Origin of the sequence: Castellaniella sp. MT123, assembly GCF_039614765.1 — a bacterium.
Taxonomy (GTDB): domain Bacteria; phylum Pseudomonadota; class Gammaproteobacteria; order Burkholderiales; family Burkholderiaceae_B; genus Castellaniella.
Genome location: NZ_CP154879.1, coordinates 2,228,263 through 2,339,413 on the forward strand (window position 1 = coordinate 2,228,263; position 111,151 = coordinate 2,339,413).

Here is a 111,151-nt window from a genome sequence, read left to right on the forward strand (position 1 = left end):
CCGTTACCCTTGAAGAAACGGGTCACGCCTCGTAAAACAAGGATTGCTAAATCCGTGCGTTCGGATAAACAATAAGAGACGTTTGAACACTCGATAGAGGGGCTTACGATGGCGAATGTCACCGTAGTGGAACCTAATACGCTGCTGCGTTTGGGTATCTTGAAGCTGCTGCAAACCCTCGACTGCGCGCTTGTCACGACGGGCATCGATTATGCTCAGCTGTTCCAGGGCGCCCCCCGAAAGGCCAACACCGATCTGATGCTGCTGTCCGTGCCGGGGGCGTACGACCAGATGATCGAACTCGTGTCGGCGGCCCAGCAACGCTACACGCCAAACCGCATCCTGCTGCTGTCCGACACCCAGACGCTGCCCTATTCCCTGCTCAATCTGCCGCCCGTGCTGGCTGGGTACATTTCCAAATACTCGTCACAAGACGTGCTGAAGACATCCGTCATGCTGGTCCTGGCGGGTGGAAAATGTTTCCCGCACCCGGACATGATCCACCAGGCCGGCGCAGGCGAAGGCGCCATCTCCCCTGACGGTGGGGCACCGCCGAAGCGCCGCTGGTACGACAAGCACGAAACACCCACCAGCGCCAGCACAGACGAGCCCCAGCCCGACAACCTGCTGAACCATCCCAAAACCGCGCCCGCCGCCCCCAAGCCACCGACCGAACCTCGCCAGGCGGAACTGGTCGGGCCGGCCAAAAGCCAGACCCTGACACCCGACCTTATCAGCCGGGAAGCGGACATGCTGCGTCTGACCCCACGGCAGTACGAAGTACTGGCCCTGCTGGCCAAAGGTTATCCACTGAAGAAAATCAGCCGCGAGCTGAACATCTCGGTCGCCACGGCCAAGACCCATACCGAGGCGTTGTACCAACGGCTGTCCGTCAACAACCGCAATGCGGCGGTCTATACCGCGGTATCCAGGGGGGCCACGCTCGGCTGGCACGAGACGCATGTCTCCAGCCCCCAACCGGTCGAATAGCCTTGCCTACCGGCGATGGCTGGATCCCGGGGTCTGGCCCTGACATCGCTCAAGCCGCAGCCGACCGGGTAGACAGACACCATTGCGCCAGGGTCCGGGCCGCCTGGCTGGCGGCTGCGTCCGGCAGATAGCGTGTCACGGGCTTTTTGTATGCCAGCGATTCGTGCAGGCTTTCATCCCGATAGATAGGTTGCGGCAACACGCGCGCGCCATAGCGGCAATGCCAGTCCAGAACGACGTCGCACTCCAGTTGCCGCCCGGGATCGAAGTCATTGATCAGCAGGTGGCTGGTGGCTTCCAGCCCGATTTGAGCCAACAGGACATGGGCGGCGATGTCAGGGCGCGCCACCAGGACGTCCAGCGTGCTGCGAAATCGCAGTGCCGGCGCCAGCCGGTTGGGGTACGGGGGACAGTCGAAGAGCACCCAATCGAAATCCCGGTCCAGATCGGGCAGCACCTGGAGCCAGAAATCATCACCGCGCAGCAGGTGCGACACGCCCGATTCCTCGATCGCCTTGCGCCCGAACGGCACCAGCGTCAGATGATCATCGAGCTCGAATGCCTGCTGCCGCCAGTCGGATGGAAATGGAGATGCCACCCAGCCATGTCCGTCCGCATGAGGCACGTCGAAATGCAGTCGCAACAGGTCAGAGGCGTTCAGGTCCACCAGCAATACCCGCTGATCAAGCGCATGCAGCGCATCGCCCAGCATCCCTGTGATGGTCGTGGTGCCGCCGCCGCCTCGGACACCGGTCAGGGTCATGAGGTTCATGATGAGACCCCGGAGGCAGGATCCATCTCGACGAGCGCGTCATCTTTCCCAGCCAGCGACCGATCGATTTCGGCGAGCAGGGGCCAGCGGGCCAGCGCTTCCTTGTGCGCTTCTTGTGTGGCCATCTCGACCGAGCGCGACACGCGCTCCTCCGGATGCATACGGGCAGCGACGAGATCATTCGCCTGCCCTCGGGATGCCTGCGCAACAATGAGTGGATGAACAGTCGGGTGTCTCACGGTACGATCTCCTATCCCTATCGCGCGTACGGGAGTCACAGCCTCGGGGAATTCACGACATTCTGTGTCTGATCACGATAAAGGTTTTCCTTCAGTATCAGTGAGGGGCAGATGGCTGATCGGCTGTTCGGATGAGGCCCGCGCATCGGATGACAGTCCCGGCAGAAACCGGGACCCGGTGTCGGGCCAGGGTGTTGGCCCGCCTATCGATGCTTGAAGTCCGGTTTGCGCTTTTCCACGAAGGCCTGCATGCCTTCCTTCTGGTCCTCGGTGGAGAACAAGGCATGGAAATTGCGCCGCTCGAACAACAGGGACTCATCCAGTGTGGCCTCGAAGGCGCGATTGACGCATTCCTTGGCCATCATCACGGAAGGCAGCGACATGGCGGCGATCACCGTGGCGGCCTCGATCGCCTCATCCAGCAGACGACCCACCGGGACGATGCGCGCCACCAGGCCGGCGCGCTCGGCTTCGACCACGTCCATCATGCGCCCCGTGAGCACCAGGTCCATGGCCTTGGCCTTGCCCACGGCACGTGGCAGGCGCTGCGTGCCGCCATAGCCGGGAATCACGCCCAGTTTGATTTCCGGCTGGCCGAATTTGGCGTTTTCCGCCGCGATAATGAAATCGCACAGCATGGCCAGTTCGCAGCCGCCGCCCAGCGCATAGCCGGAGACCGCTGCGATGATGGGTTTTCGGGCCCGCCTCAGGGCATCCCAGTTGCCCCCCAGATAATCAGCCTTGTAGACGTCCATGTATGACCAGTCCGCCATGGCGCCGATGTCGGCGCCAGCGGCAAACGCCTTTTCGCTGCCGGTCAGGACCATTGCGCCGATATTGTCATCGGCCTCGAACGCGCGGACCGCCGCCGACAGTTCGTCGATGACTGCATTGCTCAGTGCATTCAGGACCTGAGGACGATTCAGGGTCAACAGCCCCACACGCCCCCGGACTTCGACCTTTACCAGTGCTTCGCTCATGTTGCCTCCAAGTAAACTATCGGGATGAAAAATGAACTGATCCGCTACCGGGTGCAACTGGCTGATCCTGCCGGCCACCGCTACACCATCCGCCTGACGATTCCGCAGCCAGATCCGACGGGCCAGACCCTGCGGCTACCTGCCTGGATTCCCGGCAGCTACCTGATCCGTGATTTTGCCCGACAGATCGAAACTCTGCAGGCCCATGCCGGGGACAGCCCCATCGCGACCAGCAAGACGGACAGCCACACCTGGCGCTGTGCCCCGGTGGCCGGCCCACTGACTGTCGATTACACCGTCTACGCCTGGGATCTGTCGGTGCGCGGTGCGCACTTCGACGAAAGTCACGCGTTCTTCAATGGCTGCAGCCTGTTTCTGGCTGTGGCCGGACAGGAATCACAGCCTTGCCTGGTGGATCTGTGCCCACCCACGCACACGCGTGGCTGGCAGGTCCACACCAGCCTGCCGCCAGCCACTGACCAGCCGGATTGCGCACCACTGCGCGGCTTTGGTTGCTACCACGCCCACGACTACGACGCGCTGATCGACCACCCGGTGGAAATCGGCACACCGCAGTGCATCAGCTTCGAGGCCCACGGCGCCGTGCATGATCTGGTGTTCACCGGCGTCGCCCCGCAACTGGATCTGGCGCGCATCGCGGCCGACGTCCAGAAGATCTGTGCGACCCAGATCGAATTCTTCGAGCCCGAGTCCCGGCGCGCGCCCTTTCTGGACAGTGCGCAACGCTATGTCTTTCTGACGACGATCACCGGCGACGGCTATGGCGGCCTGGAACATCGCGCATCCACCGCCCTGATGACCAGCCGCCACGACCTGCCGGTTCATGGCCGCGCCGTGCCTGAAGGCTACGAGACCTTTCTGGGGCTGGTCAGCCACGAGTATTTCCACACTTGGAACGTCAAGCGCATCAAGCCGGCCGCCTTTGCGCCCTATGACCTGAGTCGCCCCAACCACACGCGGCTGCTCTGGGTCTTCGAAGGCTTCACCTCGTACTACGACGACCTTATGCTGCTGCGCGCTGGCGTGATCGACGAACCCGCCTACCTGAAGCTGCTCGCCAAAACCCTGGATCAGGTGATGCGCGCCGGCGGCCGCCTGAAGCAATCCGTGGCCGACAGCTCCTTCGACGCCTGGACGCGCTACTACAAGCAGGACGAGAACTCGCCCAATGCCCTGGTCAGCTACTACACCAAGGGATCCCTGGTCGCTCTGGGGCTGGATCTGGAGATCCGCCGCCAGACCCGGGACGCACACAGCCTGGATGACGTCATGCGTCTGCTCTGGGACCACTACGGCAGGGACTTCTTTCGCGGCCCCCCCATCGGCGTACCCGAGAACGCCCTTCCGGCGATCATCCACGAAGCCACAGGCGCGGACGTCGCCGACTTCATCGCCCGCTACGTCGAAGGCTGCGCGGATGTCCCGCTGAAGGCCGCGCTCGCCCGCGTGGGCATCGAATTGACGGGAAAACCGGAAAACACCCGGCCGACGCTGGACGTCCGCACACGAGCCGATGCGGGTGGTCTTCGCCTGGCTACTGTCTTCGAGAATGGCCCCGCCCACCGGGCGGGCCTGTCGGCCAATGACCTGCTGGTGGCGATCGATGGCCTGCGCGTCACGGATACCACCAGCCTGGATCGGCTGCTGGACGCCTATCAGCCGGGCAGCCGCGTCACCCTGCACGTCTTCCGCCGCGACGAACTGCGCCACTGCCGGGCGCGCCTGGGGCATCCTGGGCCGATCAAGCATCAGCTGCGGCGGATTCCGCTGGAGCAGCCGTCATGAACACCCGACGCGTCATCCTGGACGATCTGACCGTGTCCGCATCCATCGGTATGCTGGACCACGAACGGACGGCCAGGCAAGCCCTGCGCATCTACGCGGAATTCGACACAGACGCCTCGCGGCCCGTGGACGATGCCGACATCGGCAGTGTGCTGGACTACCGCCTGCTGCGCGAGGCCCTGATCCAGGAAGCCACGCAGGCCCACACCGATCTGCTGGAAACCCTGGTGGACCGTTCCCTGGTTCGCGTGCTGCGCGATTTTCCGGCGGTCCTGAGGGCCCGCATCCGCATCTGCAAACCACAGGCGTTCCCCGATTGCGTCGCCGTCTGCATCGAACAATCCCGCAGCCGCGCCCCAGTTGCCTGAAGCCATCCCATGTCCGAACTGATTCCGCCTCCGAAAACCACGCCTTTCGCGTCCCACGTCGACGCGCAGCCGCGCCCTGGCGAAGCCGCCGAACACAGGACAGCCACGGCCAAGCCAGAGGACCCGTCCGCGCGGCGTCACAGCGTCAACGAAAACAAACTGGTCAAGCGCCTGCTGCGCGAAACCGGCAAGGCCATCGGCGACTACGCCATGATCGAGAACGGCGACCGCGTCATGGTCTGCCTGTCGGGCGGCAAGGATTCCTACGGACTGCTGGACATCCTGCTGACGCTGCGCGAACGCGCGCCGATCGATTTCGAGATCATCGCCGTCAATCTGGACCAGAAGCAGCCCGGCTTTCCAGAACACGTCCTGCCCGACTACCTGAGTGCGCGCGGCATCCCCTTCCACATTGAAAACCAGGACACCTATTCCGTCGTCAAGCGGCTGATTCCGGAAGGCAAGACCACCTGTTCGCTGTGTTCGCGCCTGCGTCGCGGCATCCTGTACCGGGTGGCGCGCGAACTGGGCGCCACGAAAATCGCGCTGGGGCATCACCGCAACGACATCCTGGCCACGTTCTTCCTGAACCTGTTCTACGGCGGGCGCATGAAGGCCATGCCGCCCAAGCTCGTATCCGACAACGGCGAGCACGTCATCATCCGGCCGCTGGCGTATGTGCACGAAAAGGATCTGATCGCCTACGCAAAATTGCGCGAATTTCCGATCATCCCCTGCAATCTGTGCGGATCCCAGGAAAACCTGAAGCGCAAGGAAATCAGCCGCATGCTGGAGGAATGGGACCGGCACTTCACCAACCGCACCTGGAACATCTTCCGGGCGCTGTCGCACGTGGTGCCGTCGCACCTGATGGATCCACAGCTGATGGACTTCCAGCACCTGCGTTCGACAGGCAAGACGGATGCTGACGGCGACCGGGCGTTCGACGAGGAAGACTTCCCGGCGCCGGCGTTTTCGGAGGACGGCGATGACGCCGATGATGCGATCACGCAGGCGGATCATCGCGGGATACCAGGCCCTGAGGAACAGGTCATCATGCGCCCGCGCATCCGGCCCGCACCATAGAGCGCGCAGTCAGAGACTGGTCCGTTCCGGCCCGGCGACGGGCATTGCCGCATCCAGAAAAATGCGCACATGCGCCAGACGTTCCACCAGAAAATCAAGGAATACCCGGGCTCTCGCCGGCATCATCCGCGATGGATACAAGGCGATCAGCGGCAGCGGCTCGAACTCCCAGCCCGGCAACACCCTGATCAGTCCGGCAGGAGGCATATCCTGAACGGACAATGGGACGATGCCAGCCCCCGACTCGGCCATGCGCCGCATCAGCAGCACATGATTGAGGGCGATACGGCCTTTCACCCGGACCTGCTGCTCCTGGCCGGACTGCGAAAACAGTTGCCAGATGGAATCCCCCCGCTCGGTGCTCGCCCGGACACATTCATGATCGACCAGGTCGGCGGGCTGCGCAGGCACGCCATGCGCGTGCAGGTAATCGGCGGACGCATAAAGGCCCCGGGTAATCAGGCCCAGCCGACGCGATACGATGCTGGAATCCTCAGGTTGCGCAACCCGGATCACGATGTCATAGGGGTCCGAATGCAGATCGATTTTGCGAATGCTCAGGTCATATTCGCATTCGATTTCCGGGTAGCGCCGCGAGAATTCCCATAGAGGTTCCTGCAGGATGGCCGTGGCCAGGCTGGAAGGCATCGAGACCTTCAGCCGGCCACGCGGGTTGTACGCCCCCTCGATCAGCATCTCATGGGCGATGCGCGCCTCCTCGATGATATGCTGGCATCGCGAAAAATAGGCGGCTCCCGCCTCCGTCAGCATGACCTTGCGCGTGGAGCGATTGAGCAGCTGCACGCCGATGGTTTTCTCGAGCTGGGTGATGTGCCTGGATATCGTCGAGGCCGGCATGTCCAGTGCCTCCGCTGCCCGCGTGAAGCCATGGCTGCGAGCGACCTCCACGAAGACTTCAATATCATTGAGCGATGGGGTCATGGTGCGTCGACGCGAATGCTTGGGAATGGTTGACTTCCCCGCATTGTCGCGCAATCCCGTCTGGATTACCCCCGAAAATGGAAAGCTGAATTCGCGCCAGACCTATTTATTGCATTGCACCAAAAGCGCAGACTGTCTTTCACCGAGGCAGGACAAGGCGCGCAACACGGAAAGCCCGCAGCGCCCTGCCTGAAGATCCACTCTGAAATGAAGGAAACCATCATGAAAGTCGCTTCCGCGCTTACCGCTCTGACTTTGGGACTTGCCAGCGTCGGCCTGGCTCAGGCCGCAGGAACCTCGCCCGCGCAAATGCCGTCGCAGGCCGGCCACGATCCGTACTATCCAACCCTGCAGACCCAGAGCACCGAGACCCACGCCCAGATTCAACAGGAACTGCACCAGGCACAGGCCCAGGGGCTGGTGACAAACGGTCATGACCCGTACTACCCCAAGGAAGGCGCCGTCAGCACGCAGACGCGTAGCCAGGTGGTCCACCAACTGCAACAGGCGGGCGGCTTGAGCAACAACTCAGGTCATAACCCCTATTACCCGACCAACCCGGCGGCCTGATCGGCCCGCTCGACGAGAGAGCCCCACGGGAGCGACATCACTGCGGGGCTGGTCAACAGCCGGCGACCTGCGCCCGATGTTGACTTGAGCCAACGAAGTATTGTTCATTGACACAATACTTCGTTGGCTCAATATTTTTGGCTTCAACCATAAACCATCTGATGCATCACATACGGCGGATCGTGCGCCGCATCATGGACGACATGACTGGACGATTTTTAAAAATCGTTTAGCATGCTGGTTTTCAAAGGATTGAATTGGTGGGCGGTACAAGGTTCGAACTTGTGACCCCTGCCGTGTGAAGGCAGTGCTCTACCACTGAGCTAACCGCCCAATCGGATGCCGTCAGAATCAGCGCGAGAAACGCCAGGACGGCCGACTGGAAAGACGAAGATTGTACACGAAACCCGATAGTGGTGCAGACCGTCAGCCCTGAGCCGCGTCGGGCGACTCTGGTGCGGCCGGCGATTCGATTTCGCGCCACAGGCTGCGGCCCCCGGACGCTTTATCCAGCCCATCCAGATAGGCCTCATGAGCCTGAAGATCGGCCTCTGTCACCTGAATCACCGGCAGGCTGGAAGTATCGAAGCGGATCGCGGCGCCACCCGCACCCGCAACGGTATCCGTGCCCGGGGTATCAGCCCCGTCGCCCAGCAGGGAATCCTGCCCCCGGGTCATGGCCAGCCAGACCTCGCCGAGCAGTTCGGAATCCAGCAGGGCGCCATGCAGTGTCCGGTGCGCATTGGAGATCCCGAACCGGTCGCACAAGGCATCCAGGTTGTTGCGTTTGCCCGGGAACATCTCGCGCGCGACCAACAGCGAATCCGTGATCTTGGCGCACAACTGGGTAAAAGGCGGAAGCTTCGCGCGCTTGAGTTCGGCATTCAAGAACTTCACGTCGAACGCCGCGTTATGGATGATGACCTCGGCATCCTGCACGAAATCCACCAGTTGCTGCGCGATTTCCGGGAAGCGAGGGTGGCCGGACAGGAATTTCGTCGTCAGTCCATGCACCTGCAGCGCTTCCGGGTCACTGTCGCGATCCGGGTTCAGGTACAGGTGCAGATGATGATCGGTGACACGCCGATTGACGATCTCGACGCAGGCCAGCTCGACCACCCGGTGGCCTTGTTCGGGCTCCAGGCCCGTGGTTTCAGTATCCAGGACGATCTGGCGCATAGGAATCTTCAATCAGAAAAGAGAGGACAAACAACGAGAGCAAAGGCCCGAGGGGCTCACGAATCTGGCTGCCCACGCAGGAAAGCCGGCCGATCCCACCTGGTCAAACGGCCCGGCTCAGGTCTTCCACGCCCTGATTGGCCAGGGCATCGGCGCGCTCGTTGCCCGGGTCGCCGGCGTGGCCCTTGACCCAGCGCCAGTGTAATTCATGCTGGCTGGCCAGCCCGTCCAGGTCCTGCCACAAATCGGCATTCTTCACGGGCTTCCTGTCGGCTGTGCGCCAATCGCGCCGCTTCCAGTTGGGCAGCCACTCGGTCATGCCCTTTTGCACATAGACCGAATCCGTATGCACCGTCACGACACAACGTCGTTTGAGCACCCGCAGCGCCTGGATGACCGCCATCAGTTCCATGCGATTGTTGGTGGTGAGCGGCTCGCCGCCGTAAAGCGCCTTTTCGTGCGGCCCCTGACGCAGCAGGGCGCCCCAGCCGCCAGGCCCTGGATTGCCCTTGCAGGCCCCGTCCGTCCAGATATCCACCAAAGGCTCGGCCATCTATGTCCTACTGTTTCGATTACAGCACTCACAGCGCGTCGAGACGCCCATGAATGCCCGATGTGTGTTCAGATCAGCCGCCCAGGTCATCGACCCGGTTGGCAACCGGTGCGACGGCTTCCCGGCGCTCGCGCCGTCGGTGCCCCTTGCGCCAGGCTGGGCCCACCAGCCGCATGCCGGTGACCCGTTTGACGGCTGCGATCGCATAGACCGCGCCGCAGGCCGGCCACCATCGGTCGCCCGCATGTTCCAGGAAATGCCAGCGCTGCAGCCAGGTCGACGTGGCGCACAGGGGCACGTAGCAGCCGAACCGCCCGCGATCGAGCTCGAAGGATAACAGCTTGAACCAATCCTTCAGCCGGGACGGCGACACCTGGGACGGCACGGGCACCGGCAGCTGCAGGGCCAGACCCGGCAGGGATTCCCGCAGGCCCCACAGGCTGTACGGATTGAAGCCGGTGAGGACCACACGCCCCTCGGGCATCAGGATCCGTTCGACTTCGCGCAGTGCCTGATGGGGCTCGTTGCACCATTCCAGCGTATGCGGCATCACCAGCAGATCCACGCTCTGGGAATCGAAGGGCAGTTGTTCCGGTTCGCAGATCAGACGCCCCGCTCGCGTGCCGAACGGCGCGCTGGGGCTGTGCGCCCAGACCTTGTAGGGGATGCGGTTGGCCTGGAGCAAGTCCCAGTGCGGCAGGCCAAGTTGTATGGCATGATAGCCGAATGCATTGCTGACCATGGCATCGACCTGACGCTGTTCCCAGGCGCGCACGTACTGCCCGACCGGGGTTTCCAGCCATTCCGCCAATTCGATCGGCATTGCGCGTTGCGGTGCCACCCTGCCTCCTTTGCCATGAAACTTGCCAACCCGACCCAAGACGCGCCGGCCACCCTGACGCCCATCCCGGCGCTGTCGGACAACTATATCTGGATGGTACAGAAAAACGGGCATGCGATCGTGGTCGACCCCGGTGAAGCCGCCCCGGTCGAATCTCTGCTGACCCACGGCCTGATCCTGGAAGCCATCCTGATCACCCACCATCACCAGGACCACGTCGGCGGGGTGCGGGCATTACAACAGCGAACTGGGGCGCGCGTCTATGGCCCCCGCCACGAAAACCTCCCGGTCTGCGACGTCCGCCTGACCGAAGGCGACCTCGTCGACCTGCCCGGCACAGGGCTGCAGTTTCAGGTGCTGGACATCCCGGGACACACCGCCGGACACATCGCATACGTCGGACTGCTGGACCCGGATCGCCCCGCGATTTTCTGCGGCGACACGCTGTTTGCCGCCGGCTGCGGACGCCTCTTTGAAGGCACCCCTGCACAAATGCTCGAATCCTTGAGTAAAATCGGGTGTTTGCCGCCGGATACCCTGGTGTGCTGCGCACACGAATACACGACGGCCAACATCCGCTGGGCCCTGCAGGTCGAACCGGCTAACGCCGCCTTGCAGGTCCGTGCTCAGGATACGGCGCGCCTGCGCGCCCAGGGCCTGCCGACCGTCCCGTCGCGCCTGGACCTGGAACTGCGGACCAATCCGTTCCTGCGCGCCCGGCACCCGGACGTCCGGGCCGCGGCCAGTCAACATGCCGCAACACTGCTGGATACACCGCAGGCGGTCTTCGCGTGTCTGCGTCAATGGAAAAACGACTTCACATGATCGACTCATGAAAATTCTGCGACTGATCCTGCCGCTGATCCTGGTGGTGCTGGCCGGCTGCGCCACGCGCCCGACTTCCACCAACCAGCGCCAGGCCTACGTGGCGGAAGACACCTCGCGCACCGTCGACCTGACCCACCCGCCTCGCGACATGTGGGACCGCATCCGACGGGGGTTCGCCATCCCGAACCTGCGCAGCGAACGGGTGGACTACTGGACCGACTACTACGCCGCACACCCGCAATCGGTGCTGCTCATGAGCCAGCGGGCCGGCAAATATCTGTACTACATCGTCGACGAACTGAACCGGCGCGGCCTGCCCACCGAACTGGCCTTGCTGCCATTCGTGGAATCCGCCTACGACCCCAACGCACTGTCGCGGTCCCAGGCGTCGGGCCTGTGGCAGTTCATCCCCAGCACCGGCCTGCACTATAAACTGCAGCAGGACCGATGGCGCGACCAGCGGCGCGACCCGGTGGCCTCGACCCAGGCCGCACTGGATTATCTCAGCTACCTGTACGACTTCCAGGGCGACTGGTATCTGGCGCTGGCGTCCTACAACTGGGGCGAAGGCGCGGTCAAACGAGCCATGGACAAGGCCGAGACCACCGGCAGCCAGCCTATCTACACCCAACTGGACATGCCGGACGAAACCCGCAATTACGTCCCCAAACTCCAGGCAATCAAGAACATCATCGCCCGTCCGGACAAATACGGCATCACGCTGCCCAACGTCAGCAACACCCCCTACTTCACGACTGTCCACAAAACTCGGGACATGGACGTTGCCGTGGCCGCCGCGCTGGCGGAAATGCCGATCGACGACTTCCGGGCGCTAAACCCATCGTACAACCGCCCGGTCATCCTCGGCGAGCACAACCCGGCCCTGCACCTGCCCCTGGACAAGGTCGCTGTCTTCAACGACAACCTGAAAACCTATACCGGTCGCCTGTCATCGTGGCGGGTCGTTCATCCGCAACGCGGCCAATCGCTGGCCAGCATCGCCAAATCCAGCGGCATCACGCTCGATCAGCTGCGCCAGGCCAACAATCTGGATGCCAGACAAACGCGGGTCACGGTCGCCACACTGCTGATCCCGGCGGCGCCGGGCTCGACCCCGGCCGAGGGCGGCATCCAGCTCGCGGCCTATTCCCAGGGCACGTCCGACCCGGATTCCCAGGCCACCCCCGCGCGGGCCGACACGCCCCGCCAGACCGCCCCCGAACCATCCCGCCTGCGCACTGTGCGCCTGAATGCTCAGCCCAGCGCACGCACGCACACGATCCGCAAGGGCGATACCCTGTTTTCGCTGGCGCGCCGCTACAACACATCGGTGGACGCGCTGCGCAAGCTCAACAATCTGAAGAGCACGTCCCTGTCCACGGGGCAGCGCCTGCGTGTCCCCGGCACAGGCGTGCAAAGTTAAAAGTTTTTTAAGGACCAACACACCATGGGTTTTCTGAACGGCAAACGCATCCTGATCACGGGTGTTATCTCGAACCGCTCCATCGCCTACGGCATCGCGCACGCCTGCCGCGCCCAAGGGGCGGAACTTGCCCTCACCTACGTCGGCGAACGCTTCGAGGACCGTGTCCGCGGCTTTGCCAAGGAACTTGGCAGTGACATCGTCATCCCCTGCGACGTGTCCGACGATGCCCAGATCGAATCGACCTTCGCCACCCTGCGCCAGCACTGGGACAGCCTGGACGGGCTGGTGCACTCCATCGGATTTGCGCCGCGCGACGCTCTGGAAGGCGACTTCCTGGACGGCATGACACGGGAAAACTTCCGTATTGCCCATGACATTTCCGCCTACAGCTTTCCGGCGCTGGCCAAGGCCGCCCTGCCGCTGCTGGAAGGCCGCAATGGCTCGGTGCTGACGCTCACCTACCTGGGCGCGGAAAAAGCCATTCCCAACTACAATATGATGGGCCTGGCCAAGGCGTCCCTGGAAGCCAGCGTGCGCTACCTGGCCAAATCTTTAGGCAAAAAGGGCCTGCGCGCCAACGGCATTTCCGCCGGCCCCATCAAGACGCTGGCTGCCAGCGGCATCCGCGACTTCTCCAACATGCTGAAATACGTCGAGTCGCAATCCCCGCTGGGCCGCAACGTCACCATCGAGGACGTTGGCAATGCCGCATCCTTCCTGCTGTCGGATCTGGCCTCCGGCATCACCGGCGAGATCCTGCACGTCGATTGCGGGTTCTCGAACACCGTGCCCGGGATGGATTGATAATCCCCTCTTTCAAGCACCCAGGCTGACCCTCCATGGCCACGTCGGAACAGGAAAGAAACCAGACCAAGCTGCAAGGCTTCCTGGAAGACAAGCTGAAATGGCACGACTACACCCATCTGGTCGTCGCCGACGAGGACATGGACCCGGCCACCTGGTTCATCCACACGATCGGTCTGGCCCGCTCTGGCCAGCCGGAACTCATCATCACCGGCGCGATGGATCATGCCCTGGCCATGGACGTCATCAGCGATGTCGTGGCCTACGGCAACCGGGGTGGCGGCCTGGCCGACGGTGTGCTGCCACACGGCCAGGTCCGCATTCCCGTGATGCTGAAGGACGTCTCCACCCCATTCGTGCGCAAGCAGCGAGTCGCCCAGGCCAGCAGCCGCTTCGGTGAATCGATCCGGGTCTTCCAGATCGCCTGGGCCGACACGGCGGGCCGCTTTCCGGACGATCCGCTGTACGACCAGCACGACCATCCCCAGCAGGCCCTCTGGATCGACCCCCCGGCGACCTGACTCCAAAGCGGCTGCCAAACACAGTAACGGCAGACCACGCGGGTCCGTAGCCCCCCATCGCGATGCCTCGGAGAGGAAGCGGTCGTGTCGCGCGGTGCGCAGGTGGAACCGCACGATCAGCCCTAGCCGACAGTCGTTCCGCAATGCGCTGCCGCTGATTCAGTTGCCCCAGGCGCTCAGGCTCGCCGCATTTCCATCAGACGCGCATCGCCCTCAGCGCCGTCGCCCAGCGCGACAGTTCGTCCAGCATCGTCACGGCCGAGGCGTCGATCAGCTCATTGGAGGCGAATTCGCCGTTGTCCTGGATGTGCTTTTGCACCATAGGAACGGCGACGCCTTCGACCATGGGCACCATCTTCAGCGTGGTGATCTGCAGCTTGGCCGCCTGGGCCGCCCGCAGACCGCCGGAGACGCCGCCATAGCTGACGAACCCGCAGGGCTTGTAGTTCCATTCCTTGTAGACGAAATCCAGCGCGTTCACCAGAGCGGGCGGTGCGCTGTAGTTGTATTCGGGCGTGACGAAGATATATGCGTCGGCGCTCGCCACGCTGGCGCTCCAGCGCTTGGTGTGGTCGTGCTCGTATTGCTGCATGCGGGGGTGCACGGGTTCATCGTAAAGAGGCAGCTTGAAGTCGGCCAGATCGACGAGCTCGACGTCGAACTGGTTGTGGCCGACCGCGAATTTGTGGAACCAGCGTGCGACAGCGGGGCCGACACGGCCCGGGCGGGTGCTGCAGATGATGACTTGAAGCTTGAGTGACATCGTGTGTTTCCTTGTTCTAGGACGCGCTTACGATAATCGGGAATGCACCGGAAGAACAAGCGGGCCGAAACCACGATCCACGACATCTGGGAAATCGTCCCGTAGGCGACAGCGCCGTGGGACTCGATCATTCTCCGAGATATGCAGCGCGGACTTTCGGGTCATCAAGCATATCGCTGGCATTTCCTGACATCGTGATGGAGCCCGAGTCCATCACATAGCCGCGGTTGGCGGCTTGCAACGCGAGGCGAGCATTCTGTTCGACGAGCAGCACGGTGAGCCCTTCCTTCGAAATATCGCGCACCACCTCGAAGATCTTCTCAACCATGATCGGCGAGAGTCCCATCGAGGGCTCGTCGAGCAGCAGCAATTTGGGCTTGCTGATCAACGCCCGCGCCATCGCGAGCATCTGCTGCTCGCCGCCCGAAAGCGTGCCCGCAAGCTGCTTGGCCCGTTCCTTCAAGCGTGGGAAGTAGCCAAACATGCGGTCGACATCCTTCTGGATGCCGTCGGCGTCGTTTCGTAGATACGCGCCCATTTGCATGTTCTCGAGAATCGACATGCGGGCGAAAATCCCCCGTCCCTCCGGCACCATCGCGAGACCGCGCTTGAGCAGCTCGTACGCCGGGATCCCTTTGATCGACTGGCCCTGGTACTGGATATCGCCCCCAGAATAGAGCTGCAGGCCCGTGATCGCCCTCATCGTCGTCGTCTTGCCCGCGCCGTTCGCGCCGATCAGCGTCACGAGCTCGCCCTGGCCGATTTCCATGTCGACGCCTTTCACTGCCTGAATGCCGCCGTAATTGACTCGCAGGCCCTTGATTTTCAACATTGTCGCGGCCATCAGTGACTCCCTGCTCCCAGATATGCCTCAATCACCTTAGGGTCCTTCTGTACGTCTTGCGGCTGCCCCTCCGCGATCACATTGCCGTAATCGAGCACCGTGATGCGGTCGCACAGGTGCATCATGAGCTTCACATCGTGCTCAATCAGCAGGATCGTCTTGCCATCGTCGCGAATCTTCTCGAGCAGTCGCGTGAGCTCGACCTTTTCGGTCGCGTTCATCCCCGCGGCTGGCTCGTCGAGCGCGAGCAGCTTCGGGTCGGTCGCGAGCGCCCGTGCGATCTCGAGCCGCCGTTGGTGGCCGTATGACAGGTTGCGCGCCGTATAGTCGGCGTACTGTGGCACGCCGACGTACTCGAGCAGTTCGAGCGAACGCTGCTTGATCTCGCGCTCCTCCCGGCGCTCGGCCGGCGTCTGAAACACCGCGCCGAAGAGGCCATGCTTCGTGCGCACATGACGCCCAACCATGACGTTCTCAAGCGCCGTCATGCCGCCGAACAGGCGAATGTTCTGGAATGTGCGCGCGATGCCTGCCTCGGCCACCTGGTGGACTGCCGTCGGCGCATAGGGCTTACCGTCCAGCACAAACTCGCCCGAATCGGGCGTATAGAGTCCGGTGATGACATTGAAAAACGTCGTCTTCCCCGCTCCATTCGGCCCGATCAGGCCGTAAATCTGCCCTGCCTCGATTTGCAGGCCCACTTCCGTGAGGGCCTGCAGGCCACCGAAACGCTTGTTCACGCCCTTGATGGACAAACGGATATCGTTGCTCATGGGGTTTTCTCCCGCCGTACCTTCAAGCATCATGCGCGCACCGGCTGATCCCCGCCGTTTCGCTTGGCCAGTTTCGCGATCTTGTCCTCGTGCTTCGCGGCCGGCCACAGGCCTTCCGAGCGATACAGCATGATGAGCACCATCGCAAGACCGTACAACAGCTGACGGATCACTTCCGTGTCGATAACCTCGTGCCCGAACAGCGCATGCTGCAGCGGCCCCATCGTTGAGCGCAGGAACTCGGGGAACACGGTCAGCAACACGGCGCCGAGGATCACACCCGGTATATGCCCCATGCCACCGAGCACGACACAGACAAGCACGACAACCGATTCCCAGAACGTGAACGATTCGGGCGAGACGAACCCCTGGAACCCGGCGAACATCGCCCCCGACAGGCCGCCGAACGACGCCCCCATCGCGAAGGCGAGCAGTTTCACGTTCCGTGTGTTGATCCCCATCGCCTTCGCCGCGATCTCGTCTTCGCGAATCGCCGCCCAGGCGCGACCGATGCGAGAGTGCTGTAACCGCGTGCAGGTCCAGATCGTCAGCAGCGCGCAGAGCACGAACAGGTAGTAATAGAAGTAGACAGGCGTGAGCTGGAAACCAAAAATTGTGTGCGTCTGCGATAGGCTGAAGCCGCCCACATGCACGGGATCGATGCCTGTGATCCCCTGCGGGCCATTCGTGATGTTGATCGGCTGGTCGAGATTGTTCATGAAGATGCGGATGATCTCACCGAAGCCGAGCGTCACGATCGCGAGATAGTCGCCGCGCAGGCGCAGCGTCGGCGCGCCGAGCAGCACGCCGAACAAGGCTGCGAGCCCCATGGCGACCAGCACAACAATGAAGTACGGTAGATGCATGCCTCCCGGCCAGATCTGGTTGATCCACTCGAACTGATTGGCCAAGTGCGGCGACGTCAAAAGCGCGGCCGTATAAGCACCCACGGCATAGAAAGCGATGTAGCCGAGATCCAGCAGACCGGCAAAGCCCACCACCACGTTCAGCCCCAGCGCGAGCATCACGTAGAGCATCGCAAAATCCAGCACACGCACCCAATAGTTGCCGCCAACCGCGCCGATCAAAAACGGCGCCGAGATCACAAGTGCGGTCACCAGAATCCGCTGGACGCGGGCGTTGCGTGCACGAGCCTCCGTGCCGAGCGCCTCGTTATATTGAAAGGAACTCACGATCCATGTCTCCTTTTTTCATATTCCCGAACTCAGGCGCGATCCGCGACACGTTCGCCCAGTAATCCGGACGGGCGGAACACGAGCACGAGGATCAGGGCGATGAATGCAAATACGTCCTGGTAATTGCTGCCAAAGACGCCATTCGTGATATCACCGATATAACCCGCGCCGAGTTGCTCGATCAAACCAAGCAATATGCCGCCAACCATCGCGCCGCCCAGGTTGCCGATGCCGCCGAGCACAGCGGCGGTAAACGCTTTCAGACCGGGAATGAAGCCCATGTAGAAATGCACGTTTCCGTATTCGGAGGCGATCATCACACCCGCCAATGCCGCGAGTGCGGATCCGATCATGAAGGTCGCCGAGATCACGAAATTCGGATTCACGCCCATCAGGCTTGCGACGCCCGGATTCTCGGCGATCGCGCGCATCGCACGGCCCATCTTCGTCTTGTGCACGAGCAGCAGCAGCCCGACCATGACAACGATGGCGGTGAATATGATCACAAGCTCGGTCGCCGAAATGACGACACCTGGCGACGTGTTGGTCGCAGTAATGACGTCAATGGGATCCGTGGAAATCAATTGTGGAAACGATAAGGGATTCCGCCCCCAGACGATCATCGCCACCGTCTGAAGCAGGATCGACACGCCAATTGCGGTAATCAGAGGCACCAGCCTCGGGGCGCGACGCAGGGGTCGGTAAGCAACCCGCTCCATTGTGAAGCCAAGTCCCGCGCATATGGCCATCGCAACCAGCAAAGCAATCACCAGAATCGGAACATTGCCGAGCTCGGGCGCATACGCCTGCAATACATTCATCGCGGAGAGCGCGACCATCGCGCCCACCATCAGCACGTCACCGTGTGCAAAATTGATGATGCCGAGAATCCCATAAACCATCGTGTAGCCCAACGCGATGATCGCGTAGACGCTACCCAGCACCAGACCATTCAAGATCTGCTGGACTAATATGTCCATATCCACACACTCCTGATTCGGCGGTCGCAGTGGGCCACCAGGGACGGCTTGATCCCGCCTCTCTGGAAAGGCCTGCCGCTGGATCGGACCGCCAATTACGGTCCGCAGCAAGACATGAAGCCAAGACCGGCCACAGCCGCAGCTATGGCGATCTGAGAGAGGGATTGCCTCTATACCCTGCCGGTCGTGCCGGAGCGGCACGAGTCGGCGCAACCCCTCTCGGCGTCACTAATTGGCCGCCAGGCCTCCGCGCGGCTGTTGCGTTGCGCGCACCGCGGGTTTTATCTGCCCATCGACGAATGTGTACACGGTCGTGGGTGCGCCTTTCAGGTCGCCTTCAGTCGTAAATGCATAGTTCCCCGCCACGCCCTTATACCGGGCCGAAGCGAGATAGGCGCGGATCTTGTGCGGATCGGTTGATCCTTCCTTCTGAATGGCTTCCGCGACCAGCATCATCGCATCGTAGAAATTGACGCCAAAGATTTGGGTTTGCGTTTTGAACTTGGACAGGTACTGCTGCGAGAAGTCGCGCCCAGCATCGCTGGCATCGAGCGATGCACCGCTTTGCGCACAGAAAACATCCGAAGCCGCCGCTCCTGCCACTTTGCCCATGTCCGGCGAGCAGATTCCGTCACCCCCCAGAACCTTGACCCGCATGGCCAGCTGCCGAGCCTGCTTGACCAGGGGCGCGCCCTGCGCGGCATAGCCGCCATAGAAAATCACATCCGGGCGAAGCGGCTTGATCTTGGTCAGGATCGCACGAAAATCGACCGCCTTGTCATTCGAGTACTCACGACCGACCACCTTGAACCCCAATTTTTCGGCGACCTTCTCGAACTCATCGGCAACGCCTTTTCCGTATGCTGTCCGATCATCGACCACCGCGGCCGTGCGTGCGTGCAACTGCTCGTAGGCGTATTCCGCCATGCGTCCGCCAAGTTGGCCGTCATTGGCTCCCACACGAACGATATTCTTGTAGCCCTGTTGCGTTACCGTAGGATTGGATGCAACAGTCAACACCGGGATCTCAGCCTGGGCAAAAACCTTCGAAGCGGGGATCGCGACACCGGAGTTATACGGGCCGATGACTGCGACGACCCCGTCGTCCACCAGTTTTTGCGCGGCGGTCACCCCTTGCCGGGGATCGGCTTGGTCATCCTGGGAATCCAGTTCAAATTGCACGCTCTTTCCGGCTACGTTCAATCCTTTGGCGTTCAGCTGCTCAATGGCCATGCGGACGCCATTTTCATTGTCCTTACCAATCACCGCCTGCGGACCGGTGAGCGGACCGATATGGCCGATTTTGATAACGGTCGTTTGACCGAATGACAACGGGCTGGCCAAGAGAAGTGCCGCGCCGATGATAATTTCTTTATGTTTCAACATTGTCTCCACCCCACGTTGGGAGGTAAATTCACTCGATTAATTGGCATCTTCCTGGTGTGGATGAGTTGAAACATCGACACTTTCGATCTGCCTCTCGTATTTTTCGCCCGGCTATCGGGGACTTCGTCCCACAACCGCCGGTGCGTTTCTACTTTTTCTAATGTCAGCCATGATCCGGGCAGAACCACTTCCCATATAGAATAATTCCGACCAATGGTCATAACAGAGATGACATGCTGCGATCCCGCTGTGACAAGCGTCAAGTGTGCGTCATGCGCCCCCCCCTACAGACACCGACGAGGACTCGGCGGGCAATGCGGGTCAAGGACGAGATCAAGGACAAAGCCTGCAACTACGTGCTGGAAAACGCGTTATCGCTGATGCAAGACGTCGACACGGATCGTATCGGCCATACAGCAAAAAGCCCTTGATTTGTAAAATCAAGGGCTTTGCATTCTGGCGGACAAGGGGGGATTCGAACCCCCGATACGCTATTCACGTATACACGCTTTCCAGGCGTGCGCCTTCAACCGCTCGGCCACCTGTCCTGAACGCCTGCCAGGGAACCCAGCAGACGAAGTCCAACATTCTAGCACATCATCCAGCCAGACCACCGGTGGCGACCACGCCCATCCCCCCGACCATGCGTTCCACATAACGGGCGATCAGGTCGATCTCCAGATTGACCGGTGAACCGACCTCGAGATTGCGCAAGGTCGTCACCTGCACCGTGTGCGGAATCAGGTTGATGGAGATCTCCGTGCCTTCTTCCTGATCCTCGACCCGGTTGACGGTCAGGCTGACCCCATTGACCGTGATCGAGCCCTTGTAGGCCAGGTATTTCGACAGATGCGCAGGCACGATGACACGCAATTCGATCGATTCGGCCACCGCGTCCAGGACGGTGACGTGGCCGACGCCATCGACGTGGCCCGAAACCAGATGCCCATCCAGACTATCGCCCAGTCGCATGGCGTGTTCAAGATTGACCTCGCCCTCGCGGTCCAGACCGCAGGTGTGAACCAGGCTTTCCCGCGACACATCGACCTCGAAGGCCTCGTCGTGCAAGGCGACCACCGTCATGCAGGCGCCCTGGATGGCAATCGAATCCCCCAGACGGGTCGATTGCAGCGGCAATCCGCCAGCGGCGATCGTCAGGCGGACACCGGCATCGTCCCCGGCGCCCAGGGGGTGAACGTGGGTGATGCGGCCCACGGCCGCGACGATTCCAGTAAACATGATGATCCCATCCAGAAAAGTGTCGGTTGACGCTACAGGCGCCGCCCCCGCGAAGCACGCCCTACGCGGCTGCCTGCTGTTCGGTCAGACCACACGCGGCCCTCAATGCCTGCCAACGATCCGCTTGGCGCAGATGCAGGCGCATGTCCCGGCCCAACTGTACCGCATCCAGGAATTCATAACGGTAAGCCTGATCCAGCCCGGCGATGGGCGCCGGCAAAGCCGCCAGACCCTGCCCCGCCCCCAGGACGCAGGGCGCGACATAGCCGATCCATTCATCGACATGATTGCCCGCCACCAGAGCACCCAGCAGGCGCGCCCCGGCCTCGACGTGCACCTCGTTGATTTCGTGCGCGCCCAGCCACTGCATGAGGCCATCCAGATCGATGGCGCCGTTGCTGCCGACCGGTAGCTGAATGACCCGCACGTTACGCGCCGCCAACCGCGCCGCCTTGCCGGCATCGACCCGGGACGTGAACACCCAGACCGGGTTGCCGTTGAAGAGTCGCGCCCGCTCGGAAATGATGAACTGGGTATCCAGCACGGCGCGGATCGGCTGCCGCACCGTCTGGACCGCGCGCACGTCCAGCATGGGATCGTCGGACAACACCGTGCCAATCCCGGTCAGGACGAGACAGGCCCGGGCACGCCAACGATGCCCGTCGGCGCGGGCGGATTCCCCGGTGATCCACTGGGACCGTCCGTCCGGCAGTGCCGTGTGCCCGTCAAAGGATGCCGCCGATTTCAGCCACACCCAGGGGGTGCCACGCGTCATGCGGGCGCAGAAACCCGGGTTCTGAGCGAGTGCGTCTTCGGCAAACAGGCCGACAGCCACCGTAATACCGGCGGCGCGCAGGCGCCCGATCCCGTGTCCGCATACCCGCGGGTTCGGATCCTGCAAGGCGACCACGACGCGCGCGACCCCGGCGGCGATCAGCGCATCCGCACAAGGCGGCGTACGCCCCTGATGACTGCAAGGTTCCAGTGTGACGTAGGCGGTGGCCCCGTGGACGTCAATCCCCTGCTCGGCCGCTGCCTGCAAGGCCTGGGCCTCGGCGTGGCGCCCGCCGACCGCCTGCGTGCTGCCTTCGGCCAGCCAGCGGCCGTCGCGCACCAGCACACAGCCGACGCGAGGATTTGGATTGCTGACGAAAAGTGCCTGTTCAGCCACCGCCAGGGCCCGCCGCATCCAACGGTGATCCTCGGTGGAAAAGGCGGTGGATTCAGGCCCCGTCATGATCGTCGCCATCATTGGCGGTCTGGAATTCGTCGATTGTCTGCACGAATTCGTGGATGTTCTCGAAGCTGCGATAGACCGAGGCGAACCGCACATAGGCCACCTGGTCGAGCTCGCGCAGGGCCTCCATGACGAGTTCGCCCACATAACCGGACGGGACTTCGCGCTTGCCGCTGGTCAGCAGGCGTTCCTGGATACGGGCGACGGCGGCGTCCAGCGCGGTGGCGCTGACAGGCCGCTTGCGCAGGGCCAGAGCCATGCTGGCCCGCAGCTTGGCCGGATCGAAATCAACCCGGGCCCCGTTGCGCTTGACGACCGCCGGCATCATGAGATCGACGCGTTCGTAGGTCGTGAAACGCCGATCGCAGTCGGTGCAGCGCCGGCGCCGACGGATCGTGTCGCCTTCTTCGGAGACCCGGGAATCCACCACCTGGGTATCGGGACAGCTGCAGAACGGACACTTCATCAGGATGACGGGTGCCCGTCGGCACCCGCTCCGGTTGGATTAGCGATAGACAGGCAGGCGCGTGGTCAGTTCGTTGACTTTGGCACGCACGCGCGCAACGTTGTCGGCGTCGTTGGGATTGTCGAGCACGTCGGCGATCAGATTGCCGGTGAGCTCGGCCTCGGCTTCCTTGAAGCCGCGCGTGGTCATGGCGGGCGTCCCCAGGCGGATGCCGCTGGTGACGAAAGGCTTTTCCGGGTCGTGCGGAATGGCGTTCTTGTTGACCGTGATGTGGGCCTGACCCAGGACGGCCTCGGCGGCTTTGCCGGTGATGCCCTTGGCGCGCAGATCGACCAGCATGACGTGGCTTTCAGTACGGCCGGACACGATGCGCAAGCCGCGCTTGACCAAGGTATCGGCCAGCACGCGGGCGTTGGCAGCCACCTGGGCCGCATAGGCCTTGAATTCGGGCTGCAGGGCCTCGCCGAAGGCGACGGCCTTGGCCGCGATCACGTGCATCAGCGGTCCCCCTTGAATGCCCGGGAAGATCGCCGAATTGATGATCTTTTCGAATTCCGACTTCATCAGGATGACGCCGCCGCGCGGACCGCGCAAGGACTTGTGGGTCGTGGTGGTGACAAAATCGGCATGCGGCACCGGGTTGGGGTAGACCCCGCCCGCGACCAGCCCGGCATAGTGGGCGATGTCCACCATGAGCAGCGCGCCGTTGTCGTGCGCGATGCGCGCCATGCGTTCGAAATCGATGCGCAGGGAATAGGCCGAGGCACCGCCCACGATCAGTTTGGGCTTGATGGTGCGGGCGAGTTCTTCGAGCTGGTCGTAGTCCAGGACCTCATTGGCATCCAGGCCATAGGAATGGAATTCGTACAGTTTGCCCGAGGCGTTGACGGGCGATCCGTGCGTCAGGTGGCCGCCTTCGGCCAGGCTCATGCCCAATACCTTGTCGCCCGGCTTGAGTACCGCCATGTAGACGCCCTGATTGGCCTGCGAACCCGAATTGGGCTGCACGTTGGCCGCCTCGGCCCCGAAAATCTGTTTGACACGATCGATGGCCAGCTGTTCCACCACGTCCACGTATTCACAGCCGCCATAGTAACGCTTGCCCGGATAGCCTTCGGCGTATTTATTGGTGAGCTGGGTGCCCTGGGCCTGCATGACGGCGGGGCTGGCGTAGTTTTCCGAAGCGATCAGTTCGATGTGCTGTTCCTGGCGGGCGTTTTCCTGTTGGATAGCGGCCCAGATGGCCGGATCGGCCTGATCGAGAGTGCGGGAGCGGACAAACATGGGGATTCCTGAGGACTGAAGGATATGAAAGCGATTGAAACGGGTCGGGTCAGCCCATTCTAGCGCGAACCCGGCGCATCACAGCGCATGCAGCCGGGGGTTCAAGGTATAGCTGCCGCTGATGGAGGCCTTGGCCAGCACGTGACCCTGCATGGCCGCCAGCGCCTGAGGCCCGGTAAACCGGCCCGAGACGCCCAGCTCGGCGACATCCAGGGCGTAAACGGTGAAAACGTAGTGATGGACGATCGCATCGTTCCAGGGCGGGCATGGCCCGTCATAGCCGAAATAATCGCCGCTCATGTCGCGGTCGGCGGCAAACCAGTCGGTATAGTCGTTCAGCCCCTGACGAGTGCCGTCCAGCGCCAGAGGGCCGGCCTTGCCGCGTGGCGTGATGCCGCTGGAATAGCTGCCTTCGGGCAGGTTGCGCACGTCGGCGCCTACGTCGACCAACACCCAGTGGTGAAAATCCGTGCGCGGCAGGTCGGCCGGAACCTCGCGACCGATCTGATTGACGTCGTCGGGCTGGGTCGGGACGTCGGGATCGACGCACAGGATGGCGAAAGACCGGACACCGTCAGGCACGTCCGACCAGGCCAGGTGCGGGTTGCAGTTACCCGCCAGGGCCACATGAGATTGCGGATCGATGCGTCCGAACGCGATGCGTTCGGGAATGACCCCCTGATCGGGGAAAGATTCGCTGTGCAGTTTCATGGGCCCTCCGGGGAGTTGGCCTAGGTCAGGGTAACCCGGGCGAATTTGCGTTTGCCGACCTGCATGACGTAGGTGCCAGCCGGCAACTGCAGGGATTTGTCTTCGATCCGTTCGCCGTCGATGCGCACGCCGCCTTGTTCGATGTTGCGCTGCGCCTCGGAGGCCGAAGCCGCCAGACCGGATTCGCGCAGGATTTTCAGGATGCCCATGGGCGATGCGCCTGCGGTGACTTCCGGCATGTTTTCCGGAATGACCCCATCCCGGAACTGTGCGTTGAAGTGTTCCAGCGCCTGACTGCCGCAGCCCGCCCCATGGAAGCGGTCCACGACTTCCTGGGCCAGCAGGACCTTGGCATCGCGCGGATTGCGCCCGCCCTCGATTTCCGCCTGCAGGCCGGCAATGGCGTTCAGCGAACGAAACGACAGCAGTTCAAAATAGCGCCACATCAGGGTGTCGGAAATCGACATCAGCTTGCCGAACATGGAGTCCGGCGTTTCGGTGATGCCGATGTAGTTGCCCTTGGATTTGGACATCTTTTCGACCCCGTCGATACCCTCGAGCAAGGGCATCGTCAGGATGCACTGGGGTTCCTGGCCGTATTCCTTTTGCAGTTCGCGGCCGACCAGCAAGTTGAATTTCTGGTCGGTGCCACCGAGTTCCAGGTCGGCCTTCAGGGCCACCGAGTCGTACCCCTGCAGCAGCGGATACAGGAATTCGTGAACCGAAATCGGCACGCCGCCCCGGAAGCGACGGGTGAAGTCGTCGCGCTCCATCATGCGCGCCACGGTGTAACGGGAGGCGAGCTGGATCAACCCACGCGCACCCAGCGGGTCGCACCATTCGGAGTTGTAGCGGATTTCGGTGCGCGTCGGGTCCAGCACCAGGCTGGCCTGCGCGTAATAGGTTTCGGCGTTGGCCCGGATCTGTTCCGGCGTCAACGGCGGGCGGGTGGTGTTGCGCCCGCTGGGGTCGCCGATCTGGGCGGTGAAGTCGCCAATCAGGAAGATCACGGTATGACCCAGATCCTGCAACTGACGCATTTTGTTCAGGACGACCGTGTGCCCAAGGTGAATGTCGGGCGCGGTGGGATCCAGGCCCAGTTTGATGCGCAAGGGCGTGCCGGTTGCGCGGCTGCGGGCCAGCTTGGCGGTAAATTCGGAAACCACGAGGAGCTCGTCACAGCCCCGCTGGGCCACGCGCAGATCATCGGCAATCTGGGGGTCTTCGGGAATGCTGAGAGACGACATGGCAGACGCTAATATCAGAAAAATTGAAAAAATGCTCGAAAAACGGAAGGTAATGCGCTAGCATAACGTGCTTTCGCAGCTTCTGTACAACACATTCGACGCCCAAGCAAGCGCCGGAACCTCATATTAGCAGAGCCTTCCGCCTGCCAGTGCCTCGTTCCTCCGGTATGCATATCCCCCGAACCGATAGCGTTCGCCAGACGAACACAGCGTCCTTGTACAGCCTGAATTTCTGAACCGATTTTTTTTGCCCATGATGCCTGAAGCCCACCAGACGCAACGCCACCGCCACATCACACGCAGTCTGCTGTTCGCCGCCGGGGGCTTGTTTCTGACCGCCGCCGCCTTGGCTGTCGTCAAACCCGCCACCCCGCCGGAACCTGTCTTCCAGGCGCGCCAGACCCTCGACCTGCCCCCCATGGGCGGAATCGCCCACAACGCAGCCCCCTACATCGCCTCGACACGCATCCGCCGTGGTGACACAGTGGCCGATTTGCTGCACCGCCTGGGAATCCGCGAGGATGGGTTGCTGACCTTCCTGACGCACGATGACAGCGCGCGATCCATCTATAAGCTCTTCCCCGGCCGCTCTGTGCAGGCCGCTCTGGACGACCAGGGCAACCTGCTGTGGCTGCGCTATGCGCACACACCCGGCACCAGCGACAAATCCGGCGTCGCGTCGGCCTGGCTCGAGATCCGGCCCGACGGGCATGGCGGCTTCGATGCACAAGAACGCACCACCGCCGCCGCGCGCGAGACCCGCATCGCGGAAGGCGAAATCACCAGTTCGCTGTTCGGCGCGGCCGACGAGGCGCAACTGCCCGACGCCATCACCCTGGAAATGGTGGACATCCTGGGCAGCCGCATCGATTTCCTGAAGGACCTGCGCAAGGGCGACCGCTTCCGTGTCGTCTACGACGCCTACATGCATGACGGCGAGGAAGTCGGCTCCGGCCGCATCAGCGCCCTGGAATTTATCAACAAGGGCAAGACCTACAGCGCAATCTGGTTCCAGGATTCCCAGGGCCAGAGTGGCTACTACGACTTCTCAGGCGCCAGCCTGAAAGGCGCCTTCCTGCGCACCGCCATCAAGTTCACACGGATCAGTTCACGCTTTGGCATGCGCATGCACCCGGTCCACAAGCACTGGGCCGGCCACAAGGGCGTGGACTACGCGGCCCCGTCGGGCACACCGATCCACGCCACGGCCGACGGCACAGTGGAATTCATCGGCCAGCAGACCGGCTACGGCAACGTCATCATCCTGAAGAACTTCGGCAAATACTCGACGCTGTACGCACACCAGAGCCGTTTCGCCTCGGGCCTGAGGAAGGGTGACCATGTGCAGCAGGGCCAGCTGATCGGCTATGTCGGCCAGACCGGCTGGGCAACCGGCCCGCACCTGCATTACGAATTCCGCATCAACAACCAGCCGGTGGACCCGCTGGCGACTGACCTGCCGCTGGCCCGCGCACTGGACACCCAAGACCGCAAGGCCTTCCAGACCCTGGTCGCCCGCTACCAGCCCCAGATGGATATGCTGGCCCAATTGCAGGACGAGCGCATCCAGATCGCCAGGCGCTAAGCACTCCGACGGGGCCCGGCACGGCGCCCCGCCGGATTCCTTTGACGGGGCACTGGTGGAACTTTCGGGCGAAATCGATCTTATGCGGGACGCTTACTTCATCGGCCTGATGTCGGGCACCAGCACAGACGGCGTGGACGGCGTGCTGGCGGCCTTCGCCCCCCCAGGCAACCCACCCCCGGCGCAAGACGCCCGCAACCTCTCCGCACCATGGTTGAACGACCGTACCGCCGCGACGGGCCGCCTGTCGATTCTTGCCGCCGCGAGCGCACCGTTGCCCCACTCTCTGCGCCAGGAGCTCCTGGCCCTGAATGCGCCGGGCACCAACGAACTGGCCCGCGCGGCACTGGCCGCCAACGCCCTGGCGGATTGCTATGCCGAGGTCGTGCGGTCCCTGCTGAGCCAGTCAGGCCTGAAGGCGACGGAGATCCGTGCCATCGGGGCTCACGGTCAGACCATCCGCCACGCACCCGAGGCAGGCTACACCCTGCAGATCAACGCACCGGCACGCCTGGCCGAACACACTGGCATCGCGGTGGTTGCGGACTTCCGCAGCCGTGACGTCGCCGCCGGTGGCCAGGGCGCGCCGCTGGTGCCGGCCTTCCACGCGGCGCGCTTTGGCTGCGGCGCGGGACGCGCCGTCCTGAACCTGGGCGGCATCGCGAATCTGACCATTCTGGACGACCCTGTGCGCGGATTCGATACCGGGCCCGCCAACATGTTGATGGACGCCTGGATCCAGCACCATGGCGGTCAGGCCTACGATCGGGACGGCGCCTGGGCCGCACAAGGCCGCTGCCATCCGGGGCTGCTATCGATACTGCTGGCCGAGCCCTGGCTCGCCCTGAATCCACCGAAATCGACGGGACGCGATCTGTTCAGCCTGGATTGGCTGCAGGCGCGCCTGGCAACGCTGCCGTCCGACGACCGGCCCGATCCCGTGGATGTTCAGGCAACGCTGCTGCGACTGTCCGTGGACACGATCGCACAGGCCGTGCGGCAGCACTCGCCAGACACCCGGGAAGTGCTGGCCTGCGGCGGCGGGGCGTTGAATCCGGTCTTCATGCAGGCGCTATCGCTCGCCCTGCCCTGCCGCCTGACGACCACAGCGGAATACGGCGTACCCGTGCAGTCCGTCGAGGCGCTGGCGTTTGCCTGGCTGGCCCAGGCTCATGTTCTGGGCCGTCCGGCCTGCCTGCCCGCCGTCACCGGCGCGCGACATGCGACGATCGCGGGGTGTCTTTACCCGGCCTGAAAACAGCACAGATCAGGGTGCGAACGAGGAACCGCAGCCGCACGTGGTGTTGGCGTTGGGATTGCGGATCACGAATTGGGAACCTTCCAGGTCGTCCTTGTAGTCGATTTCGGAACCCACCAGATACTGGAAGCTCATTGCGTCGACCAGCAGTTGCACGCCATCGCGCTCGATCGTGGTGTCGTCATCGGCCACGTCCTCGTCGAACGTGAAACCGTACTGGAAGCCGGAACAGCCGCCCCCCTGAACGAACACGCGGAGTTTGAGCGCGGCATTGCCTTCCTCGGAGAGCAGTTCACGGACCTTGGCAACGGCCGCATCGGTAAAGATCAGGGGGCTGGGCGGGACTTCGAGATCCACTTGTTCAATGGCGATCATGGTAAGGCTCCTGCGCGGACGAGGCCGCGCGATTCAAGGCAGCATCCTGGGTGGCGCGAACGGTGTCGCCTTCCAGGACTTCAAGGCGCACGGACTGAATCTGCAAACCCGCGGGCACCTGCAAAACCCCCGTGCTGCGCTGAAACTGATCAAAGACCAGGGCGAGCGGATCGCCGGTTGCGGTTGCCGCCCCGGCATCACCGGCCGCAACCGGCGGGGTCAGGTCCATTTTAACGGTTTTGCCCAGCAGGCTGCCCTGAGCCACAAAGCGCATGCGGCCTTTGAAGGATTCCGCACCAGCCGCGGCATTTCGCGTCAGCAGCACCCGGTAGCGCAGGAAATCACCGTCCGCCTGGACGTCGAAGGCGCGTACCGCCACGGCGCCGGCCGGCCCCGGCGGAATCAGCTGTTCGTAGAAAGCGAGCTGATCGCGGACATGCCCCAGCTGCTGCTGCAGTTCCGCGATCTTGTCCTGAAGCACGCGCTGTGTGCCTGCCTGCACTTCCGCATCGCTGCGCGCGGCCGCCTGAGCCTGGGTCAGTTCGGCTTGCTGCGCGCCGACCTGGGCCTGCAGCGCCTGGATGCGGTCATGATCACCCGCATGCATCCCCAGATGCATGACGACCGCGCCGGCCACGAAGACCAGCACCAACACCAGACCCAGCGTCAGCTTGTGGACAAGCCAGCGACTGAATCCACCCGGACGTGAAGGGTGCTGTGCCATGGATTACCCTCGATCAGGGCAGAACCGCCACCTGCTGCAAGCCGGTGGTTTCCGCAAAACCGAACATCAGGTTCATGTTCTGAACCGCCTGGCCGGCGGCGCCCTTCACCAGATTGTCCTGTACCACCAGCACGACCAGGGTATCGCCATCCGCGGGACGATGCACGGCGATGCGCAGCATGTTCGATGCCCGCACGGAGCGCGTCTGCGGCAGGCTGCCGGGCGGCATCACATCGACGAACGGCTCGTCGGCGTAGCGCTGCTGATACAGAGCCTGAAAATCGGTGTCCATGGCCTCGGGCAGAATACGCAGATACAAGGTCGAGAACATCCCCCGGATCATGGGCACGAGATGGGGTACGAATGTCACACCCACGGGCGTGCCCGCGATGCGGGTCAGGCATTCGGAAATTTCGGGATGGTGGCGATGGCCGGCGACCCCGTAGGCGGCGAAATTGTCGGCCGCCTCGGAAAACAGGGACCCGACCTGAGTCTTGCGGCCCGCGCCGGAGACCCCGGATTTCGAATCGGCAATGACGTGGGCGATATCCACCAGCGGCCGTCCGGCCTGCAGCAACGGGGCCATGCCCAGCAGGACCGTGGTCGGATAGCACCCCGGGTTGCCGACCACGCGGGCCTGCCGGATACGCTCGCGATCCAGCTCGGGCAGCCCATAAACGGCGTCGCGCAGGACCGCCGGACAGCTGTGCGGCATCTTGTACCAGCGCTGGAAAGCATCGACATCCTGCAACCGGAAGTCCGCCGCCAGATCGATCACCCGCACACCATGTTCCAGCAACCCGGGCGCCTGTTCCATGGCCACGCCATGGGGCGTTGCGAAAAACACCACATCGCACTGGTCCAGCGCGGCGTCCTCGGGGGTCTGGAAGCACAGGTCCACATGACCACGCAGATTCGGGAACATATCGGCCACCGGCATCCCCGATTCCTTTCGGGATGTGATGGCGTGCAGCTGGACGTTCGGGTGCTGCGACAGCAGGCGCAACAGTTCGACTCCGGTGTATCCGGTCCCGCCGACGATGCCGGCCTTGATGCGTGAAGCTGTGGTCATTGCTGCGTGGTCCTGTCCTGAAAGCGATCAGGCCCGCCAGGGCCGGCGGGCAGGGAAGTTCCTGAGATTATGGCATGCCCAAACTGGCATGCCCAAACGAAAACCCCAGCGCGAAGGCTGGGGTTTTCGTGGCGTCGCCGGGCAGCGAAGCCACCCGGAACAGCGGAATCAGCGCTTGCTGAACTGCTTCCGACGACGGGCCTTGTGGAAGCCGACCTTTTTACGTTCGACTTCGCGGGCATCGCGGGTCACCAGACCCGCCTGCTTGAGCGGCGACTTGAGCGTTTCGTCGTATTCGATCAGGGCACGCGTGATGCCGTGACGCACCGCGCCGGCCTGGCCGGATTCACCGCCGCCATGAACGTTGACGTGAAAGTCGAACGATTCCAGGTGGTTGGTCAGGGCCAGCGGCTGGCGCACGACCATGCGGCCGGTCTCGCGAGCGAAATATTCGTCGACCGGGAGGCCGTTGACGATGATTTTCCCGGTGCCCTTTTTCAGGAACACTCGCGCCACCGAAGTTTTGCGGCGGCCAGTGCCGTAATTCCAATTACCGATCATGATGGCCTATCCTCAAATATCCAGAGTTTGCGGCTGCTGCGCGGTATGCGGGTGCTCGGCACCGGCATAGACCTTCAGCTTTTTCGCCATGGCGTAGCCCAGCGGACCCTTCGGGAGCATGCCCTTGACGGCCTTTTGCAGGGCACGACCGGGGAAGCGCTGCTGCATCTTCTGGAAGTTGGTTTCCGTGATCCCGCCTGGGTAGGTCGAGTGACGGTAGTAGCGCTTGTCCTGCGCCTTGGCGCCCGTGACAACGAGTTCGGCTGCGTTGACGACGACGATGTAATCGCCCGTATCGACGTGCGGCGTGAATTCGGGTTTGTGCTTGCCACGCAGACGGCGTGCGACTTCGCTGGCCACACGGCCGAGGACCTTGCCCTTGGCGTCGATCACAAACCAGTCACGCTTGACTTCATGCGGCTTTGCCACAAAGGTCTTCATGATGGTGTTCCTGATGAAATGAATGAAAATTTCCGCTGCATTTTTGTCTGCATTTTTGTCATATCCGCCAGGGCTTTATGAAGCAACCACAGGGGGCCGAAACTGCCCGGCAACCCAGCCCGTACGGATACGATTTCAAACGGAAATCCGACCATTGTACATCAACATTGAAAGACACACGAAACGAAAGCCAAGAAGGAAACTGATTCCAACCACAATCTCTCGTGAGTCGACTATCTGTCAACAAAAAACGGCGCCCCGATCGGAAGGCGCCGTTCTTGTCAGAACCGGGCCGATCGACGGCCCGATCAGGCTATCACTTCTTCTGACGCGCCAGCGCGGCACCCAGATAATTGTCGTAAGAGCCTTCGGCCACCCGGAACCAGGGCACCACGTTGTCGCGGAACGCCATGTAGTTTTCGAAGATTTTCTTGAAGCCCGCGTTCTTGTCGGAAAATTCCTTATAGACATCATTGGACGCCTTGAACGACGCGTCCATGACCTCGCGCGGGAAGCTCTTGAGCACGGCGCCGCCGGCAATCAGGCGGCGCAGGGCCTCTGGATTGTGGGCGTCGTAGTCCTCGACCAGTTTGTTGCCCGCGGCGCGCGACGCAATGTCGATCACCGACTGGTAGGTCTTGGGCAGTTCCGCATAGGCCTTGTCGTTGACGTACAGCGACACCTGGGCGGAGCCTTCCCACCAGCCCGGGTAGTAGTAGTATTTTGCGACCTTCTGGAAGCCGAGCTTTTCATCGTCCACCGGGCCGACGAATTCCACCGCGTCCAGCGCGCCCTTTTCCAGGGACGGATAAATGTCACCTGGCGGCACCTGCTGCGGGATCACGCCCATGCGAGACAGGACTTCGCCCGCGAAACCGGCCGTGCGCATCTTCAAACCCTTCAGGTCCTCGACGGACTTGATTTCCTTTCTGTACCAGCCGCCCATCTGGGTGCCGGTATTGCCCAGGGGGAAGTTGACGATGCCGCGCGGCGCGAACAGTTCGCGCATCAGCTTCATGCCGTCACCCTGGTACATCCAGGCATTCATCTGGCGCACGTTCAGGCCGAACGGCACCGCCGTGTCGAAGCAGAACGACGGATCCTTGCCGTAATAGTAATAGGAAGCAGTCTGGCCGCATTCCACTGTGCGGTTGCCCACCGCATCCATGACGCCGTACCCCGGCACCAGTTCACCGGCTGGGTACAGGCGGATGTTGAAATTGCCGTCGGTCAGTTCCTTGACCATGCTGCAAAACAGCTGCGCCGTGGAAAACAGCGGCGGCAACGACGGACCGTAGGTCGATGTCATCTTCCAGTTGATCTGGGGATTGGCCTGCGCGATAGCCGGAGCAGCCACGGCCGCGGTACCCGCGACAGCCCCGAACCCGGCTTGTTTCAGAAATGCACGACGCTGCATGATGATCGTTCTCCCTTGGTGTTCGAATATGAAGATGCTTCACAATATTACACTGTGCGCGCTGCCGCTTCGCAGAGGCTACGGCGCGCGACTGACCCCGGCCTGGCAGCGGCAGGCTACTGGCCAGCCACCGCCATCCGTTCGATCAACACCGAGCCGATGGATTTTGCCCCACGCGCATGCACATCAGCCCCCACGGCAACGATCTGACGGAACATGTCGGCCAGATTGCCGGCGATCGTGATTTCGTGCACCGGATGGCGGATCTTGCCGCCCTGGACCCAATAACCAAAAGCCCCGCGCGAATAATCTCCCGTCACGTAATTCACGCCCTGGCCGATCAGTTCGGTGACCAGCAACCCGGTGTCCATTTTGCGCAGCATGGCGTCCAGGTCATCAGCCGGATTCGTCAGCCGTGACCGCAAGCTGAGGTTATGCGCCCCCCCCGCATTGCCCGTCGTGGCCATGCCCAGCTTGCGGGCGGTGTAGGTGGACAGGAAATACCCGTTCAATACTCCGCGATCCACCACCTGGCGCGCCTGCGGCCGTACCCCTTCGGCATCAAAAGGCGAACTGCCCTGAGCACCCGGAACATATGGATTTTCGATGACGTCCAGGTGATCCGCCAGGACGGATTTGCCCAGGGAATCCAGCAGGAAACTGGCCTTGCGATACAGCGCGCCGCCGCTGGTCGCCTGCACCAGCGCCCCCAGCAGGCCGACGGCCAGGGGTGCCTCGAACAGGACCGGAAAGTGGCCCGTCTTCACGACCCTGGCGTTCAATCGGGACAAGGCCCGTTCTGCGGCATAGCGGCCCACCAGGGCGGGCGCCGCCAGATCCTGGGCGCGCCGCGCCGAGGTATACCAGAAGTCGCGCTCCATGCCGTCTCCGCGACCAGCGATGGGCGCGACCGACAGGCTATGGCGCGAATAGGGATAGCCCCCCAGGAAGCCGCGCGAATTGCCCAGGACGAAATGGCCTTCCATGGTGTCCAGCGACGCACCTTCGGTGTTGGTGATGCCAGGGCTGGTCGCCAATGCGGCGCGTTCCGCCTGGATAGCCAGGCGCGCCGCGCCCGCCACGTCGATCGCCCACGGATGATGCAGGTCCAGATCCGGATAATGCTGTGCCAGCTGATCGGCATCCGGCAGGCCGGCAGCGGGATCTTCGGCCGTGTGCCGGGCGATGTGCCAGGCTGCTTCCACCGTGCGCTGAAGGGCATCCGCGGAGAAGTCGGACGTCGACGCCGAGCCCCGTCGCTGACCGGCGAACACTGTGACAGCCAGCGATCGGTCGCGTGTCTGCTCGATGGTTTCCAGCGTCCGTTGGCGCACGGCGACCGACAGCCCCCGGCTTTCGGAGACCTCGGCGGCCGCGTCCGTGGCGCCCGCCTGGCGCGCACGTCGCAGAGTATCGGTCACCAATTCACGGAACTGGGCCTGCTGGGCTGGAATATCCAGGAAATCATCGGTGTGTTCGTTCATGCGCAATCTGCCGGAGTCGGGACGGTTATGATAGCCAATTGAAAACCATTTTATGCGCTAACTCATGGAAGATCGCCTGCCGGAGGATAGCTCCGACCTGGATCAACGGCCCAGCAAGTCCCAGGTCAAACGCGACCTGCACGCCCTGCTGGACCTGGGGCGCGAGCTGATCGCCCTGCCTTCCGCCCGATTAGCCCAGCTGCCACTGGAAGAATCGCTACGCGAAGCCATCGCCCTGGCCCAGCGCATCCACGCCAACGAAGGCCGCCGCCGGCAAACTCATTATGTCGGCAAGCTCCTGCGCCGCGCGGACGCCCAGGCGCTGCGCCGCCAGCTGGATGAGTGGTCCAACGGATCCCGGGACCAGACGCGGGCCATGCATCGGCTGGAAGCCCTGCGCGACCGCCTACTCGACAGCGACGAGGCACTGACCCAACTGCTGGAATCCTTCCCGCAACTGGACATCCAGGCGCTGCGTGCGCAGATTCGCGCCGCCCGCAAGGAAGCCCGCGACAACACGGCGCTCCCCGAGGGGCGCGAACCGGGCCGCAAACACTACCGCGCCCTGTTCCAGACACTGAAACAACTCGAGTTCAAGGACGACACGGACGGCCATGCTGGAAACGATTGAACGCACCACAGGCCCGAACCCCACCCACAGCGTGATCTGGCTGCATGGCTTGGGGGCGGACGGACACGATTTCGAGCCTGTCGTACCCGAACTGGCCCACCCCGATCTGCCGGACATCCGCTTCGTCTTTCCGCATGCGCCGGTGCGCCCGGTCACCCTCAACCAGGGCATGTCCATGCGCGCATGGTTCGACCTGTACGGCCTGGATCGCGACGCGCACGAGGACATCGACGGCATCCGGACCACCCGCCACGCCGTCACGGATCTGATCGCCCGCGAAGCCGAGCGCGGCATTCCCCAGGAACGCATTGTCCTGGCGGGGTTTTCCCAAGGCTGCGCCATGGCCCTGTACACCGGCCTGCGGCTGGAACACCGCCTGGCCGGCCTGATCGGCCTGTCGGGCTATCTGCCGCTGCGCAACACCCTGGCGGCGGAACTGCATCCCGCCAATGCCGCGACACCGATCTTCATGGCGCACGGCACTGATGACATGGTCGTGCCGCTGGCGTTTGCCGAAACCAGCCGCGACGCGATGACGCGGCTGGGCTGCGCCGTGGAATGGCACACGTATCCGATGCCGCACGGTCTGCATCCCCAGGAACTGGATGATATCCGGATGTTTCTGGTGCGTGTTCTGGGGTAGGAAATAGCCTGCAGGCCACTCCGATGAATCTGGCACAAAATGATCCGCAGGGATCTCTTGGTGCGGTGCATCCCTCCACCTCGCAGCTTGTAAGCCGCTCGGATTCGCCCGGCACGAAATAGCCCGCAGGGGCTATTTCGTGCCCAGGCTCATCCATACCCTTCGCATGCCTGGGTCTTCTTCGTCGGGATCGTTGCGAAACCCCAGGGACGACATCAGGCCGAGCATCGCCCGGTTGGTTGCCAGCACAATGCCCTCGATGTAGCTCAGGCTCTGGCGCCGTGCCACACGGATCAGGCTGCGCATGAGTTCCGCGCCCAGGCCGCGCCGTTGCCAGTCGTCGGCGATCACCAGCGCGTATTCCGCCCCCTGCCCATCTGCATTGCGCAGATAGTGCGCGAACCCGACGATGCGTTCGCGCAGCAGACCCCGATTTTCCGGATTGGGGACCTGCGCGGTCGCGACCAGGGCGACCTCGCGGTCGTAGTCGATGCGCGTATAGCGCGCCTGCATGCGCGGCGTGAGCTCGCGCAGCATCGACACGAACCGCATGTAGCGTGACTCGTCGGACAGTCCGCGCACAAATTCCTGCAGCAACGAGGCGTCCTCGGGGCGGATAGGGCGCAACAGCCATTCCTGGCCGTTGTCCATCACCATGGAACGTACAAGGCGACGGGGATAGGGGTGGATCGCCATATGCCGATAGGCACGGTTTTCCGGCCGCTCGCCGTCGTAGTCCGGGTCCAGGCCGATCTGGATGTCGCCCGCGAACAGACTGCTGTCGTCCCACCACAGGGGGTCGATCGACACGCTGCGGACACCCGGCAGTTCGCTGATGACTTCCGAAATGCGTTCCAGCGATTCGCGCAGTTGTTCGAACACCGCCGGGCTCAATTCGCGTTCCAGCACGCGCGACCAGAATTTGCCGCGCTGGATCAGCTGACGGGCCAGATAGTTGTTGAGCGGCGGAAGTTCGATCTCACGATGCGGTGACGCCAGCCGGGCCGTGCGCCCACCCGGACCGAACTGGATGTAGGGGCCGAACTGCGCATCCTGGCGCACATGGATGGCCATGGGGATGTTGCGCCGCGCCGGTTCGGGGATGCCTGCCGGGTCCTCGACCTGGATCGGCACGTGGAAGCAGTCCAGCAGCCAGCGGCAGCTGGGGCGATCCAGTACCGTCCGCCCCGACATGATGGCGTCGCTGAGCAGGGTGCGCGCCTCGTCCAGGCGTGGCGGCCGATTCAACATTTCGGGTGGCAGGGCCTGCTGTGCCAAGGTCTGGTTGTAGTGATAGGTCGCCAGGATGCCAAAGGCATTGGCGGCCGCCTCCGGGGTCCGGAATGCCGGCAGGCCGATGGAATCCAGCCGATGCCGTTGGGGACGCATCGACGCATCCCCCAGGAAACAGGAAATGATGGGCTTGACTGCCGACTGGGAGAACTGTGCCAGGGCTTCAGCCGCCCCGTCCATGTCCGACAAGGCATCTGGCGCGATCAGCACCAGCACCCCATCGACATTGCCGTCCGCCGCCAGCAGCGTCAAGGTTTGCCGCAGGCGTGCCGAATCGAGCGGCGCGTGGCTGATGACGGGATTACCGACGGCGGCGCCGGGTTCCAGCAACGCGGCGAGATCGCGTCGCGTCTGGGTACCCGGCTCGGCGCGCGACACCGGACCGCCTGACCCGATGGCATCCAGCGCCAGGTGGGCCGCTCCATGACCGTTGGAAAACAGTGCAATCCGCCGCCCACGCTGATGTTTGGCGTGCACCAGCACCTTCAGCGCCGAAAACAGCTGGACGAAGAACCGGATACGCACGGCGCCGGTGCGCCGCAACAGCGCATCGAACACCGCGTCGGCAGCCGGTTGATGGTCCCCCCCCTGGCGGCCGGCCTTCAGCACGATCACGGGCTTGACGCTGGCGGCGGCCATCAGGGCGCTGGTAAAGCGCCGGGAAGAGTCCGCTTCTTCCAGATACAGCACGATGCTGTCCGAACGCGGGTCCATGGACAGGTATTCGAGAACGTCGGCCACCGTGACACCCGAGGTGTCGCCCGTGGATACGACGGCGGAGAACCCCAGCTGGATGTCGCCTGCCCAGTCCAACACGGCGGCGGCCACCATGCGCGACTGGGCGACCAGCGCGACCCTGCCGACCGGCGCGCCCTGCGCATCGAGCCCCAGATTCAGCCCCAGGTGGGGACGCTGGATGCCCAGCGCGCCAGGCCCGAGGACGAGGCAATCGTTCATCTGCCCCCAGGCCTGGCAGTAAGCGCGGGTTTCCAGAGGATTGGCGGAAGGCGTTTCGTGCGGCAACAGGACCAGCGCACGAGGATGATGTGCACGCAGATCGCCGAGCGCAGCCGGCAACCGGGCCGGGTCTATGCACAGCAGGGCCATGTCCAGCCGCTGCCCATCCTGAAGGAAGTCCAGCCGCGCCGGCAGTTGCCACTGCCCGTTGGCGCCCACCGGCACGGCGGCGATCCGCCCGCGCAACAGGGTCGGCGGTGCCTGCACCACCGGCAGTTCACGGGAACTGAGAACCAGCAAGGAGCGCGGCTCGAACAAAGCCGCCAGACGATGACGCAACATGAATGAGGCCCTGGACACCCGAATACGGGCTGTCCCTTAAAATACACGATTTCCACCCTGATTCTACAGGGGTTTCTTGACGAATCCCCTGTCGCCGACCATCACCATGACCGTCTCGACCTCGCGCCCCGTGCGCACGCGCTTCGCGCCTTCCCCCACCGGCTACCTGCACCTGGGAGGCGCCCGCACGGCGCTGTTTTCCTGGGCCTTCGCACGCCACTATGGCGGCACATTCGTGCTGCGCATCGAGGACACGGACCTGGAACGATCGACACCGGAAGCCGTACAAGCCATTCTGGACGGCATGCGATGGCTGGACCTGCAGGCCGATGAAGGCCCCTTCTACCAGATGCAGCGCATGGATCGCTACCGCGAGGTCATCGCCGACATGCTGGCGCAGGGTACCGCCTATCATTGCTACAGCACCCCTGCGGAAGTCGAGGCCATGCGCGAAAAGGCGCGTGCGCTCGGCGCCAAGCCGCGCTACGACGGCACCTGGCGCCCGGAACCCGGCAAGACCTTGCCGCCGGTGCCCACAGGCATCAAGCCCGTGGTGCGCTTTCGCAGCCCCCAGGACGGGGTCACCGCCTGGGACGACCTGGTCAAAGGCCCGATCAGCTTCGACAACGGCGAACTGGACGATCTGGTCATCGCGCGCCCGGATGGTACGCCGACGTACAACTTCTGCGTCGTGGTGGACGACTGGGACATGAGGATCACCCACGTCATCCGTGGCGACGACCATGTCAACAACACGCCGCGCCAGATCAATATCCTGCGGGCGCTGGGTGCCGAACCGCCGTGCTATGGCCACGTCCCGATGATTCTGGGGCCGGATGGCGAAAAACTGTCCAAGCGCCACGGCGCCGTCAGCGTGATGGAATACGACAAGCTGGGATACCTGCCGGAAGCCATGGTGAACTATCTGGCGCGACTGGGCTGGAGCCACGGCAACGACGAACTCTTCTCGCGCGAACAGTTCGTGGAATGGTTCGATCCCCATCACCTCAGCCGCTCCGCGGCCCAATGGGACCCGAAAAAACTGAACTGGGTCAATGCGCACGCCCTGCGGCAGCTCAGTCCGGACGACCTGGCGGCCCGCGTGGCACCCCGCATCGCCTCGCGCGGCGGCGATACGGGCTTTGCCGCATTACCGGCGGTGATGGCGCTGCTGCGCGATCGCAGCGAAACCCTGGAAGACCTGGCTGAAGGCGCCATGCTGTTCTGCGGCCCCTATGTGCCGGCCGACGCGGCCTTGCGTGCCGAGGTGCTGGACGAACCCGCGCTGGGGCTGCTGCGTGCGTTCCTGGACGGCGCCCAGGGCCTGGCGGACTGGACCGAGGCGGAACTGGACGCCCAGATCAAGTCGATCCTGAAGGAACACAACGTGAAAATGCCCAAACTGGCCATCCCGCTGCGCGTCGCCGTGACCGGCCACAAGCACACCCCGGCCATTGGCGCGGTTCTGAACCTGTTGGGCCGCGAGACGGTGCTGACGCGCCTGGCGTCCACGCTGGCGGGCTAAGCCCACCGGGACCGCAAACCGGACAGCGGCGATCGACCGCCGTCCGGCTTTTCGTCAGAACGGTAGCCGATACCCCGGCGACATGCGGCGTGCCCGCACCGTACCGTTGGTGCCCAGCAGGCGCAATTCCGTGGCATCCGCACGCACCACACGATAGCGGTTCGTATAGATCGGATCGTTCAGATTCACCCGGGAACCATTGGATTCCAGGGTGCGCAGCACCAGCGTTTCGCCTTCGCGCGACCAGCAGCCGGATTCTTCCAGCCCCTGGGATGGCGCACGCGGCCGCTTGATCTGCTCGACGTAGCTCATGGTGCCGTCAGGGTTCAAGGTGTAGAGGGTGCGCAACGCGCCCGCCACCCCTTTTTGCGACGTGACCGACAACCAGTTGCCCACCAGCCTGTCACCCGTCGCGGCGGGCGCGCACGTCGGCGTGGCGATAGAGACGGCGGGAGCCACCGCCGGCTTCGTCGGCGCGCAGGCAGCCAGGCTGCCCAGAACGGCAGCGCCGACCGCTGCCATGGAAAGACGAATGAATCGCATTGCTTGATTCCTGTACATGACAATTGTCATTCAATACCCCCGCCCCGAGCATGGCCGATCCCGTGACACAGAAGCATCCGGCCTACAATTTTCATGTCCCTGCACGGTCCGCGGGCAAACGAATATTCTACCGACATGAGCCATTCCGTACTTGTCACATTGCACCTGTTTGCCGCCATCATGTTCGTGGGCACGGTATTTTTCGAAGTCCTGATCCTGGAAGGCATCCGCAAGCCGCTGGGCCGGGAGACGATGCGCAACGTGGAACTGGCCATCGGCCGACGGGCCCGGCGCATCATGCCCTTCGTCATGATCGTGCTGTTCGGCGCGGGCCTGAGCATGGCCTGGCAGTTCCGGGAAGCGCTGGCCCAGCCCTTCGCCAGCCATTTCGCCACGCTGCTGTGGATCAAGATCATCCTGGCTTTCAGCGTCCTGGGGCATTTCATCTTCGCCATGGTCATGAGCGGGACGGGCCGCCTGAAATCACGGCACTTCCAGATCATCCACCTGAGTGTCTTCTGCCACGTCGTGCTGATCGTGTTTCTGGCCAAGGCCATGTTTTATCTGTAAAGACGGTCCGTGGCAGAAAGAACGCGTCATTTTCGAGACACGTGCAATCCAATACCATCATAAAGGCCTCATAAGCCCGGAATAATGCTTGGAAGCCCACAGGCCTTACGCTAGACTTGAAGGCGTGCGATATTCATGATATTGCACGCCTGCGCCATTTGAGATGGGCCGCACGTTGCGTGGGGGTCATATCAAATGGGTGGACGTTTCCTTTCGACCCCAAGGAGCAAAATGATGGCACTCGCCAAAAAGGCCTCGGTCACACCCCCCGGAAAATCTGCCCCCGCCAAAAAACCCGCAGCCAGCGCAGTGAAGGCAGCGGCCGCGAAACCCGCCGCCTCGACCGCGAAAAAGGCGCCGGCCGCTAAAAAGGCCGCCCCGGTGGCAAAAGCCGCTGCCAAAGCCAGCCCGGTGAAAGCTGCCGCCAAAAAAGCCCCGGCGGCTTCGGCGAAACCAGCGCCCGCCAAAAAGGCGGCCAGTCCCGCCAAGGCAGCATCCACAAAGCCGGCCGCAGCCAAGGCACCCGCAGCCGCCAAGAAACCCGTAGCCGCCAAAGCCCCTGCCAAAAAACCCGCCGCGAAGGCCGCGACCAAGGCTTCAGCCCCGAAGGGCGCGACCGCCAGCAAGGCAACGAAGGCGTCCCCCGCAAAATCCGCTGCCACGAAATCTAGCGGCACAACCGCGAAGACCGCCGCCGCAAAGGCCCCCGCCAAGGCGGGCAGCACAGCAACAACCGCCAAAAAGGCAGCCAGCCCCGCAGCAAAGGCAACAGCCGCCAAAAAGACCACTGCGAAGACAGTCGCCGCGCCTGCGGCTGCTGCCAGGAAACCGGCGGCTGCCGCCAAAGCCCCCGCCGTGAAGACAACAGCCACAAAGGGTGCGGCGGCCAAAAAAGGGGCAAAAACGGCAACCGTGAAGAAAGCGGCCACCAAACCCGCCACGCCCGCGCCAGACGCACGGACGGACGTGAACCCGGGTGGCAACTGGCCCTTCCCGACTTCGACGCGCCCCTGAACCGAAAGCCCCGCGCCAGACCGTTACGGATCTGGCGCGGGATACCACGCCCGCAGTCAATCCCAATCCGCTGGGGTCGTGTGTCTGGATCGAACGGGACGCCCGGTTGCGGCGCCTTTTGCGCTAATGCGACAATGTCCAACCTACTGCTGTCTGTGAGCAAGGCATGGCCCGTGACATTCTGATTTTCCTGATCGACATCGTATTTCAGCTCTTTGGCATCGCATTGATTCTGCGGGCCTGGATTTTTGCAATCCGCCTGCATCCCTTCAATCCGTATTCCCAGGCCGTCCTGCGTGTCACCGACTGGCTGGTGCAGCCCATCCGCCGCGTGGTGCCGGTCAGCGGGCGCTTTGACTGGCCCAGCATCCTGGCGTGCTGGGTGACGGGCATGGTTTATCTGCTGCTGACCTGGCTGATCGCCATGGGCGGCATGTTGCCGCCGGCCTCGGCCATTGGCGCGGTCCTGCTGACCGGCCTGCTGATCGGCCTGAAGTGGCTGTTCAACGTGATCGTCTGGGTCACGTTGATCCAGGCCGTCCTGTCGTGGATCAACCCGTTGTCGCCCATCATGCCGGTGCTCTACACCCTGACGGCCCCGTTGCTGGACCCGATCCGGCGCATGCTGCCCCGGATGGGCGGACTGGATCTGTCGCCGCTGGTGTTGCTGGTGATCGCCCAGATCGTCATGATGATCCTGAACCACCTGGCGTTCTCGACCTTCGGCGCCTGAATTCGGCGCCCACGGTGCCATCCGGAAGCGTGCGCAGCCCACTGCGCACACTTTTTCATTACATGGGCACGACGCGGGTGGGGCCTGCGCCGCTGATGACCTGCACACGCTGGCCGGAACTGAGCGGAATGTCGTTGGCCTGCGCAATCACGCGCGTTTCGCCATTGTCCAGGCGCACGGTGATTTCCAGGCCCTGCGTCTTGCCGACCTGATTTTCGACCGCGTTACCCGCCAGACCGCCCAACAGGGCGCCACCGATGGTGGTCAGGATCTGGCCCTTACCACCACCGATCGTGTTGCCCGCGACCCCGCCCAGCGCCGCGCCGCCCAGGGCACCGATGCCGGAGGATTTGTCTGTCTGGATCGTGACGGGACGCACCGACACCACCGTGCCGTAGCGCACGATCTGTTCTTGCTGGGCCTGGCCATAGTTATAGACGGATCCGGAGGCCGACTGGTTGGCGCAGCCGGCCAGCACCAGCAGCGACAGGGAGAACCCCGCAACCGCTGTCAGACGCGTGGCCCGTGATTGAAGAGATGACCTGAAGGTCGCCATGAGAAGACTCCTGAAAAAACGAACAACAGTCGGAGCAGATCAGGCGAGGCTGCCCGCATCGACGCCATAGTGCGTACGCAGCATCGTCGCAATCTGAATGCGCGACGGGCAGTGATTCTGCGGACCTTGACTGGCAATTTTAAAGCCCCCCATCACGTTCGCCAAGCAGCAGGCGTCGCGCAGGGACCAATCATTCACGAGACCATACAGCAGTCCGGCCCGGTGCGCATCGCCGCAACCGGTCGGATCGACGACCTGGGTGACCGGTACCGGCGGGATGTCCGTCTGCCCGCCCTGGGCATACAGGGTGGCGCCCTGCGAGCCCCGAGTGACGACGGCGGCTTGCAGACCCTCCGAGAGCGTCAGGATGGACTGTCCCATGCGGTCCTCGATCACGCTGGCTTCGTAATCGTTGGCCGTCAGAATGTCGGCCATGTCCAGCATGCGGCGCAGGTCGTCTCCATCGAACAGCGGCATGGCCTGCCCCAGGTCAAAGATGAAGGGGATGCCGGCAGCCTTCAGGCGCCCGGCGTGCGCGAACATGCCATCCTTCGAGTCGGGCGACACGATGGCCCAGCGGGCGGCATGGCCACTGAGATCGTTCTCCGCCGAACGCAGCATGGCCCCCGGATGAAAGGACGCAATCTGACTGTTGTCCAGGTCCGTCGTGATGTAGCACTGGGCCGTATAGGTATCGGGCAGCACCCGCACCAGGCTGTCATCGATCCCCAGATCACGCAGCCGCTGCAGATAGTCCTCCGCGTCCTGGCCGACTGTGCCGACCGGCACGGGATGACCGCCCAGCAGCTTCAGGTTGTAGGCGATATTGCCGGCACAGCCGCCGAATTCCTTGCGCAGCGTGGGCACGAAAAAAGAAACGCTCAGCGATTTCAGGCTGTCGGACAGAATGTGGTCACGAAACCGCCCTTCGAACACGGCAATCGTGTCGAATGCGATGGAACCACAGATCAGAACGTCCTTGGTCGGGGTCATTGATATCCTTAGGGAAAAAACAGATCGAGCTGATAGCCGTTGATGTGCAGGCCGGTCAGGGTCAGGGGCACCCGCACCAGGGCCTCGCCATGGGCCGCAAAGGGCTGCCTGGCCGCATCAGCACCCAGATAATCCTCAGGAGAAAGATTGCGCCGCACCAACAGAGTGCCCGCGCTGTCCTTGAGATCCAGGACCAGCGTCGGCCATTCCTGGGGGCGGTCGTCCTGGTTCCGCAGGGTCAGCCGCAGGGTGAAACGCTGCTGTGTCTGATCATCGGTGCCTGAGGATGATGGCGTGCTCCCGCTGGCTGAATGAACAGCGCCCGTGCCCGACGCCTGGGGCGCCGCGTCCTGGACCTGCAGGGCAGAGCCGGTGATGCTCAGTTTCGTAATGTCCCTGGCGTAGGCCACCTTGCAGCGCAACGGCACGCAGGCCTGTTCCAGCAGAGGGCGCAACGACGGGATCGTCCGGGCGATCTGGGCACGATATACGTAGACCAGCTGCGCCCCCGCCACCAGGACCAGCGCCAGCAGCAGCACGCCCGCCACGAACCGCACGACTCTGGTCCACCAGGCGGGGGACTCGTCCGCTTGCAGCAACGGCGCCGCTGTGCCGCCCTGCCCGCGATATCCGGGCCGGGCCTCGACGACGAAGGGCTCAGGTGGCTCGACCGACCACGCACGCGGTTCTTCATGCCCTTCGGGTTGGGACAGGATCGACCCGGCCGCCGGCACATCCCGACCGGACCGGAAAACCTGCGGGCTCACCGGAGCGGAAGGCTCCGCGTCCCAATGATCCGATGCCGCCACCCAGGGGGTATCCACAGAAGACGGATCGACGGGCGCGGAGACGACAGGCGCCGCCCGGTCGACCGGTGCCTCACCCGACGCATCGGAGACGACCTCGGCATAGCCATCGAAAATATGCGAGCACTGAATGCAGCGGATATAGCCCTTGCGCAGCTGCAGATCCGACAGACTGGCTTGGAATATCGTGCCGCACTGCGGGCAGCGCGTGGTCAGGTCCATGCCCGGCCTCCGCCCATCAGCCTTTCCGGCCTGCCAGGCAGACCCAGCCATCGCGGGCCGCCCAGACCGTCAGCGGCAGCCAGGGCGCATAGGCTTGCGCCACTTCGCCCGCCTGGCGCTCCAGGACACCAGACAGTACCAGCGAGCCGCCGGCCGCCACGCGGCCCGAGAGCATGGGTGCCAGCACCTTCAGGGGATTGGACAGGATATTGGCCACCACGACCTGGCTGGTGCCAGGCGGCAGATCATCCGGCAGGCAGGCCTGCACCTGTACCTGATTGACGGCGGCGTTCTGTGTCGTTGCCAGCACGGCCTGCTCGTCAATGTCCACACCCCGGGTAGGCCCGGCGCCCAGCAACCGGGCCGCGATGGCGAGGATGCCCGAGCCGCAGCCGTAATCCAGCACGGTCTGTCCGTCCGTCAGGTTGGCGGCGAGCCATTCCAGACACAGATGCGTGGTGGGATGGCTACCGGTGCCGAAGGCCAGCCCAGGGTCCAGTTCGATGCGCACGATGCCGTCCTGGCGGCCTGCCGCCGGCAGGTCGGTATCCTCGCGGTGCCAGCTGGGGATGATCCAGATCCGGTCGCCCACGGCAATGGGACCAAACTGGGACTGCGTCAGCCGTACCCAGTCCGCGTCAGGAACCTCGCGCAGCGCCCAGTCACCGGTGGCCGGTGATGGACCAGCCAGGCCATCGAGCGCCGCCAGCAGATGCGCCGGGTCGTCACCGTCGGCCAGCAGGGCCACCAGCCGGTTGTTCCGCCAGGCCAGGGTTTCGGGTTCCGTACCGGGTTCACCGAACAGGGCCTGTTCGCGATCCGTATCGCCGTCGGCGTCCTCGACGGATACCGACAGAGCCCCCGCTTCGAGCAGTGCGTCGGACCAGGCTTCCGCCTGATCTTCCGTGCAACTGAGCACCAATTCCCGCATGTCGATGCCTCAGGTCCGCTGCGCGAGCTTGTGTTCGAGGTAATGGATGCTGGTGCCACCCTCGATGAAATTCGCATCCTGTAGCAATTCCCGATGCAGCGGGATGTTCGTGCGCACGCCCTCGACGATCATTTCCGACAGGGCGATATCCATCCGCATCATGGCTTGGTGGCGGTCATCCCCATAGGTGATGAGCTTGGCCACCATCGAGTCGTAGTACGGCGGAACCGTGTAGCCCGTGAAGACGTGCGAATCCATCCGCACCCCGGGGCCGCCAGGCACGTGCCAGTTGGTGACCTTGCCGGGGCTGGGTGTGAATTTATACGGGTCTTCCGCATTGATGCGGCATTCGATCGCATGCCCGCGCAGATGGATGTCCCGCTGGCGCAGGGTGAATTTTTCCCCGGCGGCGATGCGGATCTGCTGCTGGACCAGATCGATCCCCGTGATCATCTCGGTGATCGTGTGTTCGACCTGGATGCGGGTGTTCATCTCGATGAAGAAGAACTCGCCGTTCTCGTACAGGAACTCGAAGGTACCCGCGCCGCGATACCGCATCTGACAGCAGGCTTCGGCGCAGCGTTCGCCGATGCGCTCGATCAGCGCCCGCTCGACGCCGGGTGCCGGCGCTTCCTCGATGATCTTCTGGTGACGGCGCTGCATGGAGCAGTCGCGCTCGCCCAGCCACACGGCCTTGCCCTCGCCGTCGGCCAGGACCTGGATTTCGATGTGACGCGGGTTTTCCAGGAATTTTTCCAGGTAGACCTCGGGGTTGTTGAAGGCCACCTCGGCTTCCGTGCGCGTCATGGCCACGGCATTGATCAGCGCACTGGCTTCATAGACGACGCGCATGCCGCGCCCGCCGCCACCGCCCGCAGCCTTGATGATGACCGGATAGCCGACTTGCTCGGCGATCCGCTGGATTTCCGCCGAGTCGTCCGGCAGCGCACCGCCTGAGCCGGGCACCACCGGCACGCCGGCGGCGATCATCGCCTGCTTGGCGCAGACCTTGTCGCCCATGGTGCGGATGCTTTCGGGCCGGGGGCCGATGAACACGAAGCCGCTTTTTTCCACGCGATCGGCGAAATCGGCGTTTTCGGACAGAAAACCGTAACCCGGATGGATGGCCTCGGCATCGGTGACTTCAGCAGCCGAAATCAGGGCCGGCATGTTCAGGTAGCTGTCGCGCGGCGATGCGGGCCCGATGCACACGGATTCGTCGGCCAGACGCACGTATTTGGCCTCGCGATCGGCCTCGGAATGGACCACCACCGTCTTGATGCCCATCTCACGGCAGGCGCGCTGTATCCGCAGGGCGATCTCCCCACGATTGGCAATCAGTATCTTTTCGAACATGGCTCAGGCAATGATGAACAGGGGTTGGCCGTATTCCACCGGCTCGCCGTTTTCGACCAGGATTTCCTTGACCACGCCGGACTTGTCAGCCTCGATCTCGTTGAGCAGTTTCATGGCCTCGATGATGCACAGGGGATCGCCTTCCTTGACGGTCTGGCCGACTTCGACGAAGGCCGGCGAATTGGGGTTCGGCGAACGGTAGAAGGTGCCGACCATCGGGGCCTTCACGGGGTGGCCCTGCGGCACGACCACAGGCGCCGGCGCGACGGCCGCGCCCGCGGCAGCCATAACCTGGGCGGGAGCGGGGGCCATCGGGGCGGGTGCAACCATGGGGGTCTGGGAGAACTTGACGATGCGGACCTTGCCTTCGCCTTCGGTGATCTCGAGTTCGGCGATTCCCGAATCGGCCACCAGGTCGATCAGCGTTTTCAGTTTTCTGAGATCCATGAGAAATGATTCCTGTGTGCAGGCCCCCGGCGAGGTAGACCGTTCATGATTGAATTCGGGCGGCAGAAACAAATACGCCGTCGGTCCGTCCCCGGAAAACGGGGGGGAATCCACGACGGCCACATTCGCAGTGCAACGACCGGGGGCCTGCGAAAAACACAGTCACGACCCGATCGCGTCAGCCCTTCAAAGCGCCTTTTTACGCTAAAACCGTCGATTTGTCCATTAAAACAGGGGCAGCCGACGTTTCAGACCTTTAAATTGAAACTTAAAGTATCCTGGTCAGGCGTTGTTGCACGTCATCGGGCTTGAGCTCGCCGATCACGGTGGAATCCACTCGCCCCTGACGATCGAACAGGACGCTGAAGGGTAACCCACCGCCCTTGTTGCCGAGATCACGCATGAGAGGAATACCCTGGGTCCCGGTCAGCAGCAAAGGATAGGAAACTTTTATCCTGTCCAGGAAACGCAGGATATTGGCGCGCGTATCGATGGCCAGCCCCAGCACGACCAGGTCTGGATGCTGATGATGCAACGATTCGAGCAACGGCATTTCCCGCACGCAGGGCGCACACCAGCTGGCCCAGAAATTCATCAGCACCGGACGGCCCACATACCCCGAAAGGGGCTGGCTGGCGCCCTGAAGATTGTCGAACGAACGGCCAAAGACTGGATTTGCCGGGAGCATCGACGCGAGGGCCCGATCCGGTCCGATGATCACGCCCGCCAGCGCCGCCACGCGCAGAAATGTCCGCCTGTCCATCTAAAAAGCATGCTCCACGCTATGTCACCCGCCGCGCGGCACGCACGCCGCCCTGATTCGTCGGGCACGGCAAGTCACCGGGACAAGGCCGTGCCGCTGGCCCATTCATCATAGCATTGGGCCCTACAATACAGGCCGGAGGATGCGATGCACGTACACATACTGGGAATCTGCGGGACGTTCATGGGGGGGCTGGCCCTCATCGCCCGCTCGGCCGGGCACCGGGTCACGGGCTGCGACGCGGGGGTCTACCCGCCGATGAGCACCCAACTGCGCGAACAGGGCATCGATCTGTCCGAGGGCTTCGACGCGGACCAGATCGGCCTGGGGGCCGATCTGTACATCATCGGTAACGTGGTCAGCCGGGGCAATCCGCTGATGGAGGCCATCCTGGACCGTGGGCTGCCCTACATCTCGGGCCCGCAATGGCTGGCCGACCATATCCTGGGTGGCCAGCACGTGCTGGCCGTGGCCGGCACGCACGGCAAGACGACCACCAGCGCCATGCTGGCCTGGATCTTCGAACACGCCGGCCAGCCCGCGAACTTCCTGATTGGCGGCGTGGCCCCCGACCTGCGGGTGTCGGCCCGCTATGACGCGCGGCGCACCCATTTCGTCATCGAGGCCGACGAATACGACACGGCCTTCTTCGACAAACGCTCCAAATTTGTCCATTACCGGCCCCGCACCGCCATCCTGAACAATCTGGAGTTCGACCACGCCGACATCTTCCCGGACCTGGCGGCCATCGAAACCCAGTTCCACCACCTGGTGCGCACCATCCCCGCCAGCGGGCGAATCATCCGTCCGGCCGCCAGCGATGCGCTGGACCGTGTGCTGGACCGAGGCTGCTGGACGCCGGTGGAAACATTCGGCCCCGAAGGCGTGTGGCGGGCCGAGCCCGACCCGGCCGACGACCGTCGCTGCCGGATCCTGCGCGACGGCCAACCGCAAGGCTGGCTGGAATGGTCGCTGGCCGGCCGCCACAACCAGGCCAACGCCCTGGCCGCCCTGGCGGCTGCGCAACACGCCGGTATCCCGGTCCAGGCCGGTCTCGCGGCCCTGGGCGCCTTTCAGGGTGTGCGCCGGCGGCTGGAACTGCGCGGCACCGTCGGTCGCATCGCCGTGTACGACGATTTCGCGCATCACCCCAGCGCAATCGCGACCACGATCGACGGGTTGCGCCGTCGCGTCGGCGCCGGGACGCGGATCCTGGCGGTCATCGAGCCACGCTCGAACACCATGAAGCTGGGTACCATGGCAGCCCGGCTGCCCGATTCGCTGTCCGCCGCCGACCTGATCTTCTGCTACGGCGAAACGGTGGGCAAACAGGCACTCGGCTGGGATCCAGCCAAGGTTCTCGCCCCCCTCGGCGACCGTCTTTCCTGGACCGGCGACGACCTGGACGCGTTGATCCAGGCGCTCTGCGCGGCCGCGCGACCAGACGACCATATCCTGATCATGAGTAATGGCGGCTTCGGCGGCATCCACCAGAAACTGCTCGACGCGCTGGCCCGACGCGGCCCCGACGCGCCACACCGGGCTCCGTCCCCCCACTGACCTTCCGTATCCTTTTCATGCACGTTCTCTACGAAGACGCCGGCAAACTCAAGGCCGAAACCATTTTTTCCGAAGCCGACACCTCGATACAGGTCGAGTCCGCCTCCGGCAAGCGCAGCAAGATCAAGCGCAACAGTGTGCTGTTCACGTTCGACGCCCCCACCCCAGAGGCCCTGCTGCCGTCGGCCGAAGCGATGGCGGCCACGCTGGAGCCCGACTTCCTGTGGGAATTCGCCCCACAAGAAGAGTTCGAGGCGGCCGCCCTGGCGCAGGACTACTTCGGCCATGCGCCGGATGCCGTGGAGAAGACCGCGTTGATCGTGGCCCTGTCGGCCGCTCCGGCCTACTTCCATCGGCGCGGCCGCGGCACATTCCGGCCCGCTCCGCCGGACATCTTGAAGGCCGCCCTGGCGGCGATCGAGAAGAAACGCCTGCAGGCGGAACAGCAGCAACAATGGACCGAATCGCTGGTGGCCGGCCAGTTGCCCGAAGCGCTCAGGGCTGCGGCGCCGACATTCCTGGACCATCCGGACAAGAACACCCTGGAATGGAAAGCCTTCGACGCCGCCGTGCAGCAGTTGGGCGAAAGCCCCGAAAGGCTGCTGCTGTCGCTGGGCGTCTGGCCCAACCAGCTGGCGATGATGCGCGCGCGTTTCCTGGCCGAGCATTTCCCGAAAGGCACGCAATGGCCTCCGGTCGCCGTGGAAGACTGGGGCGCCGACCTGCCGCAGGCCGACGTGGAAGCCTATTCCGTGGACGATTCCAGCACGATCGAGATCGACGACGCACTGTCGGTCACGCAGCCGGATGCCGAAACGATCCGGGTCGGCATCCATATCGCCGCGCCAGCCCTGGCGGCGCCACGCGGCAGCGCCTTCGACGACATGGCCCGCAGCCGCATGTCCACTGTCTACATGCCGGGCGACAAGATCCCCATGCTGCCGCGCGAGCTGATCGCCGCCTTCTCGCTGGACGAGGGTCAATGGCGCCCGGCCCTGTCCCTGTACGTGACCGGGCGGCTGGCGGACGGCGAGATCCTGGCCACGGAAACCCGGCTCGAGCGCATCCGCGTCACAGCCAACCTGCGCCATGACCGTCTGGGCGACAGCATCACCGAAACGGCGCTGGCGGATCCGCAGGCCCCCGTACCCTACGCCCACTGGCTGCGCCCCCTGTGGCAGTTCGCCCAGCGGCTGTGCGCCATCCGCGACCGCGCCCGGGGAAAACCGGAAAACAACGACCGCATCGAATACAGCTTCGAACTGGACGGCCCGGCGGACGACCCGGACTCGGTCATCCGCCTGATCCCGCGCCAGCGCAACGCACCGCTGGAGCGGCTGGTGGCCGAATACATGATCCTGACCAACACGCAGTGGGGCGCGCTGCTGGCGCGCCATGGCGTGCCTGGCATCTACCGCTCGCAGCAGATGGGCCGCACACGCATGTCGACCCAGGCGCTGCCGCATGAATCCATCGCGGTGTCGCAATACGTCTGGTCTACCTCGCCCCTGCGCCGCTACGTCGATCTGATCAATCAGGGGCAGATCATGGCCGCGGCGGAACACGGCGTTTCGGCGCGGCTGGTGGCGCCCTTCAAGCCGAAGGATGCCGACCTCTATGCCCTGATCGGCGCATTCGATTCGCAATACACGCTGTGGGGCGAATTCCAGTCCTCGATGGAACGGTACTGGTGCATCCGCTGGCTGCAACAGCAAGGCATCAGGGAAGTCCGGGCCCACGTCCTGCGCGAAAATCTCGTGCGCCTGGCCTGCGCCCCATTGGTCACTCGCATCAACGGCCTGCCCGCGTTCGAGCGAGGCCAGGAAATCACCCTGGACATCCTGGGCTACGATGACCTGGGACTGGACATCGAGTGCCGCCTGCGCGAGGCTCCCTGAACGACATGACACAGCCGGCGAACCCCCTGTCGCTGCAACTGCTGGAAACCCGCCACGAAGGCCGCAGCCGCATGGCGCTCGCCCTGCTGCTGTCGCTCTGCGTCCATGCCCTGCTGCTGGCCTGGCACGCCACCCATCCAACCCCGCAGCCTCAGGAATCCAGCCTGGAGATCACGCTGGTCAACAGCCGCAGCGACCAACCGCCACTGCGCCCCCAGGCACTCGCGCAGCAAAACTTGGACGGCGGCGGTGAGCAGCCCAAGGGCATGGCGGCTTCGCCGCTGCCGCGCACCACCGAGGACAGCGCCGACGAAACCGTCCTGGAAGCACTGCGACGCCGTCAAGCCGAACTGGAGGCGGAACAGCGCCGCTTGCTCACGCAACTGGAGGCCCGGGACACAGTGCCTCAGGCCAGCCCGGCGCCGGAACTGCTGGGACAAAGCACCGAACCGGGCCAGGACGACCGCCAGCAGGACAGCCTGGTGCTCAGCGCCCGTATCGCCGCGCTGAAGGAACGGATCGAACGCTATAACGCCCAACCCAGGCAAACCTTTGTCGCACCGTCCACCCAGGCCGCCGACTACGCCGAATACGTCGAAGCCTGGCGCAAGCGCATCGAATTGATCGGCACCCAGCACTATCCGCCGGAAGCACGTGGGAAGATCTATGGCGACTTGCAACTGACGGTCTACATCCGCCGCGACGGGCAGCTGGATCACCTGGAATTCGACCATCCGTCCAGCCAGGCCATTCTGAACAGCGCGGCCCGCCGCATCATCGAACTGGCAGCCCCATTCCCGCCACTGCCGCCCAAAGTGGCCGAGCGCACCGACATTCTGGCGATCACCCGGACCTGGCATTTCACACACGCGGGGCTGGACACGGAGTCGCCATGAGGCTGCGCTCGCTGGCTGCCTTTGCCGTGCTGCTGATCCTGTGCGCCGGGTTTCTGTACGAGATCGGCCTGTTCGGCATGGTGGTCTGGTTCAACTACCGCAACCCGGCCAATACGCCGGTCATGCAGGCAACCCTGGCCTCTTTGCGAGCCCATGACCCAAACGCCCACCTGACCCACGAGTGGGTCCCTTATGCCGGCATCAGTGTCAACCTGAAGCGCGCGGTGATCGCCTCCGAGGATTCCAGCTTCGTCGAGCATGACGGCGTGGAATGGGATTCCATCCGCAAGGCCTGGCGCTACAACCAGCGCCAGGAGGAACTGGGCCGGTCGCGCCGGCGCGGTGGCTCCACCATCACCCAACAACTGGCGAAAAATCTGTTCCTGTCGAATTCGCGCAATTACCTGCGCAAGGGCCAGGAACTGATCCTGACCTACATGATCGAAGGGGTCATGAGCAAACGACGGATCCTGGAGCTCTACCTGAACATCGCCCAGTGGGGCGAGTCCACCTTTGGTGCACAGGCCGCCGCCCGGCACTACTTTCGCACGGACGCGGCGCGGCTGACCACCGGCCAGGCCGCCGAACTGGCCTCCATGCTGCCCAATCCAGCCTACTACGACCAGCACGGCGCCACCGCCTACCTGCGTTCCCACACCGCCACCGTGCTCGCCCGCATGCGGCTGGTCGAAGTGCCCTGAGCAGATCAGAGTACTATTGAAGTTTTCACTGCAGTTTCAGCCATGCGCACGGCCCGACGCTATCTTGCCCGCGAAATCTATCGCTCGACCACAGTCGTGCTGGTGGCGCTCGTGGGTCTGTTCATGTTCTTCGCCCTGATCGAAGGCCTGGACAAAGTCGGCGAACGTCTGACCCTGCTGAACCTGTTCTACCTGCAGGCCCTGGATCTGCCCAACCATCTGTATGAGCTGCTGCCCATCGGTTTGCTGATCGGCGCGGTGCTAGCGCTTGCCGGCCTGGCCCAGCGCAACGAACTGACCATCCTGCGAGCCTCGGGCGTAAGCGGCCTGAAGCTGCTGGGCGCCTTGTGGCTGATTACCATCCCGTTGGTCCTGGGGGCCTATATCCTGTCGGAATACATTACGCCGGCGGCCGAACTGAAGGGCAGCGAATCGCGTCTCGCGTTGCTGGGCCGCACCGACGGAGGGCGCCTGTCCAGCGGCTACTGGTTCAAGGAAACCGACCCGCAGGGCGGCACCCGCATCATCAACATCCAGCAGCTCACGGGCCAGGGGCAGGTCCGGGGAATCGTTCTGTACGAATTCCGGCCCGACGACACACTGCTGGACTATGTCCAGGCCGACAGCGGTCAGTTCGAACAAGGCCGACTCATCCTGCACGGACTGACGGAAACACACATCCAGCCGCAGTCGGCCAGCGCGCTCGCGGATGCCCGGGTCCCGAAGGCGCCGATCACCGAAGTGATCCACCTCGAGAACCGCGACATCCCCACCTCGCTGACGCCGGAACGCCTTATCGCCCGTATCCTGACGCCGGAGCGCATGGCGATCACGGACCTGCTGGATTACATTCAGTACCTGAAGAAGAACCACCTGCAGACCGACCGCCAGCAAATCGCGCTGTGGCGCAAAATTGCCTACCCTTTCACGCTGCTGGTGATGATGACCATCGCCACCCCGATCGGTTTCATGCAGACCCGCCGGGGCGGGGTCGGCCCCAAGGTCTTTCTGGGCATCATCCTGGGCGTGGGCTTTTTCATGCTGAATCAACTGGCCCTGAACGCCGGGATGCTGGGTGACTGGCCGCCCTGGGCCACGGCGCTGGTACCCAGCCTGGTGGGCCTGGTGCTGGCACTGACGGCGCTGATGGCGATGGAACACCGCCATCCCCTATCCCTCTGGCTGCGCCAGCGCCGTCTGGAACAAAGTCCCACATGAGCCGCGACGTCTGGGTCATCGGGGACGTCCAGGGCTGCGCGGGTGCCCTGCGCGCCCTGCTGGCCCATCCGGAACTCGCAACCCCCGACACGGAACTCTGGTTTGCCGGCGACCTGGTCAACCGCGGCCCGGACTCGCTGGGCGCCCTGCGCCTGATCCGGGGCCTGGGCGCGCGTGCGCGCGTCATCCTGGGCAACCACGACCTGCACCTGCTGGCGGTGGTTGCGGGAGTGCGCAAGCCGGGCAAATCCGACACCTTCCAGGACGTCCTGAACGCGCCCGACAGGGCCGCGCTGATCGACTGGCTACGCCATCTGCCGTTGATGGTGCGCGACCAGGGGCACGTCATGGTCCACGCGGGAATCCTGCCCGCGTGGACGCTAGATCAGGCGCAGGCGCTGGCCAGAGAAATCGAAACCGCGCTGCGGCAGCCCGACTGGCACGGCGCCATGCACGATCTGTACGGCGAGGAACCGCTGCAATGGGACGATGCGCTGCAAGGCCCGGACCGCATGCGCGTGATCGTCAATGCCTTGACCCGCATGCGGGTCTGCCACGTCGAGGACGGGCGCATGGACTTCCTCCACAAGGGGGAACCCTATGCGGCCCCGGGCCTGCTGCCCTGGTTCGAACTGCCCGGGCGCCGCGACCCCGCCGAGACGATCGTCTTCGGCCACTGGTCGGCCCTGGGACTGTGCATCCGTTCCGACACTATCTGCCTGGATACCGGCTGCGTCTGGGGGCGGTCGCTGACCGCTCTGCGCCTGCGCGACCACCGTATCATCCAGCACAACTGCACGACTTGCCGCTGAAGTCTCAGCCGACCACCGCCCGACGGACGGCCGCATGTGAACGCTGGGCCGCCTCAGCCCGGTCGAGTCCATCCCCGGACAGGATTACCGGCAGGAATTCGCATTCCACCGACACCCCCCTGGCCCTGAACAGAAACCACATATTGGCCACCAACGTCTGCTCGCCGACAAAGGCCAGTTCCGGTGCGTGGCGTCCTCGCCTCAGGAACCGCAAGGCCACAGGCTGTATCGGCACACCCGCCCGCACGGCCGCTTCGAACAGACCTGCGTGAAAGTTTCGCACGTCCGATCCGTCGGTCGTCGTGCCCTCGGGAAACAGGCCGACCGCGTCACCGCATCCGAAGCAATCCGCCATCTGACGTCCCGCCTCGCGCACTGCATGACGATGATGACGGTCGATAAACAGAGTCCCGGCCCAGGCCACCAGCTGGCCGATCACCGGCCAACGCCGGACGTCGCTCTTCGCGATGAAGGACGTCGTGCGCACGCTATTGAGCACGAAGATATCGACCCACGAGATGTGGTTGGAGACCCACAACACCGCACCCTGGTGCACAGGCTGGCCCAACGGGCGGACCCGCACGCCGCACAACGCCATCAGGACACGGGACCACGCCCCGACCAGCCTGCGACGCCCACGGCGGCTCAGTGGGGGAAACACCAGCAGTTCGGTCAGCAGACCCAGCAGGATCCAGACCGAGACCAACAGAAAGCGAAACAGGAACAGCAACGGCGCCACAGGCATCCCCAGACCCGGCCAGTCCGGGCAACGCCGCCCATCATACTCGGAGCGGCCCACCGACCGAGGATTGCGAGGATCAAGGAACCCGGCCTGGCCCACCGGTCACGAGCCGGCCCGATCCAGGTAGCGTTGCAGGATGACGGCGGCCGCCATGGCGTCGTCGGCCGCATGGGTACCCAGGATACGCTGGGCTTCGAGGCTGGAGCCGCGTTCGTCGACCAGCTCGACGCGCAGCCTGAAGCGCCCCTCGAGCTGGTGAGCGAAGCGGCGGCTGTGCTGTGAAGCCGGCTGTTCGCCGCCATCGAGCGTCAGTGGCAACCCCACCACGACCCGTTCCGGCTGCCATTCGGCCAGCAGGGCGGCAACCTGATCGAAGCGCTGCTGGCGTGTTTCGGACGTCAGGATGCAGAGCGGCCGGGCCTGACCCGTTAGGGTGTTTCCCAGCGCCACGCCGATCTTCTTCAGCCCGAAATCGAACGCCAGCAGGATTTCTTCAGGCATGTCCCACGTCGCCGGTCAGCATGGACGGGTGAATGCCCAGCTGGGCCAGCGCCGCATCGTAGCGTTGATCGGCCGGTGTTTCGAAGAGGATCTCGTTGGACGAGAGCACGTTCAGCCAGGCGTTGCGGGCCAGTTCGTCCTCGAGTTGGCCGGCCCCCCAGCCTGCGTAGCCCAGCGTCACCAGCAGATGCGCGGGCCCGTGGCCGGCGGCGACATCCTGCAGGACGTCGCGCGACGTGGTGAGTGCCACATCCTCGCCCAACGGGATGCTGGAGCTATATTCCCCGCGCGGCACGTGCAGCACAAAGCCCCGGTCCGTTTGCACCGGGCCACCGAAGAAGACGGGTGCTTCGCGCACCGGACCGATTTCCAGCGACAAGGGCAGATCGATGCGCTGCAGCAGGTCGCCGACGGTGAGATCCGTGGGACGATTGATGACCAGGCCCAGCGCGCCGTGTTCGGTGTGTTCGCACACATAGATCACGGTATTGGCGAGATCGCCCGAGACCATGCCCGGCATCGCCAGCAGGAACTGTCGGGACAGATCGATACGCGAGCGGGTATCGGAAGCATGCGGTTCTGTCGTCATGGCAATCCCCTGAAATCCGGCCATCCGGCCCATGCTTCTAGATTATCAGATCTCGATCAGTTCGAAGTCTTCCTTGCGCGCGCCACATTCCGGGCACACCCAGTTGGGAGGCACGTCTTCCCAGCGGGTGCCGGGCGCGATCCCGTCTTCCGGGAAGCCGGCCGCTTCGTCATAGATCCAGCCGCAAATCAGACACATCCAGGTCCGCATACCGATTCAAACCCCGTTCACCGCGCCCGCCGACCTGCCGACGGGCCGCATCCATTAGAATGGATGCCATAGTACTCAATCCGCCGGCCCCACCGCCGGCTCGTCGTCCACACGCATGACCACCCCCGTCATTCCCGCCACCCCCCTGCCACTGATTTTCGGACCTTTCGATCCCAGCGGCGCCAGTAACCTGCCAATCGACGCGGTCATCTGCGCCCGCCTGGGCGCGCATGCCGGGTCCGTCGTCACCGCCATCCACGTGCAAGACACCGCCAGGACGGAAACCATTCAGCGCCTGTCGCCCGATCTGATCGACGACCAGGCTCGCTGCCTGCTGGAAGACATGGCGATCGGCGCCCTGAAAATCGGCCCGCAGTACGACCCGGAAACCATTGCCATTCTGGCGCAGATCGCAGCCGACTACAGCGAACTACCCCTGGTGCTGCAGCTGGGAACCCCGCCAACCGTCCCCGATCTCGACGATCTCGACCCCGAAGACACGCTTGGCGCTCTGCTCGACCTCCTGCTGCCTCAGGCACGGGTGGCCGTCGTGGATGCGGGCCTGCCCGAGCACTGGGCGGGCCTCGGGCTGCTGTCCGCATCCGGAGCCGACAACCCCATCGAGGCTCTGCATGAACTTGGCGTGCCACATGTCCTGTGCACCAATTCGGCCCTGAGCCCGGACCTGAACGGCCTGACGCTGCACACGCGGGGGCAGGCCAGCCAGCGCTGGCCCTGGCCGGCACCGACCGTGCGCGTCAGCGACAGCGAGAGCCTGCTGGCGACGATCCTGACCTGCCTGCTGTGCCAGGGACAAAGCCCCGAGGCCGCGACCCAGCAGGCGGTAACGACCGCCACCGCCATGCTCGAGCGACATTTCCACCCCGGCATGGGGCAACGTCTGCTGCTGCACACCTCGACATGACGACATTGCGCTTTCCCCGAGGCCTGTACGGGGTGACCCCCGATTGGGCCGATGCCGACCGGCTGCTGGCGGCCATCGAACAGGCACACGCCGGTGGCATGCAGGTCCTGCAATGGCGCCGCAAACACGGTTCACCGGACGAACGCCGGGCCCAGGCCCTGGCGGTGCGGGACCTGTGTGGGCGCCTGTCCCTGCCGCTGATCATCAATGACGACTGGCGGCTGGCTGCGGAACTGGGCGCCGACGGCGTCCACCTGGGCAGGGACGATGCGCCCGTCGCCCAGGTCAGACAGGCGCTGGGGCCGGATGCGCTGATCGGCTGCTCCTGCTACGACCAGCCGGCGCTGGCCGAACGGCACCTGAGGAACGACGTGGACTACATCGCTTTCGGGGCAATGTTCCCGTCGCGCATCAAGCCCGACGCCGTGCGTGCCACGCTGGATCATATCCGCGCGGGCCGGCGGCTGGCCGATGGGCACACACCCCGTCCCGCCGTGGTCGCCATCGGCGGCATCGGCCCCGACAACGCCGCCCCCGTCATCCAGGCGGGCGCCGACAGCATTGCCGTCATCAGCGCACTCTTCGACGCCCCTGACATCCAGGACGCCGCGTTGCGCTGCAGCACCCTGTTTTCCTGAACCCTCGATCCAGATCTTGCCATGACCCGTAACACAGAACTCTTTGAACGCGCCTGCCGCGCCATCCCCGGTGGGGTGAACTCCCCGGTCCGGGCCTTCCGTTCCGTGGGCGGCACTCCCCCCTTCATCCAGCGCGCCCAGGGCCCCTACCTGTGGGACGCCGAAGGCACCCGCTACGTCGACTATGTCGGCTCTTGGGGGCCCGCCATCCTGGGCCACGCCGACCCCGAGGTCGTGCAGGCCGTGCAGGCCGCAGCCGAAGGCGGCCTCTCGTTTGGCGCCCCCACCGAAGCGGAAATCGACATGGCCGAAGCCATCATCGCCCGCATCCCTTCGATCGAGCAGGTGCGACTGGTCAGCTCGGGCACCGAGGCCACCATGTCCGCGATCCGGCTGGCGCGCGGCTACACGGGGCGCACCAAGATCATCAAGTTCGAAGGCTGCTACCACGGCCATTCCGACAGCCTGCTGGTCAAGGCCGGATCCGGCATGCTGACCTTCGGCAACCCGTCCTCGGCCGGTGTGCCGCCCGAGTTCGTGCAGCACACCGTCGTGCTGGACTACAACAACCTGGATGCGGTGAAAGCCGCCTTCGCTCAGTACCCGGATGACATCGCCTGCATCATCGTCGAGCCGATCGCCGGCAATATGAACATGGTGCGTCCCGCGCCCGGATTCCTGGAAGGTCTACGCGCACTGTGCAGCCGCCACGGCGCCCTGCTGATCTTCGACGAGGTCATGACCGGCCTGCGCGTCGGGCCGCAAGGCATGCAGGGCCTGTGCGGCGTCACACCCGACCTGACCACACTGGCCAAAATCATCGGCGGCGGCATGCCGGTGGGCGCCTTTGGCGGCCGGGCCGACGTCATGGCCGAGATCGCCCCACTGGGCGCCGTCTACCAGGCGGGCACCCTGTCGGGCAACCCGGTGGCCGTCGCCGCCGGTCTGGTCACGCTGCGGCGCCTGGAGCAGCCCGGCTTTTACGACACCCTGCACGCACAGACCGGCAAGGTGATCCAGGGTCTGACCGCATGCGCCCGTCGCCACGGCGTCCCCTTCAGCGGCGACTGGCAGGGCGGCCTGTTCGGGATCTATTTCCGCGACACGCCGCCCACCAGCCTGGCCGAGGTCTCCGCCTGCGACCTGGAGACGTTCAAGCGCTTCTTCCACGGCATGCTGGATGCCGGTGTGCATTTCGCGCCTTCGGCATTCGAGGCCGGATTCGTGTCGATCACGCACGACGACACGGTGATCCAGGCGACACTGGATGCGGCGGACCGTGTTTTTGCCAATTTGTAAGCGCAGCCGGAACAGGCCTCGACCCCGGACCCGGGCGAGGCCCGACAAAAAATTGGTATGAACTTCAAATTTCTTGACCCAGAGCAAAGACACGCCCGGAGCCCACTCCTACACTAGGTCATCGTCCACTTTTATTGATGGCCGCCCCGGCGGCCCGAAGGCGCGCCATGACCGACTACACCCACTATGCCGCCACACAGCATCCCGCCGTCACACCGGATTTCCCCGACCTGGAAACCCGCACGACCGGCCAGGAACCGGAAGACACCCGTCTGTGGCTGCGCATGCTCAGCTGCTGCACCCTGATCGAAAACGAATTGCGCAGCCGCCTGCGCAGCGAATTCCAGACCACCCTGCCGCGCTACGACCTGATGTCTCAGCTCACCCATGCCCCAAAGGGCCTCAAAATGAGCGAACTGTCCCGCCTGATGATGGTGACCAACGGCAACATCACCGGCATCACCGACCAGCTGGAAAAAGACGGCCTGGTCGAACGTCTGAAAGACGACAGCGACCGGCGCAGTTCCCTGATCCGCCTGACGATGAAGGGCCGGCGCTACCACCGCCGCATGCAGCGCGCCCACGAATCCTGGATCCAGTCGCTGTTGGGTGGCCTGGCACCCAACGCGCGCAGCGCGCTCTATAACCTGCTGGGCGACCTGAAGCAATCCACCTACGCGCGCCTGCCGGCGGTCTGATCACCAGAGTTGCGTCCGCACAGCCCCTATTCGGCATAGAATGGGGGCTTCGTTTTTTCTGGTCGGCCATTGGCGAGTCGGCATTGCGTCCTCGCAGCGGAAACCGCCATAGCCGCCGTTTTCCTTCACCGAACATCGCCATGGCCATCAATCTGCACATTCCGGCGCGCGACGCCATCCACCCGGTTCCCGGCATCCGCATCGGCACCGCCGAAGCCGGCATCCGCAAGGCCGACCGGCGCGACCTGACGGTGCTGCTGCTCGACGAGGGCACGTCGGTGGCCGGCGTATTCACCCGCAACCGCTTTCGCGCCGCGCCGGTCCAGGTCTGCGAAGCCCATCTGGCCACCGGACCAGGCATCCGCGCGCTGGTAATCAACACGGGCAACGCCAATGCGGGCACGGGCGCACCCGGCCTGCAGGCGGCCAACGACACCTGCGCGGCCCTGGCCGGCCAGTTGGGTGTGCAGGCGTCACAGATTCTGCCGTTTTCGACCGGCGTCATCCTGGAACCCCTGCCGGTGGACCGCCTGATCGCGGGGCTTCCGGCGGCGATCCGCGACGCCGCACCCGACCACTGGTTCGAGGCCGCGCACAGCATCATGACGACCGACACGCAGCCGAAGATCCATTCTCGGCGCCTGGATCTGGGCGGCGCCACTGTCACGATCACCGGCATCAGCAAGGGCGCCGGCATGATCCGGCCCAACATGGCGACCATGCTGGGCTTCCTGGGCACGGACGCCGGCCTGGCCCCCTCGCTGCTGCAGGCCCTGACACGGCGGATCGCGGATCAGTCCTTCAACCGCATCACAGTGGACGGCGACACCTCGACCAACGATTCCTTCATCATCATGGCGACGGGCGCAAGCGGCGTGCGGATCGAATCCGAACAGGATCCACGCTTCGCCCCGCTGGCACAGGCGCTGACCGATGCCGCCCGCGATCTGGCGCAAAAGATTGTGCGCGATGCCGAAGGCGCCACGAAATTCATGACGATTCGCGTCGAACAGGCGGCCAGCACCGAGGAAGCCCTGAAGGTCGCCTACGCCATCGCCCATTCGCCGCTGGTCAAGACCGCCTTTTACGCGTCCGACCCCAACCTGGGCCGCATCCTGGCAGCCATCGGCTATGCCGGTATCGACGATCTGGACGTATCCCGGCTGACCCTGTGGTTGGGCGACGTGCAGGTCGCCACGAACGGCGGGCGCGACCCGCACTACCGCGAAGAAGACGGCCAGCGCGTCATGGCCGAATCCGAGATCCTGGTCCGCGTGGCCCTGGGGCGCGGCAATGTCGCCGACACGGTATACACCTGCGATTTCTCGCTCGAGTACGTCCGCATCAACGCGGACTATCGCTCCTGATATAGGTATTTACCCTTAATTAGAGGGTTTTATCAGGGATTTCCCTACAAAGGGAAATCCCTGGGTCTATACTCGCACGATTCGCCATTGGACCGCACATTCCGCTCAGTGGCGTGCAGTCAAGCAATATCCTCCCTCTGGTTAGAATCTCCGATGACTACATTCTCCTCGGCAGCGGCGCATCCGTTGCCTCCCGCGGCCCTGAGCGCCGAACAAGAAGCCCGTGACGACCGCTGGACACCCCGAAAAATCGCCATATGGGCCATCATCGCGTTGATCGGCGCAGTCGCCTGGTCCGTCCTGGCCATTTCGCGTGGCGAGACCATCAATGCCATCTGGTTCGTCCTGGCTGGGGTGTGCACCTATCTGGTGGGCTATCGCTTTTACTCGAAGATGATCGAGCGGCGCGTGGCGTTGCCCGACGATCACCGCGCCACCCCGGCCGAATACAACTCCAACGGCCGCGACTTCGTCCCGACGGACCGCGTCGTGCTGTTCGGGCATCACTTCGCCGCGATCGCGGGCGCTGGCCCGCTGGTGGGACCGGTGCTGGCCGCCCAGATGGGCTATCTGCCCGGCACCATCTGGATCATCGTGGGCGCCGTTCTGGCGGGATGCGTGCAGGATTACCTGGTGATGTTCTTCTCGATGCGGCGGGGCGGCCGCTCGTTGGGCCAGATGGCCCGCGAGGAACTCGGCGTCGTCGGCGGCACAGCCGCGCTGATCGCCACGCTGGCCATCATGATCATCATCGTTGCCATCCTGGCACTGGTCGTGGTCAACGCCCTGGGCGAATCCCCCTGGGGCGTGTATTCGGTGTCGCTGACCATTCCCATCGCCCTGTTCATGGGCTGCTATCTGCGCTACATCCGGCCCGGCAAGGTGCTGGAGGTCTCGCTCATCGGCCTGGCGCTGCTGATGTTCGCCATCATCTCCGGCCGCTGGGTGGCGGAATCGGCCTGGGGCAGCTCGCTGTTCCACCTCGATCGCCTGACCCTGGCCTGGGCCATCATCGCGTACGGTTTCATCGCGGCGATCCTGCCGGTGTGGCTGCTGCTGGCACCTCGCGACTACCTGTCGACGTTCATGAAAATCGGCGTGATCGGCCTGCTGGCCATCGCCATCCTGGTCGTGCGCCCGGAAATCACCGTGCCCGCGTTCTCCGAATTTGCCAGCCGCGCGGACGGCCCGGTGGTCGCCGGTTCGCTGTTCCCGTTCCTGTTCGTCACCATCGCCTGCGGCGCGCTGTCCGGTTTCCATGCGCTGATTTCCTCGGGCACCACCCCGAAGCTGGTGGAAAAGGAAAAGCAGACCCGTTTCCTGGGATACGGCGGCATGCTGATGGAATCGTTGGTGGCCCTCATGGCGATGGTCGCCGCCATCTCGATCGACCGCGGCATCTACTTTGCCATGAACACATCGATAGCGGCCACGGGCGGCACGGTGGACACCGCGGTGACCTTCGTCAACAGCCTTGGGCTGGCGGGGGTGAACCTGACCCCGGACATGCTCACCGAACTGGCCCACAATGTGGGTGAAACCAGCATCATCTCGCGCACCGGCGGCGCTCCTACCCTGTCGGTGGGCATTGCCCACATCATGCATCAGTGGTTCGGCGGCACCGCCATGATGGGCTTCTGGTATCACTTCGCCATCATGTTCGAGGCCCTGTTCATCCTGACCGCCGTGGATGCGGGCACGCGGGTCGCGCGCTTCATGCTGCAAGACACGATCGGCAATTTCTTCCCCAAGTTCAAGGACATGTCCTGGCGTCCCGGGGCCTGGCTGTGCACCGCGATCATGGTGGCGGGCTGGGGCTACATCCTGATCCTGGGCGTCACCGACCCGCTGGGAGGCATCAACACTTTCTTCCCGCTATTCGGCATTGCGAATCAGCTGCTGGCCGCCATCGCGCTGGCCGTGGTGATGGCCATCGTCGCCAAGCGCGGCAACTTCCGCTACCTGTGGGTCGTGGCCGGGCCGCTGGTCTTCATCGCCATCATCACGATCTGGGCATCCTGGGAAAAGATCTTCTCGAAGATCCCCGCCGTCAGCTACTGGGCGCAGCACGAAGCCTTCAAGAACGCGCTGGCCTCGGGCAAGACCAGCTTTGGCACGGCCAAGACGGTCGAAGCCATGCGGGCGGTCGTGCACAACACGTTCGTGCAAGGCTCGCTGTCAGTGGTCTTCGTGGTGCTGGCAATCATCGTCATGGCGACGGCCATTCAGACGGCGTGGCGAGCGTACCAGCGCACGCACCAGGCTGGCGATACCGAGGATCCCCGCGTCGAGTCGCGTCTGTTTGCGCCGGCCGGTCTGGTTCCGACATCGTCCGAGAAGGTGCTGGCCGCCCAATGGGCGAGCGTGCCGGCGACCGCATCCCCGGCCATGATGGGACACTGACATGCTCGATGGCGCCCTCCCTGTGCAGCGTCGCCGTCTAAGCGGATTAGGCCAGTTTTTCAAGGGCATCCTGCGCGCCGATGCGTACCAGAAGTATCTGGAACACATGGCGCGCACACACCCAGACCAGGCGCCCGTGTCGGAACGTCAGTTCTGGCGCGAGCGCTACGACTGGGAAGACCGCAATCCGCAAGGGCGCTGCTGTTAGGCCGAGGCCTGGCGCAACGCCGCCACCACGGCCAACGGGAACGGACATACCCACCACGGGCCAGCAGACTTTACCATCGGCTGGCCCGTGGAACTGCTAGGATAAAGGCCCCTTTCTTTCACCCACCTGCTATGGCCAGATCACTCAGTCTTGCTTGCGTCTGGATCCTGGCGATCCTGTGTTATGCCGTGCCCTACTGGGTACTGGACGATCTCAACACCTGGTACGGCAGCTTTCTGTTCTGGACAGTGACAGGGGTGCTGGTGATCGTGTGCAACGTGATCGCCACCCGCGACTTCAAGGAGCAAGACCGATGAGCACGACGGCCATCTGGATCGGGGCGCTCATCTACCTCATTGTCTCGGTGGGCGTGGCCTGGATGTCGCGCGACGAATCCACCAATGGCCGCTCGGTGAGCATGTCGGGCTATTTTCTGGGGGCACGACGCTTCGGCGGCTTCGTCTCGGCGCTCAGCTACAGCGCCACCACGTATAGCGCCTTCATGATGGTGGGGCTGGCGGGCCTCACCTACACCGCAGGGGTGGGCGCCTTTGGCTTCGAGATCGTTTATTTCGTCGGGGTGTCGCTGGTGGCCATCTTTGGCCCTCGCTTCTGGCGGGTGGGCAAGGCCTACGATTTCATCACCCCCAGCGAGATGCTGGGGCACCGCTACCAAAGCAAATCGGTGGCTGTTTCCACCGCACTCACCAACTGTCTGTTCCTCATTCCCTATGCGGCCGTGCAGCTGGCTGGCGTGGGTTATCTGCTGGTGGGCATGAGCGACGGCGCCATCAGCTTTACCACGGGCACTGTCTTTGCCACGATCGTCGCGCTGGTGTTCTCTTACATCGCCGGCATGCGCTCGGTGATGTGGACAGACGCGCTGCAGGCCGCCTTCATGCTGGTATCCGCGTTTGCCGTCGCCCTGCTGGTGGTACATCATCTGGGGGGCTTGTCTTCCATGTTCGGGCAGCTGGCCGAGGTCAAAGGCCAGGTGCTCACGGTGCCTGGACCGGGCTTTTTCTCCTTTGCCACCTTCCTGGGCCTGACGCTACCCTGGTTTTTCTTCAGCCTGTCCAATCCGCAAGTCAGCCAGCGCTTGTTCATGCCCAAGTCTTTGCCGGCCATGCGCCTGATGCTGCTTGGCTTTCTGTGCTTTGGGCTGGTGTACACGCTGGTCGCGGTGACCTGGGGGTTTGGGGCGTTGCTCGCGCTGCCTGGCCTGCCCAAGGCCGATCTGGCCACTCCCCGATTGCTGGCCTCGGGCATTGTCCCCCCGCTGCTGGCCGAAGTGGTCATGATCGGTATTCTGGCGGCGGCCATCTCCACTATCGACTCGATCATGTTGACGCTGTCGTCCATGCTGTCGCGTGACGTCTACGCACACGCCTCGGGTCACCAGGACGATCGGCGCCAAGTCCGCTTTGGCAAGTGGGTGCTGGCCATCATCGCCGTGCTGGCACTGGCCTTCGCCGAGCTGCAGCTGAACCTGATTGCCGTGCTGTCAGTAGCCGCCTCCACCGGGTTGGCGGTCACCGTACCCGCCATCATCGGCGCCTTCTACTGGCGCCGGGGCACGGCAGCCGGGGCGCTGGCCAGCATTGTGGGCGGCAGCGCCGTCGTGCTGCTGATGTTCGCCACCGGCATCCAGCCCCTGGGGCTATCGGCCGGGGTGTGGGTACTGCCCGTCTCGGTCGTGCTCTTTGTGGCGGTCAGCCTGTGCACGAGGGCGCCCACCAAGACAGCCGATGAGTTCATTGCTCACTCGCACTGGCGGAAGGCCTGACACCCAGCCAACACCCTATTGATTTAGAAGCACAATTCTGCGAAAATGCAAGGCTTGGTCTGGATGCATAAGGCATACAGGCCATTTTTGGCATCCCTGGTGCCTAAAAAAACGGCTTGTGCCACCTTCCGGCACAGCCCCGGCACCCGGAATTTTTACAGGAATCCCCCATGTACGCGGTCATAAAAACCGGCGGCAAACAGTATCGTGTTTGCGCCGGCCAGAAACTGAAAATCGAACAGATACCGGCTGACATTGGGCAAGAAATCTCGCTTGACCAGGTCTTGTCGGTCGGCGAAGGCGAAACGCTGAAGATCGGCACGCCCTTCGTCACCGGCGCCGCGGTCAAAGCCACCGTTCTTGCACAAGGTCGTCACGACAAGGTCAAGATCTTCAAGATGCGCCGACGCAAGCACTACCAGAAGCATCAAGGTCATCGTCAGAACTACACCGAAATCCGCATCGACGCCGTTGCGGCCTGATCCGGTCAAGGAGCACAATCATGGCACACAAAAAGGGCGGCGGCTCGACTCGCAACGGCCGCGACTCCGAATCGAAACGACTGGGCGTGAAAGTCTATGGCGGTCAGGCCATCCTGGCTGGCGGCATCATCATCCGTCAGCGCGGCACTCAGTTCCATCCCGGCGTGAACGTCGGTATCGGCAAGGACCACACGCTGTACTCCCTCGTGGACGGCACCGTGCAGTTCTCCGTCAAGGGCGCGCTGAACAAGCGCACCGTTTCGGTCAACGCAGCGAGCTGATCGCTGCCTGACTGATTTGACTGTTAGAAGGCCCCCACGCCGCGCCTTCGGCTTGCTGCCCCCCAAGGGGGCGCTTTTTGCCCTGGGCCGGCCCGGCGGCAAAAAAGGCCCTGCCTCTCGGCGGGGTCTTTTTTTCATTAGAATGTATCCATCATGAAATTCGTAGATGAAGCCACCATCGAGGTTGTCGCCGGCAAGGGTGGCAACGGCGTCGCCAGCTTCCGTCGGGAAAAATTCATCCCGATGGGGGGCCCCGACGGCGGCGACGGCGGGCGCGGCGGCTCGATCCTGGCGATTGCCGATCGCAACATCAACACGTTGATCGACTACCGCTATGCCCGTCTGCATCGCGCGAAAAATGGCGAAAACGGGCGCGGATCGGACCAGTACGGCGCGGGTGCCCCGGACATCGTCCTGCGCATGCCGGTCGGCACCGTGATCCATGATGCGGATACGGGCCAGGTGCTCTTCGATCTCGACCAGCACGGGCAGCAGGTTACCATCGCCGCCGGTGGATCCGGCGGTCTGGGCAATCTGCATTTCAAGTCCAGCACCAACCGGGCTCCGCGCCAATTCACGCCGGGCCGCGAAGGCGAGCAGCGCCGCCTGCGGCTGGAACTCAAGGTCCTGGCCGACGTCGGCCTGCTGGGCATGCCCAATGCCGGCAAATCCACCTTGATCACGCGCGTCTCCAACGCGCGCCCGAAGATCGCCGATTACCCGTTCACCACGCTTCACCCGAATCTGGGCGTGGTGCGCACTTCGCCGTCGCACAGCTTCGTCATCGCCGACATTCCCGGCCTGATCGAAGGCGCCTCGGAAGGCGCCGGACTCGGGCACCTGTTCCTGCGCCACCTCAGCCGCACCCGCGTGCTGCTGCACCTGCTGGACGTACACTCGCCCGACCCCGACGTCGATGCCTGCGCCCAGGCCATCCTGGACGCTCGGGCCATCGTGCGCGAGCTGGAACGCTACAGCCCGGAACTGGCGGCCAAACCCCGCTGGCTGGTCCTGAACAAGCTGGACATGGTCGAGGACCCGCAGGCCATCCAGGAACGCATCTGCCGCGAACTGAACTGGACCGGCCCTATCTTCGGCATTTCAGCGCTGACCGGTGCTGGCACGCAGGCGCTGACTGGCGCGATCCAGTCCTGGCTGGACAAGCAGTTGCTGGCCGCGCATGCGCACGACGAGGACCCCCGTTTCACCCCCGGCACCGCGCATCTTCAGCCTGACGAATGACCTATCGTTAGCCGCCTACACCAGCCGTGTCGAGCCCCGCCAGCATGTCCGTTCCAGAACTTTCCCCCTCCATCGCCCAGGACGCCCACCGGCTCGTCCTGAAAGTCGGTTCGTCCCTGGTCACCAACGAGGGGCGCGGCATCGACCTGCAGGCGGTCGCCCATTGGGCCGAGCAGATCGCCGCCCTGCACGCGGCCGGCCGCCAGGTCGTGCTGGTTTCCAGCGGAGCGATTGCCGAAGGCATGGCCCGGCTGGGCTGGCCGCGCCGTCCCAAGACCATGCCGGAACTGCAGGCCGCCGCCGCCGTTGGCCAGATGGGACTGATCCAGGCCTACGAGGCCGCCTTCGCGCGCCATGGCGTTCGCACGGCGCAGATCCTGCTGACCCATGAAGACCTGTCCGACCGTCGCCGCTACCTGAATGCCCGCAGCACGCTGGTCACGCTGCTGAACCTGGGCGTGGTGCCGATCGTCAACGAGAACGATACCGTCGTCACGGACGAGATCCGGCTGGGCGACAACGACACGCTGGGCGCGCTGGTCACCAACCTGATCGAAGCCAACGTCCTTGTCATCCTGACCGATCAGTCGGGGCTCTACAGCGCCGACCCCCGCAAGCACCCCGATGCCCGGTTCATCCACCAGGGACGGGCCGGCGATCCGGCACTCGAGGCCATGGCGGGGGGATCCGGCAGCGCCATCGGCACCGGCGGCATGCTGACCAAGGTGCTGGCCGCACGCCGCGCAGCCAACAGCGGCGGCCACACGATCATCGCATCCGGCCGCGAGTCGGACGTGCTGCGCCGCCTGACCTCGGGCGAACCGATCGGCACCGAATTGCGGGCGGTGCTGCCCGTGAGATCCGCGCGCCAACGCTGGTTGGTGAACCACCTGCGGATGCGCGGCCGCGTCACGCTGGACGCGGGCGCCGTGCGCGCCCTGACCCAGGGCCATCGCAGCCTGCTGCCCATTGGCGTGATCGACGTGGAAGGCGAATTCGAACGCGGCGACGTCGTGGCCTGCGTGGACGAGCACGGTGTGGAATGCGGGCGTGGGCTCATCAACTATTCGTCGGCCGACACCGCGCGGATCCTGCGCCAGCCCAGCACCCGGATCGCGGAGATCCTGGGGCACCTGTCCGACCCGGAACTCATCCATCGCGACAACCTGGTGGTCACGCGGCCGCGCGCGATTCCAGGCCAGGGATAGCCGTCGCGCGACGGGCGCGGATGGCACGGTCCGGCAGATTCCCGCTCTACTTCTGCGCGGGGATGAACAGGGTTTCCTTGACCTCTTCCATGACCACGCAGCTCTTGGTCTGGGTGACCCCTGGCAGACGTAGCAGGATGTTCCCCAGCAGATTGCGGTACTGCCCGATTTCCTTGATGCGCGCCTTGATCAGATAGTCGAAGTCCCCCGACACCAGGTGGCATTCCAGCACCTGCGGGACACACAGGACCTCGCGGCGGAATTCCTCGAAGGTGCGTTCCGATTTGCTGGACATGCTGATCTCGACGAAGACCAGCAGGCCGGCATCCAGCACAGCCGGCGCCACACGGGCGTGATAACCTGTGATGACGCCGTCACGCTCCAGGCGCCGCACCCGCTCGATGCACGGAGTCACGGTCAGGCCGACGGCATCGGCCAGTTCCGTCATCGACAGCCGGCCATTTTGCTGCAGCAGGTCCAGGATCCGCCGGTCGATCTTGTCTAGGGCATGCATGGATTCTTTCTGTATGCGCATCGCGTCCTCCCGGGAGTGCGGTCGTATGGGCGTCAGTCACCCGGAAACCGGGCATTTAGCCCCCATCCAGGGCGCCGGACGGGGGCTGCAGGCCCTTGTCCACGACAGGCCAGCATTTTGTCCTGCCCACTCGTCAGCCCGATCATAAAAACCAATCGAAATTCTCGAATCACTTATTTTTTCATGAAAAATAACCTGAGACTATTGCCTATCATCATGAAAAATTAATCTATTTGAGGTGCGTCATGAAGGTTTTGGTTCTCGGTGCCGGCGTCGTCGGCGTGGCAAGTGCCTATTACCTCGCCCGACAGGGACATGAAGTCACCGTCATCGACCGGGAATCGGGGACGGCGGAGGAAACCAGCTTCGGCAACGCGGGGCAGTTATCCTTCGGCTATTCCTCGCCCTGGGCAGCGCCCGGTATCCCCCTGAAGGCGCTGAAGTGGCTGTTCACCCAGCATGCGCCGCTGACGATCCGCCCCGACGGCAGCCTGTTTCAGCTACGCTGGATGTTCGACATGTGGCGCAACTGCACACCGTCGCGCTATGCCATCAACAAGGACCGCATGTTGCGTCTGTCGTCCTACAGCCGCCAATGCCTGCACGAACTGCAAGGCGACACCGACATCCAGTTCGAAGGCCGGCGCCAGGGCACGCTGCAGGTCTTTCGCACCCAGAAGCAGATGGACGACGCCCAGCGCGACGTTCAGGCGCTCAGCGACGCGGGCGTAGCCTACGAACTGGTGGATGGCGACCACCTGGTCGACTACGAACCCGCCCTGCACCAGGTCCGCCACAAGCTGGTCGGCGGTCTGCGCACGCCTGACGACGAAACCGGAGACTGCCGCCTGTTCACTCAGGCCCTGACAACATTGGCCGAGGGCCTGGGCGTGAGATTCCGTTATGGCGAGACCATCCAGGCCCTGCACCAGGCCGGCGGCCGGATCTCGGGCGTCCAGTGTCTGTCCGGGACGCTGCAGGCCGATGCCTATGTGGTGGCGCTGGGCTCCTATTCCCCGTTGCTGCTGCGCGACATCGTCGATCTGCCGATCTACCCCATGAAGGGTTATTCCATTACTGTGGATATCGCCGATCCCGACCGCGCGCCGGTATCCACCCTGCTGGATGAAACCTACAAAATCGCCCTGACCCGCTTTGACCAGCGCATCCGGGTAGGCGGCATGGCCGAAGTCGTCGGCTATGACACCCATCTGGACCCGCGCCGCCAACGCACGCTGGAAATGGTCCTCAATGACCTGTTCCCGGGCAGCTACAAGGGCAGCGACGTCCATTTCTGGACCGGTCTGCGCCCAAAGACCCCGGACAGCACGCCAATCGTCGGACGCACCCGCCTGGACAATCTGTTTCTGAATACCGGACACGGCACTCTCGGCTGGACCATGTCCTGCGGCAGCGGGCGGCTGATCGCCGACATCGTGTCGGGGCAGGCCACCGCGATCCGCAGCGACGACCTGGGCGTGCAACGCTACCGCTGAACCGGCTGATCAAAGCGCCCAGGCATAGCCGAAGTCGCGCAGCGACTCGACGGGAGGTTCCCGCAACCCTGCCACTCGGGCCCGCATCCGCAGGCGGCTGATGATGTCACGGCATTTCGGATCCCCGTCCGGAGTGCGTGTCATCGGCCGCCATCCCTGGCGCACCGCCCCGATGATATCGGCATGGCTGGCGACGTGGCCGGGTGCCTCGAACAGACACAGCAGCACCGCCCGTTCGGCCCCGGTCAGACGCAGGAACGCTCCATCCTGATGCGTCAGGCGCCATCCCTGTTCCACCAGGCGCCAGGGGCCGATGCGATGGATCGCGTCCCCCTCGGACAGCGGACTGAATTGCGGCTGTTCCGCGCAATCCCCTGACGCCCGCCGGTACCCCAGGGCCCGCAAAGCCGATGCCATCTGGGATGGGGAATCGTCAGGCCGCAGGATGCAATCGACCCCGACCCGCAACAAGGCCGCCGGCTCGGCGCCCATGGGCCGGCCCAGCAGGGCGACCAGGATCAGGGCCGGATATCGTGTCCGCACAGCCTCGGCCACTCGGCAATTCGACGCGACATCGGCCATCAGCACCAGCGCATCCGGTGCCCGCACACCAGGGTGGTTCAGCGCCAGGCGTAAGGCCGGCCCGTCCAGAAACCGATCGACCCGCCACCCCAAAGCCTTCAGATACCGCGCCCAGGCGTCGTCACCGGGAGCCAGCACCCATACCCGTTGCTCCTCCATCCTTACCCCCCATTGCCCCACTTGCGTCCCGGGCCCATTCGAATGTGGGCATACGCTTCCGTCAGGAATGCCGATTATCACACTAGTAATAATTGATGACCACCAACGTGGTATTCATTTTTAGTCCAATGTGGACGTGGAAACATTCGGCGAACGACTACGCAAAACCCGGCTCCAGCGCGGTCTATCGCAGGCGCAGCTGGCGCATGCGTGCGGCCTGTCGCAAAGCGCCATCTCCAGCTACGAGAACGGCAGCCGGCAGTCGCCGAAGAAGCTGTTGAACCTGGCACAGACCCTGCAGGTGGACATCTACTGGCTCAGTCGGGGTGAAGGCGGCGCCGGCCCGGCATCGAACGCCGTCCAGACAGCCATGCGCGAGCACGAGTCCCCCTGGCCGTTTCCCTCCATCGAGCCCCGGATGTTCTGGTCCCTGACGCGGAAGGACCGCCAGACTGTGGAATCCGCCGTGTCCGCGCTGATCGACAATCTGCTGGCATCCGGCACCTGACCACCCAGGGCCGGGAACGTCTTCCGCGGACTGGCCGGCGCGTTCACATCCGGTCACCAAACATCGCAATCGGAACGGCTGGCAGACTCGGGGGCATCCCCGTATACTTCGTTCCACGCAGGGGTACTTGCCGGCATGGCCGGCGGGTTGAGAAAAACCCTTCGTACCAGTACGGATAATGCCGATGCTGGGAGCGTGCGCGGCATCCAGCCTGTCTCCGGAACGCGTGGTTCTTCCTCCCCGACTCGGCTCCATTTCCGAAATTTTTCGAACCTGGAGCTCCATCTTGAACACCAATCCCCAATTCCTGGCCACCCGGGCCACCGTCGACCTGGCCGCCATCGAGCCTTTGCCCGCCTCCCGCAAAGTCTATGAAACCGGCTCACGTCCCGACATCCAGGTGCCGTTCCGCGAAGTCCTGCAAGACGACACGCCGTCGCTCTTCGGCGGCGAAACCAATCCGCCCCTGACGGTGTACGACACCAGCGGCCCCTACACGGATCCCGCCGCCACGATCGATATCCGCCGCGGTCTGTCCACCCCTCGTCTGCCCTGGATCCTGGAACGCCAGGACACCGAGGAACTCTCGGGCCTGAGCAGCCAGTACGGCCGGGCCCGCCAGTCCGATCCAGAGCTGGACGCCCTGCGGTTCGAGCACAAGCGTGCACCGCGCCGAGCACGGACGGGCGCCAACGTCACGCAGATGCACTATGCGCGTCGCGGTATCGTGACGCCTGAAATGGAATACGTCGCCATCCGCGAGAACCTGCGCCGCGAGCAGTACCTGGACAATCTACGCGCCAGCGGCCCAGAAGGCGCTCGCCTGGTCGAACGCCTGACCCGCCAGCACCCTGGGCAATCCTTTGGCGCCGCGATCCCCGACATGATCACGCCGGAATTCGTGCGCGACGAGGTCGCCCGGGGCCGCGCCATCATCCCCGCCAACATCAACCACCCGGAGGTGGAGCCCATGGCCATCGGGCGCAACTTCCTGGTCAAGGTCAACGCGAACATCGGCAATTCGGCGATCCGGTCGGACATCAGCGAGGAAGTCGAAAAAATGACCTGGGCGATCCGCTGGGGTGGCGATACGGTGATGGACCTGTCCACCGGCAAACACATCCACGAAACCCGGGAATGGATCATCCGCAATTCCCCGGTCCCCATCGGCACGGTGCCCATCTACCAGGCGCTGGAAAAGGTGGGCGGTGTCGCCGAGGAGCTGAACTGGGAGATCTTCCGCGACACGCTGATCGAACAGGCCGAGCAGGGTGTGGACTATTTCACCATCCACGCGGGCGTGCGCCTGCCCTTCGTGCCCATGACCGCCAGCCGCATGACAGGCATCGTGTCGCGCGGCGGCTCGATCATGGCCAAATGGTGTCTGGCGCACCACAAGGAAAGCTTCCTGTACCAGCACTTCGAAGACATCTGCGAGATCATGAAGGCCTATGACGTCAGCTTCTCGCTGGGCGACGGTCTGCGCCCGGGCTCGGGCTACGACGCGAACGACGAGGCTCAGTTCGCCGAGCTGCGCACGCTGGGAGAACTGACGCAGGTCGCCTGGAAGCACGACGTCCAGGTGATGATCGAGGGCCCCGGCCACGTGCCGATGCAGATGATCCGCGAAAATATGGATCTGCAGCTGAAGCACTGCCACGAGGCTCCGTTCTACACGCTGGGCCCGCTGACGACGGACATCGCGCCGGGCTACGATCACATCACCTCGGGCATCGGCGCGGCCTTGATCGGCTGGTACGGTACAGCCATGCTGTGCTACGTGACTCCGAAGGAGCACCTGGGGCTGCCGAACAAGAAGGATGTGAAGGACGGCATCATCACCTACAAGATCGCCGCTCACGCAGCCGACCTGGCAAAGGGGCACCCGGGCGCAGCAATCCGCGACAATGCGCTGTCGAAGGCGCGTTTCGAGTTCCGCTGGGAGGACCAGTTCAATCTGGGTCTGGATCCGGATACGGCGCGGGCTTTTCACGACGAGACGCTGCCGAAGGATTCGATGAAGGTGGCTCACTTCTGTTCGATGTGCGGGCCGAAGTTCTGCAGCATGAAGATCTCGCAGGATGTGCGGGATTATGCGAAGGAAAACGGCCTGGACGAGGCGACGGCGCTGGCTCAGGGGATGGCGGCAAAATCGGCGGAATTCATTTCGCAGGGGGCGGAGATCTATCAGAAGGCGTGATGTCCACGGTTTGCGCGGGCAGGATTGATGATATCTGCCAACCCAGCCGCCGCAATGCCCGGTGGTTCCGCGACGCACTCCTGGTGGCCCTTCGGGCTTCCCGGATCTTCTTCGTCCGCCGGGGCGGCGGGCAAACTCGGCCTTCGGCCTCAAACAGTGCCCGCCGAAAACTCCCCGGCTCCCTTCAGAAGCATCCGGCACCAGTCGAATGGTCGCTCCACCACCGGGCATTGCGCCGACTGGGTTGGCTGCATGCGTGAGGATCACAAACCCCGAGTCAACGCTATAGCCTTGATCCGCATGCTCCATGAACGGAAATCGCCCTCAGGCATACCGCTACGTGGTTTGCACGAGGCGCACGACAGCCCAGCAACACAACCGCTCACGCCTTCACGCTAGGCCATTGCACTACCCAGGCCGTTGTTATCACCTTGCCGAGCCCCGACACAAGCCCCTGGGGGTCATGCTCCCGGCGCCGACATTGACGGGCGCCGGATGCTGACGAAGGGAGAGCGGGAGAAGTCGGCGGGTGTGTTTGAGCCGCGAAGCGGCGAGTTCGCCCGCCGCCCGCTCGGACGAGGCAGATCCGGGAAGTCCGAAGGACCGTCCGTCACCGTCGGCAGAGGGGGCGTGACCTCCAGGGGCGCCTCAAGAACTCAGATAAAGCAGACACCACAGCGACCCCCGGTGGCCCTCAACAGCCTACTTCACTGCGTACAGGAAAAGTTCCACCCGCCGGTTCAACGAGCGCCCCTCTGGCGTATTGTTGTCACCCACTGGATTTGCCGCGCCGCGGCCCTCCGAGGTCAGTCGAGCCATCGCCACCCCCTGCCCCGCCAGATACTGCGTCACCGCCTGCGCGCGCCGCTGCGACAAAGGAATATTGATTGCGTTCGACCCCGTCGAATCCGTATAGCCGATCGACTTTGCCCGCAATTCCGGATGCTGGCTCAACGCCCGCGCCACACTGTCGAGCACCGGAAGAAGCTCCGGCTTCAGCACCGACTTGTTCGTATCGAACGACACATTGCTGGGGATATTGACCTTCAGTGTCCCATCCGGCATTTCGATCACAGCGACTCCCAGATTGGATGCACCGGATTTTTCCACATCTTGCTTGATCCCCTTCCAGTTGTAGCCGACCACCCCGCCGACCACCGAGCCGATACCGGCGCCGATCAGCGCCGACGAACCGGTATCCCCGATCAATGCACCAAGCCCTGCGCCAAGCGCGGCCCCGGCACCTGCTCCCATGGCCGTATTCTGACCCTGAGGGGACATATTCGCACAGGCCGTCAGCAAAGCCAGGCTGCCAATTGCCGCCACACGGGCCGCACCTTGAATTCCAGCATACATGAGCGATCTCCTGTTCCTGATGGGACGCCAATAGCGTAACAGGACGAATGCATAAAAATGTAAGTCCTTGTAGCTGTCCCCGAACCGGCTTGCCTGGGGCCATAGGCGCCCAACAAGCATCGAATCCCACGACACGGAATACAATCGTGTCGAACTGGCCCGACGGGCCCGGCACCGCGATCGATCCGCAGGAACCGCATGATTGAATTTCAGCACGTCTTCAAGTCATATGGACGCGGCCGCAACATCCTGGCCGACGTTAATTTTCACGTCGCCCCGGGTGAATTCATCTTCGTGTCCGGCCCCTCGGGCGCGGGCAAATCCACACTGCTGAAACTGATGGGCGGGCTTGAACCGGCCAGTCGGGGATCCGTCACCGTCAACGGACACCGCATCGACAAGCTGTCGTCCCGAAGTCTGCCGTATCTGCGCCGTACGGTCGGCCTGATCCTGCAGGATGCCCACCTGCTGTTCGACCGTCACTCTCTGGACAATGTCCTGCTTCCCCTGGCTGTCCAGGGGCTCGACCCCGGCACCGCAGGCACACGGGCACGCGCCGCACTGGAAAAGGTCGGCCTGCGCGGCAAGGAAACTCTATGGCCCATCGAATTGTCCGGTGGCGAACAGCAGCGCCTCGCGATTGCGCGCGCCATCGTGGGCCGGCCGGCCATCCTGATCGCCGACGAACCCACAGCCAATCTGGACCATGAAAGCGCCACCCGCATCATGGACGTCTTCCGCGATTTCAATCAGGTCGGCGTCACGACCCTGATCGCTTCGCACGATACCGACCTGATGGCCCGATACGCCCAGCGCACGCTGCACATCGATGCGGGCCGCTTTACCGATCTGACGGGGGTTCCAGCATGAACCGCTGGCTGCGCCATCATCGCTATGCCCTGCAGGTGTCGCTACGCCGCCTGTGGCTGCATCCGTTCTCGTCTCTGGCCAACATCGTCGTCATCGCCCTGATGCTTACGGTGCCCATCCTGGGGGCCTCTGTGCTGCAATCCAGCCAGCCGCTGGCGCGGCAGCTGGCCGTCGCCCCGGAACTGACCCTGTTCCTGAGCCCCGGCACGCCGGCCCCCCAGCAGCAGGCCCTGCTCGAGCGGTTGCGCGCGCAGGCCGGCGACAAGATCTCGCAGGCGCGCCTGCTGCCGCGCGATCAGGCGATGGCCCAGCTGCGGGCCGACCCGACGTGGGCCCAGGCGCTCGACGCGTTGGCCGACAACCCTCTGCCGGATGCCCTGATCGTCACCCTGCGCGACTCTGATGCCCCCGCCCGCGAAGCCCAGGCGCTGGCCGACACCTGGCGCCAGTGGCCCGGCATCGATCACGTCCAGCTCGACAGCGAATGGGTCCGGCGCCTGGAATCCCTGCTGTCCTTCGTCAAGGTCGGCCTGGGGCTGCTTGCCATCGCCGTGCTGGTGGTCGTGCTGGCTACAGTCTTCAATACGGTCCGCCTGCAGGCCCTGACCCAGCGCAATGAAATCGCGGTCGCCCGGCTGGTGGGAGCCACCGAATCGTTCGTGCGCCGTCCCTTCCTGTATCTGGGCGCGCTCACAGGGCTGGCCGCCAGCCTGCTCTCCCTGTTGCTCGCCTGGCTGGCGCTGACGCCGCTGAACACTTTGCTGGGGCGCTTTGCCGAAAGTTATGGAATCGACTGGACCATGCATTTGCCCGACACAGCGGATCTGCTGTTGTCCGGCCTCCTCGTGGTCATCATGGGGGCGGTCGCCGCACGCCTGTCGGTGACCCGCCACACCCAGTTCTGATGTCGTTGTCCGACCCGGCCTCCCGCATCGCCGCCTGGCAGGCGCAGGCGGGGCGTCACGACCTGCCCTGGCAGCGGACACACGATCCCTACCGGATCTGGCTGTCCGAGATCATGCTGCAACAAACGCAGGCGGCCACCGTCATCCCCTACTACGAACGCTTTCTCGGCCGCTTCCCCGATGTCCGGACGCTGGCCGATGCGCCGCTGGATGCCGTGCTGCAGGCCTGGGCCGGGTTGGGGTATTACGCCCGCGCCCGCAATCTGCATCGTTGCGCCCAGGTGCTGCGCGACGACCATGGTGGCCAGTTTCCCGATTCGGCGGTGGCGCTGGCCGAACTTCCCGGTATCGGCCGCTCGACGGCGGCCGCGATCGCGGCATTCGCCCACGAGGAACGGACGCCGATCCTGGACGGCAACGTGCGTCGTGTGCTGACCCGCTACCTGGCACTGGAAGGCGACCCGACGTCCGCACGAACGATGCAGACCCTGTGGCGCCATGCGCAGGCCTGGCTGGACGCCGCGCCCGCCAGCCTGAACATGCGTGCCTACACCCAGGGCCAGATGGACCTAGGTGCCACGGTCTGCACCCGAGGCACTCCCGACTGCGATCGCTGCCCGCTGGCGCCCGATTGCGCAGCCCGCCTGCAAGGCCTGCAGAACGTGCTGCCCACGCCGCGCGTGCGGCGTGAACAACCGCGACATCACTGCTGGCTGCTGATCGCCGAATGCCAAGACCACATCTGGCTGCAGCGCCGCCCTGACGCGGGCATCTGGGGCGGCCTGTGGGCACCGCCCATATTCCCCGACCGCGCCGCGCTGGAGGCCGCCTGTGTCCCTCTGGACGGGCCGGTCCAGAACCTGGCTGCGATCGAGCACGTCTTCACGCACTTCCGGCTACTGCTACAGCCGGTGCGCCTGCGACTGGCTGGCCCGCCGCCAAAGTTCCTGGCCCTGTCAGCCATGCCTGCGCAGCACCCGAAGCCCGGCGCCTCGCGCCGGGGCGCCAATCCCGCCATAATCCCGCCCGATGCGGGTCTGTCATCCTGGATTTCGATCGACACCCTGGCGGACACGGGAATGCCCGCGCCCATCGCCCGATTATTGCTGAGCCTATACGAGCGGACAGTTCGCTCATCCGGATGAGCGCAGGTTCGGCAACGGGCCGCGCCCGACACTGACACCAGAGATTGTCTTCGCGCGGCAGGCCGTCACCGCCCGGAAGACTCCCAGCGCGGGTCGGCATCGCTGCCATATCGTGGCTGATACGCCCCGATACTCATCAGCAGACCGCAGGCGATCCCCAGCGTCATCAAGGCCGTGCCCCCGTAGCTCATGAAGGGCAAGGGCACGCCCACGACGGGCAGCACCCCGGTCACCATGCCAATGTTCACGAATACATAGATGAACATCATCATCGACATGGCCCCACCCAGCAGACGGCCGAACTGCGTGGGTGCCCGCACGGTGATCGTCAGGCCGCGCAACACCATCAGCGCATAAAGCGCCAGCAGCATCACGCCTCCGTACAGGCCGAACTCCTCGGCGAAAACGGCAAAAATGAAGTCGGTCGTCCGTTCCGGGATGAAATCCAGGTGGCTCTGCGTTCCCTGCATGTAGCCTTTACCGTAGACACCGCCGGAACCGACCGCGATCATGGACTGGATGGTATGGAATCCCTTGCCCAGGGGATCGGAGCCGGGATTCAGCAGAACGCAGACCCGGTACTTCTGATAATCATGCAGCACGACCCAATCGACGTCCGGCTGACAGATCTGATCTTCATAGGAGACCAGCGTCCCCAGCCCCACGACAACCGCCAGCACAACCGGTGCAAGCAGTTTGAACGGAAAACCGGCGAAGTAAATCACGCAAAATCCCGACGCCAGCACCAGTAGCGCCGTCCCCAGATCCGGCTGTTCGATGATCAGGCCCGCCGGCACCAGCAGCAGCAAACCCGCCACCAGAAAGTCGCGCAGCCGGAACCGGTCGCCGGACTGGCGCTGGAAATACCAGGCCAGCATCAGCGGCACCGCGATCTTCATCATCTCGGAGGGCTGGATGCGTCCAAAGCCCAGGTCCAGCCAGCGAGTGGCGCCCTTGCTGGTCACGCCGAACAGGGTCACCGCCGTCAGCAGGACGATCCCGCCCACGTAGAAATAGGGTGCGGTGCGCATGATGAATGCCGGTCGCATCAGCGCGACCGCCCACATTGCCACGAAGGCAATCAGGAAATTGCGCAACTGGTCGGCGAAGCGCCAGTCGGTATTACCCACCGCCGAGTGCATGGTAGCCATACCCACCAGGGCCATCAACACCAGCAGAATCAGCAACGGCCAGTCCAGCACCGCCAGCATGCGGCGTGCCATCAGCACGATGATCTTCATGGCGAATCCTCCTGGGCGCCGTCCTCGGGGGGCGTTTCGGCATCGGGCAGGGGCGCGGGCTCTGGTGTGCCTTCCTCATCCGGCGCCGGCGCCGCATCGGGCACGGGTTGCAGCGGCCCCGTGCCGGCCCCTGTGCCGGACGAGGTCACGGCATCGACCACCTTCCGGGACTCCTGTTCCGTGCGCAACTGCCGCCGCCGCTCGGCCACCTGGGCCGGGTCCAGCCAATAATCGAATACCGCCCGGGCGATGGGCGCCGCAACCGATGCGCCCCAGCCGCCGTTTTCCACGATCAGGGCGACAGCGATCTGGGGATCGTCGACCGGCGCGTAGGCCATGAAGAGGGCATGATCGCGCAGGCGTTCATCCACCGCATGGGCCTTGTACTTGGCTCCCCGCAGGCTGTAGACCTGGGCGGTGCCGGTCTTGCCCGCCGCCTGATAGGTCGCACCCTCGAAGGCGCGCCTGGCGGTGCCCTTGCGGATCACGTCCACCATGGCATCCTGAACGACCTTCAGATACGCTGGCTTGAGCGGAATCGTGTACTGGGGTCCCACCACCGGATACGTAAAGTGGCCCGTCACCGGATTGATGATGCGCCGCACCAGATGGGGCTTCATGTAGACGCCGTCGTTGGCCAGCACAGCGGTCGCCTGCGCCAGCTGCAGCAGTGTGAACGCGTTGTAGCCCTGCCCCACCGTCACGGATACGGTCTCGCCCCGGAACCAGTGCTGCTGCGCGGGTTTCTTGTATGCCTTGCGCTTCCACTCGCGCGAAGGCAGCACGCCGCGCCGCTCGCCGTCCAGGTCGATGCCGGTAATCTGGCCGAACCCGAACTGCTTGCTGAAATCATGCAGGGCATCCACATCCATCAGGGCCCCCAGCGAAAAGAAGTACGTGTCCGAAGACACCATGATCGCCTTGTGCATGTTGGTGGGTCCGTAGGCCGCGCCACCCGCATTGCGGAATTTCTGTCCGGCCAACTCGAAATACCCCGGATCCGGAATCAGGTCCTGCGGTCCACGCAGGCCCATTTCCAGGGCGGCCAGAGCCACGAACGGCTTGTAGGTCGAACCAATCGGGTATGTACCGTACAACGGACGATTGATGAGTGGATGATCCGGCGAATCGTTGAGTTTGCGCCAGTTCTCGACGTCGATCCCGTCCACGAACAGATTCGGGTCGAAAGACGGAGAAGACACGAATGCCAGCACCTCGCCGGTGTGCGGCGCGATCGCAACCAGCGCGCCTCGCCGGCCGGCGAATTGGGCCTCGGCGAGCTTCTCCAGACCCTCATCCAGGGAGAGTTCCAGATTGGAGCCCGGGATCGGGTCGGTGCGGCTGAGTTCACGCACGGGCCGGCCTGTGGCGGTCACTTCGAGTTCCTCGACCCCGGTGCGCCCATGCAAGGCCTTTTCCCAGGTCTTCTCGATGCCCTTTTTACCCATGACCAGGGTGCCGCGGTAATTGCCTTCCTGGCTGGTTTCCTCCAGGTGCTGTTGGTCCGCCTCGGAAATGCGGCCGACGAAACCCAGCACGTGAGCGGCGGACTCGTGCTCCGGATAGGACCGCACCCAGCGGGCCTGAAGGCTCACGCCAGGGAACTCGAACGCATGCACGGCAAACCAGGACGCCTCGATATCGCTGAGATTGTTGCGCAGCAGCACCGGCGCATAGCGACCACTTTGCTGGTAGAGCCGCAGAAATTTGCGCTGGTCGCTATCGCTGATGTAGACGAGTTCCCGCAAGCGGTTCAGCAGGTCCTCGAGCTTGCCCTTGACCTGCGCTCGCGTCACCAGCAGCGTGTAGTCGCGCTGGTTGGTGGCCAGTACCTGGCCATGACGATCCGTAATCTGCCCGCGCTGGGGCGGAATCGGCACGATCGTGATGCGGTTCTGTTCAGCGCGTGCCGACAGATTGTCATAGCGGATGACCTGCAGATACCACAGGCGCCCCGCCAGCAGCAGCAGGCACACCAAGGCAAAAAGCCCCGCCACCCAGGCTCGCAACAGCACCGTCTGGCGCTGACGCAGGCCGGTCTTGCGGAACTCGAACATGCCGCGCCGTCAGACCGCGCCCACATCGTCGCCGTCGAGACGGCGCTGTGGCAGCAGCAAAAGCACGTCGGCCAGAGGCCACAGGAGTCCGGTGATAAGCGCCGACCAGAGCCAGTCCCAACCCACCCATTGGCCATTGAGCCAGGCGCCCAGCAGCCGCGGAACGAGAGCGGCCACCACCAGCACCGGGATGATGTGCAGTGTCTGCACCAAGATGCCGAAATGTTCCAGACGACGTTGCAGACGCAGGACCCCATAGGTAGCCAGCACGTAGGACAAGGCATGCAGCCCCAGCAGCCCGGTATCATGCACGTCCATCAGCAGCCCCAGGACGAATGCGGTCGTCAGCCCCACCCGGCTCGGCTCGTGCAGGCACCAGAAGGCCAGCACCAGCACCAGCACGTCGGGCACGGGTTGCCACAGCCGCCAGGGCAGCAATGACGCCATCCACACCAGCAGTAGCGACCCCCAGACCAGCCACGCGGACGAAGGACGATGGAAAGGCGCCGCATCAACCGGCTGCAAAGCCATAAGCGAGGAATTTCGCGCCGGCCGCCTAGTTGTCGCCAAGGGCATGGGCCACCTCATCGGGTTTGAGCGCCTTCGAGACATCCACACGCAGCACCAGGAAATGGCGGTAGCGTTCCGGGTGCGACAGCGGCTCGGCGATAGCCATCGCGAAACCCGTGCCCGGATCCCGATCGACCTTCTGGATTTTCCCGACGGACAGCCCGGCCGGAAACAAGCCACCGATCCCGCTGGTCACCAGGGAATCCCCCGGCTGTACATCCATGTTTTCCGTCAGGTAGCGGACTTCGAGCTTGCCGACCTCGTCGCTGCCGAATGCAATCAGGCGCAGCCCGTTGCGCAGCACCTGGACGGGAATGGAGACCTGGTCGTCGATCAGCAGCGCGGCTTCGGAAGTGAACGGCGTGACGCGCATGATCTGACCGACCACCCCACCCTCGTCGATGACGGGCATGCCTGGTGCGATGCCCGCTTCCGACCCCTTGTTGAAGATCAGTCTGTGGCTGAAGGCATTGGGCGGTACGTAGAACACTTCCACCGCCACGGACCGCTGAGAAATCGATTCGGACACGTTCAGCAGCCGGCGCAACTGCTCGTTTTCCGTGGTCAGTTGGGCGGCATGCGTCACCAGCTGGGCCATCTCGATCTGCTGGCGGCGCAAGGCGTCCTGCTCTTCGCGCGCCAGGGTGGCCGCATGCGACCAGCTGTCCACATATTCGAGCGCATCCCGCGGTGCCAGGACGACCCGCTGGAACGGATAGATCACCATCGAGACCGCCTGGCGCACCCGGCCGAGGACCGGCCAGTGCGCATCGGTCACGATCAGCGCCAGGCACACTACCAGCAGCAGGACCAGGCGGACTTCCACGCTGGGCCCACGCTTGAAGAGCCTTAGCGTTCCCGGTTCACGCATGACGAATAAGCAGCGATTGCCACCCGATCAATCCGGTCAGTCGTAAATGAAAACCCCGCCCAGACGCTCGAGGTGTTCCAGTGCCTCGCCGCAGCCCCGCACCACGCAGGTCAGGGGGTCTTCGGCGACCACCACAGGCAGGCCGGTTTCTTCTTGCAACAGGCGGTCCAGATCATGCAGCAGCGCACCGCCGCCGGTCAGGGCGATGCCCTTGTCGGTGATGTCGGCACCCAATTCCGGCGGCGTCTGCTCGAGTGCGGTTTTCACCGCCGAGACGATCTGGTTGAGCGGATCAGTCAGGGATTCCAGGATCTCGTTGGACGATACCGTGAAGCTGCGCGGCACCCCTTCGGACAGGTTGCGGCCCTTGACCTCGATCTCGCGGATCTCGGACCCCGGAAACGCGGACCCGATTTCTTTTTTGATCAGTTCGGCGGTGGGTTCGCCGATCAGCATGCCGTAATTGCGCCGGATGTAATTTATGATGGCTTCATCGAATTTATCGCCACCCACCCGGACGGAGCCCTTGTAGACCATGCCGCCCAGGGAAATCACGGCAACCTCGGTGGTGCCCCCGCCGATGTCCACGACCATCGAGCCGCTGGCATCGGACACCGCCAGACCCGCCCCGATGGCGGCGGCCATGGGTTCCTCGATCAGATAGACCTGGCTGGCGCCGGCGCCCAGCGCGGACTCGCGGATGGCGCGGCGCTCGACCTGGGTCGAGCCGCAGGGCACGCAGACGATGATGCGCGGGCTGGGGGCCAGCATGCTGCGCGGATGCACCATGCGGATGAACTGCTTGAGCATCTGCTCGGTGACGGTGAAGTCGGCGATCACGCCGTCCTTCATGGGACGGATGGCTTCGATGTTGCCCGGCACGCGGCCCAGCATCTGCTTGGCCTCTCGGCCAACGGCCTGGATGATTTTCTTGCCGTTGGGGCCGCCGTCGTGGCGGATGGCGACGACCGACGGTTCATCGAGCACGATGCCCTTGCTGCGGACATAGATCAGCGTATTTGCCGTGCCGAGGTCGATCGCCATATCGCTGGAGAAATAGCTGCGTAGGAATCCGAACATGGGCGCACTAATAAAATAGGGGGAGGGAGATTCTTCCGCGCGAGAGACCGGGGCGCCGTCTGCATCAGACCGCCAGCACAGCGGCACAGGCCGAGCAAGCCGCATGGAATCGGTAATGATAACTTATAATCCTCAATGGACATGCCTCGAATTGAGGGAAAAGTTTTGCAAAACTGGCGCTTTTACCCACCACGGACACATCCGCACACATTCATCCGGCTGCCAGTCCATGGCAGCCTCTCCGGCACGACGACATGGCACTCACCGAACAGGACATCACCCGGCTCGCACGACTCTCGGGCCTGCGGCTGGAATCCGACGACCAACAACGCGCCCAGCAGGAACTGACCCGCATCCTGGGACTGATCGAGGAACTGCAGGCTGTGGACACCACGGGCATCGAACCCATGGCGCACCCCCTGGCCGCCCACCAGGATATCGCGCTGCGGCTGCGCGACGACCAGGCCGACCCGGCCCAGTCCACCGAACAGCGCGACGCCTGCCTGACCAACGCGCCGGCCCCGCACCAGGGGCTGTTCCTCGTGCCCACCGTCATCGAATGATGCCATGACCCAGCTTTCCGAATTTCACAGTATCCAGGCGTTGGGCGATGCCCTGCGCAGCCGCCGCGTCAGCGCCGTCGAACTGGCCACCGATGCCCTGCGGGCCGTCCGCACGCACGCCGATCCCAACGTCTTCCTGCACGTCGACGACAACCTGACGCTGGAACAGGCCCGGTCGGCCGACCAGGCGCTGGCGGGCGGCAACGCGGGCCCGCTCACCGGCATCCCCATTGCGCACAAGGACCTGTTCGTCACGCGCGGCTGGCGCACCACGGCCGCCAGCCGGATGCTCGCCGATTACGTCAGCCCATTCGACGCCACCGTCGTCGACCACCTGCGCCAGGCGGGCACGGTGTCGCTGGGCAAGCTCAGTTGCGACGAATTCGCCATGGGCTCAGGCAACGAAAATTCCGCCTTCGGCCCGGTACGCAATCCCTGGGATACCGACCGTATCCCGGGTGGATCGTCGGGCGGCTCCGCCGCCGCCGTGGCCGCCGGCCTGGTACTGGGCGCCACCGGCACCGACACCGGGGGCTCGGTGCGCCAGCCCGCCGCCTACTGCGGGGTCAGCGGTATCAAACCCACCTACGGCACGGTCTCGCGCTACGGCATCATTGCCTACGCCTCCAGCCTGGACCAGGCGGGGCCGCTGGCGCGCAGCGCGCGCGACCTGGTGCCGCTGCTCGATGCCATGAGCGGCTTCGATCCCCAGGACTCCACCAGCCTGGAATCCTGCGACGGCCGCCCCAATGCCACCGGCCGCATCCAGGCCGACTTCGATGCGGCCCAGGCGGCGTTCCAGGCCGCCGGCACACAACCCCTGAAGGGCCTGCGTATCGGGGTGCCGCGCGAATTTTTCAACGAAGGCCTGGCGCCGGCCGTCGGTGCCGCCATTGAATCCGCGCTGCGGGCATTCGAGTCCCTGGGGGCCGTCCGGGTGAACATTTCACTCCCCCGCACCCGGCTGTCCATCCCTGCCTACTACGTGATCGCACCGGCCGAGGCTTCCAGCAACCTGTCGCGCTACGACGGCGTACGCTACGGCCATCGCGCCGCCCAATACACCGACCTGTTCGACATGACCAGCCGGTCGCGTTCCGAAGGGTTCGGCGACGAAGTCCGCCGCCGTATCCTGGTGGGTACTTACGTGTTGTCCCACGGCTATTACGACGCCTACTACCTGCAGGCACAGCGCGTGCGGCGCATGATCGTCGATGACTTCCAGCGCGCCCTGGCCCAGGACTGCGACGTCATCATGGGTCCGGTCACCCCCGACGTGGCACGCCGCATCGGCGACAACCGCCAGGACCCGATCGCCGACTGGCTGAGCGACATCTACACCCTGGGCGTGAGCCTGGCAGGGCTGCCCGGCATGTCCATCCCCTGCGGCTTCGGCGGCGAATCAGGCCGCCTGCCCATCGGACTGCAGATCGTCGGCCGCTATTTCGACGAGGGCCGGCTGCTGGCCCTGGCCGACCGCTACCAACAAGTCACCGACTGGCACCAACGCACACCGGAACACGCATAATGGATTGGGAAATCGTCATCGGGCTGGAAACCCACGCCCAGCTGTCCACACAGTCGAAAATCTTTTCCCGCAGCAGCACGCGGTTCGGTGCCGAGCCCAATACCCAGGCCAACGCCGTGGACATGGCCCTGCCGGGCTCGCTGCCGGCCATGAACCGGGGCGCGGTCGAACGCGCCATTCGGTTCGGCCTGGCGATCGGCGCCCAGGTGGCACACCGTTCGGTATTCGCCCGGAAAAACTATTTCTACCCCGACCTGCCGAAAAACTACCAGATCAGTCAGTTCGAGCTGCCTATTGTGATCGGCGGACAGCTGTCCTTCTTCGTGGGCGAACAGGAACACACGATCAACCTGACCCGCGCCCATCTGGAAGAAGACGCCGGCAAGTCCCTGCATGAACATTTCACGGGCCCACACGGGGAATCCTCCAGCGGCATCGACCTGAACCGCGCCGGCACACCACTGCTGGAAATCGTGACCGAGCCCGAAATGCGCTCGGCGGCCGAAGCCGTGGCCTATGCCCGCACCCTGCACGGCCTGGTGGTCTGGCTGGGCATCTGCGACGGCAACATGCAGGAAGGTTCCTTCCGCTGTGATGCGAATGTCTCGGTGCGCCCACGCGGGCAGGTGGAATTCGGCACGCGCTGCGAGATCAAGAACCTCAATTCCTTCCGCTTCCTGGAACGCGCGATTCAGTACGAAGTCCGCCGCCAGATCGAACTGATCGAAGACGGCGGCAAAGTCATACAACAGACGCGCCTGTATGATCCGGACCGGGATGAGACCCGCGCCATGCGCACCAAGGAAGACTCGGACGACTACCGCTACTTCCCCGACCCCGACCTGCCCCCGCTGATCGTCTCACCCGAATGGATCGAGCAGGTGCGCGCTGCGATGCCGGAACTGCCCGCCGCCAAGCGGGCCCGCTTCGAATCCGACCTGGGCCTGAGCGCCTACGATGCGGCCCAGCTGACGCTGCACCGTGCCGTCGCCGATTATTTCGAAACCACCGCGCAGGCCCTGCCGGCCGGTCAGGCGAAACTGGCTGCCAACTGGATCCTGGGCGAACTGTCCGCGGCGCTGAACCGGGACGGTCTGGAGATCATCCAGTCGCCGGTGCCCCCCGCAAGGCTGGCGGCATTGATCGCCCGCATCCTGGATGGCACGATTTCCACGAAGATCGCCCGCGACGTGTTCGCGGCCATGTGGGCGGGGGAATCCGGCGGCGATCCCGACGCGATCATCGAGGCCAGGGGCCTGCGCCAGATCAGCGACACCGGGGCCATCGAAGCCATGATCGATCAGGTACTGACGGCCAATCCCGCCATCGTCGAGGAATACCGCGCAGGCAAACAGAAAGCCTTCAATTCGCTGGTGGGTCAGGTTATGAAGGCCGCGCGCGGCAAGGCGAACCCCCAACAGGTCAACGACATCTTGCTGCGAAAACTCGGCTGAGACAGACCGCGCCGGGTGCGCCGCATCCGGCCGGCAAGCCCGTCGCCGTCAGATACCGTAGCGTTCGCGGTACGCAATGACCGCGTCGCGGTGGGCGATCAGTTCCTGGTCGCCATCCAGCAGCCCGATGACATCGGCCAGCGACGCAATGCTGATCACGGGAATCCCGTAGGTCTGTTCCAGGTCCTGCACGGCGGAATGTTCCGACAGATTGCCCTCCGAGCCCGCGCGTTCCATGCGGTCCATGGCGATCAGCACGGCGGCGGGCTGTGCGCCGGCCGCGCGGATCATCCCCACGGATTCACGCACGGACGTGCCCGCCGTGACCACGTCGTCGATGATCACGACGCGCCCCGCAAGCGGCGCCCCGACCAGCACACCACCCTCGCCATGGTCCTTGGCTTCCTTGCGGTTGAAGGCGAACGGTATGCGGCGCCCCGCCAACACAGGATGTTCAGCCAGAGCCACCGCAGTGGTTGTCGCCAGTGGGATGCCCTTGTATGCCGGCCCGAACAGCATGTCGAATTCCAGCCCGGAATGCACCAGCGCCTCGGCGTAGAACCTGCCCAATCGCCCCACGCAGGCCCCGTCGTTGAACAGGCCCGCATTGAAAAAATAGGGGCTCACACGTCCCGACTTGGTTTTGAACTCACCAAAGCGCAACACCCCGTGTTCCAGAGCGAATCGGATGAAAGCAAGGGCATGCGTGCCGGGCATCATGAGAGATCTCGAATTCGGTAAAGCCGCCATTATCCGACATTTCCCATGCCTGGCTCATGTCGAGCCTGGGAGGCGCATCCATGAGAAAGGATGACAGGCAAGCCGATAATCCATTTTTTTTATACTAAACTGACCTTTGAGGCTTCAAATCAGAAGCAAGTTGGGTACTTTCACTAATCCTGCGGATCCGCGTTCATCATGCGCCAACCTGTCTACTTCATCTGCCATGGCGGCGGCCCCTGGCCCTGGATGCCCGAAATGACGGCTTCCTATGCCGTGCTGACCCAGGCACTGCAGGCAATCCCCGCGACGCTGCCGCAACCGCCCGACGCGATCCTGATGATCTCGGCGCACTGGATCACACGCAACGGGGTGCAGGTCGGCAGCCATCCGCAGCCCGGCATGCTCTATGACTACTACGGTTTTCCGTCGCAGACCTACGACATTCATTACCCTGCGCCGGGATCCCCCCAGGTGGCCGGGCGCGTGCGGTCCCTGCTGACGGACCATCACATCGACATCGCCGAAGATCCCGACCGCGGCTTCGATCACGGCGCTTTTGTGCCTGCCTACGTCATGTACCCGCAGGCCCGGATTCCCATGGTGCAGCTGTCCATCAATGCCGGCTTCGGCCCGGCCTGGCATCATGCGCTGGGGGCGGCGCTGCAGCCCTTGCGGGATGAAAACATCCTGATCGTCGGCAGTGGCCTGAGCTTCCACAATCTGCGTCTGTTTGGCCCCGCAGGACGCCAGCCTTCGGCCCTGTTCGACGCCTGGCTGCATGAAGCGCTGGGCGGGGCGTCCGCCGCCGACCGCCTCAGCCGGCTGGAGCACTGGGCACAGGCCCCTGCGGCACGCATCGCGCATCCGATGGAAGACCACCTCGTGCCCTTGTTCGTCGCCAGCGGCGCGGCGGGCGACGAGCCGGCCAACCGCTTTCACCACGAAACCCAGGCAGCCGGCGGGCTCACCATCTCCAGTTATCGGTTCGGGTAAAACTAGGCCTCGCACGAGGCGCAGCCGTCCATGCGGTACAGTCCGACTTTCGACGAATCACCGGAGCACTCGTGCTACGCATCACCACACTGAACGTCAACGGCATCCGCGCGGCCTTTCGCAAAGGGCTGGCGGACTGGCTGAAGAACCAGAATTCCGACATCGTCTGCCTGCAGGAAATCAAGATCCAGGATACGGATCTGACCGACGAAATGCGTCACCCGGATGGCTACACCGGGCACTTCCACCACGCGGAAAAGAAAGGCTACAGCGGCGTCGGCCTCTATCTGCGCCAGCCCGCCGACGCCATCACGATCGGCATGGGGTCTCCCGAATTCGACGCCGAAGGCCGCATCCTGCGCGCCGACTGGCCTGGACTGAGCGTCATCAGCGCCTATCTGCCCTCCGGATCCAGCGGCGACGAACGCCAGACGGCCAAATACCGGTTCCTGGACCTCTACGAAACCTGGCTCGAAGGCCTGATGCGGGAACATCGCGACACCGGCCGGGAATTCGTCATCTGCGGCGACTGGAACATCGCCCACCACGAGATCGACCTGAAAAACTGGAAGGGCAACCTGAAGAACAGCGGCTTCCTGCCGGAAGAACGCGCCTGGATGACAGCATTGTTTGGCCAGCACGGCTGGGTCGACGTCTATCGACGCCTGCATCCCGATACGACCGGCGAAGCCTACACGTGGTGGAGCAACCGGGGCCAAGCCTGGGCGAAGAACGTCGGGTGGCGCATCGACTATCACGTCGCGACCCCGGGAATCGCCGCGCAGGCGCAAACCGCGACCGTCTACAAGGACGAGCGGTTCAGCGACCACGCGCCATTGACCATCGACTACGCGCGAAATTGATCCGGCAATCCATGCTCCAGGCGCATGGATTGCCTTATAATCGGTTGCAATTGTCATACCCGTCGAAACCGAATTCCTGAACAGGAGACCTTGATGTCGAGTTCCGTTGAGAGCCTGGTGGGCGCCGCGACCGGCCTGCAAAACTACGCCCAGCTGCAAGACAACCAGAACGTGCTGCTGCGCAAGGTCCTGGACAACCAGTCCAATACCGTCATGAGCCTGATCAATTCGGTGCCCAGCGCACCGCAACTGGCCTCCAGCGGGATGGTGGGCACGCAACTGCACGTCACGGCCTGAAAAGCCCGATCTGCGCCCTACCACCAGGGCGCCACCGACAGACTGTAAAAAACCCTGTTTGCGATGCACACAGGGTTTTTTGCATCAGGCGACTAATTGCCGCCGTTCGTGTTGTTCGGCCGGCGCGTTGCGCCGATAGTTCTGCGCCAACACCGCGCAGACCATCAGCTGGATCTGATGGAAAATCATCAGCGGCAGCAGCACCGGCCCGATCGCTCCAGCGCTGAACAGCACGCCCGCCATGGGCACCCCGGTGGCCATGCTCTTTTTCGAACCACAGAAGACGATGGTGATTTCGTCGGCGCGATTGAAGCCCAATCGCCGGGTGGACCAGGTGTTCAGCACCAGGACGATCGCCAGCAACACGCAACAGGTGACCACCAGCAGCACCAGGGATATGGAATCCACCTGATGCCAGAGGCCGGCGATCACCGATTCGCTGAACGCCGTGTAGACCACCAGCAGGATCGAACTCTGGTCGACGCTGGTCACCAGTTTGCGATGGCCATCCATCCAGCGGCCGATGACCGGGCGCAACAGGTGCCCCGCCACGAAGGGCAGGAAGATCTGCTCGCCGATGCGCAGGATCGACTGCAGCAGCGAGTGGCTGTCCAGCGCGGACGTGTCCGTCCGCAACAACAGCTGAAGCAGCAAGGGCGTGAGGACAATGCCGATGATGCTGGAGGCCGACGCCGCGCACACCGCTGCAGGCACATTGCCCCGCGCAATCGACGTGAACGCGATCGCCGACTGCACCGTGCCAGGCAGCACGCACAGATACATCACCCCGATATACAGCGGTTCGCCCAGCAGGGGCACCAGCAGGGGCCGCGCCAGCCACCCCAGGATCGGAAAGAGCACGAAGGTCCAGATGAAAATCAACCCATGAAGCCGCCAGTGGGTAGCCCCGGCAATGATGGCCTCGCGCGAGAGTTTGGCACCGTGCAGAAAGAACAGCAGCGCGATGGCCGCCGCCGTCAGTCTTTCGAAAAACACCGCACCCTGCCCGTGGGCCGGCAACACCGTCGCGGCTGTGACGACGGCAATCAGGATCAGCGTGAATCGATCCAGCAGCAAATGCAATTTCGACATCATGAAGGGACAGACCTCAGGTCAGGCAGCCTGATCCACATCCAGGCCGCGGATCAGGCTGCGTTTCGCCCACAGCAAAACCAGGCCGGGCAGCGCGATCAGCACAGTCAGCATGAAAAAAACCGGCCAGTCGAAACGGTCGACGAGCACGGGTGTCAGAGGGCCGGCCAGGTACGTGCGGCCCACCGCCGACAAAGCCGACAGCAGGGCGAACTGGGTCGCGGAAAACTGCTGGCGGCACAGCGCCATCAGCAGCGCGACGAACGCCGCCGTCCCCAGGCCGCCGCAGAGATTTTCAACGGCTACCACCAGCGCCATCCCGTACAGGTGCGGCGGGGTCACCGCCAGCATCCAGTAGCCCAGATTGGAAACCGCCTGCAGCACGCCAAACGCCATCAATGACCGATACAAGCCCAGGCGCGTCATCAGGCCGCCGCCCGCCAGCGCACCGATGATCGTTGCGACCAGGCCGAAGACCTTGTTGACCATACCGACCTCGGTCACGTCGAACCCGGCCCCCCGGATGAGGAAGGTCGTGGACAGCGCGCCCGCGAAGGCATCGCCCAGCTTGTAGAGCACAATCAGCAGCAGGATGGTCCAGGCGCCTGGCCGGCTGAAGAATTCCCGCAGCGGCTCGACCACGGCATGCTCGAGGCTGCGCGGAGCCTGCGCGACGTGTTCGGGTTCCGGTGCCCACAAGGTCGCAAGCGACGCCAGCATCATCAGGCCGCCCATCAGGAAATACATGTTTCCCCAACCGAGCCATTGATCCGCCAGAATCAGCGCCAGACCACCCGACACCACCATGGCCAGCCGGTATCCCATGACCTTCAGGGCAGCACCGGCGGCACGCTCCTCGTGACGCAGCACGTCCGTGCTGTAGGCGTCGAAGGCGATATCCTGCGTGGACGAGAGGAAGGCCACCCAGACCGCCAGCAGCGCCAGCGACTGCAGCTGCGACCCCGGCGAAAACAGGCCCATGGCGGCGATCGAGGCAGCCAGCAACCATTGCGTCAGCAGCATCCAGCCGCGCCTTCGGCCCAGCCAGGGAGGCGCGAACCGGTCCACCAGCGGCGCCCAAAGGAACTTCAGGGTATAGGCCGTGCCGGCCAGGGTCAGAAAGCCGATGCTCTGCAGCGAGACCTGTTCGACGGTTGCCCAGGCCTGTAAGGTACCCGAGGTCAGCGCCAGCGGCAGACCGCTGGCAAACCCCAGCACCAGCAGAGGCGACACGCGTCGCCCGCCATAGACGCGCCAGCCATCGGTCATGTGCGCCGACCCATAGGCGACTGGAAACGATAGACCGCCAGCATGCTGCGCCACCCCCGCAACCAGTGAATCTCGGCATCCCCCCGGAAGGTGGCCAGATGGGTGATGCGCAGGCCCAGCTGCGCCGCCAGCGACTGGAAGTCCCGCAGCGTACAGAGATGGATATTGGGCGTGTTGTACCATTGGTACGGCATCTGGTCATTGACCGGCATGCGCCCGCGCAGGATCGACCAGCCATGCGGCCAATAGCCGAAATTGGGGAACGATACGATGCCATAGCGCGCAACCCGGGCCATTTCCCGCAGGATGTGTTCCGTGTGGTGCATGGACTGCAGCGTCTGCGACAGCACGACCGTGTCGAACTGCTGATCGTCGAACAGCGCCAGGCCTTCTTCCAGGTTCTGCTGGATGACCCTCACCCCGCGACGCACGGCCGCGATCACCCGGTCATCGTCCAGCTCGACGCCGGCACCGCGCACCTGACGCGTACGCTGCAGATAGGACAGCAGATGCCCCTCGGCGCAGCCCAGGTCCAGCACCCGGCTGCCGGGCTCGATCCATTGGGCGATGCGCAGCAGGTCGATGCGCGGGGTGACCTCCGCGGGATCGCCCGATCCGGGCTGGGGACGGGTATCGCTCACAGCAGCCTGATTCATGCCAGCACCCCCGTCGTCCGGCTGCGTTCGCCCAGGTCCAGGCGCCGTGCGATCTGGTCGTAATACCCCTGCACGATCGCGTGATAGCGCACATCGCCCAGCAGGAACGCGTCATGGCCGTGAGGCGCATCGATCTCGGCGTAGGTGACCTCGCGCTGGTTCTTCAACAGCGCCCGGACGATTTCGCGGGAATGTTCCGGCGCGAAGCGCCAGTCGGTCGAGAACGACACCAGCAGGAAGCGCGCCTGCGCCGGGGATAGCGCCTGGGCCAGATCCCCGCCATGCGCGCGCGCCGGATCGAAATAGTCTAGGGCGCGGGTCAGCAGCAGATAGGTATTGGCATCGAAATAGCGGGAAAATTTTTCGCCCTGGTGGCGCAGATAGGACTCGACCTCGAATTCAACGTCGTAGTTGTAGTGATAATCGCCATCGGGCCCGGGAGCCTGTTGAGCGCGCCCGAATTTGGCGGCCATGACCTCGTCGGACTGATAGGTAATGTGGCCCACCATGCGCGCCACCGAAAGACCGTGGGTGGGGACGACGCCATGGGCATAGTAGTCCCCATCGCGGAAATCCGGATCGGTCAGGATGGCCCGGCGCGCGACCTCGTTGAATGCGATGTTCTGCGCGGTCAGACGAGCCGTGCTGGCCACGACGATGCAGTCGCCGACCCGCTCCGGGCAGGTGATCGCCCAGCTGAGCGCCTGCATGCCGCCCAGGGACCCGCCCATCACTGCCGCCAGCCGTTCGATACCAAAATGGTCGGCCACTCGCGCCTGCGCCCGTACCCAGTCCTCGACGGTCAGCAAGGGAAAGGCCGCGCCCCAGGGTTTACCGGTGTCGGGATTGATCGAGGTCGGCCCGGTGGAACCGAAACACGACCCCAGATTGTTGATGCCGATCACGAAAAACCGGTCGGTATCGACGGCTTTGCCAGGCCCCACCATGTTGTCCCACCAGCCGATCTGGTCCGGATGTTCGGCGTCCATGCCGGCGACGTGGTGCGACGCATTCAGCGCATGGCACACGAGCACCGCATTGCTGCGCTGCGCATTGAGTGTCCCATAGGTTTCCACCGCCAGCGTATAGGACGAAATCACCTGCCCGCTGGAAAGCGTCAGGGGTTCATCGAACGACAGAAACCGGGGGGAGACATATCCGACGCTGCCGGTAGGCACCGGTGGATGCGCCGGGTCGGCATGGGCCGCGGCGGAGTCAGGCGAAATGGCAATGGCGGTCATCAGGACCTCTTTAGCTGGATTTATGGGGCGCCCGCAAGCGGATCAAGCAAATCGGCGCCAAGTCGAGAATCATTCTAGCACCTCGCCTCGTGCCCGATGACCTGCTTTTGGTTCGCCGCTCCCGGGTCATCCGCCTTCACCGTCCTTTGAGCCAGGTCATCCATCCGGACAAAATCGTCCCGCGAAGGCGCCATTCATTTTTACACCTTGTGATACATTTGCTGACGTATGCGCGCAGTAGCCAATAACAAAGCCTCACCGGGGAAGAACATGACAAAACTGACCGCTCGCGAGCACGACTGCCTGTATTGGGCCGCCCAGGGCAAGACCAGCTGGGAGATGGGCCGGATCCTGGGCATTACGGAACGCACCGCGAATTTCCACATTGCCAACCTGTGCGACAAGCTGGGGGTCCGCACCCGCCAGGCGGCCATCACCACGGCGATCCAGCGCGATTTGCTGGACCTCACCGGCGTCGCCAGCGGGCACCGGGTATGAGCAGCTAAAATCGGTCTATTCAGACCAACCCGGTACCCATTATCATGAGCCTGGCCTCCGAGCGGCGCGCCTACCTGGCGAGCCATCCCGACCTGTTGCGCAACATCCTGCGCGGCATCGAAAAAGAGGGTCTGCGAGTCGATGCGACCGGCGCGCTGGTCGATACCCCCCACCCCATCGCACTGGGGTCGGCCCTGACCAACGGGCACATCACCACGGATTATTCCGAATCGTTGCTGGAACTCATCACCAGCCCGATCAGCACCCCGGCCGCCCTGATCCAGGAACTCACGGACATCCATACCTTTGTCTCGCTGCGCAACCCGGGCGAGGCCATCTGGAACCAGTCCATGCCAGCGCACCTGCCCCCCGAGGCGGAGATCCCGGTCGCCTGGTATGGCACGTCGAACACGGGCATGCTCAAACACGTCTATCGCCTGGGCCTGGCCTGGCGCTACGGCAAGGTCATGCAATGCATCGCCGGCGTGCATTACAACTTCTCCCTGCCCGAAGCCGCATGGGACGGCCTGGCATCCGGCGAATCCTCGAAAGAACGGCGCAACACCGGCTACATGGCGCTGATCCGCAATTTCATCCGCCATTCATGGCTGCTGATGTATCTGTTTGGCTCCTCGCCGGCCGTCTCCCGCAGCTTTCTGCAGCATGTCGGCCTCGAGGACCAGCTGACACGGCTGAGCCCCGACACCTATTGCCTGCCCTGGGCCACCAGCCTGCGCATGAGCGATCTGGGCTACAAAAACCCGACCCAGTCCGATCTGCATCTTTGCTACAACGACCTGGACACGTTCACGGCGCGCATCCATACCGCGGTCACCACGCCCTGGCCTGCCTACGAAGCGATCGGCACCCACCGCGACGGCAAACGCATCCAGCTGAACACCAACATCCTGCAGATCGAGAACGAGTACTACGCCACAATCCGGCCCAAACAGACGGCCGGGCGCTGCGAGCGCCCCAACACGATCCTGCGCCAGCGCGGCATCCAGTACATCGAAGTCCGCTGTATGGACATCGACCCCTGGGCCCCGGCCGGCATCAGGATCGAAACCAGCCGGTTCCTGGATGCTTTCCTGCTGTTCTGCGCCCTCGAGGACAGCCCGCTGTTTCCACCCCCCGGCACCTGCCAGGAAAGCCAGGCGAATTTCGCCCTGGTGGCGCGCGAGGGCCGTCGTCCCGGCCTGGTGCTGCAACAGGACGGGCAGCCGATCGAACTGCGCGACTGGGCGCGGCAGGTCCTGGATCGCATCGCCCCTTACGCGGAACTGCTGGACACCCATACCGACGATCACCGGCACACGGCGGCCCTGGCGCAACAGCACGGCAAGGTACAGGATCCGGACAACACACCCTCCGCCCGTCTGCTGGCCGAACTGCGCGACAGCGGGCAGGAATTCCATGACTGGACCCTGGCACAAAGCCAGGCCCACTGGAAGGCCTTGCGCGAGCGCGGCCTGCCCGCCGGCACCCTGGCCGCGTACGACCAGGCTGCGCGCGACTCCATCGCCGAACAGGCCGCCCTCGAAGCATCCGACAAGGAAAGCTTCGAGGATTATGTGACACGGTTTCATGCGGCGCTGAAATGAGGCCATCCATGACCAGAACCTTGCACACCGTTGCTGTTTTCTGCGGCTCCAATCCCGGCGCGACGGATGACTATGCGCGTGGCGCGGATGGCCTGGGCCGCGCGCTCGCCCGGCAGGGCCTGATCCTGGTCTACGGCGGAACGAACAAAGGCCTGATGAAGGCGGTGGCCGACAGCGTCCTTGCCCATGGCGGCGAAGCGCATGGCGTGATCACCGAAAGACTGCATGCCCTCGGCCACGTCCATCCCGGCCTGACCCGACAGGAAGTCGTCCCCACACTGTCCATCCGCAAGGCGCGCATGATGGAACTCGCGGACGCCTTCATCTCCTTGCCCGGCGGCATCGGCACCCTCGAGGAAACGATGGTTGTCTGGTCCAGAAACCAGCTCGGCGAGATCGACAAGCCGCTGGGTCTGCTGAACATCGCGGCGTTCTTTTCCCCCTTCCTGGCCTTTCTGGACAGCATGGTTCAGACGAAATTTCTGCCACCCGCCCACAGAGCCGCGATCTCGGTGGATACCGATCCGGAAGCTCTGATCGAAAAACTGCGCACCTTCCAGGCGACAGACGTGCCGAAATGGCTGTAAGGCGCGCGCCTGGCCTGACAGCCACTTGTTGCGGGACCGATTTATAATCCCCCTCGCAATCGATCCATGGGTTCCCTCACCCCATCCACCAAAAAGGTCCCTCATGACAACCGCTCCTGTTCCGCTGTTGCGGACTTCCAGCTCGCTGGCGCTGCTGGTCGCCTTTCACATTGCCATCATCATCGCCAGCAACTATCTGGTGCAGCTGCCCATTGAACTGCTGGGCTTTCACAGCACCTGGGGCGCATTCAGCTTCCCGTTCATCTTCCTGGCCACCGATCTGACCGTACGCCTGGTCGGCAAGGCAGCCGCCCGCCGCGTGATTTCCCGCGTGATGGTCCCTGCGCTGATCGCATCCTATGTCGTGTCGGTCCTGTTCCATGACGGCCGGTTCAGCGGACTGGGCGCGCTCGGGGCGTTCGATGCCTTCGTGTTCCGCATTGCATCCGCCAGCTTTGCCGCCTACGTCCTGGGCCAGTTGCTGGACGTGCAGGTCTTCGATCGCATCCGGCGCAGCCGCCTGCCCTGGTGGGTCGCGCCCGCCGCTTCCGCGATATTAGGGCAGGCGCTGGACACCCTGGTCTTCTTCGCGGTCGCGTTCTGGCACAGCAGCAATCCATTCATGGCGGCACACTGGGTGGAGATCGCCCTGGTGGACTACGCAATCAAACTGACCGTCAGCCTGCTGCTGTTCGTGCCCCTGTACGGCATCGCCCTGAATGCCATTTTGCGGATACTGGGCCGGCGCACCGCCATGTCGGCATCACCGGCATGATCGCAGGCCAAAGAACCGGCCGCGCCCTTGTCCTGTTCTCCGGCGGCCAAGATTCCACCACTTGCCTGGCCTGGGCGCTATCGCGATTCGGTCACGTGGAGACGGTGGGCTTCCAATACGGCCAGCGCCATCAGGCGGAACTGGCCTGCCGGGCCACATTGCGCGACCGCATGGCGACCTTTCATGCCGATTGGGCGTCCCGTCTCGGTCCCGACCATCTGCTGGATGCGGGGGTTCTGGGGCAACTGGGGGCTTCAGCCATGACGGACGATATGGCCATTGCACTGCAAGCGGACGGCCTGCCCAATACGTTCGTGCCGGGCCGCAATTTGCTGTTCTTTACGCTGGCTGCGGCCCTGGCCTATCGGCGCGGGCTGGATGTCCTGGTGGGCGGCATGTCGCAGACCGACTATTCTGGCTATCCGGACTGCCGCGACAATACCTTGAAGGCATTGCAGGTCGCGCTCAGCCTGGGCGTGGACCGCCCGTTGGTCATAGAAACTCCGCTCATGTGGCTGGACAAAGCCGATACCTGGGAACTGGCGCGGGAAACGGGGGGAACGGCTCTGGTGGAACTGGTACGCACAGAAACGCATACCTGCTACCTGAACCAGCGCGACGAACTGCATGCGTGGGGCTACGGCTGCGGCCACTGCCCCGCCTGCGTCCTGCGCGCGCAGGGCTATCAGCAGTGGCGGGCACGGTAAAAGGCACCCCCGGCGTCAATCATCTTCGTTGCCGTAGGCGCGCCTGTATCCCTTCCAGGCTCTTTCCTGCTGTTTTTTCCAGTGTTTCCTGGCATGTTTATAGGCGTGCTCGTCATAGTAATAGTACGGCGAGGGTGGCACATAAACGGGCTCGGGCACCACGACGACACGCGGTGGCGGCGGTGGTGGGTAATAGTAGACGGGCGGCCCACCAAACACGACACCCGGAATCCCGATACCAATGCTGAGGTCTACGCCCCCTGCCTGGGCGGCGGGTCCAGCCATCAACATTCCGAGAGTCAGGGCGGCGACAGATATGATCCTTTTCATCGGTCATCCCTTCGTAAATCGCGATAGCCCATTGTGGCCCAAATGGACAGTGGAAACCTGAACGACAAGGATCTGCGATTTCAAAGTATTGCAAAAACGCGCGACCTTCGTGTTTGCGGAACAAATGTTAACTATTGCCGAGCAGATCGCGAGCGAGTTGGCAAATTCGATCTCATTCGAGAAATACGTGGATCAGTTCGAGACGACGCTGGAGCCCGCGGCCAGGCAGATGAGAGCGGCGGAATGGAAGGGACGAACTGCTATCGAAAAGCCACCAACCGAAATTGTTGACAGTACATGGCGAATATTCGAGAGTGTCCGGAATTTTGTGGGCGAGGCATAACATGAGAGAAAACGATCATGGATATGCCCGTGAAACACAAGAAACCATCCATCGCGGCGCAGGCGGCCGCCCGCGAGGCGCGGCTGCCCAAGCTGCCTGAGCACCTACTGGACGGCCTGGTCGAAGGCCCGATGTCAGCCATGGAGGTCGAGGACCTGATCGATGCCTTCGGCCGCGCGGTCATCGAGCGGGCCATGGGTGCGGAGATGAACGTGCACCTGGGCTACCGCCCCGGTGAGGACAAGCCCGCCGCGCAGACCGATGAGCGCAACGGCGTGAGCACCAAGACGCTGCTGACCAAGCACGGTTCGGTGCAGGTACAGCTGCCCCGAGACCGCGACGGCAGCTTCGAGCCGGTGCTCATCCCCAAGCATGAACGCCATTTCGCCGGGTTCGATGAGCGCATCATTGCCCTGTATGCCCGTGGCATGAGCGTGCGCGAGATCCAGGCTTTTCTCGCCGAGACCTATGGCACGAACGTTTCGCCCGAGCTCATCAGCGAGGTGACCAACGAGGTGATGGCCGAGACCGTCGCCTGGCAGAACCGCCCCTTGGAGCGCATGTACCCGGTCGTCTTATTTGACGCACTGCGGGTGAAGATCCGCACTGATGGTTTGGTGGTCAACAAGGCCGTCTACCTGGCCCTGGGCATCGACGCCAACGGGGAACGCGACGTGCTGGGGCTGTGGATCGAACAAACCGAGGGCTCAAAATTCTGGCTCAAGGTCTTCAATGAACTGAAAAACCGAGGCTGCCAGGACATCCTGATCGCCGTGGTGGATGGCTTAAAGGGCCTGCCCGAGGCCATTAACGCGGTCTTCCCGAAGACGACGGTGCAGACCTGCATCGTGCACCTGATGCGCAACAGCTTGGATTACGCGGGCTGGAAGGACCGTAAATTGGTCGCTGCCGCGCTCAAGCCCATCTATACCGCCGCCAACGAACAGCAGGCCCGAGAGGCCCTGCAGGCCTTCGCCGATGGCCCCTGGGGTACCCGCTACCCGACCATTGTGGCCGCCTGGGAACGGGCTTGGGAGCATGTGGTGCCGTTCTTCATCTTCCCGCCCGATATCCGGCGAGTGATCTACACCACCAACGCCATCGAGAACATGAACCGGCAGCTGCGTAAAATTATCAAGAACCGGGGCCAGTTCCCCAGCGATGAGGCGGCTGTGAAGCTGCTGTGGCTGGCGCTCAGAAACATCCTGGCCAAGCCATCCCGATCCGTTCACACTTGGAAGGCGGCGATGAACCAGTTCGCCATTCTGTTCGGTGAACGGTTCACTGAGGCCAGGGATTAACCAATGTCAAATCGCCCCGCCCACAAAAAATCTGACACTCCCGAATATTCAAACAATATTTGTCAACACGGAATTCTTCAATTGCATATAAAGCTTTAAAATACCGTGGTCCGCCGGGAAATTCTCTGCGCCATATGGTTCTTCCATCCCGATAACATGTCGCCATCCAATACCGCTCTCCCCAGCAGCCCCCGGAACCGCGAGGGCAATGAAGACATCTACGAAAAAATCTATGTTGCCATCCTAGAGCATCGCCTCGTTCCAGGTACCAAGCTGGCCGAAGAACGCATGGCCGAGATCTTCAAGGTTAGCCGCGCGCGCATCCGGGAAGTTCTGGCGCGGCTCGCTTATGAACACATCGTGGAACTGATCCCAAACAAAGGCGCGTTCATTGCGAAACCCACGGTCGAGCAGGCACGCGACATCTTCGAAGCGAGAAGGATCATCGAGCCGGCCATAATGCGCCGCCTGGCATCCAATATGGCAGCTAAGCAGGCGGCCGCGCTTCGGGAGCACATCGCTCAAGAGCGCCAGGCTCGGAAGAACGACGACAAGCGCGCGGTCATCAGGCTCTCAGGAGAGTTCCATAATCTATGCGCGGATCTCGCCGGCAACGTAGCGCTTTCGAGAAGCCTGCGTGAACTGACGACACTGACCTGCTTGATTATCCTCGTCTACGACGCGCCCACCGCGCACAGTTGCCGGGAAGACGAGCACTCGATGATCGTCGAGGCGCTGATCGAAGGCAACGAAGCCCTGGCCTCGACACTGATGAGCGAGCATCTGGATCATATCGAAGGCAGCGTCAATCTCGATGTGTCGCTCAAGGAAGTGGACCTAGCCGACATTTTCACCTGAATCCAGGTCTCGAGCTGCCTTCGAACAACCCTGTTCGAAGGCAGCTCCGTCACAATGTCATGCCATCACAGCATGACGTCACCGCCATTGGGCGACAGAGTCTGCCCGGCATAGAAGGCGCCAGCGCCAGACGCGAGAAGCAACGCGGTCGGAGCAATCTCGTCGACGTGTCCGAACCGTCCCACAGGCAGTTGAGCCTTCTTGACCTGCAGCCATTCCTCGCTATGATTACGCAGCAATTCCGTGTCCACCGGCCCCGGCGCGATGCTGTTTATCATCACGTGGTGCGGCGCTCCTTCGTAGGCCAAGGCACGAGTGAAGCCGATGACGCCCGCTTTGGCTGCACAATAGTGAGCCAGTCCGGGCGCGCCCTTATAAGCCAGTTGGGATGCGATGTTGATGATGCGCCCCCACTTGCGCGCCACCATGGGTGCGAAGAATGCGCGGCTGACCAGCATCGTGCCGCGCAGGTTCACACCCACTGTGCGGTCCCAATCGCTGTCGTCCGTCAATTCGAAAGCACGATCTCCACCACCGACGCCCGCCGAATTCACGACAATGTCCACCCGGCCCAATTTCTGAGTGGCCCATGCCGCAAAGTCCTTCACCGCCGCAGGCGACGACACATCACATTCCGTGGCGTGCAGGATGAGCCCTCTTGCTGCCATCCTGTCCCGCAGCGCATCGGCATTCACGGCATCCCCGAAATGGCAGATCGCGACTTCAGCGCCATGCTCCAGGAACAGCTCGGCAATGGCGCCGCCGATGCCTCGACTGCCGCCAGTAATCAGCGCCTTGCGGCCAGTCAGATCAAATGTTTTGTGCATGATTTCGTCCATTAATTCGTCGGTGCGGGGTGAACCTGCTGCCAATGCTTGGCAATGTCGAGCCGTCGGGTGATCCACACATCAGGAAACTGGGCGACATAGTCTAAGAATCGCTCGAGTGCCGCAGCCCGCGCCGGATGGCCCACGAGCCGCATGTGCAGACCCACGGACATCATCTTGGGATGCTGACGGCCTTCCTTATAGAGCATGTCAAAGGCATCTTTGAGAAAGCCGAACCACTGCTCGGACGTGCTCACACCCGCAGCGTATTGCCCATCGTTGTTGGTCAGCGAATATGGCACCACCAGATGCGGCTTGCCCTCGACGCGCGTCCAGAACGGCAGTTCCTCGCCGTAGTAGTCCGAGTCGTACAGGAAACCACCCTCTTCCACCAGTAGCCGACGCGTATTGACGCTCGGCGAATACCGACAGTACCAGCCTTGAGGACGATGGCCGACTATCTTCTCCAGTGAAGCAACGGCATGGTGGATGTGCTCCCGTTCCTCATCCTCGGACAATTGATAGTGCTGAATCCAGCGCCATCCATGCGAACAGACGTCGAAGCCTGATTCCCTGATGAAATCGCAGGCTTCAGGATTACGCTCAAGTGCCAGCGCGCAACCGAAGATCGTCGCAGGCAGCGAACGCTCCTGCAGCAGACGCATCACCCGCCAGAACCCCACGCGACTGCCGTATTCGAACAGCCCTTCCGCCGCCAGATCACGCCCGGCCACACCAGCCAGGCCATGGCTTTCGGTGAACCAGGTCTCAGTCATACCCTCGCCGTCCTGGAAGGAGGGCTCGGAGCCTTCCTCATAATTGAGCACGAAGTTCAGAGCCAGACGCGCGCCACCCGGCCACTTCGGATCCGGAGGGTTGCGGCCATAGCCCACAAAATCGCGTTGCAGATGATCCATGTTTGAGAGACCTCCATGAATGGGGAAAATTGCGCCTGGACCTGGGTATCAGGCCCCAGCCGCCTGCCTTGCACGTGACTCGATCCACGCGGCATATGCCCGGATACCCAGCTCGAGCGGAACGCGGGGTTCGTAGCCAAAATCCCGTTGGGCCGCCTGGATGCTGAATTGCCCCTGAAATTCGTCCATAGGGTCCGGACCGTTCTGCAGCTCGATATCGGCCTCGGGGAACACTCGTCGGACCAATGCCGCCAGCTCGCCGAGGGTCACACGCCCATTGCCCGTGACGTTATAGGTCGTCCTTGGTAGCGCCACCGCATCCAGCGCCCTCAGCAGGCCGTCCGCCGCATCATCGACATGAATGAATTGCCGAGGGAAATCTTGACCGAACGACATTCTCGTCGGCCGCTTGGCCTGCGCATCCTCGATCATGGCCCTGATCACACAGTCCGTGGTCCGACCGGGCCCGTACACCCACGACAAGCGGATATTTACAGCCGACAGGCCGTACTGCTCCGCATATGCTGTCGTGATGTATTCGGAAGCCACTTTGCTAGCGCCGTACAGACTGCCCGGCCGCAACAGACTGTCCTCTACGATAGGAACTCCCGACTGTGTGACACCATAGGCGCTAGTGGACGAGCAGTAGACGAAACGGCGGGCCTGATGCACACGCGCCAACTCCAGTACGTTAGCAGTACCCACGATATTGATCTGCACCATGGCATACGGCGTATCGCGTGCAACCATCGGTCCCGAAAACGCACCGCAATGAATCACCGAATCGATGCCGTCGCGCGCCAACGCGTGCAGACCATGGATATCGCCTAGGTCGCACCCATTGATGGCGATGCCGTCTTCGATGATGGAAGTCACTCGATCCACGGCGATGAAGGCACGATCCTGCGCCACAAGGCGGCGAACCAGAGTACGACCGACCAGGCCTGCCGCTCCAGTCACCAGCACAGGTTTCGTAGATTGTTGAGTCATCGTCATACCGCCTTGGCCACCGCCATAATTTCGGAATGCGTCAGTTCGCGCGCCTCGATCGGAAGCTCGGCATCCAGGAGCTTGCGCGTGTAGGCGTCCTGAGGATGTTCGAAAATCTGCTCCGTCGGGCCCTGTTCGATCAGCTTGCCATGACGCATCACCGCCACATAATGCGCAAGCGAACGGACGGAATTCAGGTCATGCGTGATGAACAACGCGGAAAGCCCCATACGTTTCTGCAGATCGCGCACGAGGTCGATGATCTGTGCACGCACCCGAATATCCAGGGCCGTCGTGGGTTCATCAAAGATCACAAAGTCCGGATTCACGGCCAGAGCACGCGCCACCCCGACGCGCTTCTGCTCGCCCGCCGTCAGTTCATGCGGATAAAGATTAGCCTTCGCCCTATCGACGCCGACCAGATCCAACAATTCCAGCACGCGGACCTCGCGCGCGGCACGCGACAGAGGCTCACCCAATTTCAGCGGCTCGGCCACCAATTCCCGCACGCGCCATCTCGGGTTCAAGGCGACGTAAGGTTCTTGAAACACCATCTGCATCCTCCGGCGGACGGCCCGGAATTCCTTGTCCGACATCGTCAATGTTTCGTGGCCATCAAAACGGATTGAGCCGGAGTCGGATTGCAGCAAGCGGACCAGGCACTGGCCCATGGTCGTTTTGCCCGAACCGCTTTCGCCGACCAGGGCCAGAGTCTCGCCGCGACGAATCGAGAGCGACACATGATCGACGGCCCGCACGACATCGGCAGTGCCACCAACATGGAAAGTCTTGACCAGATCGGTGACCTCGAGCAGCGGTGGCCTGGCCGCCTCGCCAGCGGCCTCCGGATCCTGGACCATGGGCAGGGGCCGCACTTTCGCAGCCTCAAGTAGTTCTCGGCTGTAGAGGTGCCGTGGCCCATCCGTCAGAAACGAGCGTACGCTTTCGAGCTCCAGCAGCTCTCCCGATTTCATAATGCCAACGCGGTCACAATACGCGGCGACCATGCCCAGATCGTGCGTGATGAGCACGACGGCCAGACCGAGCTCACGGCCCTTCTGCACAAGCAGGTCCAGCACCTGCAATTGGATCGTGGCGTCCAGCCCGAGCGTCGCATCGTCTGCGAGCAATACCTTAGGCTGAGCGATCAGCGCCATGGCGATCACGACCCGCTGCGCCATCCCGCCAGATAACTCGTGCGGATAGGCGTGCGCACGCCGCTCCGGATTGACGATCCCCACCTGCTCGAAGAGCGCGATGGCATTCTGCCAGGCCTGCCTTTTTCCAATGCCGCGGTGGGTGCGCAATACCCGTGCAATCTGCTCGCCCACCTTGACGACCGGATCCAGCAAGGACTTCGCATTCGTTCCGATCAGAGCAACCTCGCCACCGCGGAACCCTCGTTTCTGCGCCTCGGTCATTCCGGCCACTGATTGCCCTCTGACCAGCACATCGCCATCCACAATCCGGCCGTCACCTGGCAGCATGTCGATGATAGCGCGGGCAAGCAACGACTTGCCCGCGCCTGTCTCACCCACAATACCCAGGATTTCACCTTGACCCAAAGTGAAGCTGACGCTATTCAGTGCGAGCGGTGCCGACTGATCTGAAGAAAATCCGACGGAAAGATTTCGAACTTCCAGCAATGCATCTGCCAACTGTGCCATCATGCGCTCCTCGCCTGGGGATCAAACATCTGCTTCGCGGCATCCCCTAGTAGCGCAAAGGTCAGTACGGAAAAGACGATGGCCAGGCCAGGAAAGAGCGAGACCCACCACACGCCGAGGATCATCTGCTGCGCCCCATTGCTAACCATCAGTCCCCACTCGGGCGTGGGCATCCGAACCCCGGCGCCTACGAAAGAAAGCCCAGCAGTCAGCAGAATGGCCATACCGATGCTGATGGATATCTGCACAATAGCCGGCGTCAGGGCATTGGGCAGGATATGCTGGAACATGATGGCGCCATCGGTCGCACCACTGCAGCGTGCTGCAGCAATGAACGGGCGGTCGCGCAATGACAGCACTTCGGCACGAATCAGCCGTGCAAATACCGGGGCGAACAGCACTGCCAGCACGATGGCTACGTTCCAGATCTCCTGACCCATGACGGATACCAGCACCATACCCAGCACAAACACGGGAAAGGACTGGATGAAGTCGAAGATGCGCATCGCGAATGAACTGAGCCAGCCTTTGTAATAGCCAATGGCCAGGCCGATCGGCACGCCGATGACGAAAGCGATGGCAACCGCCGTGACGCTGATCAGCAGGTTGATGCGGGTGGCGAAGATGACGCGGGAAAAGATATCCATGCCCGACACATCAGTGCCGAACAGATGTTGCAGTGATGGTTCTTTCAATGCATTGAGCGGATCCGCATCGACCGGCGAGTATGGAGCGATCCAGGGTGCGAACACGATGGCCAGGGCCTGTACGGCCAGTAGTACAAGGCCGATCGTCAATGTCAGCCTGCCGTTCGGGCGGCGCCGTAAGGACATTTTTTTCATACTTCGATCCTCGGGTCCGCGATGCCGTAGAGCACGTCCACCACGGTATAAACAATCAGAATGAACGCTGCTGCCACCAGCACGAAGCCCTGCAGTGCTGGGTAGTCACTGTTCATCACGGCCGAAACGGCATACTGTCCCAGGCCACCCCACGCAAAGATGGTCTCGACCAGGACGGCTGCGCCCAGCAGGAAGCCGAAGAGGAAACCCACCATCGTGATGATCGGCGGCAGGCTGTTGCGCAACGAGCTCTTGATGAGCTGCCTTTCGGACAGGCCGCTGGCGCGCGCATGGCGGATGTATTCGCTGCGATAGTTGTCGGCGAAGACCATCTGGGTCATTTTCATCAAGGCACCAGCATTCACGATGGCGAGCGTCAGCACCGGCAGACATAGGCGACCGACGGCCGACATGAAGGCATCGGTATCCCCCGCGAGTAGCGTATCGATGGTCAGGAACCCGGTGATGGCCGGGGGCGCCGACATGATCGGATCCAGGCGCCCGAACGGGGCCGGCGCAATGCCCGCGACGTAGAAAAGAAAATAGATCAGCAACAGACCGACCCAGAAATCAGGCACGGCACCAGCAGCCAGGCCATAGACCTTGCTGATACGGTTTACGATGCCCTTGGGCCGCACGACGGACACGATCGCCAGGGAAATGCTGATGAGGATGGTCAGCAACATGGCATAAGTGATCAGTTCCAGGGTCGCAGGCACACGGTCGAGCAGGTCCACCAAAACTGGATTTGCGGTGAACATTGAAGTGCCCAGGTCACCGTGGATCACGGTCGATAGATAGCTGGTGAACTGGGACCACAGGCTGCCATTCAGGCCCAGGCGTTCCCGCAGGTTCGCAATCTGTTCCGGAGTGGCCATATTGCCCAGCATGAGTAGTGCGGGGTCACCCGGCAGCAAGCGAATCAGCAAAAATGTCGCCAGCAACACGCCAAACATCTGCGGTATCAGGATACTGAACCTTGCAAAAATGATCCGCAGCGGCCGTGGCAGCGATCTCAACGGCAGATTTTGCTTCATAGCACTTTCCTTGTTCTTGCCTTGCAAGGCAAGGAGGCGCCGTTTACGACCCTCCCTGCCATTGGGAAATCACTTCTTGGAGAAGTCGTACCACGTGTTGCTGTTCGGCGTGTACCAGCTGAAGCCGGTCACATTGGCTCGCGTGGCAAGCTGGTAGCCAGGATTCATCAGGAACACCCACGGCGCCTGTTCGACCACGATCTGCTGGACACGCTTCATGTTGGCTTCACGCTTCGCTTCGTCGGTGCTGGTCAGCCCTTCATTGATCAACTGATCGACTTCGGCATTCTTGAATTTCGGATAGTTGATCAGGGAAGCGCTGTTGAGCCAGAGATTGGCGACATAAGCAGCATCCGGCACGATCGCCATGTCCCGGAAAAAGTACATGGGAATAGTGCCTTTGGAATACCGCTCGACGAGCGTCGAGGCAGGCAGCTTGATCAGTTCGACGTCGACCCCGGCGCGAGCGAAGGCCGTCTTCAGGATCACGGCGATCTCTTCCTCGATCTGATCTCCTGTGCGGTAGCCCAATTGGGTCTTGAATCCCTCCTCATGACCTGCTTCCTTCAGCAACGCCTTGGCTTTATCGACGTCCTGCGTGTACTTGAAGTATTCGTCAGCATAGGCCGGATAGATCTCCGAGATCGGGCTCTTCGTCGCACGTGCCTTGCCGTAGT

115 protein-coding genes, 2 tRNA genes, 1 pseudogene and 2 riboswitches (2 of these 120 running past the window's edge) are annotated in these 111,151 nt (G+C 63.5%); of the genes and pseudogenes, 55 read left to right on the forward strand and 63 right to left on the reverse strand.

Annotated features, from left to right (window positions below):
* Both pgaD and ABCV34_RS10420 read left to right on the forward strand, forming a co-directional pair.
* On the forward strand, positions 1-13 hold the 3' portion of the coding sequence (gene pgaD, locus ABCV34_RS10415; protein ID WP_345796157.1) for a poly-beta-1,6-N-acetyl-D-glucosamine biosynthesis protein PgaD. It extends 473 nt beyond the left edge of the window; only the last 13 of its 486 coding nucleotides appear in the window; its start codon lies beyond the left edge, outside the window; it ends in the stop codon at positions 11-13.
* A gap of 95 nt (positions 14-108) precedes the next feature.
* Positions 109-990, forward strand: a complete 882-nt coding sequence (locus ABCV34_RS10420; protein ID WP_345796158.1) for a LuxR C-terminal-related transcriptional regulator — start codon at positions 109-111, stop codon at positions 988-990.
* Positions 991-1,039: 49 nt separating this feature from the next.
* On the opposite strand, the gene bcsQ is transcribed toward ABCV34_RS10420, so the two are convergent.
* The 3 genes from bcsQ to ABCV34_RS10435 form a co-directional block, all read right to left on the reverse strand.
* A complete protein-coding gene (gene bcsQ, locus ABCV34_RS10425) occupies positions 1,040-1,762 on the reverse strand; it encodes a cellulose biosynthesis protein BcsQ (protein WP_345796159.1) in 723 nt (240 codons plus the stop codon).
* Positions 1,759-2,001, reverse strand: a complete 243-nt coding sequence (locus tag ABCV34_RS10430; protein WP_345796160.1) for a hypothetical protein — start codon at positions 1,999-2,001, stop codon at positions 1,759-1,761. The genes bcsQ and ABCV34_RS10430 overlap by 4 nt, the downstream gene beginning before the upstream one ends.
* A 203-nt stretch (positions 2,002-2,204) precedes the next feature.
* On the reverse strand, positions 2,205-2,981 hold the full coding sequence (locus ABCV34_RS10435; protein ID WP_345796161.1) for an enoyl-CoA hydratase: 777 nt from the start codon (positions 2,979-2,981) through the stop codon (positions 2,205-2,207).
* A gap of 24 nt (positions 2,982-3,005) precedes the next feature.
* Here ABCV34_RS10435 and ABCV34_RS10440 point away from each other — a divergent pair, with 24 nt between their 5' ends.
* The 3 genes from ABCV34_RS10440 to ttcA all read left to right on the forward strand — a co-directional run bounded on the left by ABCV34_RS10440 (position 3,006) and on the right by ttcA (position 6,241).
* The gene (locus ABCV34_RS10440; RefSeq protein WP_345796162.1) at positions 3,006-4,787 is read left to right on the forward strand and encodes a PDZ domain-containing protein; all 1,782 of its coding nucleotides are present in this window, start codon (positions 3,006-3,008) and stop codon (positions 4,785-4,787) included.
* Positions 4,784-5,155, forward strand: a complete 372-nt coding sequence (locus ABCV34_RS10445; protein WP_345796163.1) for a dihydroneopterin aldolase — start codon at positions 4,784-4,786, stop codon at positions 5,153-5,155. Before ABCV34_RS10440 ends, ABCV34_RS10445 begins: the two co-directional genes overlap by 4 nt.
* A gap of 159 nt (positions 5,156-5,314) precedes the next feature.
* On the forward strand, positions 5,315-6,241 hold the full coding sequence (gene ttcA / locus ABCV34_RS10450; RefSeq protein ID WP_345798762.1) for a tRNA 2-thiocytidine(32) synthetase TtcA: 927 nt from the start codon (positions 5,315-5,317) through the stop codon (positions 6,239-6,241).
* Between the two features lie 9 nt (positions 6,242-6,250).
* Here ttcA and ABCV34_RS10455 read toward each other — a convergent pair whose 3' ends face one another.
* Entirely contained in the window at positions 6,251-7,183 is a 933-nt protein-coding gene (locus tag ABCV34_RS10455) for a LysR family transcriptional regulator (protein WP_345796164.1), read from the reverse strand.
* A 222-nt stretch (positions 7,184-7,405) separates the two neighbouring features.
* On the opposite strand from ABCV34_RS10455, the gene ABCV34_RS10460 reads away from it, so the two are divergent.
* Positions 7,406-7,753: a DUF4148 domain-containing protein gene (locus ABCV34_RS10460; protein WP_345796165.1), complete on the forward strand. Its 348-nt coding sequence runs from the start codon at positions 7,406-7,408 to the stop codon at positions 7,751-7,753.
* Positions 7,754-8,011: 258 nt separating this feature from the next.
* Here the strand turns inward: ABCV34_RS10460 and ABCV34_RS10465 are convergent.
* From ABCV34_RS10465 to ABCV34_RS10480, 4 genes are all read right to left on the reverse strand, one after another.
* Positions 8,012-8,086: transfer RNA gene (locus ABCV34_RS10465), tRNA-Val, on the reverse strand.
* A gap of 93 nt (positions 8,087-8,179) precedes the next feature.
* Entirely contained in the window at positions 8,180-8,932 is a 753-nt protein-coding gene (dnaQ, locus tag ABCV34_RS10470; RefSeq protein WP_345796166.1) for a DNA polymerase III subunit epsilon, read from the reverse strand.
* Positions 8,933-9,035: 103 nt separating this feature from the next.
* A complete protein-coding gene (gene rnhA, locus ABCV34_RS10475; RefSeq protein ID WP_345796167.1) occupies positions 9,036-9,485 on the reverse strand; it encodes a ribonuclease HI in 450 nt (149 codons plus the stop codon).
* Positions 9,486-9,558: 73 nt separating this feature from the next.
* The gene (locus ABCV34_RS10480; RefSeq protein WP_345796168.1) at positions 9,559-10,308 is read right to left on the reverse strand and encodes a methyltransferase domain-containing protein; all 750 of its coding nucleotides are present in this window, start codon (positions 10,306-10,308) and stop codon (positions 9,559-9,561) included.
* Positions 10,309-10,341: 33 nt separating this feature from the next.
* Between ABCV34_RS10480 and gloB the strand changes: the two genes are divergently transcribed.
* The 4 genes from gloB to ABCV34_RS10500 are packed head-to-tail and all read left to right on the forward strand — an operon-like array spanning position 10,342 to position 13,905.
* Complete coding sequence (gene gloB, locus ABCV34_RS10485) at positions 10,342-11,151, forward strand: hydroxyacylglutathione hydrolase (RefSeq protein ID WP_345796169.1); 810 nt, start codon at positions 10,342-10,344, stop codon at positions 11,149-11,151.
* 7 nt (positions 11,152-11,158) lie between these two features.
* Entirely contained in the window at positions 11,159-12,577 is a 1,419-nt protein-coding gene (locus ABCV34_RS10490) for a transglycosylase SLT domain-containing protein (protein ID WP_345796170.1), read from the forward strand.
* A gap of 24 nt (positions 12,578-12,601) precedes the next feature.
* Positions 12,602-13,384 (forward strand): enoyl-ACP reductase FabI, encoded by a 783-nt coding sequence (gene fabI / locus ABCV34_RS10495; RefSeq protein ID WP_345796171.1) that lies wholly within the window; start codon positions 12,602-12,604, stop codon positions 13,382-13,384.
* Between the two features lie 35 nt (positions 13,385-13,419).
* Positions 13,420-13,905 carry a DUF4262 domain-containing protein gene (locus ABCV34_RS10500; RefSeq protein WP_345796172.1) on the forward strand — a complete coding sequence of 162 codons (486 nt, stop codon included), beginning with the start codon at positions 13,420-13,422 and terminating at the stop codon, positions 13,903-13,905.
* A gap of 196 nt (positions 13,906-14,101) precedes the next feature.
* On the opposite strand, the gene ABCV34_RS10505 is transcribed toward ABCV34_RS10500, so the two are convergent.
* The 13 genes and pseudogenes from ABCV34_RS10505 to tyrS all read right to left on the reverse strand — a co-directional run bounded on the left by ABCV34_RS10505 (position 14,102) and on the right by tyrS (position 26,031).
* Positions 14,102-14,668: an NAD(P)H-dependent oxidoreductase gene (locus ABCV34_RS10505; RefSeq protein ID WP_345796173.1), complete on the reverse strand. Its 567-nt coding sequence runs from the start codon at positions 14,666-14,668 to the stop codon at positions 14,102-14,104.
* A gap of 127 nt (positions 14,669-14,795) precedes the next feature.
* Complete coding sequence (locus ABCV34_RS10510) at positions 14,796-15,512, reverse strand: ABC transporter ATP-binding protein (protein WP_345796174.1); 717 nt, start codon at positions 15,510-15,512, stop codon at positions 14,796-14,798.
* A complete protein-coding gene (locus ABCV34_RS10515) occupies positions 15,512-16,285 on the reverse strand; it encodes an ABC transporter ATP-binding protein (RefSeq protein ID WP_345796175.1) in 774 nt (257 codons plus the stop codon). The genes ABCV34_RS10510 and ABCV34_RS10515 overlap by 1 nt, the downstream gene beginning before the upstream one ends.
* A 29-nt stretch (positions 16,286-16,314) precedes the next feature.
* Positions 16,315-17,391, reverse strand: a pseudogene (locus ABCV34_RS10520) (ABC transporter ATP-binding protein); the annotation flags it as partial.
* A 119-nt stretch (positions 17,392-17,510) separates the two neighbouring features.
* Complete coding sequence (locus tag ABCV34_RS10525; RefSeq protein WP_345796176.1) at positions 17,511-18,461, reverse strand: branched-chain amino acid ABC transporter permease; 951 nt, start codon at positions 18,459-18,461, stop codon at positions 17,511-17,513.
* 228 nt (positions 18,462-18,689) lie between these two features.
* Entirely contained in the window at positions 18,690-19,847 is a 1,158-nt protein-coding gene (locus tag ABCV34_RS10530) for a branched-chain amino acid ABC transporter substrate-binding protein (protein ID WP_345796177.1), read from the reverse strand.
* A 457-nt stretch (positions 19,848-20,304) separates the two neighbouring features.
* Positions 20,305-20,395, reverse strand: a tRNA-Ser gene (locus ABCV34_RS10535).
* Between the two features lie 49 nt (positions 20,396-20,444).
* Positions 20,445-21,086, reverse strand: coding sequence for a riboflavin synthase (locus ABCV34_RS10540; protein ID WP_345796178.1), 642 nt, complete (start codon positions 21,084-21,086; stop codon positions 20,445-20,447).
* A gap of 61 nt (positions 21,087-21,147) precedes the next feature.
* Positions 21,148-22,323 (reverse strand): bifunctional diaminohydroxyphosphoribosylaminopyrimidine deaminase/5-amino-6-(5-phosphoribosylamino)uracil reductase RibD, encoded by a 1,176-nt coding sequence (ribD, locus tag ABCV34_RS10545; protein WP_345796179.1) that lies wholly within the window; start codon positions 22,321-22,323, stop codon positions 21,148-21,150.
* On the reverse strand, positions 22,310-22,789 hold the full coding sequence (gene nrdR / locus ABCV34_RS10550) for a transcriptional regulator NrdR (RefSeq protein ID WP_345796180.1): 480 nt from the start codon (positions 22,787-22,789) through the stop codon (positions 22,310-22,312). The genes ribD and nrdR overlap by 14 nt, the downstream gene beginning before the upstream one ends.
* A 39-nt stretch (positions 22,790-22,828) precedes the next feature.
* Positions 22,829-24,073, reverse strand: a complete 1,245-nt coding sequence (gene glyA, locus ABCV34_RS10555) for a serine hydroxymethyltransferase (protein WP_345796181.1) — start codon at positions 24,071-24,073, stop codon at positions 22,829-22,831.
* 78 nt (positions 24,074-24,151) lie between these two features.
* Positions 24,152-24,784 carry a YbhB/YbcL family Raf kinase inhibitor-like protein gene (locus ABCV34_RS10560; protein ID WP_345796182.1) on the reverse strand — a complete coding sequence of 211 codons (633 nt, stop codon included), beginning with the start codon at positions 24,782-24,784 and terminating at the stop codon, positions 24,152-24,154.
* 20 nt (positions 24,785-24,804) lie between these two features.
* Positions 24,805-26,031, reverse strand: coding sequence for a tyrosine--tRNA ligase (tyrS, locus tag ABCV34_RS10565; protein ID WP_345796183.1), 1,227 nt, complete (start codon positions 26,029-26,031; stop codon positions 24,805-24,807).
* 253 nt (positions 26,032-26,284) lie between these two features.
* Between tyrS and ABCV34_RS10570 the strand changes: the two genes are divergently transcribed.
* Positions 26,285-27,616 carry a peptidoglycan DD-metalloendopeptidase family protein gene (locus tag ABCV34_RS10570; protein ID WP_345796184.1) on the forward strand — a complete coding sequence of 444 codons (1,332 nt, stop codon included), beginning with the start codon at positions 26,285-26,287 and terminating at the stop codon, positions 27,614-27,616.
* A gap of 82 nt (positions 27,617-27,698) precedes the next feature.
* Positions 27,699-28,871: an anhydro-N-acetylmuramic acid kinase gene (locus ABCV34_RS10575; RefSeq protein WP_345796185.1), complete on the forward strand. Its 1,173-nt coding sequence runs from the start codon at positions 27,699-27,701 to the stop codon at positions 28,869-28,871.
* 12 nt (positions 28,872-28,883) lie between these two features.
* Here ABCV34_RS10575 and erpA read toward each other — a convergent pair whose 3' ends face one another.
* From erpA to pmbA, 7 genes are all read right to left on the reverse strand, one after another.
* On the reverse strand, positions 28,884-29,249 hold the full coding sequence (gene erpA, locus ABCV34_RS10580) for an iron-sulfur cluster insertion protein ErpA (protein WP_345796186.1): 366 nt from the start codon (positions 29,247-29,249) through the stop codon (positions 28,884-28,886).
* Positions 29,236-29,973, reverse strand: a complete 738-nt coding sequence (locus tag ABCV34_RS10585; protein WP_345796187.1) for a DUF6776 family protein — start codon at positions 29,971-29,973, stop codon at positions 29,236-29,238. Before ABCV34_RS10585 ends, erpA begins: the two co-directional genes overlap by 14 nt.
* Before the next feature lie 13 nt (positions 29,974-29,986).
* The gene (gene argC / locus ABCV34_RS10590; protein ID WP_345796188.1) at positions 29,987-31,045 is read right to left on the reverse strand and encodes an N-acetyl-gamma-glutamyl-phosphate reductase; all 1,059 of its coding nucleotides are present in this window, start codon (positions 31,043-31,045) and stop codon (positions 29,987-29,989) included.
* 168 nt (positions 31,046-31,213) lie between these two features.
* Positions 31,214-31,606, reverse strand: a complete 393-nt coding sequence (rpsI, locus tag ABCV34_RS10595) for a 30S ribosomal protein S9 (protein WP_345796189.1) — start codon at positions 31,604-31,606, stop codon at positions 31,214-31,216.
* A gap of 12 nt (positions 31,607-31,618) precedes the next feature.
* A complete protein-coding gene (gene rplM / locus ABCV34_RS10600) occupies positions 31,619-32,047 on the reverse strand; it encodes a 50S ribosomal protein L13 (RefSeq protein ID WP_345796190.1) in 429 nt (142 codons plus the stop codon).
* 316 nt (positions 32,048-32,363) lie between these two features.
* Entirely contained in the window at positions 32,364-33,464 is a 1,101-nt protein-coding gene (locus ABCV34_RS10605; RefSeq protein WP_345796191.1) for a TRAP transporter substrate-binding protein, read from the reverse strand.
* Positions 33,465-33,580: 116 nt separating this feature from the next.
* Positions 33,581-34,948, reverse strand: coding sequence for a metalloprotease PmbA (gene pmbA, locus ABCV34_RS10610; protein WP_345796192.1), 1,368 nt, complete (start codon positions 34,946-34,948; stop codon positions 33,581-33,583).
* Positions 34,949-35,012: 64 nt separating this feature from the next.
* Between pmbA and yjgA the strand changes: the two genes are divergently transcribed.
* Together yjgA and ABCV34_RS10620 are read left to right on the forward strand one after the other, a co-directional pair.
* The gene (gene yjgA / locus ABCV34_RS10615) at positions 35,013-35,579 is read left to right on the forward strand and encodes a ribosome biogenesis factor YjgA (RefSeq protein ID WP_345796194.1); all 567 of its coding nucleotides are present in this window, start codon (positions 35,013-35,015) and stop codon (positions 35,577-35,579) included.
* Positions 35,563-36,222: a dienelactone hydrolase family protein gene (locus ABCV34_RS10620; protein ID WP_345796195.1), complete on the forward strand. Its 660-nt coding sequence runs from the start codon at positions 35,563-35,565 to the stop codon at positions 36,220-36,222. Before yjgA ends, ABCV34_RS10620 begins: the two co-directional genes overlap by 17 nt.
* Positions 36,223-36,354: 132 nt before the next feature.
* Here the strand turns inward: ABCV34_RS10620 and ABCV34_RS10625 are convergent, their stop codons facing one another.
* A complete protein-coding gene (locus ABCV34_RS10625) occupies positions 36,355-38,814 on the reverse strand; it encodes a GNAT family N-acetyltransferase (RefSeq protein WP_345796196.1) in 2,460 nt (819 codons plus the stop codon).
* Positions 38,815-38,920: 106 nt separating this feature from the next.
* Between ABCV34_RS10625 and gltX the strand changes: the two genes are divergently transcribed.
* Positions 38,921-40,339: a glutamate--tRNA ligase gene (gltX, locus tag ABCV34_RS10630; RefSeq protein WP_345798763.1), complete on the forward strand. Its 1,419-nt coding sequence runs from the start codon at positions 38,921-38,923 to the stop codon at positions 40,337-40,339.
* 54 nt (positions 40,340-40,393) lie between these two features.
* Here gltX and ABCV34_RS10635 read toward each other — a convergent pair whose 3' ends face one another.
* Positions 40,394-40,882, reverse strand: coding sequence for a hypothetical protein (locus ABCV34_RS10635; RefSeq protein WP_345796197.1), 489 nt, complete (start codon positions 40,880-40,882; stop codon positions 40,394-40,396).
* Between the two features lie 135 nt (positions 40,883-41,017).
* Between ABCV34_RS10635 and ABCV34_RS10640 the strand changes: the two genes are divergently transcribed.
* Positions 41,018-41,452 (forward strand): hypothetical protein, encoded by a 435-nt coding sequence (locus ABCV34_RS10640; RefSeq protein ID WP_345796198.1) that lies wholly within the window; start codon positions 41,018-41,020, stop codon positions 41,450-41,452.
* Between the two features lie 191 nt (positions 41,453-41,643).
* On the opposite strand, the gene ABCV34_RS10645 is transcribed toward ABCV34_RS10640, so the two are convergent.
* Positions 41,644-42,393 (reverse strand): hypothetical protein, encoded by a 750-nt coding sequence (locus ABCV34_RS10645; protein WP_345796199.1) that lies wholly within the window; start codon positions 42,391-42,393, stop codon positions 41,644-41,646.
* A 239-nt stretch (positions 42,394-42,632) separates the two neighbouring features.
* Here ABCV34_RS10645 and ABCV34_RS10650 point away from each other — a divergent pair, with 239 nt between their 5' ends.
* On the forward strand, positions 42,633-43,199 hold the full coding sequence (locus ABCV34_RS10650) for a YggT family protein (protein WP_345796200.1): 567 nt from the start codon (positions 42,633-42,635) through the stop codon (positions 43,197-43,199).
* A gap of 58 nt (positions 43,200-43,257) precedes the next feature.
* On the opposite strand, the gene ABCV34_RS10655 is transcribed toward ABCV34_RS10650, so the two are convergent.
* The 7 genes from ABCV34_RS10655 to ABCV34_RS10685 form a co-directional block, all read right to left on the reverse strand.
* Positions 43,258-43,755, reverse strand: coding sequence for a glycine zipper 2TM domain-containing protein (locus ABCV34_RS10655; protein WP_345796201.1), 498 nt, complete (start codon positions 43,753-43,755; stop codon positions 43,258-43,260).
* Positions 43,756-43,794: 39 nt separating this feature from the next.
* Entirely contained in the window at positions 43,795-44,748 is a 954-nt protein-coding gene (locus tag ABCV34_RS10660; RefSeq protein ID WP_345796202.1) for a carbohydrate kinase family protein, read from the reverse strand.
* Between the two features lie 8 nt (positions 44,749-44,756).
* The gene (locus tag ABCV34_RS10665) at positions 44,757-45,776 is read right to left on the reverse strand and encodes a zinc-ribbon and DUF3426 domain-containing protein (RefSeq protein WP_345796203.1); all 1,020 of its coding nucleotides are present in this window, start codon (positions 45,774-45,776) and stop codon (positions 44,757-44,759) included.
* Positions 45,777-45,792: 16 nt separating this feature from the next.
* The gene (prmA, locus tag ABCV34_RS10670; RefSeq protein WP_345796204.1) at positions 45,793-46,707 is read right to left on the reverse strand and encodes a 50S ribosomal protein L11 methyltransferase; all 915 of its coding nucleotides are present in this window, start codon (positions 46,705-46,707) and stop codon (positions 45,793-45,795) included.
* Positions 46,708-46,716: 9 nt separating this feature from the next.
* Positions 46,717-48,063 carry an acetyl-CoA carboxylase biotin carboxylase subunit gene (gene accC, locus ABCV34_RS10675; RefSeq protein ID WP_345796205.1) on the reverse strand — a complete coding sequence of 449 codons (1,347 nt, stop codon included), beginning with the start codon at positions 48,061-48,063 and terminating at the stop codon, positions 46,717-46,719.
* Between the two features lie 3 nt (positions 48,064-48,066).
* Positions 48,067-48,510: an acetyl-CoA carboxylase biotin carboxyl carrier protein gene (accB, locus tag ABCV34_RS10680; RefSeq protein ID WP_345796206.1), complete on the reverse strand. Its 444-nt coding sequence runs from the start codon at positions 48,508-48,510 to the stop codon at positions 48,067-48,069.
* 268 nt (positions 48,511-48,778) lie between these two features.
* Entirely contained in the window at positions 48,779-49,273 is a 495-nt protein-coding gene (locus tag ABCV34_RS10685; RefSeq protein ID WP_345796207.1) for a TlpA disulfide reductase family protein, read from the reverse strand.
* A 147-nt stretch (positions 49,274-49,420) separates the two neighbouring features.
* Here ABCV34_RS10685 and mpl point away from each other — a divergent pair, with 147 nt between their 5' ends.
* Genes mpl through ABCV34_RS10715 form a run of 6 tightly spaced genes read left to right on the forward strand, consistent with a single transcriptional unit; the run spans position 49,421 to position 56,358 of the window.
* The gene (gene mpl / locus ABCV34_RS10690; protein WP_345796208.1) at positions 49,421-50,833 is read left to right on the forward strand and encodes a UDP-N-acetylmuramate:L-alanyl-gamma-D-glutamyl-meso-diaminopimelate ligase; all 1,413 of its coding nucleotides are present in this window, start codon (positions 49,421-49,423) and stop codon (positions 50,831-50,833) included.
* Positions 50,834-50,850: 17 nt separating this feature from the next.
* Positions 50,851-52,731 carry an RNB domain-containing ribonuclease gene (locus ABCV34_RS10695; RefSeq protein WP_345796209.1) on the forward strand — a complete coding sequence of 627 codons (1,881 nt, stop codon included), beginning with the start codon at positions 50,851-50,853 and terminating at the stop codon, positions 52,729-52,731.
* Positions 52,732-52,736: 5 nt separating this feature from the next.
* Entirely contained in the window at positions 52,737-53,627 is an 891-nt protein-coding gene (locus ABCV34_RS10700; RefSeq protein ID WP_345796210.1) for a TonB family protein, read from the forward strand.
* Positions 53,624-54,328, forward strand: coding sequence for a monofunctional biosynthetic peptidoglycan transglycosylase (mtgA, locus tag ABCV34_RS10705; RefSeq protein ID WP_345796212.1), 705 nt, complete (start codon positions 53,624-53,626; stop codon positions 54,326-54,328). Before ABCV34_RS10700 ends, mtgA begins: the two co-directional genes overlap by 4 nt.
* A 42-nt stretch (positions 54,329-54,370) precedes the next feature.
* Positions 54,371-55,546: an LPS export ABC transporter permease LptG gene (lptG, locus tag ABCV34_RS10710; protein ID WP_345796213.1), complete on the forward strand. Its 1,176-nt coding sequence runs from the start codon at positions 54,371-54,373 to the stop codon at positions 55,544-55,546.
* A complete protein-coding gene (locus tag ABCV34_RS10715; RefSeq protein WP_345796214.1) occupies positions 55,543-56,358 on the forward strand; it encodes a symmetrical bis(5'-nucleosyl)-tetraphosphatase in 816 nt (271 codons plus the stop codon). The genes lptG and ABCV34_RS10715 overlap by 4 nt, the downstream gene beginning before the upstream one ends.
* A gap of 4 nt (positions 56,359-56,362) precedes the next feature.
* Here ABCV34_RS10715 and ABCV34_RS10720 read toward each other — a convergent pair whose 3' ends face one another.
* The 4 genes from ABCV34_RS10720 to ABCV34_RS10735 form a co-directional block, all read right to left on the reverse strand.
* Complete coding sequence (locus ABCV34_RS10720) at positions 56,363-57,103, reverse strand: lysophospholipid acyltransferase family protein (protein ID WP_345796215.1); 741 nt, start codon at positions 57,101-57,103, stop codon at positions 56,363-56,365.
* A 99-nt stretch (positions 57,104-57,202) separates the two neighbouring features.
* Positions 57,203-57,601: a Holliday junction resolvase RuvX gene (ruvX, locus tag ABCV34_RS10725; protein WP_345796216.1), complete on the reverse strand. Its 399-nt coding sequence runs from the start codon at positions 57,599-57,601 to the stop codon at positions 57,203-57,205.
* Positions 57,594-58,190, reverse strand: coding sequence for a YqgE/AlgH family protein (locus ABCV34_RS10730; RefSeq protein WP_345796217.1), 597 nt, complete (start codon positions 58,188-58,190; stop codon positions 57,594-57,596). Before ABCV34_RS10730 ends, ruvX begins: the two co-directional genes overlap by 8 nt.
* Positions 58,191-58,235: 45 nt before the next feature.
* Positions 58,236-58,400, reverse strand: a complete 165-nt coding sequence (locus tag ABCV34_RS10735; protein WP_043685094.1) for a rubredoxin — start codon at positions 58,398-58,400, stop codon at positions 58,236-58,238.
* Positions 58,401-58,515: 115 nt separating this feature from the next.
* Between ABCV34_RS10735 and ABCV34_RS10740 the strand changes: the two genes are divergently transcribed.
* From ABCV34_RS10740 to proB, 13 genes are all read left to right on the forward strand, one after another.
* Positions 58,516-59,325: a bifunctional hydroxymethylpyrimidine kinase/phosphomethylpyrimidine kinase gene (locus ABCV34_RS10740; protein WP_345796219.1), complete on the forward strand. Its 810-nt coding sequence runs from the start codon at positions 58,516-58,518 to the stop codon at positions 59,323-59,325.
* Positions 59,322-59,963 (forward strand): thiamine phosphate synthase, encoded by a 642-nt coding sequence (gene thiE / locus ABCV34_RS10745; RefSeq protein WP_345796220.1) that lies wholly within the window; start codon positions 59,322-59,324, stop codon positions 59,961-59,963. The genes ABCV34_RS10740 and thiE overlap by 4 nt, the downstream gene beginning before the upstream one ends.
* 21 nt (positions 59,964-59,984) lie before the next feature.
* Positions 59,985-61,262 (forward strand): glutamate-1-semialdehyde 2,1-aminomutase, encoded by a 1,278-nt coding sequence (hemL, locus tag ABCV34_RS10750; RefSeq protein ID WP_345796221.1) that lies wholly within the window; start codon positions 59,985-59,987, stop codon positions 61,260-61,262.
* A 167-nt stretch (positions 61,263-61,429) separates the two neighbouring features.
* The gene (locus ABCV34_RS10755; RefSeq protein WP_345796222.1) at positions 61,430-61,960 is read left to right on the forward strand and encodes a MarR family transcriptional regulator; all 531 of its coding nucleotides are present in this window, start codon (positions 61,430-61,432) and stop codon (positions 61,958-61,960) included.
* 140 nt (positions 61,961-62,100) lie between these two features.
* A complete protein-coding gene (gene argJ, locus ABCV34_RS10760; protein WP_345796223.1) occupies positions 62,101-63,327 on the forward strand; it encodes a bifunctional glutamate N-acetyltransferase/amino-acid acetyltransferase ArgJ in 1,227 nt (408 codons plus the stop codon).
* Positions 63,328-63,480: 153 nt separating this feature from the next.
* Positions 63,481-65,730 (forward strand): carbon starvation CstA family protein, encoded by a 2,250-nt coding sequence (locus ABCV34_RS10765; protein WP_345796224.1) that lies wholly within the window; start codon positions 63,481-63,483, stop codon positions 65,728-65,730.
* Position 65,731: 1 nt separating this feature from the next.
* Positions 65,732-65,938 (forward strand): YbdD/YjiX family protein, encoded by a 207-nt coding sequence (locus tag ABCV34_RS10770; RefSeq protein WP_345796225.1) that lies wholly within the window; start codon positions 65,732-65,734, stop codon positions 65,936-65,938.
* A 131-nt stretch (positions 65,939-66,069) separates the two neighbouring features.
* Complete coding sequence (locus tag ABCV34_RS10775; RefSeq protein ID WP_345796226.1) at positions 66,070-66,255, forward strand: hypothetical protein; 186 nt, start codon at positions 66,070-66,072, stop codon at positions 66,253-66,255.
* Positions 66,252-67,724 (forward strand): sodium:solute symporter family protein, encoded by a 1,473-nt coding sequence (locus ABCV34_RS10780; RefSeq protein ID WP_345796227.1) that lies wholly within the window; start codon positions 66,252-66,254, stop codon positions 67,722-67,724. The genes ABCV34_RS10775 and ABCV34_RS10780 overlap by 4 nt, the downstream gene beginning before the upstream one ends.
* Positions 67,725-67,894: 170 nt before the next feature.
* The gene (gene rplU, locus ABCV34_RS10785; protein ID WP_345796228.1) at positions 67,895-68,206 is read left to right on the forward strand and encodes a 50S ribosomal protein L21; all 312 of its coding nucleotides are present in this window, start codon (positions 67,895-67,897) and stop codon (positions 68,204-68,206) included.
* Positions 68,207-68,226: 20 nt separating this feature from the next.
* Positions 68,227-68,487 carry a 50S ribosomal protein L27 gene (rpmA, locus tag ABCV34_RS10790; protein WP_345796229.1) on the forward strand — a complete coding sequence of 87 codons (261 nt, stop codon included), beginning with the start codon at positions 68,227-68,229 and terminating at the stop codon, positions 68,485-68,487.
* A gap of 153 nt (positions 68,488-68,640) precedes the next feature.
* Positions 68,641-69,729, forward strand: a complete 1,089-nt coding sequence (gene obgE, locus ABCV34_RS10795; protein WP_345796230.1) for a GTPase ObgE — start codon at positions 68,641-68,643, stop codon at positions 69,727-69,729.
* Between the two features lie 44 nt (positions 69,730-69,773).
* Positions 69,774-70,937 (forward strand): glutamate 5-kinase, encoded by a 1,164-nt coding sequence (gene proB / locus ABCV34_RS10800; RefSeq protein WP_345796231.1) that lies wholly within the window; start codon positions 69,774-69,776, stop codon positions 70,935-70,937.
* A 46-nt stretch (positions 70,938-70,983) separates the two neighbouring features.
* Here proB and ABCV34_RS10805 read toward each other — a convergent pair whose 3' ends face one another.
* The gene (locus tag ABCV34_RS10805; RefSeq protein WP_345796232.1) at positions 70,984-71,472 is read right to left on the reverse strand and encodes a winged helix-turn-helix transcriptional regulator; all 489 of its coding nucleotides are present in this window, start codon (positions 71,470-71,472) and stop codon (positions 70,984-70,986) included.
* Between the two features lie 245 nt (positions 71,473-71,717).
* On the opposite strand from ABCV34_RS10805, the gene ABCV34_RS10810 reads away from it, so the two are divergent.
* Positions 71,718-72,968, forward strand: coding sequence for a D-amino acid dehydrogenase (locus ABCV34_RS10810; RefSeq protein ID WP_345796233.1), 1,251 nt, complete (start codon positions 71,718-71,720; stop codon positions 72,966-72,968).
* Between the two features lie 9 nt (positions 72,969-72,977).
* On the opposite strand, the gene ABCV34_RS10815 is transcribed toward ABCV34_RS10810, so the two are convergent.
* The gene (locus ABCV34_RS10815; protein ID WP_345796234.1) at positions 72,978-73,688 is read right to left on the reverse strand and encodes a hypothetical protein; all 711 of its coding nucleotides are present in this window, start codon (positions 73,686-73,688) and stop codon (positions 72,978-72,980) included.
* A 157-nt stretch (positions 73,689-73,845) separates the two neighbouring features.
* Between ABCV34_RS10815 and ABCV34_RS10820 the strand changes: the two genes are divergently transcribed.
* Positions 73,846-74,217, forward strand: coding sequence for a helix-turn-helix transcriptional regulator (locus tag ABCV34_RS10820; RefSeq protein WP_345796235.1), 372 nt, complete (start codon positions 73,846-73,848; stop codon positions 74,215-74,217).
* A gap of 109 nt (positions 74,218-74,326) precedes the next feature.
* A riboswitch (TPP riboswitch) is annotated at positions 74,327-74,427 on the forward strand.
* A gap of 76 nt (positions 74,428-74,503) precedes the next feature.
* Positions 74,504-76,417, forward strand: coding sequence for a phosphomethylpyrimidine synthase ThiC (thiC, locus tag ABCV34_RS10825; RefSeq protein WP_345796236.1), 1,914 nt, complete (start codon positions 74,504-74,506; stop codon positions 76,415-76,417).
* 702 nt (positions 76,418-77,119) lie between these two features.
* Here thiC and ABCV34_RS10830 read toward each other — a convergent pair.
* Positions 77,120-77,773 (reverse strand): OmpA family protein, encoded by a 654-nt coding sequence (locus tag ABCV34_RS10830; protein ID WP_345796238.1) that lies wholly within the window; start codon positions 77,771-77,773, stop codon positions 77,120-77,122.
* 198 nt (positions 77,774-77,971) lie between these two features.
* Here ABCV34_RS10830 and ABCV34_RS10835 point away from each other — a divergent pair, with 198 nt between their 5' ends.
* The 3 genes from ABCV34_RS10835 to mutY are packed head-to-tail and all read left to right on the forward strand — an operon-like array spanning position 77,972 to position 80,693.
* Positions 77,972-78,643, forward strand: a complete 672-nt coding sequence (locus tag ABCV34_RS10835; RefSeq protein WP_345796239.1) for an ATP-binding cassette domain-containing protein — start codon at positions 77,972-77,974, stop codon at positions 78,641-78,643.
* Entirely contained in the window at positions 78,640-79,548 is a 909-nt protein-coding gene (locus tag ABCV34_RS10840) for an ABC transporter permease (protein ID WP_345796240.1), read from the forward strand. Before ABCV34_RS10835 ends, ABCV34_RS10840 begins: the two co-directional genes overlap by 4 nt.
* The gene (gene mutY, locus ABCV34_RS10845; RefSeq protein ID WP_345796241.1) at positions 79,548-80,693 is read left to right on the forward strand and encodes an A/G-specific adenine glycosylase; all 1,146 of its coding nucleotides are present in this window, start codon (positions 79,548-79,550) and stop codon (positions 80,691-80,693) included. Before ABCV34_RS10840 ends, mutY begins: the two co-directional genes overlap by 1 nt.
* A 65-nt stretch (positions 80,694-80,758) precedes the next feature.
* Here the strand turns inward: mutY and rodA are convergent, their stop codons facing one another.
* Genes rodA through ABCV34_RS10870 form a run of 5 tightly spaced genes read right to left on the reverse strand, consistent with a single transcriptional unit; the run spans position 80,759 to position 86,512 of the window.
* On the reverse strand, positions 80,759-81,934 hold the full coding sequence (rodA, locus tag ABCV34_RS10850) for a rod shape-determining protein RodA (RefSeq protein ID WP_345796242.1): 1,176 nt from the start codon (positions 81,932-81,934) through the stop codon (positions 80,759-80,761).
* A complete protein-coding gene (mrdA, locus tag ABCV34_RS10855) occupies positions 81,931-83,991 on the reverse strand; it encodes a penicillin-binding protein 2 (RefSeq protein WP_345796244.1) in 2,061 nt (686 codons plus the stop codon). The genes rodA and mrdA overlap by 4 nt, the downstream gene beginning before the upstream one ends.
* A 9-nt stretch (positions 83,992-84,000) precedes the next feature.
* Positions 84,001-84,522, reverse strand: a complete 522-nt coding sequence (mreD, locus tag ABCV34_RS10860; RefSeq protein WP_345796245.1) for a rod shape-determining protein MreD — start codon at positions 84,520-84,522, stop codon at positions 84,001-84,003.
* 25 nt (positions 84,523-84,547) lie between these two features.
* Positions 84,548-85,432: a rod shape-determining protein MreC gene (mreC, locus tag ABCV34_RS10865; RefSeq protein WP_345796246.1), complete on the reverse strand. Its 885-nt coding sequence runs from the start codon at positions 85,430-85,432 to the stop codon at positions 84,548-84,550.
* A 36-nt stretch (positions 85,433-85,468) separates the two neighbouring features.
* Positions 85,469-86,512, reverse strand: coding sequence for a rod shape-determining protein (locus ABCV34_RS10870; protein WP_323018576.1), 1,044 nt, complete (start codon positions 86,510-86,512; stop codon positions 85,469-85,471).
* A 254-nt stretch (positions 86,513-86,766) separates the two neighbouring features.
* Here ABCV34_RS10870 and gatC point away from each other — a divergent pair, with 254 nt between their 5' ends.
* From gatC to gatB, 3 genes are read left to right on the forward strand one after another with little or no spacing between them, the layout of a single operon-like run.
* Positions 86,767-87,075 carry an Asp-tRNA(Asn)/Glu-tRNA(Gln) amidotransferase subunit GatC gene (gene gatC / locus ABCV34_RS10875; RefSeq protein WP_345796247.1) on the forward strand — a complete coding sequence of 103 codons (309 nt, stop codon included), beginning with the start codon at positions 86,767-86,769 and terminating at the stop codon, positions 87,073-87,075.
* A 4-nt stretch (positions 87,076-87,079) separates the two neighbouring features.
* Positions 87,080-88,603: an Asp-tRNA(Asn)/Glu-tRNA(Gln) amidotransferase subunit GatA gene (gene gatA, locus ABCV34_RS10880; RefSeq protein WP_345796248.1), complete on the forward strand. Its 1,524-nt coding sequence runs from the start codon at positions 87,080-87,082 to the stop codon at positions 88,601-88,603.
* The gene (gene gatB, locus ABCV34_RS10885; RefSeq protein WP_345796249.1) at positions 88,603-90,057 is read left to right on the forward strand and encodes an Asp-tRNA(Asn)/Glu-tRNA(Gln) amidotransferase subunit GatB; all 1,455 of its coding nucleotides are present in this window, start codon (positions 88,603-88,605) and stop codon (positions 90,055-90,057) included. Before gatA ends, gatB begins: the two co-directional genes overlap by 1 nt.
* Positions 90,058-90,105: 48 nt before the next feature.
* Here gatB and pyrE read toward each other — a convergent pair whose 3' ends face one another.
* Positions 90,106-90,774, reverse strand: a complete 669-nt coding sequence (gene pyrE, locus ABCV34_RS10890) for an orotate phosphoribosyltransferase (protein WP_345798764.1) — start codon at positions 90,772-90,774, stop codon at positions 90,106-90,108.
* A 201-nt stretch (positions 90,775-90,975) separates the two neighbouring features.
* On the opposite strand from pyrE, the gene ABCV34_RS10895 reads away from it, so the two are divergent.
* The 3 genes from ABCV34_RS10895 to ABCV34_RS10905 all read left to right on the forward strand — a co-directional run bounded on the left by ABCV34_RS10895 (position 90,976) and on the right by ABCV34_RS10905 (position 92,933).
* Entirely contained in the window at positions 90,976-91,773 is a 798-nt protein-coding gene (locus tag ABCV34_RS10895; RefSeq protein ID WP_345796250.1) for a class III extradiol ring-cleavage dioxygenase, read from the forward strand.
* Between the two features lie 71 nt (positions 91,774-91,844).
* Positions 91,845-92,636, forward strand: a complete 792-nt coding sequence (locus tag ABCV34_RS10900; protein ID WP_345796251.1) for an exodeoxyribonuclease III — start codon at positions 91,845-91,847, stop codon at positions 92,634-92,636.
* A gap of 93 nt (positions 92,637-92,729) precedes the next feature.
* Positions 92,730-92,933: a hypothetical protein gene (locus ABCV34_RS10905; protein ID WP_345796252.1), complete on the forward strand. Its 204-nt coding sequence runs from the start codon at positions 92,730-92,732 to the stop codon at positions 92,931-92,933.
* Positions 92,934-93,017: 84 nt separating this feature from the next.
* Here ABCV34_RS10905 and ABCV34_RS10910 read toward each other — a convergent pair whose 3' ends face one another.
* The 4 genes from ABCV34_RS10910 to ABCV34_RS10925 all read right to left on the reverse strand — a co-directional run bounded on the left by ABCV34_RS10910 (position 93,018) and on the right by ABCV34_RS10925 (position 97,191).
* Positions 93,018-94,025, reverse strand: a complete 1,008-nt coding sequence (locus ABCV34_RS10910) for a bile acid:sodium symporter family protein (RefSeq protein ID WP_345798765.1) — start codon at positions 94,023-94,025, stop codon at positions 93,018-93,020.
* Positions 94,026-94,046: 21 nt separating this feature from the next.
* Complete coding sequence (locus ABCV34_RS10915) at positions 94,047-95,258, reverse strand: muropeptide transporter (RefSeq protein WP_345798766.1); 1,212 nt, start codon at positions 95,256-95,258, stop codon at positions 94,047-94,049.
* Between the two features lie 32 nt (positions 95,259-95,290).
* Entirely contained in the window at positions 95,291-95,950 is a 660-nt protein-coding gene (metW, locus tag ABCV34_RS10920) for a methionine biosynthesis protein MetW (RefSeq protein WP_345796253.1), read from the reverse strand.
* Positions 95,947-97,191, reverse strand: coding sequence for a homoserine O-acetyltransferase (locus tag ABCV34_RS10925; RefSeq protein ID WP_345796254.1), 1,245 nt, complete (start codon positions 97,189-97,191; stop codon positions 95,947-95,949). The genes metW and ABCV34_RS10925 overlap by 4 nt, the downstream gene beginning before the upstream one ends.
* Positions 97,181-97,259: riboswitch (SAM riboswitch) on the reverse strand. It overlaps the preceding gene by 11 nt.
* A gap of 202 nt (positions 97,260-97,461) precedes the next feature.
* Between ABCV34_RS10925 and ABCV34_RS10930 the strand changes: the two genes are divergently transcribed.
* The 5 genes from ABCV34_RS10930 (at position 97,462) to queC (ending at position 101,362) form a co-directional block, all read left to right on the forward strand.
* Positions 97,462-97,689: a helix-turn-helix domain-containing protein gene (locus ABCV34_RS10930; protein WP_345796255.1), complete on the forward strand. Its 228-nt coding sequence runs from the start codon at positions 97,462-97,464 to the stop codon at positions 97,687-97,689.
* Between the two features lie 41 nt (positions 97,690-97,730).
* Positions 97,731-99,293 (forward strand): glutamate--cysteine ligase, encoded by a 1,563-nt coding sequence (gene gshA, locus ABCV34_RS10935; RefSeq protein ID WP_345798767.1) that lies wholly within the window; start codon positions 97,731-97,733, stop codon positions 99,291-99,293.
* 8 nt (positions 99,294-99,301) lie between these two features.
* Positions 99,302-99,880 carry a TIGR00730 family Rossman fold protein gene (locus ABCV34_RS10940; RefSeq protein WP_345796256.1) on the forward strand — a complete coding sequence of 193 codons (579 nt, stop codon included), beginning with the start codon at positions 99,302-99,304 and terminating at the stop codon, positions 99,878-99,880.
* Between the two features lie 103 nt (positions 99,881-99,983).
* Positions 99,984-100,655: a 7-cyano-7-deazaguanine/7-aminomethyl-7-deazaguanine transporter gene (locus ABCV34_RS10945; RefSeq protein ID WP_345796257.1), complete on the forward strand. Its 672-nt coding sequence runs from the start codon at positions 99,984-99,986 to the stop codon at positions 100,653-100,655.
* Positions 100,652-101,362, forward strand: a complete 711-nt coding sequence (gene queC / locus ABCV34_RS10950) for a 7-cyano-7-deazaguanine synthase QueC (protein ID WP_345796258.1) — start codon at positions 100,652-100,654, stop codon at positions 101,360-101,362. Before ABCV34_RS10945 ends, queC begins: the two co-directional genes overlap by 4 nt.
* Positions 101,363-101,377: 15 nt before the next feature.
* Here queC and ABCV34_RS10955 read toward each other — a convergent pair whose 3' ends face one another.
* On the reverse strand, positions 101,378-101,647 hold the full coding sequence (locus ABCV34_RS10955) for a hypothetical protein (protein WP_345796259.1): 270 nt from the start codon (positions 101,645-101,647) through the stop codon (positions 101,378-101,380).
* A 411-nt stretch (positions 101,648-102,058) separates the two neighbouring features.
* On the opposite strand from ABCV34_RS10955, the gene ABCV34_RS10960 reads away from it, so the two are divergent.
* Both ABCV34_RS10960 and ABCV34_RS10965 read left to right on the forward strand, forming a co-directional pair.
* On the forward strand, positions 102,059-103,336 hold the full coding sequence (locus ABCV34_RS10960) for an IS256 family transposase (protein ID WP_345798665.1): 1,278 nt from the start codon (positions 102,059-102,061) through the stop codon (positions 103,334-103,336).
* 156 nt (positions 103,337-103,492) lie between these two features.
* Positions 103,493-104,194 carry a GntR family transcriptional regulator gene (locus ABCV34_RS10965; protein ID WP_345796260.1) on the forward strand — a complete coding sequence of 234 codons (702 nt, stop codon included), beginning with the start codon at positions 103,493-103,495 and terminating at the stop codon, positions 104,192-104,194.
* A gap of 65 nt (positions 104,195-104,259) precedes the next feature.
* Here ABCV34_RS10965 and ABCV34_RS10970 read toward each other — a convergent pair whose 3' ends face one another.
* From ABCV34_RS10970 to ABCV34_RS11000, 7 genes are all read right to left on the reverse strand, one after another.
* Entirely contained in the window at positions 104,260-105,033 is a 774-nt protein-coding gene (locus ABCV34_RS10970) for an SDR family oxidoreductase (protein WP_345796261.1), read from the reverse strand.
* Positions 105,033-105,938 (reverse strand): allantoinase PuuE, encoded by a 906-nt coding sequence (locus ABCV34_RS10975; protein WP_345796262.1) that lies wholly within the window; start codon positions 105,936-105,938, stop codon positions 105,033-105,035. Before ABCV34_RS10975 ends, ABCV34_RS10970 begins: the two co-directional genes overlap by 1 nt.
* A 48-nt stretch (positions 105,939-105,986) precedes the next feature.
* The gene (locus ABCV34_RS10980; RefSeq protein WP_345796263.1) at positions 105,987-106,928 is read right to left on the reverse strand and encodes an NAD(P)-dependent oxidoreductase; all 942 of its coding nucleotides are present in this window, start codon (positions 106,926-106,928) and stop codon (positions 105,987-105,989) included.
* Positions 106,929-106,930: 2 nt separating this feature from the next.
* Positions 106,931-108,598: an ABC transporter ATP-binding protein gene (locus ABCV34_RS10985; RefSeq protein WP_345796264.1), complete on the reverse strand. Its 1,668-nt coding sequence runs from the start codon at positions 108,596-108,598 to the stop codon at positions 106,931-106,933.
* Positions 108,595-109,437, reverse strand: coding sequence for an ABC transporter permease (locus tag ABCV34_RS10990; RefSeq protein WP_345796265.1), 843 nt, complete (start codon positions 109,435-109,437; stop codon positions 108,595-108,597). Before ABCV34_RS10990 ends, ABCV34_RS10985 begins: the two co-directional genes overlap by 4 nt.
* On the reverse strand, positions 109,434-110,474 hold the full coding sequence (locus tag ABCV34_RS10995) for an ABC transporter permease (RefSeq protein ID WP_345796266.1): 1,041 nt from the start codon (positions 110,472-110,474) through the stop codon (positions 109,434-109,436). The genes ABCV34_RS10990 and ABCV34_RS10995 overlap by 4 nt, the downstream gene beginning before the upstream one ends.
* Positions 110,475-110,543: 69 nt before the next feature.
* Positions 110,544-111,151: the 3' portion of an ABC transporter substrate-binding protein gene (locus tag ABCV34_RS11000; RefSeq protein WP_345796267.1), read on the reverse strand. Its footprint extends 1,006 nt past the window's final position; 608 of the gene's 1,614 nt are visible here — the last part of the coding sequence; its start codon lies beyond the right edge, outside the window; the stop codon is at positions 110,544-110,546.

What these genes read in the sequence shown, in the direction of transcription:
- ABCV34_RS10420 (WP_345796158.1), top strand. Translation starts at nt 109, where the DNA reads ATGGCGAATGTCACCGTAGTGGAACCTAATACGCTGCTGCGTTTGGGT.
- bcsQ (WP_345796159.1), bottom strand. Translation starts at nt 1,762, where the DNA reads ATGAACCTCATGACCCTGACCGGTGTCCGAGGCGGCGGCGGCACCACG.
- ABCV34_RS10435 (WP_345796161.1), bottom strand. Translation starts at nt 2,981, where the DNA reads ATGAGCGAAGCACTGGTAAAGGTCGAAGTCCGGGGGCGTGTGGGGCTG.
- ABCV34_RS10440 (WP_345796162.1), top strand. Translation starts at nt 3,006, where the DNA reads ATGAAAAATGAACTGATCCGCTACCGGGTGCAACTGGCTGATCCTGCC.
- ABCV34_RS10445 (WP_345796163.1), top strand. Translation starts at nt 4,784, where the DNA reads ATGAACACCCGACGCGTCATCCTGGACGATCTGACCGTGTCCGCATCC.
- ABCV34_RS10455 (WP_345796164.1), bottom strand. Translation starts at nt 7,183, where the DNA reads ATGACCCCATCGCTCAATGATATTGAAGTCTTCGTGGAGGTCGCTCGC.
- ABCV34_RS10460 (WP_345796165.1), top strand. Translation starts at nt 7,406, where the DNA reads ATGAAAGTCGCTTCCGCGCTTACCGCTCTGACTTTGGGACTTGCCAGC.
- dnaQ (WP_345796166.1), bottom strand. Translation starts at nt 8,932, where the DNA reads ATGCGCCAGATCGTCCTGGATACTGAAACCACGGGCCTGGAGCCCGAA.
- rnhA (WP_345796167.1), bottom strand. Translation starts at nt 9,485, where the DNA reads ATGGCCGAGCCTTTGGTGGATATCTGGACGGACGGGGCCTGCAAGGGC.
- ABCV34_RS10480 (WP_345796168.1), bottom strand. Translation starts at nt 10,308, where the DNA reads ATGCCGATCGAATTGGCGGAATGGCTGGAAACCCCGGTCGGGCAGTAC.
- gloB (WP_345796169.1), top strand. Translation starts at nt 10,342, where the DNA reads ATGAAACTTGCCAACCCGACCCAAGACGCGCCGGCCACCCTGACGCCC.
- ABCV34_RS10490 (WP_345796170.1), top strand. Translation starts at nt 11,159, where the DNA reads ATGAAAATTCTGCGACTGATCCTGCCGCTGATCCTGGTGGTGCTGGCC.
- fabI (WP_345796171.1), top strand. Translation starts at nt 12,602, where the DNA reads ATGGGTTTTCTGAACGGCAAACGCATCCTGATCACGGGTGTTATCTCG.
- ABCV34_RS10500 (WP_345796172.1), top strand. Translation starts at nt 13,420, where the DNA reads ATGGCCACGTCGGAACAGGAAAGAAACCAGACCAAGCTGCAAGGCTTC.
- ABCV34_RS10505 (WP_345796173.1), bottom strand. Translation starts at nt 14,668, where the DNA reads ATGTCACTCAAGCTTCAAGTCATCATCTGCAGCACCCGCCCGGGCCGT.
- ABCV34_RS10510 (WP_345796174.1), bottom strand. Translation starts at nt 15,512, where the DNA reads ATGGCCGCGACAATGTTGAAAATCAAGGGCCTGCGAGTCAATTACGGC.
- ABCV34_RS10515 (WP_345796175.1), bottom strand. Translation starts at nt 16,285, where the DNA reads ATGAGCAACGATATCCGTTTGTCCATCAAGGGCGTGAACAAGCGTTTC.
- ABCV34_RS10525 (WP_345796176.1), bottom strand. Translation starts at nt 18,461, where the DNA reads ATGGACATATTAGTCCAGCAGATCTTGAATGGTCTGGTGCTGGGTAGC.
- ABCV34_RS10530 (WP_345796177.1), bottom strand. Translation starts at nt 19,847, where the DNA reads ATGTTGAAACATAAAGAAATTATCATCGGCGCGGCACTTCTCTTGGCC.
- ABCV34_RS10540 (WP_345796178.1), bottom strand. Translation starts at nt 21,086, where the DNA reads ATGTTTACTGGAATCGTCGCGGCCGTGGGCCGCATCACCCACGTTCAC.
- ribD (WP_345796179.1), bottom strand. Translation starts at nt 22,323, where the DNA reads ATGACGGGGCCTGAATCCACCGCCTTTTCCACCGAGGATCACCGTTGG.
- nrdR (WP_345796180.1), bottom strand. Translation starts at nt 22,789, where the DNA reads ATGAAGTGTCCGTTCTGCAGCTGTCCCGATACCCAGGTGGTGGATTCC.
- glyA (WP_345796181.1), bottom strand. Translation starts at nt 24,073, where the DNA reads ATGTTTGTCCGCTCCCGCACTCTCGATCAGGCCGATCCGGCCATCTGG.
- ABCV34_RS10560 (WP_345796182.1), bottom strand. Translation starts at nt 24,784, where the DNA reads ATGAAACTGCACAGCGAATCTTTCCCCGATCAGGGGGTCATTCCCGAA.
- tyrS (WP_345796183.1), bottom strand. Translation starts at nt 26,031, where the DNA reads ATGTCGTCTCTCAGCATTCCCGAAGACCCCCAGATTGCCGATGATCTG.
- ABCV34_RS10570 (WP_345796184.1), top strand. Translation starts at nt 26,285, where the DNA reads ATGATGCCTGAAGCCCACCAGACGCAACGCCACCGCCACATCACACGC.
- ABCV34_RS10575 (WP_345796185.1), top strand. Translation starts at nt 27,699, where the DNA reads ATGCGGGACGCTTACTTCATCGGCCTGATGTCGGGCACCAGCACAGAC.
- erpA (WP_345796186.1), bottom strand. Translation starts at nt 29,249, where the DNA reads ATGATCGCCATTGAACAAGTGGATCTCGAAGTCCCGCCCAGCCCCCTG.
- ABCV34_RS10585 (WP_345796187.1), bottom strand. Translation starts at nt 29,973, where the DNA reads ATGGCACAGCACCCTTCACGTCCGGGTGGATTCAGTCGCTGGCTTGTC.
- argC (WP_345796188.1), bottom strand. Translation starts at nt 31,045, where the DNA reads ATGACCACAGCTTCACGCATCAAGGCCGGCATCGTCGGCGGGACCGGA.
- rpsI (WP_345796189.1), bottom strand. Translation starts at nt 31,606, where the DNA reads ATGATCGGTAATTGGAATTACGGCACTGGCCGCCGCAAAACTTCGGTG.
- rplM (WP_345796190.1), bottom strand. Translation starts at nt 32,047, where the DNA reads ATGAAGACCTTTGTGGCAAAGCCGCATGAAGTCAAGCGTGACTGGTTT.
- ABCV34_RS10605 (WP_345796191.1), bottom strand. Translation starts at nt 33,464, where the DNA reads ATGCAGCGTCGTGCATTTCTGAAACAAGCCGGGTTCGGGGCTGTCGCG.
- pmbA (WP_345796192.1), bottom strand. Translation starts at nt 34,948, where the DNA reads ATGAACGAACACACCGATGATTTCCTGGATATTCCAGCCCAGCAGGCC.
- yjgA (WP_345796194.1), top strand. Translation starts at nt 35,013, where the DNA reads ATGGAAGATCGCCTGCCGGAGGATAGCTCCGACCTGGATCAACGGCCC.
- ABCV34_RS10620 (WP_345796195.1), top strand. Translation starts at nt 35,563, where the DNA reads ATGCTGGAAACGATTGAACGCACCACAGGCCCGAACCCCACCCACAGC.
- ABCV34_RS10625 (WP_345796196.1), bottom strand. Translation starts at nt 38,814, where the DNA reads ATGTTGCGTCATCGTCTGGCGGCTTTGTTCGAGCCGCGCTCCTTGCTG.
- gltX (WP_345798763.1), top strand. Translation starts at nt 38,921, where the DNA reads ATGACCGTCTCGACCTCGCGCCCCGTGCGCACGCGCTTCGCGCCTTCC.
- ABCV34_RS10635 (WP_345796197.1), bottom strand. Translation starts at nt 40,882, where the DNA reads ATGCGATTCATTCGTCTTTCCATGGCAGCGGTCGGCGCTGCCGTTCTG.
- ABCV34_RS10640 (WP_345796198.1), top strand. Translation starts at nt 41,018, where the DNA reads ATGAGCCATTCCGTACTTGTCACATTGCACCTGTTTGCCGCCATCATG.
- ABCV34_RS10650 (WP_345796200.1), top strand. Translation starts at nt 42,633, where the DNA reads ATGGCCCGTGACATTCTGATTTTCCTGATCGACATCGTATTTCAGCTC.
- ABCV34_RS10655 (WP_345796201.1), bottom strand. Translation starts at nt 43,755, where the DNA reads ATGGCGACCTTCAGGTCATCTCTTCAATCACGGGCCACGCGTCTGACA.
- ABCV34_RS10660 (WP_345796202.1), bottom strand. Translation starts at nt 44,748, where the DNA reads ATGACCCCGACCAAGGACGTTCTGATCTGTGGTTCCATCGCATTCGAC.
- ABCV34_RS10665 (WP_345796203.1), bottom strand. Translation starts at nt 45,776, where the DNA reads ATGGACCTGACCACGCGCTGCCCGCAGTGCGGCACGATATTCCAAGCC.
- prmA (WP_345796204.1), bottom strand. Translation starts at nt 46,707, where the DNA reads ATGCGGGAATTGGTGCTCAGTTGCACGGAAGATCAGGCGGAAGCCTGG.
- accC (WP_345796205.1), bottom strand. Translation starts at nt 48,063, where the DNA reads ATGTTCGAAAAGATACTGATTGCCAATCGTGGGGAGATCGCCCTGCGG.
- accB (WP_345796206.1), bottom strand. Translation starts at nt 48,510, where the DNA reads ATGGATCTCAGAAAACTGAAAACGCTGATCGACCTGGTGGCCGATTCG.
- ABCV34_RS10685 (WP_345796207.1), bottom strand. Translation starts at nt 49,273, where the DNA reads ATGGACAGGCGGACATTTCTGCGCGTGGCGGCGCTGGCGGGCGTGATC.
- mpl (WP_345796208.1), top strand. Translation starts at nt 49,421, where the DNA reads ATGCACGTACACATACTGGGAATCTGCGGGACGTTCATGGGGGGGCTG.
- ABCV34_RS10695 (WP_345796209.1), top strand. Translation starts at nt 50,851, where the DNA reads ATGCACGTTCTCTACGAAGACGCCGGCAAACTCAAGGCCGAAACCATT.
- ABCV34_RS10700 (WP_345796210.1), top strand. Translation starts at nt 52,737, where the DNA reads ATGACACAGCCGGCGAACCCCCTGTCGCTGCAACTGCTGGAAACCCGC.
- mtgA (WP_345796212.1), top strand. Translation starts at nt 53,624, where the DNA reads ATGAGGCTGCGCTCGCTGGCTGCCTTTGCCGTGCTGCTGATCCTGTGC.
- lptG (WP_345796213.1), top strand. Translation starts at nt 54,371, where the DNA reads ATGCGCACGGCCCGACGCTATCTTGCCCGCGAAATCTATCGCTCGACC.
- ABCV34_RS10715 (WP_345796214.1), top strand. Translation starts at nt 55,543, where the DNA reads ATGAGCCGCGACGTCTGGGTCATCGGGGACGTCCAGGGCTGCGCGGGT.
- ABCV34_RS10720 (WP_345796215.1), bottom strand. Translation starts at nt 57,103, where the DNA reads ATGCCTGTGGCGCCGTTGCTGTTCCTGTTTCGCTTTCTGTTGGTCTCG.
- ruvX (WP_345796216.1), bottom strand. Translation starts at nt 57,601, where the DNA reads ATGCCTGAAGAAATCCTGCTGGCGTTCGATTTCGGGCTGAAGAAGATC.
- ABCV34_RS10730 (WP_345796217.1), bottom strand. Translation starts at nt 58,190, where the DNA reads ATGACGACAGAACCGCATGCTTCCGATACCCGCTCGCGTATCGATCTG.
- ABCV34_RS10735 (WP_043685094.1), bottom strand. Translation starts at nt 58,400, where the DNA reads ATGCGGACCTGGATGTGTCTGATTTGCGGCTGGATCTATGACGAAGCG.
- ABCV34_RS10740 (WP_345796219.1), top strand. Translation starts at nt 58,516, where the DNA reads ATGACCACCCCCGTCATTCCCGCCACCCCCCTGCCACTGATTTTCGGA.
- thiE (WP_345796220.1), top strand. Translation starts at nt 59,322, where the DNA reads ATGACGACATTGCGCTTTCCCCGAGGCCTGTACGGGGTGACCCCCGAT.
- hemL (WP_345796221.1), top strand. Translation starts at nt 59,985, where the DNA reads ATGACCCGTAACACAGAACTCTTTGAACGCGCCTGCCGCGCCATCCCC.
- ABCV34_RS10755 (WP_345796222.1), top strand. Translation starts at nt 61,430, where the DNA reads ATGACCGACTACACCCACTATGCCGCCACACAGCATCCCGCCGTCACA.
- argJ (WP_345796223.1), top strand. Translation starts at nt 62,101, where the DNA reads ATGGCCATCAATCTGCACATTCCGGCGCGCGACGCCATCCACCCGGTT.
- ABCV34_RS10765 (WP_345796224.1), top strand. Translation starts at nt 63,481, where the DNA reads ATGACTACATTCTCCTCGGCAGCGGCGCATCCGTTGCCTCCCGCGGCC.
- ABCV34_RS10770 (WP_345796225.1), top strand. Translation starts at nt 65,732, where the DNA reads ATGCTCGATGGCGCCCTCCCTGTGCAGCGTCGCCGTCTAAGCGGATTA.
- ABCV34_RS10775 (WP_345796226.1), top strand. Translation starts at nt 66,070, where the DNA reads ATGGCCAGATCACTCAGTCTTGCTTGCGTCTGGATCCTGGCGATCCTG.
- ABCV34_RS10780 (WP_345796227.1), top strand. Translation starts at nt 66,252, where the DNA reads ATGAGCACGACGGCCATCTGGATCGGGGCGCTCATCTACCTCATTGTC.
- rplU (WP_345796228.1), top strand. Translation starts at nt 67,895, where the DNA reads ATGTACGCGGTCATAAAAACCGGCGGCAAACAGTATCGTGTTTGCGCC.
- rpmA (WP_345796229.1), top strand. Translation starts at nt 68,227, where the DNA reads ATGGCACACAAAAAGGGCGGCGGCTCGACTCGCAACGGCCGCGACTCC.
- obgE (WP_345796230.1), top strand. Translation starts at nt 68,641, where the DNA reads ATGAAATTCGTAGATGAAGCCACCATCGAGGTTGTCGCCGGCAAGGGT.
- proB (WP_345796231.1), top strand. Translation starts at nt 69,774, where the DNA reads ATGTCCGTTCCAGAACTTTCCCCCTCCATCGCCCAGGACGCCCACCGG.
- ABCV34_RS10805 (WP_345796232.1), bottom strand. Translation starts at nt 71,472, where the DNA reads ATGCGCATACAGAAAGAATCCATGCATGCCCTAGACAAGATCGACCGG.
- ABCV34_RS10810 (WP_345796233.1), top strand. Translation starts at nt 71,718, where the DNA reads ATGAAGGTTTTGGTTCTCGGTGCCGGCGTCGTCGGCGTGGCAAGTGCC.
- ABCV34_RS10830 (WP_345796238.1), bottom strand. Translation starts at nt 77,773, where the DNA reads ATGTATGCTGGAATTCAAGGTGCGGCCCGTGTGGCGGCAATTGGCAGC.
- ABCV34_RS10835 (WP_345796239.1), top strand. Translation starts at nt 77,972, where the DNA reads ATGATTGAATTTCAGCACGTCTTCAAGTCATATGGACGCGGCCGCAAC.
- ABCV34_RS10840 (WP_345796240.1), top strand. Translation starts at nt 78,640, where the DNA reads ATGAACCGCTGGCTGCGCCATCATCGCTATGCCCTGCAGGTGTCGCTA.
- mutY (WP_345796241.1), top strand. Translation starts at nt 79,548, where the DNA reads ATGTCGTTGTCCGACCCGGCCTCCCGCATCGCCGCCTGGCAGGCGCAG.
- rodA (WP_345796242.1), bottom strand. Translation starts at nt 81,934, where the DNA reads ATGAAGATCATCGTGCTGATGGCACGCCGCATGCTGGCGGTGCTGGAC.
- mrdA (WP_345796244.1), bottom strand. Translation starts at nt 83,991, where the DNA reads ATGTTCGAGTTCCGCAAGACCGGCCTGCGTCAGCGCCAGACGGTGCTG.
- mreD (WP_345796245.1), bottom strand. Translation starts at nt 84,522, where the DNA reads ATGGCTTTGCAGCCGGTTGATGCGGCGCCTTTCCATCGTCCTTCGTCC.
- mreC (WP_345796246.1), bottom strand. Translation starts at nt 85,432, where the DNA reads ATGCGTGAACCGGGAACGCTAAGGCTCTTCAAGCGTGGGCCCAGCGTG.
- ABCV34_RS10870 (WP_323018576.1), bottom strand. Translation starts at nt 86,512, where the DNA reads ATGTTCGGATTCCTACGCAGCTATTTCTCCAGCGATATGGCGATCGAC.
- gatC (WP_345796247.1), top strand. Translation starts at nt 86,767, where the DNA reads ATGGCACTCACCGAACAGGACATCACCCGGCTCGCACGACTCTCGGGC.
- gatA (WP_345796248.1), top strand. Translation starts at nt 87,080, where the DNA reads ATGACCCAGCTTTCCGAATTTCACAGTATCCAGGCGTTGGGCGATGCC.
- gatB (WP_345796249.1), top strand. Translation starts at nt 88,603, where the DNA reads ATGGATTGGGAAATCGTCATCGGGCTGGAAACCCACGCCCAGCTGTCC.
- pyrE (WP_345798764.1), bottom strand. Translation starts at nt 90,774, where the DNA reads ATGCCCGGCACGCATGCCCTTGCTTTCATCCGATTCGCTCTGGAACAC.
- ABCV34_RS10895 (WP_345796250.1), top strand. Translation starts at nt 90,976, where the DNA reads ATGCGCCAACCTGTCTACTTCATCTGCCATGGCGGCGGCCCCTGGCCC.
- ABCV34_RS10905 (WP_345796252.1), top strand. Translation starts at nt 92,730, where the DNA reads ATGTCGAGTTCCGTTGAGAGCCTGGTGGGCGCCGCGACCGGCCTGCAA.
- ABCV34_RS10910 (WP_345798765.1), bottom strand. Translation starts at nt 94,025, where the DNA reads ATGTCGAAATTGCATTTGCTGCTGGATCGATTCACGCTGATCCTGATT.
- metW (WP_345796253.1), bottom strand. Translation starts at nt 95,950, where the DNA reads ATGAATCAGGCTGCTGTGAGCGATACCCGTCCCCAGCCCGGATCGGGC.
- ABCV34_RS10925 (WP_345796254.1), bottom strand. Translation starts at nt 97,191, where the DNA reads ATGACCGCCATTGCCATTTCGCCTGACTCCGCCGCGGCCCATGCCGAC.
- ABCV34_RS10930 (WP_345796255.1), top strand. Translation starts at nt 97,462, where the DNA reads ATGACAAAACTGACCGCTCGCGAGCACGACTGCCTGTATTGGGCCGCC.
- ABCV34_RS10940 (WP_345796256.1), top strand. Translation starts at nt 99,302, where the DNA reads ATGACCAGAACCTTGCACACCGTTGCTGTTTTCTGCGGCTCCAATCCC.
- ABCV34_RS10945 (WP_345796257.1), top strand. Translation starts at nt 99,984, where the DNA reads ATGACAACCGCTCCTGTTCCGCTGTTGCGGACTTCCAGCTCGCTGGCG.
- queC (WP_345796258.1), top strand. Translation starts at nt 100,652, where the DNA reads ATGATCGCAGGCCAAAGAACCGGCCGCGCCCTTGTCCTGTTCTCCGGC.
- ABCV34_RS10955 (WP_345796259.1), bottom strand. Translation starts at nt 101,647, where the DNA reads ATGGCTGGACCCGCCGCCCAGGCAGGGGGCGTAGACCTCAGCATTGGT.
- ABCV34_RS10960 (WP_345798665.1), top strand. Translation starts at nt 102,059, where the DNA reads ATGCCCGTGAAACACAAGAAACCATCCATCGCGGCGCAGGCGGCCGCC.
- ABCV34_RS10965 (WP_345796260.1), top strand. Translation starts at nt 103,493, where the DNA reads ATGTCGCCATCCAATACCGCTCTCCCCAGCAGCCCCCGGAACCGCGAG.
- ABCV34_RS10970 (WP_345796261.1), bottom strand. Translation starts at nt 105,033, where the DNA reads ATGGACGAAATCATGCACAAAACATTTGATCTGACTGGCCGCAAGGCG.
- ABCV34_RS10975 (WP_345796262.1), bottom strand. Translation starts at nt 105,938, where the DNA reads ATGGATCATCTGCAACGCGATTTTGTGGGCTATGGCCGCAACCCTCCG.
- ABCV34_RS10980 (WP_345796263.1), bottom strand. Translation starts at nt 106,928, where the DNA reads ATGACTCAACAATCTACGAAACCTGTGCTGGTGACTGGAGCGGCAGGC.
- ABCV34_RS10985 (WP_345796264.1), bottom strand. Translation starts at nt 108,598, where the DNA reads ATGATGGCACAGTTGGCAGATGCATTGCTGGAAGTTCGAAATCTTTCC.
- ABCV34_RS10990 (WP_345796265.1), bottom strand. Translation starts at nt 109,437, where the DNA reads ATGAAAAAAATGTCCTTACGGCGCCGCCCGAACGGCAGGCTGACATTG.
- ABCV34_RS10995 (WP_345796266.1), bottom strand. Translation starts at nt 110,474, where the DNA reads ATGAAGCAAAATCTGCCGTTGAGATCGCTGCCACGGCCGCTGCGGATC.